Here is a 115,343-nt window from a genome sequence, read left to right as displayed (position 1 = left end):
GTATGTGAGCCGGGCCATCGTCCGGTCTTCGTGGGGACAGCCGATGCTCAACCCGGAATCGCGCTTCCTACGGGAGATTCCGCAGGAGCTCATCGACTGGCGGCGCAGCGCGCCCGCGCCGTCGTTCAGCGCCCCGGTCAGCGGCGCCGGGCGATTCGGCGCGCCGCGTCCCGCGCCGGCCCGCTCGGGGGCGGGCAAACGCCCGCTGCTGGTGCTGCAGCCCGGCGACCGGGTGACCCACGACAAGTACGGGCTCGGTCGCGTCGAGGAGGTCTCCGGCGCCGGCGAGTCCGCCATGTCGCTGATCGACTTCGGCAGCTCGGGCCGGGTCAAGCTGATGCACAACCACGCGCCGATCAGCAAGCTCTAGCCGGCCAGGCCGCTTATGCGTCGAGCCAGCGCTTGGTCTGCGGGAGCAGCACCAGCACCGCGGTGGCGATCGGCAGCACCGGAAGCGCGTGCACGATCCACGCGACCCGGGCCCCGGCGATGAACACGCCGAGGTAGGTCAGCACCGCGACGACCGCCCCGGCCAGGATGAGGTAGCGCCCGAGGGCGCGGCGCTGCAGCACCATGATGACGCCCGAAATGGTGGTGACCGCGAACACCAGCGCGAGGAACGCGACCGCGATGCAGAACATGCGGTCGGTTCGCCACCAGCCGGCGATCAGATCGGTGGCCACCACCGACGTGGCCCATCCGCTGACGATGCCGGCGGCGCTGGCCGCCACGGCGGTCCGCCCGTCCGGTTCGTGGCCCGGCAGGCCCGCGAGGCCTCCGCGCCGGGCCACGCCCGAGGGGACCGAATACGGCGGCGGTTGCGGCGGGAGCTGCGTGGTCGGGGACTCCGGCACCACGGGCATCGGCCCGGTGGGCGCCCGCCGAATGATCCGCGTGTGCGTTTCCGAGGGCCCTGCGGTGGGCTCGGGCGACGGCGCGGGAGCGGGCGGGTCGTTCGGCGAAGTCACCTCAACCAGCGTAGTTGCCGACGCTGAGACCACGCTTAGCAAGCCATGGGAGCGGGTCGATCCGCTCGGTTCCGCCCTGGAGCACCTCAAAGTGCAGGTGGGGGCCCGTCGAATTGCCGCGGTTGCCCATGGTGGCGATCTGATCCCCGGCCATCACGCGCTGGCCGACGCTGACCATCGTCGTGTTGACGTGGCCGTACAGCGTGACCGTGCCGTCGGCGTGCCGGAGCTTGACCAGCATCCCGTAGCCGGCGGCCGGCCCGGCGTCGATGACGACGCCGTCGGACACCGCGACGATCGGTGTTCCGATCGAGTTGGCCAGGTCGATGCCCGCGTGCAGCACCCCCCAGCGGTACCCGAAGTTGGAGGTGAAGATCCCCTTCGTCGGCATGACATACAGCGGCTGCTGTAACCGCGCCTCGCGCTGCGCGCGATCGTTGGCAAAGGCCACACCCCTGGCGAGTTCGGCGTTGTGCACCGCCGCATTCGACGCGGGCTGGACCGCGACCACCTGAGCGCCGCGGACGGTGTTGCCGCCCGGGCCGCCGGTGAGCGCCGACGCGTTGGCGGCCAGCACCGCCTCCGTCCTCGGGGCGTCGGCGTGGCTGGTCGCGGTGTGGGCCGCCGCGGCCGCCGCCCCCGCGGCCATCGCCGAAATCAGCAACCGGCCCCTGGCCGCGCTGGTGGGCTGCTTGCGGTGTTGGCCTCCGCGCCGTATCGCGGGGATGACGTCGGTGATGTCCGCGTGGGGGGGACGCGCGGCGGCGTCGGGCGCGTCGAGGGTGTCGGTGAGGAACCTGGCCGGGACCGGCACGGCGGCGGGCGCGGCCAGCTGCAGCGGCACCAGGTCATCCACGTCGTGCAGGTCGTCGAGTTCCGGGGCCAGCAGGACCTGCGTTTCGTTGTCGAACGTCGAGTCGTTGCTGAAGTCGAGGTCGCCGAGATCGCCGCGGTCGTCGGCGAAGTCCAGGTCGTCGAAGTCGAACCCGTCGAGGGGAAGGATCTCGGTGACTTCGTTGCGGTGGGGCTCCGTCCACCGGCCGCCGGCCGCGCGACCGACCCTCACCACGCCTGTTACGGCAGAAGACGAACGAGTCAAACGATGCTGCGACAAGCTGAAATGTCCTCGTATCGTGACCATAACGTTATCTGGACCCTAGGAAGGTATCCGCTGACCGACGGGGCTGGCAACCGCGGGCCCGCAACCCGACTAATATTGTGATTTGCATCACCTTTGAGGCGCACCGGTATGCCGTGAGGTCTGCCACATCGGTGGACGCGACGGTAGCAGCCGGCCGGGGGATGGATAAAGTGCCAGAGGCCCCGCAGCAAGCCGAGCGAAGACAGTGAGCCCATGGACCTTTTCGAGTATCAAGCAAAAGAGTTGTTCGCCAAGCACAACGTACCGAGCACGCCCGGCCGCGTCACCGACACCGCCGAGGGCGCGCGCGCCATCGCGGAGGAGATCGGCCGCCCGGTGATGGTCAAGGCGCAGGTCAAGATCGGGGGCCGCGGGAAGGCCGGCGGCGTCCAATACGCCGCGACGCCAGACGACGCCTTCCAGCACGCGCAGAACATCCTCCGCCTGAACATCAAGGGCCACGCGGTGAAGAGGCTGCTGGTCGCCGAGGCCAGCGACATCGCCGAGGAGTACTACATCTCCTTTCTGCTGGACCGCGCCAACCGCACCTACCTGGCGATGTGCTCGGTCGAGGGCGGCATGGAGATCGAGGAGGTCGCCGCCACCAAGCCCGACCGCCTGGCCAAGGTCCCGGTCAGCGCCGTCACCGGCGTCGACGCGGCGACCGCGCGTTCCATCGCCGAGCAGGGCCACCTGCCCGCCGAAGTGCTCGACGCCGCCGCGATCACCATCTCCAAGCTGTGGGAGCTCTTCGTCGCCGAGGACGCGACGCTGGTGGAGGTCAACCCCCTGGTGCGCACCCCGGACGATCGGATCCTGGCGCTCGACGGCAAGGTCACGCTCGACGCCAACGCCGACTTCCGCCACCCCGAGCACGCCGAGTTCGAGGACCGCGCCGCCACCGACCCGCTGGAGCTCAAGGCCAAAGAGAACGACCTGAACTACGTCAAGCTCGACGGCCAGGTCGGCATCATCGGCAACGGCGCGGGCCTGGTGATGTCGACCCTCGACGTGGTGGCCTATGCCGGCGAGAAGCACGGGGGCGTCAAGCCCGCGAACTTCCTCGACATCGGCGGTGGCGCCTCCGCGGAGGTGATGGCCGCCGGGCTGGACGTGGTCCTGGGCGACCAGCAGGTCAAGAGCGTGTTCGTCAACGTCTTCGGTGGGATCACCGCGTGCGACGCCGTGGCAACCGGGATCGTCAAGGCGCTGGAAATCCTTGGTGCCGAGGCCAATAAGCCGCTGGTGGTGCGCCTCGACGGCAACAACGTCGAGGAGGGCCGTCGCATCCTGGCCGAGGCCAACCACCCGCTGGTGACGATGGTCGCGACCATGGACGAGGCCGCGGACAAGGCCGCCGAGCTGGCGAGCGCCTGAGCGAAAGGATTCGTGACACACATGTCCATATTCCTGACCAAGGAGAACAAGGTCATCGTCCAGGGCATCACCGGCAGCGAGGCCACCGTGCACACCGCCCGGATGCTCAAGGCGGGCACCCAGATCGTGGGCGGGGTGAACGCGCGCAAGGCGGGCACCACCGTCACGCACGAGGACAAGGGCGGCCGCATCGTCAAGCTGCCCGTGTTCGGCGGCGTCGCCGAGGCGATGGAAAAGACCGGCGCCGACGTGTCGATCATCTTCGTGCCGCCGAAGTTCGCCAAGGACGCCATCATCGAGGCCATCGACGCCGAGATTCCGCTGCTCGTGGTCATCACGGAGGGAATTCCGGTACAGGACACCGCTTTTGCGTGGGCGTACAACCTTCAGAAGGGCGGCAAGACCCGCATCATCGGGCCCAACTGCCCGGGCATCATCACGCCAGGGCAGGCGCTCGTCGGCATCACCCCGGCCAACATCACCGGCGCTGGGCCGGTCGGGCTGGTGTCCAAGTCCGGCACGCTGACCTACCAAATGATGTACGAGCTACGGGATTTCGGGTTCTCGACGTCCATCGGGATCGGTGGTGACCCGGTGATCGGTACCACCCACATCGATGCCATCGAGGCCTTCGAGAAGGACCCCGACACCAAGGTCATCGTGATGATCGGTGAGATCGGCGGCGACGCCGAGGAGCGCGCCGCCGACTACATCAAGGCTCACGTGTCCAAGCCGGTTGTCGGTTACGTGGCGGGATTCACCGCGCCCGAAGGCAAGACGATGGGCCACGCGGGCGCGATCGTGTCCGGGTCGTCGGGCACCGCGGCCGCCAAGAAGGAGGCCCTCGAGGCGGCCGGCGTCAGGGTGGGCAAGACCCCGTCGGAGACGGCCGCCTTGGCGCGGGAGATCCTGCAGAGCCTGTAGCGAGGGCCCGCCGGTCGGCTACGGCAGGCCCGGGTTGCCGGGCACCCCGATCAGTTGGCCGCCGTCGCCGCCCTGGCCGCCGGTGCCGTCGGGGGTGCCAGTTCCGCCGTTGCCCCCATTGCCGCCGAAACCTATGAGCAGCGCGGCGCGTCCTCCGTTGCCGCCGTTGCCGCCGGCGGTACCGGAGGGTCCTCCCGAGCCGCCGTTGCCGCCGTCGCCGAACAGCAAGCCCGCATCACCGCCGGCGCCGCCGGCAGCCCCGAGCCCCCCGGCGCCACCGGCGCCGCCAGAGCCGGATAGCGTACCGCCGGTCCCGCCGGCACCGCCGGACCCACCAGCGGTGATGCCCAATCCGCCGCTGCCGCCGGCACCGCCGGCGCCGTTGAGGAATCCCCCGTGGCCGCCGATGCCTCCGGCACCGCCGGTGCCGGTACCGGGAATCACCGCAGTGGCGTCCCCGCCGGCACCGCCGGCCCCGCCGGAGCCGAAGACGAGTCCGCCTGCGCCACCCGCGCCACCCGCGCCGGCGGCGCCTGCGTTGCCGCCCAGTGCGTTGAATGTCGTACCACCGCGGCCCCCGGCCCCGCCGGTGCCGAACAGTCCCCCGGCACCACCGGCGCCGCCCGCGCCGCCGTCGGCGCCGAGCGTCGCCGCCCCGCCAGTGCCGCCGACACCGCCGGTGCCGAACAGCCCGGCGGCCCCGCCGGTTCCGCCCGTTCCGCCCTGGCCGGTTCCGCCGGTGCCGCCGACTCCGCCGTTGCCGAACAGCAGCCCGCCGGCTCCGCCGTTGCCGCCCGGAGCCTTGACGCTATTGACCTTGCCGGGTCCACCGGCCCCGCCGTTGCCGAACAACCCCGCTGCCCCGCCGTTACCGCCGGCGGGATGGGCGGCGGTGCCTGCGCCGCCGTTGCCGCCGTTGCCGATCAACAACCCGCCGGCCTGGCCGTCCGCTCCGGGCGCCCCGTTGGCCCCGTTGCCGATCAGCGGGCGTCCCAACAGCAGCTGGGTCGGCGTGTTGATCACGCCGAGCAGCTGCTGCTCGACGGCCTGCAACGGCGAGACATTGGCCGCCTCGCCCATGGCGTACTGCGCGGCCCCCTTATTCATGAGCGCCACAAACTGGTTGTGAAACGACGCGACCTGAGCGCTCAGCCTCTGATACCCCTGGGCGTGCGCCGCGAACATCGCGGCGACGGCCTCCGACACCTCGTCGTTGCCCGCGGCCAGCACGGTCGCGGTCGGAGTCGCCGCGGCGGCGTTCGCCGCTTCCAGCGCCGAGCCGATGTTGGATAAACCCGAGGCTGCGTCCGTCAGGAACTCCGGCACCGCGATCACAAATGACATCGCCGCCTCCTGGGAGGGCGTCAGCATCGACCACAAACGTTGCCCGAGAACGCCAGGTAGCTCGATGCGTTCGATTGGTTTGCCAACGGTAATACGATCGTCGCCGCGGGGCGCCATTTTGGCGGACATGCGCCACAAATAATCGAGCGGTGAGGGCGGGCATTCGAAATTTGCTGGCTCTTGCGTGATCGATAGCCACGACCAGGCCGGGCCACCCCCGGGGTACGCGCCGACAGAAGTCTGCGGTAGATAGTTGTGCTATGGATCTTGACCCGCACACACCCGTGGTCGTCGGAGTCGGTCAGGCCGCCGAGCGCATCGACGACCCCGGCTACCGCGCGATGTCACCCGTGGAGCTGGCCGCCGCGGCCGCGCGGGCCGCCTTGGCGGACTGCGGGGCAAACGTAGGCGCGGTGGCGGCGGCCGTCGACACCGTCGCCGGGGTGCGGCAGTTCGAGATCTCCGGGCCGGTCGCGACGGCGCCGCTGGGACGCTCGAACAACTACCCGCGATCCGTGGCCAATCTCCTTGGCGCCCAACCCCTTCGGGCAATCCTGGAAATCGTCGGCGGGCAGGGGCCCCAACATCTGATCAGCGAGCTGGCCGCCGAGATCGCCGCGGGCCGTTCGGATGTCGCGTTGATCTTCGGCTCGGATGCGACGTCCACGCTGCGGCACTTCGCGAAGGCCGAGTCCAAGCCGGACTTCACCGAGACCGTCGACGGGGACCTCGAGGACCGCGGGCACGGCATCGAAAAACTCATCTCGCGCTATACGGTAATTCACGGATTGACCAGTGCCCCAATCCAATACGCGCTGCTGGAGAACGCCCGGCGGGCCGGGACCGGGCTCGGGCCGGCCGAATATCGGCAAAGGATGGGGGAGCTTTTCGCCCCGTTCACCAAGATCGCGGCCAGCAATCCCTTCGCGGCCGCGCCGGTCGAACGCACCGTCGACGAACTGATCACCGTGACCGAGGCCAACCGGATGATCTCGGAGCCCTACCCGCGGCTGCTGGTCGCGCGCGACCAGGTCAACCAGGGGGCCGCGGCGCTGCTGATGTCGGTCGGGGCGGCGCGCCGCCTGCGGGTGCCCGAGGAGAACCGGGTGTACCTGCACGGGCACGTCGACCTGGAGGAGCAGCCGCTGCTGGAGCGCCCCGATCTGGGGCACGCGCCGTCGGCCGTGCTGGCGGTGCGCGGCGCGCTGGACATGGCCGGCATCGGAATCGACGACGTCGCCACGTTCGACCTCTACAGCTGCTTTCCCGTGCCGGTATTCAACATTTGCGACGGCATGGGGATCGCGCCCGACGACCCGCGCGGGCTGACACTGACCGGCGGGCTGCCGTTCTTCGGCGGCGCCGGCAACAACTACTCCATGCACGCGGTCGCCGAGACGGTCACCCAGATGCGAGGCATGCCAGGGCAATTCGGCCTCGTCGGCGCCAACGGCGGCATCCTGAGCAAGTACTCGGTCGGGGTGTACTCCACCACTCCCGCGCCGTGGAAGCCGGACCGCAGCGCGCAGCTGCAGGCGCAGATCGACGCCGGGCCGACCGCGTCGGTCACCGAGAGCGCCGACGGGGCCGGCACCGTCGAGACCTACACCGTCCGGCGCGACGACGGACGCCCGACCGGGATCATCGTCGGCCGCCTCGACGACGGCAGCCGCTTCCTGTCGACCACCGAGGACGAGAACCTGATCGCGCTATTGACCGACGGCGATCCCCTCGGGCACGAGGTCCTGGTGCGCTCGTTCGACTACGGCAACCGCTGCGTTTCGTAGGCTCGCTCAGACGAGAGCGGCGAGCTTGCCGGCCAACCGCTCCACGTAGCCGGCGACCTCGTCCTCGGCGCGGTCGGGCAGGCCGAACAGCACCTCGGTCACCCCGAGCGCGGCCCAGCGGGCGAGCTTGTCGGGGACGGGCTTGAAGTCCAGCGCGACGATCTGCGGGGCGCCGTCGCGGCCGGCGGCCGCCCACGTGTCCTGCAGCAACTTGACCGGCTCATCGATGTCGAAGTCGCGCGGGGTGGTGATCCAGCCGTCGGCGCTGCGGGCGATCCACTTGAAGTTCTTCTCGTTACCCGCGGCGCCCACCAGCACCGGGATGTGCGGCTGCACCGGCTTCGGCCAGGCCCAGCTGGGCCCGAACTTGACGAACTCTCCGTCGTAGGCGGCCTCCTCTTCCGTCCACAGCGCGCGCATCGCTTCGATGTACTCGCGCAGCATGGTGCGGCGCCGCCCCGGCGGCACCCCGTGGTCGGCGAGCTCGTCGGTGTTCCAGCCGAAGCCGACGCCGAGGCTGACCCGGCCGCCCGACAAGTGGTCAAGTGTGGCAATGCTTTTCGCCAACGTGATCGGATCGTGCTCGACGGGTAGGGCCACCGCGGTCGACAGGCGCACCCGCGAGGTGACGGCGCAGGCCGCGCCCAGGCTTACCCAGGGGTCCAGCGTGCGCATGTAGCGGTCGTCGGGCAGCGACGCGTCGCCGGTCGTCGGGTGGGCGGCCTGGCGCTTGACCGGGATGTGGGTGTGTTCCGGCACGTAGAACGTCTGGAAGCCGTGGTCGTCGGCAAGCTTGGCGGCCGCCGCCGGGGAGATGCCGCGGTCGCTGGTGAAAAGCACGAGCCCGTAATCCATGCCCAGAATTAGAACGTGTTCTACCTGCGCGGGGCAAGCGGCCGCGGTTTGCGCTGGTCGCATCGGCGGGCTGGTCGCACCGGCGCGGCCGCCCGAAGGTGCGCTAGCGTTGGTGATCGATCGCGTCACAACGCAAACATGGGGAAGGTGTAGGCGAAGGGGCGCGCCTGGAAGCACAGCGTCGCTCTGCAATGTGGCGCCATTACGGCACGGGAAGCAACAGGAGGAGCCATGACCTACTCGCCCGGCAGTTCCGGATATCAACCACCACAGCCAGGCGGCTCCTACGCGGGCGCCACCCCGTCGTTCGCCAAGACCGACGACGGCGAGAGCAAGCTTCCGCTGATCCTGAACGTCGCCGTGCTGGCGCTCGGCCTGGCGGTGTACCTCCTGAACTTCGGGCCGACCTTCACCATCAGCGCCGAGATCGCGCCGGGCGGTGGACGCGCCGGCGACGCCGGCTTCGCGGTCATCGCCGCGGTGCTGGCCGCGCTGCTGGCCGGGGTCGCGCTGCTGCCCAAGGCGAAGGCGTACGGCGCGATCGTCGCGGTGATCGCGGTGCTGGGCGCGTTGCTGGCCATCACCGAGACCGTCAACACCCCCGCCGGGTTCACGGTCGGCTGGGCGATGTGGCCCCTGCTGGCGTGCAGCGTTCTTCAGGCGCTCGCCGCCGTCGCCGCGGTGCTGCTGGATGCGGGCGTCATCACCGCGCCCAAGCCGCGGCCCAAGTACGACCCGTACGCCGGCTACGGCCAGTACGGCCAATACGGGCAGTACGGGCAGCAGCCGTACTACGGTCAGCCGGGTGCCCAGCAGCAACACGGCGGACACCAGTCGCCGCAGCATTCGGCGTACGGTTCCCAGTACGGCGGCTATCCGTCCAGCCAGGCCCCGACCCAAGCGTCCATCCCGACCACCGGCGGCTTCGGCGCCCAGCCCTCCCCGCAGTCGGGGCCCCAGCCCGCCGCGCAGCAGCACGGACCGTCGACGCCGCCCACCGGCTTTCCCAGCTTCAGCCCGCCGCCCTCGTCGAGCGGGAACGAATCCCCGGCCGAGCATTCGAGCCAGACCGGGGACCAGCAACAGTCGCCGTCGTCTCCGTCCGGGCCGGCGCCGGCCTGATCGTGGGCTCTCGCGCGTAGCCGGACACGTGCGCCAAGAGTGAGCAGGGTGCCAGAAACCGGGGACCACCGGGCAGCGGGCGCTCGCCAAGCGCGCGACCTTGTCCGGGTGGCGTTCGGCCCGGCCGTGGTGGCACTGGGCATCGTCGCGGCGGTCACGCTGCTGCAGCTGCTGATCGCCAACAGCGACATGACCGGGGCCCTGGGCGCCATCGCCAGCATGTGGCTCGCGGTTCACCAGGTGCCGATCTCGATCGGCGGCCGCGAACTGGGCGTGCTGCCGCTGCTGCCCGTCCTGTTGATGGTGTGGGCGACCGCGCGCAGCAGCGCGCGTGCCACCTCGCCGACCTCGTCGTGGCTGGTGGTCCGCTGGGTGATCGCCTCGGCGCTGGGCGGGCCGCTGCTGCTGGCCGCGGTCGCGCTGGCGGTCATCCACGACGCGTCGACGGTGATCACCGAGCTGCAGACGCCCAGCGCCCTGCGCGCCTTCGTCAGCGTGCTCGCGGTGCACGCCGTCGGCGCCGCGATCGGCGTGTGGTCCCGGGTGGGCCGGCGGGCGCTGGCGGCGTCGCCGCTGCCCGATTGGCTCGGCGACTCCCTGCGCGCGGCGACGGCCGGCGTGCTGGCGTTGCTCGGGCTGTCGGGGCTGGTGACCGCGGGATCGCTGGTCGTGCACTGGGCGACGATGCAGGAGCTCTACGGGATCACCGATTCGATATTCGGCCAGTTCAGCCTCACCGTGCTGTCGGTGTTGTACGCGCCGAACGTCATCGTGGGCACGTCGGCGGTCGCGGTCGGGTCCAGCGCGCACCTCGGTTTCGCGACGTTCAGCTCGTTCACCGTCTTCGGCGGCGACATCCCGGCCCTGCCGATCCTGGCCGCGGCCCCCACACCGCCGCTGGGGCCGGTGTGGGTCGCGCTGCTCATCGTCGGCGCGTCATCCGGCGTGGCCGTCGGGCAGCAATGCGCCCGGCACGCGCTGCCGTTGCTGCAGGCGATGGCCAAGCTGCTGGTCGCGTCGGTCGTCGGGGCCGTGGCGATGTCGTTGCTCGCCTACGGCGGCAGCGGCCGGCTGGGCAACTTCGGCGATGTCGGCGTCGACCAGGGGGCGCTTTTCGTCGGCGTTTTCTTCTGGTTCGCCGTCGTCGGGTGGGCCACCGTGGTGATGGCCGGCGGGATCCGCCGCCGGAGCAGGCGCCCCGCACCGGTGGGGGCACCTCCCGCTGGGGGAGAGCCCGCGGACGCCGCGGAGCTTTTCGACGAGCCGCAGAACGCGCCCGGGAACGAGCCAGAAGCCGAGCCGGAAGCCGCGCCCGAGAACGAGCCGGACGCCGCGCCCGACGCCGAGCCGGAAGCCGCGCCGGACGGCGGGGACGGCGCGGACGGCGAAGACACCCCGCCCGCGTGATCGAGACTGCGCGGAGAGCGACGACACGCCCGGCGCCGTAGCGCTGGACGCAGACTCGACGCGACGGCCGGCCAGATAGGCTCGCCGTTGTGCAGCAACCGCTCCACGTCCCCCCGAGTGCGCCGGCACGGGTGGTGGTGCTGGCATCGGGCACCGGTTCGCTGCTGGCCTCGCTGATCGCCGCCGCGACCGGCGACTATCCCGCCCGCATCGTGGCCGTCGGCGCCGATCGCGACTGCCCGGCCATCCAGATCGCCGCGGCGGCGTCGGTGCCCACCTTCACCGTCCGGCTGGCCGACCACCCCGACCGCGGCGCGTGGGATGCGGCCATCACCTCCGCCGCGGCCGCGCACTCGCCCGATCTGGTGGTATCGGCGGGCTTCATGAAAATCCTTGGGCCACAGTTTCTCTCGCGCTTCGACGGGCGCATCCTCAATACCCACCCCGCGCTGCTGCCCGCATTCCCCGGCGCGCACGGGGTGGCCGACGCGCTGGCCTACGGCGTGAAGCTCACGGGCTGTACGGTGCACCTGGTAGATGCCGGTACGGACACCGGGCCGGTCCTGGCCCAGCAATCCGTTCCGGTGCTCGACAGCGACGACGAAGAGACCCTGCATGAACGCATCAAAGTCACCGAACGCCAGCTGCTGGTCGACGTGGTGGCCGCGATCGCGACCCGCGGCGTGACGGTGGTCGGAAGAAAGGCAATCCTGGGATGAGCGCAGCATGAGCACCGACGACGCAAGACGGCCGATCCGGCGCGCGTTGATCAGCGTCTACGACAAGACCGGGCTGATCGAGCTCGCCCAGGGTCTCAGCGCCGCCGGCGTGGAGATCGTCTCGACCGGCTCGACGGCGAAGACCATTGCGGGCAAAGGGATTCCGGTAACCCCCGTGGAGGAGCTGACCGGGTTTCCCGAGGTGCTCGACGGCCGCGTCAAGACGCTGCACCCGCGGGTGCACGCCGGGCTGCTCGCCGACCTGCGCAAGCCCGAGCACGCCGCGGCGCTCGAGCAGCTCGGCATCGCGGCGTTCGAACTGGTCGTCGTCAACCTGTATCCGTTCAGCGAGACGGTCGGCTCCGGCGCCGGCATCGACGAGTGCGTCGAGCAGATCGACATCGGCGGGCCCTCGATGGTCCGGGCGGCCGCCAAGAACCACCCCAGCGTGGCGGTGATCACCGACCCGCTCGGCTACGACGGCGTGCTCGCCGCGGTGCGCAACGGCGGATTCACCCTCGCCGAGCGCAAAAGGCTGGCGTCGCTGGCATTTCAGCACACCGCGGACTACGACATCGCCGTCGCCGGCTGGATGGAGTCGACGCTGGCGCCCGAGCACCCGCCCACGGCGTTCCCGCGGTGGCTGGCCGGCAGCTGGCGGCGTACGGCGATGCTGCGCTACGGCGAGAACCCGCACCAGCAGGCGGCGCTCTACGGCGATCCGGGCGCATGGCCGGGCCTGGCGCAGGCCGAGCAGCTGCACGGAAAAGAGATGTCCTACAACAACTTCACCGACGCGGACGCGGCCTGGCGGGCGGCCTTCGACCACGAGGAGACGTGCGTGGCGATCATCAAGCACGCCAACCCTTGTGGGATCGCAATCTCGTCGGTATCGGTCGCCGACGCGCACCGCAAGGCCCACGAATGCGATCCGCTGAGCGCCTACGGCGGCGTGATCGCGGCGAACACCGAGGTCAGCCTCGAGATGGCGGAGTACGTCAGCACCATCTTCACCGAAGTGATCGTCGCGCCGGCCTACGCGCCGGGCGCGGTCGAGGCGTTGACGCGGAAGAAGAACATCCGCGTGCTGGTGGCCTCCGAGCCGCTGGCCGGCGGCAGCGAGCTGCGCCCGGTCAGCGGCGGGCTGCTGGTGCAGCAGCGTGACCAGCTCGACGCGCACGGCGACAACCCGGCCAACTGGACGCTGGCGACCGGGGCGCCGGCGGACCCGAAGACGTTGACGGACCTGGTTTTTGCGTGGCGGGCGTGCCGCGCGGTCAAGTCGAACGCGATCGTCATCGCCGGCGACGGCGCCACCATCGGCGTCGGCATGGGTCAGGTCAACCGGGTCGACGCGGCCCGCCTCGCCGTCGAGCGCGGCGGCGACCGGGTGCGCGGCGCGGTCGCCGCCTCGGACGCGTTCTTCCCGTTCCCGGACGGACTCGAGATGCTGACCGCCGCCGGGGTGAAGGCGGTGGTGCATCCGGGCGGATCGGTGCGCGACGACGAGGTGACCGCCGCGGCCGCCAAGGCCGGTGTCACGTTGTACCTGACCGGCGCCCGCCACTTCGCGCACTGAGCGGCCCACTGGGCGGCCCTGAACGCTCGGCGCGTGAGCGTTGTGCCGACCGCGTAGCGTGGAGTGGTGCCATCACCGAGTAATCTGCCCCGCACCGTCGGCGAGCTGCGCGCCGCCGGGCACCGCGAGCGGGGGGTCAAACAGGAAATACGCGAAAACCTGCTCACCGCGTTGGCCGAGGGTGACGAGGTCTGGACGGGCATCCTGGGGTTCGACGACACCGTATTGCCTCAGCTCGAGCGGGCGCTGATCGCGGGTCACGACTTCGTCCTGCTGGGCGAACGCGGCCAGGGCAAGACCCGCCTGCTGCGGGCGCTGGTCGGGCTCCTCGACGAGTGGACGCCGGTGATCGACGGGGCCGAGCTCGGCGAGCATCCGTACCGGCCGATCACGCCCGAGTCGATCCGGCGGGCCGCCACGCTGGGCGACGACCTGCCCGTGGCGTGGAAGCACCGCAGCGAGCGCTACACCGAAAAGCTGGCCACCCCCGACACGAGCGTCGCCGACCTGGTCGGTGACATCGACCCGATCAAGGTCGCCGAGGGCCGCAGCCTCGGTGACCCGGAGACCATCGCCTACGGGCTCATCCCGCGCGCGCACCGCGGCATCGTCGCGGTCAACGAGCTGCCCGACCTCGCCGAGCGCATCCAGGTGTCGATGCTCAACGTCATGGAGGAGCGCGACATCCAGGTCCGCGGGTACACGCTGCGCCTGCCGCTGGACGTGTTGGTGGTCGCCAGCGCGAACCCCGAGGACTACACCAACCGGGGCCGCATCATCACCCCGCTGAAGGACCGGTTCGGCGCCGAGATCCGCACCCACTACCCGCTGGAGCTGGAGGCCGAGGTCGGGGTGATCGTGCAGGAAGCCCATCTGTCCGCTCAGGTGCCCGACTACCTGATGCAGGTGATCGCGCGGTTCGCCCGGTACCTGCGGGAGTCGAACTCGATCGATCAGCGGTCGGGGGTGTCGGCGCGGTTCGCGATCGCGGCGACCGAGACGGTCGCGGCCGCGGCACGCCATCGCGGCGCGGTGCTGGGGGAGACCGATCCGGTGGCCCGGGTCGTCGACCTCGGCACGGTGATCGACGTGCTGCGCGGCAAGCTGGAGTTCGAGTCGGGCGAGGAAGGCCGCGAGCAGGCGGTGCTCGAGCACCTGCTGCGCCGCGCGACCGCCGACACCGCCGCCCGGGTGCTGGGCGGCATCGACGTCGGTTCGCTGGTCGCCGCGGTCGAGGGCGGTTCCGCGGTCACGACGGGTGAGCGGGTGTCGGCCAAGGACGTGCTCGCCGCGGTCCCCGGGCTGGACGTCGTGGACAAGATCGCGGCCAAGCTGCACGCCGAGTCCGAGGGCGAGCGCGCCGCGGCATTGGAACTGGCGCTCGAGGCGTTGTACCTGGCCAAGCGGATCGACAAGGTGTCCGGGGAGGGTCAGACGGTCTATGGCTGATTCTGATCGTGACGACCCGCAGCGCCCGGCCTCGCCGCGCTTGCGATCGTCACGGGGGCACTCGTCGCGATATTCGGCGTACACCGGCGGGCCCGACCCGCTGGCGCCGCCGGTGGATCTGCGCGAGGCGCTCGAACAGATCGGGCAGGACGTCATGGCCGGCACCTCGCCGCGCCGTGCGCTCTCGGAGTTGCTGCGCCGCGGCACCAAGAACATGCCCGGGGCCGACCGGCTGGCGGCCGAGGCGAACCGGCGCCGACGGGATCTGTTGCGCCGCAACAACTTGGACGGCACCCTGCAGGAGATCAAGAAGCTACTCGACGAGGCGGTGCTGGCGGAGCGCAAGGAGCTGGCCCGCGCGCTGGACGACGACGCCCGCTTCGGCGAGTTGCAGCTGGACGCGTTGCCGGCGTCGCCGGCCAAGGCCGTGCAGGAGCTCGCGGACTACAACTGGCGCAGCGGGGAGGCCCGCGAAAAGTACGAGCAGATCAAGGATTTGCTCGGCCGCGAGATGCTGGACCAGCGCTTCGCGGGCATGAAGCAGGCGCTGGAGGGCGCCACCGACGAGGATCGCCAGCGGGTCAACGAGATGCTGAACGACCTCAACGAACTGCTGGACAAGCACGCCCAAGGGCAGGACTCGCAGCAGGATTTCGAAGACTTCATGGACAAGCACGGCGAGTTCTTCCCGGAGAACCCGCGCAACGTCGAGGAGCTGCTGGATTCGCTGGCCAAGCGCGCCGCAGCGGCCCAGCGCTTCCGCAACAGCCTGAGCCCCGACCAGCGGGCCGAGCTGGATGCCCTGGCGCAGCAGGCATTCGGGTCGCCGGCGTTGATGGAGGCGCTCAACCGGCTCGACGCGCACCTGCAGGCCGCGCGGCCGGGCGAGGACTGGACCGGGTCCGAGCAGTTCTCCGGCGACAACCCGTTCGGCATGGGCGAGGGCACCCAGGCGTTGTCGGACATCGCCGAGCTGGAGCAGCTGGCCGAGCAGCTGTCGCAAAGCTACCCGGGCGCCACCATGGACGACGTCGACCTCGACGCACTGGCCCGCCAGCTCGGCGACCAGGCGGCGATCGACGCCCGCACGCTCGCCGAACTGGAACGCGCACTGGTCAATCAGGGGTTCTTGGACCGCGGTTCCGATGGCCAGTGGCGACTGTCCCCGAAGGCGATGCGCCGGCTCGGGGAGACGGCGTTGCGCGACGTGGCGCAACAGCTCTCCGGTCGCCGCGGCGAGCGCGATCACCGGCGCGCCGGCGCCGCGGGCGAGCTGACCGGCGCGACGCGGCCCTGGCAGTTCGGCGACACCGAGCCGTGGAACATCTCCCGCACGCTGACCAACGCGGTGCTGCGCCAGGCGGGAACGGCCACCCTCGCCGACGGGCCCATCCGCATCACCGTCGACGACGTCGAGATCTCGGAGACCGAGACCCGCACGCAGGCCGCGGTGGCGCTGTTGGTCGACACGTCGTTTTCGATGGTGATGGAGAACCGCTGGCTGCCCATGAAGCAGACGGCGCTGGCGCTCAACCACCTGGTATGCACGCGCTTTCGCTCGGATGCCTTGCAGATCATCGCCTTTGGCCGTTACGCCCGCACGGTGACGGCCGCCGAGCTGACCGGCCTGGAGGGCGTCTACGAGCAGGGCACCAACCTGCATCACGCGCTGGCGCTGGCGGGGCGCCACCTGCGCCGGCACCCGAACGCGCAGCCCGTCGTGCTGGTGGTGACCGACGGGGAGCCCACCGCGCACCTCGAGGATTTCGACGGGGACGGCTCGGCGGTGTTCTTTGATTACCCGCCGCACCCGCGGACCATCGCCCACACCGTGCGCGGATTCGACGACATGGCAAGGCTCGGCGCGCAGGTGACGATCTTCCGGCTGGGCGACGACCCCGGCCTGGCCCGGTTCATCGATCAGGTCGCCCGCCGGGTGGAGGGCCGCGTCGTGGTGCCCGATCTCGACGGCCTGGGGGCCGCGGTGGTCGGCGACTACCTGCGGTCGCGCCGCCGCCGGTGAACCCCCGCAAGAGGAGAAGCTCGTGAGCAAGGTGCCAACGATCGAACTCAACGACGGCGCGCGCATCCCACAGCTGGGCTTCGGCGTGTTTCAGATCAAGCCCGACGAAACCGCCGCGGCCGTGAAGTGTGCCCTCGACGTCGGATACCGGCACATCGACACCGCCCAGATGTACGGCAACGAAAGGGAAGTCGGCCAGGGGGTGCGCGACGCCGGCCTGGACCGCGCCGAGGTCTACATCACCAGCAAGCTCAACAACGGCCGTCACGAGCCCGACGACGCGCGCCGCGCATTCGACAAGACGCTGGCGGCCCTGGACTCCGACTACGTCGACCTGTTCCTCATCCACTGGCCGCTGCCCACGCTCTACGGCGGCGACTTCGTCTCCACCTGGAAGGTCCTCGAGGAGTTCGCCCGCGACGGCCGGGCCCGCAGCATCGGCGTCTCGAATTTCCAGCCCGCGCACCTGGATCGGCTCGCCAAGGAAACCGAGACCGTCCCCGCGGTCAACCAGATCGAGGTTCACCCGTACTTCGGCAACGAAGAGGTCCGCGCCTACGGCCGCGAGCACGGCATCGTCACCGAGGCGTGGTCACCGATCGCGCAGGGCAAGGTGCTCGGCGATCCGGTGATCAACCGCATCGCCGAGGCCCGCGGCAAGTCCCCGGCGCAGGTGGTATTGCGTTGGCATGTCCAGCGCGGCGACGTCGTCTTCCCCAAATCCGTGACGCCGGAACGCATCCGAGCCAACTTCGAGCTCTTCGACTTCGAGCTGGACGACTCCGACATGGGCGCGATCTCGGCGCTGGACAAGGGCGAGTCGGGCAGGCGGGGCCCCCACCCGGACAGGTTCGACTACATACCGGGCTGACGGCCCAACGCCTGGGGCGCAACGAGTCTGGCGCTAGCCGCGCGGCCGGCGGGCCCGGCGCTTGATGCCCACGCCGCCCCACAGCGAGAAACCGCGAACCCGCACTTTCGGCGCGCCGGGGGTGCCCTGGCCGAGCACGCTTTGGTCGAAGCCGCCCATCACGCCGTGGCCGTGGATCTCGACGTTGACCTCGGGCGGCACCAAGATGTTCTGCATGCCCATGATCGAGATCGCGTGGATCTCGACCTCGGTGGAGGTGAAGTCGGCGTAGCGCAGGTCCACCACCCCGTTGCCCCACAAGGTGAACGTGGTCAGCTTCTTCGGCACGTTCCACCGGCCGCGGCGCTCGAACCCGCTCATCAGGGCCAGCAGCAACATCGACGGCGCGGGATTGGGTTTGCCGCCGCGGCGCGGACCCAGCATCGCGCCGGGCAGGTCGGCCCGCAGCTGATCCAGCTCCTCGTACGTCGTCGCCGCGTAGGCGCGCGTCAGGCGGTCTTCGTAGTCCTTGAGCTGTAGGCGACCCTGCTCGGCGGCGTACGCCAGCAACTGCGCGACCTGAATGCGATCCGTGTCGGCCGCGCGCTCCCCTTCGTCACGCGTGTCCCCGCCGTCGGGGGTAGCGCGGGTGTCGCGCTGCGCTGAGTTGCTCATCACCCACGAGCGTACGACGTAGAAGTTTTGCTGCAAGGGTGTTGGCTAAACTGCAACCTTCTTCCCAGGTCGGGCCGGATTTCGCCAGGCAGGAGCGCCGCGGCCGCACGCGTCGGGGGAACGGTTAGACGTTTGCCCAACGGGGGCGACGCTTCTGCAGAAACGCCAGCATGCCCTCGCGCGCTTCGTCGGAGACGAACAGCCGCGCCGACTCCTCGGTGAGCCGCTCGGCGTCGCGGTCGAACGCCTCCAGGACCGCGGCCGTCGTCAGCGCCTTGGACGCCGCGAGGCCCTGCGGCGAGCCGCGGCTCACGTCGGCGACCAGCTTGTGCACCGCGGCGCCCACGTCGTCGGCCGCCATCGTCACGAGCCCGATGTCGGCGGCCACCGAGGCGTCGAACGTCTCGCCGGAGAGGTAGTAGCGCGCCGCGGCGCGCGCCGAGATCTTCGGCAGCAGCGTCAGCGAGATGATCGACGGCGCGACACCGATCCGGGCCTCGGTCAGCGCGAAGGTGCTGCGCGGGCCGGCCACCGCGATGTCGCAGGCGGCGACGAGCCCGAACCCGCCCGCGCGCACGTGCCCGTCGACGGCGGCGATCACCGGCAGCGGCGAGGAGACGATGGCGCGCAGCAGCTCGGTCATCTCCCGGGCCCGGGCCACGGCCATGTCGAACGGGCTGCCTTCGCCGGCCTCGCTCAGGTCGGCGCCCGCGCAGAACGTGCCGCCCTCGTGGCCCAGCACCACCACCCGCACCACGGGGTCGGCGGTGGCGTCGCGCAGGCCCTGGTGCAGCTGGCTGACCAGGGCGGTGGAAAGCGCGTTGCGGTTGTGCGGAGAGTTCAGCGTGAGCCGCGCGAAGGGCCCACCGGTTGCGGCCGGGCCCGCGTAGTCGACGAGGGTGTCCATCAGTAGCTTCGGGGCAGGCCCAGCGATGTCTGCGCCACGAAGTTCAGCACCATCTCGCGGCTGATCGGGGCGATCCGCCCGAGCCGCGCCGAGGCCAGCATGGCGGCGACGCCGTACTCCTTGGTCAGCCCGTTGCCGCCCAGCGACTGCACGGCCTGGTCGACGGAGCGGGTGGCCGCCTCGGCCGCGGCGTACTTGGCCATGTTGGCGGCCTCGGCGGCCCCCGCGTCGTCGCCGCTGTCGTAGAGGGACGCGGCCTTCTGCATCATCAGCTTGGCCAGCTCGACCTCAATGTGGCACTGCGCCAACGGATGTGACAGCCCCTGGTGTGCGCCGATGGGGGTGGACCAGACCTGGCGCGTCTTGACGTAGTCGACGGCCTTGCTCAGCGCGAACCGTCCCATGCCCACCGAGCTGGCCGCGCCCATGATGCGCTCGGGGTTCAGGCCGGCGAAAAGCTGTGCGATCGCGGCGTCCTGGGCCCCGACGAGCGCATCGCTGGGCAGCCGGACGTCGTCGAGGAACACCTGGAATTGACGCTCGGGGCTGATCAGCTCCATCTCGATCGGGGTGTAGGTGAAGCCGGCCGCGTCGGTGGGCACCACAAACAGGGCGGGGCGCAGCTTGCCCGTCTTCGCCTCTTCGGTGCGCGCCACCACGAGCACCGCCTGCGCCTGGTCGATGCCGGAGATGAAGACCTTCTGGCCCTTGAGGATCCAGTCGCCGCCGTCGCGGCGGGCGGTGGTGGTGATCATGTGCGAGTTGGAGCCGGCGTCTGGCTCGGTGATCGCGAACGCCATCGTCAGCGAGCCGTCGGCGATGCCGGGAAGCCAGCGCTTCTTCTGCTCCTCGGTGCCGAACTTGCTGATGATGGTGCCGTTGATGGCCGGTGACACCACCATCAGCAGCAGCGCGCTGCCGGCGGCCGCCATCTCCTCCATCACCAGCGACAGCTCGTACATGCCGGCGCCGCCACCGCCGTACTCTTCGGGCAGGTTCACCCCGAGAAAGCCGAGTTTTCCTGCCTCGGACCATAATTCAATAGTGTGCTCGTGTGCGCGCGCCTTCTCCAGGTAGTACTCCTCGCCGTAGTTGGACGCCCACTCGGCCACCGTTTTGCGCAGGGCCCGGCGTTCCTCGTTCTCGATGAAGCTGGTGTCGGTCATCTCGGTTCTCCTTGTGCTTCAGGCGCTTCCACTCGTGCGAGGACGGCGCCCACCTCGACTTGCTGGCCGGTATCGACGTTGAGCTCGGCGAGCACGCCGTCGGACGGCGCGGCGATCGTGTGTTCCATCTTCATCGCCTCCAGCCAGATCAGCGGCTGGCCGGCGGTGACGGTGTCGCCGACCGCGGCGGCGAGGCGGATGACGTTGCCGGGCATCGGCGCCACCAAAGAACCCTGCGCCACGGCCGAACCCGGCTCGGGGAACCTCGGCAGCGCGACCAAATGCACCGGTCCCCGTGCCGAGTCGACGTAGACGTCTGCCGAACCGGGGGCGCCGTAGCGCCGCACCGAGAAGTTGTGCTCCACGCCGTCGGCGGACAGCACCACCTCGTCCGGGGCGGCCGAGATCAGCCGCACCGACTCGTCGGCCGGCAGCGCCAAACCTTCCCTGCTGAACCGGTATTCGACGCGATGTTCGGTGTTGTGGTCGTCTCGGTAGGCCTTGTCCTGGTAGCCCGACGCCAGGTTGCGCCAACCGCTGGGGAGCGCGCCGAGCACTCGGGCCGTCGCGCGGTTGTGCGCGGCGTCGGCGAGCGCGGCCGCGACGGCCGACAGCCGGACCGCCGCCTCGTCGGCCAGGGGGGCGGAGAGCCGCTCGAGGCCGTGCGTGTCGAAGAACGCGGTGTCGGTGGCACCCTCGAGAAATGCGGGGTGTCGCAGCACGTTCACCAGCAGCTCGCGGTTGGTGCGCACGCCGTGCAGGCGCGCGCGGGCCAGCGCATCGGCCAACACCCGCGCCGACTGCGCGCGGGTGGGGGCGTAGGAGATCACCTTGGCCAGCATCGGGTCGTAGTGGATCGACACCGTGGACCCGTCGGCGATCCCGGAATCCAGGCGGATCCCGGTCCGCCGCTCCAGCGACGCGAACTCCGCCCGGACCCCCGGCACCTCGAACGTGTGCATCACGCCGACCTGCGGCTGCCACCCGTGCGCGGGGTCCTCGGCGTAGAGCCGGGCCTCGATCGAATACCCCTGCGCGGCGGGTGGTTCCGGGTCGAGGCGGGCGCCGTCGGCCACCGTCAGCTGCAGCTCGACCAGGTCCACCCCGGCGGTCTCCTCGGTGACCGGGTGCTCGACCTGCAGCCGGGTGTTCATCTCGAGGAAGTAGAACTCGCCGTCTTGGGAGTCTGGGTCGGCGAGGAACTCGACCGTCCCCGCCCCGGTGTAGCCGATCGCGCCCGCCGCGAGCCGGGCCGCGTCGAACAGCTTGGCGCGCATGCCCGGCGTCCGCTCGACCAGCGGCGAGGGCGCCTCCTCGATGATCTTCTGGTGGCGGCGCTGTATCGAGCATTCGCGTTCCCCGACGGCCCACACCGTGCCGTGGGTGTCGGCGAGGACCTGAACCTCCACGTGGTGGCCCGTGGGCAGGTAGCGCTCGCAGAACACGGTCGGGTCGCCGAACGCCGACTGCGCCTCGCGCCGCGCCGCGGCGACTTCGCCGGGCAGAGCGGACAATTCGCGCACCACCCGCATCCCGCGGCCGCCACCGCCGGCGGACGCCTTGACCAGCACCGGCAGCTGGGCCTGCGTGACGGTGTCGGGGTCGAGTTGGTCGAGCACCGGGACCCCGGCGGCGGCCATCAGCTTCTTGGACTCGATCTTGGAGCCCATCGCGCGCACCGCGTCCACCGGCGGGCCCACCCAGGTCAGGCCGGCGTCGGCCACGGCGGCGGCGAAATCGGCGTTCTCCGCGAGGAATCCGTAGCCGGGATGCACCGCGTCGGCGCCGGCTGCGCGGGCGGCGGCGATGATCGCATCGGCATTGAGATAGTCGTTGACGTTCGGCAGCCGGACCCGCGCGTCGGCTTCGGCGACATGCGGGGAGGCGGCGTCGGGGTCGGTGTAGACGGCGACGGTGCCCAGGCCCAGCCGCCGGCAGGTGGCGAACACGCGCCGGGCGATCTCGCCGCGGTTGGCGACCAGCACTCGGGTGATTCCCATGACGCTCACATCCGGAAGACGCCGAAGTTCGACGTCCCCTCGATCGGGCCGGTGGCGATGGCGGACAAACACATTCCCAGCACCGTGCGGGTGTCGCGCGGGTCGATCACTCCGTCGTCGTAGAGCATCCCCGACAGCACCAGCGGCAGCGACTCGGCTTCGATCTGGCCCTCGACGGCCGCCCGCATCGCGGCGTCGGCCTCCTCGTCGACCTGCTGGCCGCGGGCCTCGGCGGCGGCGCGGGCCACGATCGACAGCACCCCGGCCAGTTGCGCGCCGCCCATCACCGCGGATTTCGCGCTTGGCCACGCGAACAGGAAACGCGGGTCGTAGGCCCGCCCGCACATGCCGTAGTGGCCGGCGCCGTAGGACGCGCCGATCAGCAGCGAGATGTGCGGGACGGTGGAGTTGGACACGGCGTTGATCATCATCGACCCGTGCTTGATCATGCCGCCTTCCTCGTAGTCCTTGCCGACCATGTAGCCGGTGGTGTTGTGCAGGAACAACAATGGCGTGTCGGACCGATTGGCCAGCTGGATGAACTGGGTGGCCTTCTGGGACTCCTCGCTGAACAGCACGCCGCGGTGGTTGGCGAGGATGCCCAGCGGGTAGCCGTGCAGCCGGGCCCAGCCGGTCACCAGCGACGAGCCGTACATCGGCTTGAATTCGTCGAATTCGGAGCCGTCGACGATGCGGGCGATCACCTCGCGGGGGTCGAACGGGATGCGCAGGTCCGCCGGCGCGACGCCGATCAGCTCCCCGGCGTCGTAGAGCGGCTCGCTCACCGGCCCGGGGGCGGGCCCGCGCTTGACCCAGTTCAGCCGGGCCACGATGCGCCGTCCGACGCGGATGGCGTCGAGTTCGTCGACCGCGAAGTAGTCCGCCAAACCCGATATGCGGGCATGCATTTCGGCGCCGCCGAGTGATTCGTCGTCGGACTCCTCACCGGTGGCCATCTTCACCAGCGGGGGACCGGCCAAAAACACCTTGGAGCGTTCCTTGATCATCACCACGTGGTCGGACATGCCCGGGATGTACGCGCCGCCCGCGGTGGAGTTGCCGAACACCAGCGCGATCGTCGGAATGCCCGCCGCCGACAGCCGGGTCAGGTCGCGGAACATCCGCCCGCCGGGGACGAAGATCTCCTTCTGCGTGGGGAGATCCGCGCCCCCGGACTCCACCAGGGAGATCACGGGAAGCCGGTTCTCGAAGGCGATTTGGTTGGCCCGCAGGATCTTTTTCAGGGTCCAGGGGTTGCTGGTGCCGCCCTTGACCGTGGGGTCGTTGGCGACGATCAGGCATTCGACGCCTTCGACCACGCCGATACCGGTGACCATGCTGGCGCCGACGGTGAAGGAGCTGCCCCAGGCGGCCAGCGGGCTCAGTTCCAAAAACGGCGAGTCGGGGTCGAGGAGCAGCTCGATGCGTTCGCGCGCGGTCAGCTTGCCGCGGGCGTGGTGGCGCTCGACGTACTTGGGGCCGCCGCCGGCAAGGGCTTTGGCGAGCTCGGCGTCGATCTCCCCGAGCCGCTGGGTGGCCACCGACGCGGCCTCGGCGTAGTCGGGTGAAGCGGGATCGAGCGTCGTCTGCAGCACCGTCATGATTGGAACCCAAGGGTTTTGGCCGCCAGCGCGGTGAGGATTTCGGTGGTCCCGCCACCGATGCCCAGGATCCGCATGTCCCGGTACTGGCGTTCGACCTCGGATTCGGCCATGTAGCCCATGCCGCCAAAGAGCTGCACGGCCTGGTTGGCGACCCATTCCCCGCACTCGACGGCGGTGTTCTTGGCGAAACACACCTGCGCGATGAGGTTGGCCTCCCCGGCGAGCTGGCGCTCCACCACGTGCCGGGTGTAGACGCGGGCGACGTCGATGCGGCGGGCCATCTCGGCCAGTGTGTTCTGCACCGACTGGCGGGAGATCAGCGGCCGGCCGAACGTCTCCCGGTCGCGACACCACGCCGCCGTGATGTCGAGGCAGCGTTGCGCGCTCGAATACGCCTGCGCGGCAAGGCCGACCCGCTCGGCGACGAATGCCTGGGCGATCTGGGCGAATCCGCTGTTCTCGGCGCCGACGAGGTTCGCCGCCGGCACCCGCGCATCGGTGAACGCCAGCTCGGCGGTGTCCGAGGACCGCCAGCCCATCTTGTCCAGCTTGCGGCTGACCTCGAACCCGGGCGTGCCCTTCTCGATCACCAGCAGCGAAACCCCGGCCGCGCCGGGGCCGCCGGTGCGCACCGCGGTGACGACGTAGTCGGCGCGGACCCCGGAGGTGATGTAGGTCTTGGCGCCGTTCACGACGTAGTGATCGCCGTCCTTGACCGCGCTGGTGCGCAGATGCCCGACGTCGGAACCGCCGCCGGGCTCGGTGATGGCCAGCGCGCCGATCTTCTCGCCGGCCAGCGTCGGCCGCACGAATTCGTCGATCAGCCGGGCGTCGCCGGAGGCGATCATGTGCGGCACCGCGATGCCGCAGGTGAACAGCGACGCGAAGACGCCGCCGGGTGCGCCGGCCTGGTGCACCTCCTCGCAGATGATCAGCGAGTCGGCGCCGTCCCCGCCGCCACCGCCGGCTGCCTCGGGAAAGCCCGCGCCCAGCAGGCCGGCCGCCCCGGCGCGGCGGTGCAGCTCGCGCGGCAGCTCGCCGGTGCGCTCCCACTCGTCGGCGCTGGGCAGGATCTCGCGTTCGGTGAACGAGCGCACCGTCTTTCGCAGTTGCTCGCGCTCGGGCGTGCTCCAGATACTCACAACAACCTTTCCGGGATGTCGACGTGGCGGCCGCGCAGCCATTCGCCCAGCCCCTTGGCCTGGGGGTCGAACCGCGCCTGATACGCGACGCCCTGACCCAGGATGCCGTCGATGACGAAGTTCAGCGCGCGCAGGTTGGGCAGCACGTGGCGGGTGACGGGGAAGTCCGCGGCCTCGGGCAGCAACTCGGTGAACAGCTCGACGGTCAGGGTGTTGGCGAGCCAGCGCCATTGGTCGTCGGTGCGCACCCAGACGCCGACGTTGGCCGAACCACCCTTGTCGCCGCTGCGGGCCCCGGCGATGCGGCCCAGCGGCGCCCTGACGACCGGACCGGCCGGCAGTGGCTCCGGCAGCGGCGGGGGATCGGCGGCGGTGAGTTCCAAAGTCTCGGTGGCGCACGGGATTTCGGTGCGAGTACCGTCGGCGTGCACCGCGATGTGCGGGACCTGTCCGGCGTCGACGTACCCCGCGGTGAACACGCCGTACACCTGACCGTCGCCCGGCGGGGCGGTCACGTGGAAGCCGGGGTAGCTGGCGAGCGCCAATTCCACTGCCGCCGACGAGAATTGGCGTCCGACGTTGGTGGGATCGGGATCGCGCACGACGCAGTGCAGCAGGGCACTGGCCGCTTCCTCGGTGTCGGCGTCGGCGTGGTCGGTGCGCGCCAGGGTCCACTGCAGCTCGGCGGGCTTGACGGTGAGCGCGGCCTCGAGCTGGCGGCGCACCAACTCGGCCTTGGCCTCGATGTCCAGGCCCGTCAGCACGAACGTCAGGGCGTGGCGGACCCCGCCGATGCTGTTCAGCGACACCTTGAGCGTGGGCGGCGGTGGCTCGCCGCGCGCGCCGGTGATGCGCACCCGGTCGGGGCCGTCCGCGGACAGCTCGACGCTGTCCATCCGCGCGGTGACGTCGGGGTTGGCGTAGCGCGCGCCGGTGATCTCGTAGAGCAGCTGCGCGGTGACGGTGTCGACGCTGACCAGGCCGCCGGTGCCGGGATGCTTGGTGATCACCGACGAGCCGTCGGCGTAGACCTCGGCCAGAGGGAAACCGGCGTGGGTCAAGTCGGGGATTTCGGTGAAGAACGAGTAGTTGCCGCCGGAGGCCTGCACCCCGCACTCGATGACGTGTCCGGCGACGACGGCGCCGGCGAGTTGGTCGTAGTCGGCGCGGCCCCAGCCGAAGTGCGCGGCGGCCGCCCCGACGATCACCGAGGCGTCGGTGACCCGGCCGGTGACGACGACGTCGGCGCCGTCGCCCAGGCAGTCGACGATTCCCCAGGCGCCCAGGTAGGCGTTCGCCGTCAGCGGGTCGCCCAGCCCGAGCTCGGCCGCGCGCGGCTGCAGGTCGTCACCCTCGACGTGGGCCACCTTGACCGGCACGCCCAGCCGCTCGGCCAGACCGCGGATCGCGTCGGCCAGCCCCGCCGGGTTCAGGCCGCCGGCGTTGGCGACGATGCGGACCCCGCGGTCGCGGGCCTCGCCCAGGCAGTCCTCGAGCTGGGTCAAAAACGTCTTGGCATAGCCGCGCTCGGGGTTCTTCATCTTGTCCCGGCCCAGGATGAGCATCGTCAGTTCGGCCAGGTAGTCGCCGGTTAGGTAGTCCACGGGGTCGTCGGAGCCGCCGGTGAGCATCTCGCGCATCGCCGAGAGCCGGTCGCCGTAGAACCCGGAGCAGTTCGCGATCCGGACCGCGCCGGAACTACCGGCCCCAGATACAGAGGCCATCCAGTCCTCCCATCTGCGCTTCCTCGTGACCGCGAAGTGACCGCGAACCAACCAACCACTCGGTAGGTTAGCGGGTGCCGCGGGCGTCACGTCAAGGATGCCCGGTCGGCTCCCTCCCGCGCCGAGATCGCCCCGTGGTCGTTCTCGCCCTGATCACGGCCGCCACGGCAACCTGGGGGTGCTCCCGGCGCGCGCCGGCGCCGTTTTGGCGACCGGCTGGCCACCGACTATCCTGGGACCCAATCGTCGCACGTTCGGCCGTCCCCCGGGGGCCGCGATGTCGCGCGACTTGCCCGTAGCAGCCCCAACGAGGAATGAGGCCCGACCATGGCCGTACCCAAGCGCAGGATGTCGCGCGCGAACACCCGGAGCCGCCGCGCCCAGTGGAAGGCCACCAAGACCGAGCTCGTCGGTGTGACGGTCGCGGGCCAGCGGCACAAGGTCCCGCGCAGGCTGCTCAAGGCGGCACGTCTCGGGCTCATCGACCTCGAGCGCCGCTAGGTCTCGGCAAACACGCGGCGCGTCTCTCAGCCCGCTCTCAGGCGCTAGGGCGAAACTGGTGGCCGTGCGAATACTTGTCGTCGACGACGATCGTGCGGTACGCGAGTCGCTGCGCAGGTCGCTCTCCTTCAACGGCTATTCGGTCGAGCTGGCCCACGACGGGGTCGAGGCCCTCGACATGATCGCCAGCGACCGGCCCGACGCACTCGTCCTGGACGTGATGATGCCCCGGCTGGACGGGCTCGAGGTGTGCCGCCAGCTGCGCAGCACGGGCGACGACCTGCCGATCCTGGTGCTCACCGCGCGCGACTCGGTCTCGGAGCGCGTCGCCGGGCTGGACGCCGGTGCCGACGACTACCTGCCCAAGCCGTTCGCCCTCGAAGAGCTGCTGGCCCGCATGCGCGCGCTGCTGCGGCGCACCAAGCCCGACGACGACGCCGAGTCGGTCGCGATGAGTTTCTCCGACCTGAGCCTGGACCCGGTGACCCGCGAGGTCACTCGCGGCCAGCGCCCGATCAGCTTGACCCGCACCGAGTTTGCCCTGCTGGAAATGTTGATCGCCAACCCGCGCCGGGTGCTCACCCGCAGCCGCATCCTCGAGGAGGTGTGGGGGTTCGACTTCCCCACCTCCGGCAACGCGCTGGAGGTCTACGTCGGCTATCTGCGCCGCAAAACCGAGGCCGAGGGCGAGCCGCGACTGATCCACACGGTCCGCGGGGTGGGCTACGTCCTTCGGGAGACGCCGCCCTGATGACCGAAGAGCAACGATGACCCTGTTCCGCCGGCACCGGCGCGCACCGCTGCGAGCCGCGAGCTCGTTGTCGTTGCGGTGGCGGGTGATGCTGCTGGCGATGTCGATGGTCGCGATGGTCGTCGTGCTGATGGCGCTCGCCGTGTACGCGGTGATCTCGGCCGCGCTCTACAGCGACATCGACAACCAGCTGCAGAGCCGCGCGCAGCTGCTGATCGCCAGCGGCTCGCTGGCCGCCGACCCGGGCAAGGCCATCGAGGGCACCGCCTACTCCGACGTCAACGCGATGCTGGTGAACCCGGGCCACTCCGTCTACACCGCCAACCAGCCCGGCCAGGCCCTGCCCGTGGGACCCACCGAGAAGGCGGTCATCAGCGGCGAGTTGTTCATGTCGCAGCGCACCGTGGGCGAGCAGCGCATCCTGGCCATCCACTTGCCCAACGGCAGTTCGCTGCTGCTCTCCAAGAGCCTGAAGCCCACCGAGATGGTGATGACCAAGCTGCGCTGGGTGCTGCTGATCGTCGGCGGGATCGGTGTCGCGGTCGCCGCGGTGGCCGGGGGCATGGTCACCCGGGCGGGGTTGCGCCCGGTGGCCCGCCTGACCCAGGCCGCCGAGCGGGTGGCGCGCACCGACGACCTGCGGCCCATCCCGGTGTTCGGCAGCGACGAATTGGCCAGGCTCACCGAGGCTTTCAACCTGATGCTGCGGGCCCTGGCCGAGTCGAGGGAGCGGCAGGCGCGCCTGGTGACCGATGCCGGACACGAACTGCGCACCCCGCTGACGTCGCTGCGCACCAACGTCGAGCTGCTGATGGCGTCGATGGAACCCGGGGCGCCCCGGCTGCCCGAACAGGAGATGGTCGACCTGCGCGCCGACGTGCTCGCGCAGATCGAGGAATTGTCCACCCTGGTGGGCGATTTGGTGGACCTCACCCGCGACGACGCCGGTCAGGTCGTGCACGAGACGGTCGACATGTCGGAGGTGATCGACCGCAGCCTGGAGCGGGTTAGGCGGCGGCGCAACGACATTCACTTCGACGTCGAGGCGATCGGATGGCAGGTCTACGGCGACGCCGCCGGGCTGTCGCGCGCGGTGCTCAACCTCATGGACAACGCGGCCAAGTGGAGCCCGCCGGGCGGCCGCGTCGGCATCACGCTGCGGCAACTCGACCCGTCGCACGCCGAGCTGGTGGTGTCGGACCACGGGCCCGGCATCCCGTTGCACGAGCGGCGCCTGGTGTTCGAGCGGTTCTACCGGTCCACGACGGCCCGGTCGATGCCGGGTTCGGGGCTGGGGCTGGCGATCGTGAAAAAGGTGGTGCTCAACCACGGCGGGTTGCTTCGCGTCGAGGACACGGTGCCCGGCGGCCAGCCGCCGGGGACCTCCATCTATGTGCTGCTGCCCGGCCGCCCGATGCCGACGGCGCCCTACCCCGCGGCCGGCCCCCGCGCCGAGACCACGACGACCCAACCCATCGGGCCCGTGACGGACGCCACGGAGAACTCTCGGCGATCGGCGAACGTTATCTCAGTGGACTCTCAGTCCGCGCAGGCAAGGTAGTTCTGCAGCTAGTGTTGGACTCGAGCCCGATCGAGCCGAAATACCGATATAGGAAGAGCGACGTAGCGTCATGACGGATGACCCGAGGTATTCGCCACCGCCGCAGCAACCGGGGTACCGCGCCGGGCCTAATCAGCCTGTTCCGCCCGCATATGCGCAGGGGCGCCACCAGCCGTACAACCCGCAGTTCGACTGGCGTTACCAAACGGCCCAGCCGACGGCGCAATACCGCCGGCCCTACGAGCCGTTCAGCGGCACCGGGCCGGTCCGGACGCCCGGCGGCACCGGGCCGGGCCCGATCCACGGCGGTACCGGGACGGGCCCGATCCCCGGCGGAACGGGCACCGGCCCGATCCACATGCTGCCGCCGATGGGTCCCGGGGGGCCGCCCCCGGCACCCCAAAAGCGTTCCCGCGCAGGCTTATTGACCGCGGGCGCGCTGGCCATCGCGGTCGTGTCGGCGGGCATCGGCGGGGCGGCCGCGACGGCCGTCGAGCTGGGCACGCACACCACCGGCGGCAACGGGCACAGCGTCATCCCGGGGGTCGCCCCCAGCGTCCCGGCCGCGAACATGCCGCCGGGCAGCGTGGAGCAGGTCGCCGCCAAAGTGGTGCCCAGCGTCGTCATGCTCGAGACCGACATCGGCCGTCAGTCGGAGGAGGGCTCCGGCATCGTCCTGTCGACCGACGGGCTGATCCTGACCAACAACCACGTCGTCGCCGCCGCGGCCAAGCCGGGCGGTCCGGGTGGACCGGGCGTCCCGGGGGGTCTGGCCGGTCCGCAACCGAAGACGACGGTGACTTTCTCCGACGGCCGCACCGCGCCGTTCACCGTGGTCGGTGCCGACCCGACCAGCGACATCGCGGTGATCCGCGTCCAGGGCATCTCCAACCTCACCCCCATCTCGCTGGGCTCGTCGTCGGATTTGCGGGTCGGCCAGCCGGTGGTGGCGGTCGGCTCACCCCTGGGCCTGTCGGGCACGGTGACCACGGGGATCATCAGCGCGATGAACCGGCCGGTGTCCACCACCGGTGAGACGGGCAACCAGAACACGGTGCTGGACGCGATTCAGACCGACGCCGCGATCAACCCGGGTAACTCCGGCGGGGCGCTGGTCAACATGAGCGGCCAGTTGGTGGGCGTCAACTCGGCGATCGCCACCCTGGGCGCCGACTCGCCCGACGCGCAGAGCGGCTCGATCGGGCTGGGCTTCGCGATCCCGGTCGACCAGGCCAAGCGCATCGCCGACGAATTGATCAGCACCGGCAAGGCGTCGCACGCGTCGCTCGGCGTCCAGGTGACCAGCGACAAGGGCACGCCGGGCGCCAAGGTGGTCGAGGTGGTGCCCAACGGCGCGGCCGCGTCGGCGGGACTGCCCAAGGGGGTCGTGGTCACCAAGGTCGACGATCGCCCCATCAACAGCGCCGACGCGTTGGTCGCCGCGGTGCGGTCCAGGGCGCCCGGCGACAAGGTGTCGTTGACGTTCCAGGATCCCGGCGGGGGGAGCCGCACCGTGCAGATCACCCTCGGCAAGGCGGATCAGTGATGCGCGTCGATGAGCCCTCGGCGGCGGGATTGTCCGACCTCGGATATACGGTGGCATCCATGGAAACGGGTGCGGAGTTGGTGGTCGGCCGGGCGCTGGTCGTGGTGGTCGACGATCGCACCGCGCACGGCGACGAGGACCACAGCGGACCGCTGGTCACCGAGCTGTTGACCGAGGCGGGGTTCGTCGTCGACGGAGTAGTGGCGGTCGCGGCCGACGAGGTCGAGATCCGCAACGCGCTGAACACCGCGGTGATCGGCGGGGTGGACCTGGTGGTCTCGGTCGGCGGGACCGGCGTCACCCCGCGCGACGTCACGCCGGAGGCCACCCGCGAGATCCTGGATCGCGAGATCCTGGGCATCGCCGAAGCCATCCGCGCGTCGGGGCTGTCCGCGGGCATCATCGATGCCGGATTGTCGCGCGGCCTGGCCGGGGTGTCCGGCAGCACGCTGGTGGTCAACCTCGCCGGCTCGCGCTACGCGGTGCGCGACGGGATGGCAACGTTGAATCCGCTCGCCGCCCAGATCATCGGCCAGCTGTCGAGCCTGGAAATCTAGCCGCGCGTCACTGAGATTCGGCGTCCGCGCGGGGGCCGTGCTCCGGCGGTGGCGTCTTGGCGGCGGCCCCGCCGTGCCTGCCCGACGAATCCCCGTTGCCCGACTCCGCCAGCAGGTCGCGGATCTCGGTGAGCAGCACGATCTGCGCGTCGTCGGCCTGTTCGACCTCGCCGCGCCTGCGCAGGGTGTTGTAGGGCAGCACCACGAAGAAGTACACGACGGCCGCGATCAAAACGAAGTTGATCGCCGCCGACAGCAGGATGTTCAAGTCGATGGTCTGGCCGCCGCCGATGCCGATCTTGAGGATGCCGACATCGGACTGCTGTTTGACACCGATCCGGTTGATCAGCGGCGTGATGATGCTGTCGGTGAACTTGGTGACCAATGCGGTAAAGGCGGTACCGATGACGACCGCGACGGCCAGGTCGACGATATTGCCCCGCGCGAGAAACTCCTTGAACCCTTTGAGCATCGGGCTGGTCCTTTCTGGACTGGACAGAGTTTGCTATCGATCACGTGCCCAACAGCGGCGAGGCGCTCAATGCAGGGTCAGCGTCACCGTCTGACCCAGCGTCGAGCCCGCCACCGTGTTCGCCACGCGAGCCGGCAGCGCAACCAACACTACGCGGTCGCTATCCGCAGCCTGGGCCTTCGGCTTGGCCGAAACAAGCACGACGACGGCGTCAGTTGCTACCACTTTGGTCACGGTCGCGGTGCCCGGCGCATCGGTGGCCGGGGCGGCCAGCACGTCCACGACGTCGCCGACCCGGACCAAGTCGATCAGGCCGCCGTCCGCCAGGTGCAGCGGCACGATGCGGGCGCCGGGCCCGGCCTTCGACGCGATCGCGGCGTCGGCCAGCCGGCTGCCGAGCAACCGGACGTCGGTGAGCACCTCGCCGCGACGCGTGGGGCCGGCCAGCGTCGATCCGACCACCGCGGCGATTCCGACCTGCGCCCCATCGGGAACCGTTGTGGCCGAACGCCTTTCGAGGCGCACATCGTCGACGGTCAAGGCGGCGCCCGGACGCAGGTCGCGCACGGCCACCACCACCTCGGCGTAGTCGCCGTCCGGATTCGACCGCAGCGTCGCAATGCCGGCCAGCACCACGAGGCCGCCGGCGGCGGCGCGCCGGGCCAGCGCGGTGCGCGTCCAGTCGGGGCGCAACGACGCCGAAATCCGGCGCAGCAGCGCCGGATTCAGCGATGGGTTGCCCACCGCGCAACGGTAACCGCCGGGCGACGCCCGGGGTGTGGGTCAAAAACGCGGGTTGTGGATAACCGGCTCAGCTGGCCGCGGCGGCGGCCGGTGCGGCGGTGCTGGTCGACTTCTCGCTCGAGCCGCCTTTATCGCCCGAGCCGCCCGAGGCGCTCGAGCCGCTCTTGTCGCCGGAGGCCTTCTCGCCCGACCCCGACGCCGACGCCGACTCGCCGGACCCGTTTGTGGAGCCGTTCGACTTCTTGCCGTCCGCGCGGCTGTCGGTGCGGTAGAAGCCGCTGCCCTTGAACACCACGCCCACGGAATTGAACAGCTTGCGCAGGCGACCGGAGCACTTCTCGCACGTGGTCAGCGCGTCGTCGGTGAAGGCCTGCACAACGTCGAAGCGGTCGGCGCACTGGGTGCACGCGTAGCTGTAGGTCGGCACGAGAACCTCCGAGATTCTGTCGGGCTGCATTAGCACTCTACCGTTTCAAGTGCTAGAACCGCTACGTGATCGGGATCATTCCCCGCCGAAAAGCGCGATCAGGCCCTTCCCGGGGGTCAGCGCGTGGGTCATCGGCACGTCGTGGGGCTCGGCGGGCAGCTCGTCGACGAACTCGTCGTCGCGCACGATCGCGATCACCCGCGCGGCCGGGTCGCGGTCGGCCAGCGAGCGGTCGTAGAAGCCGCGCCCCCGGCCCAGCCGCACGCCCCGGCGGTCGACGGCCAGCGCCGGCACGAGCAGCAGGCCGGCGTGGCCCAGGGCGTCCGCCGGCAGGAGGGGATCGGGCGGCTCGAGCAGGCCCCACGGTCCGGGGACGAGCGCGCCCGGCCGGTATTCACCCCAGCGCAGCGGCAGCGGCGTGCCGTCCGCGCCGGTGCGCGCGACCGGCAGCAGCAGCCGCGCACAGCGGCGCAGCAACACGTCCAGCATCTCTGTCGACCCCGGCTCGGCGCCCACCGGCACGTACGCGCAGACCGTGCCCTCACCGTCGACCACCGCCTCCAGCCGCTCGGTGAGCGCGCGCGCCTCGGCGGCGCGGACGTCGTCAGCAACGCGACGCCGCGCGGCCAGCAGCTGCCCGCGCAACGCGGCCTTGCTCACGGCTGCCATGCCGTCAACGATCGCAGGCCCGGCGCGCCCACCGCCACACCGCCTCGGCGTACCTGACGAGGGCTATCGTTTGAACAATGTCCCGCCGAGATGTTCCGATCCCCTTGACGGCGATCGTCCCCGCGGCCGGCCTGGGCACGCGTTTTTTGCCCGCCACCAAGACGGTGCCCAAGGAGCTGCTGCCGGTCGTCGACACTCCCGGCATCGAGCTGGTCGCCGCGGAGGCGTCCGAGGCGGGCGCGGAACGGCTGGTGATCGTCACCTCCGAGGGCAAGGACGGCGTCGTCGCGCACTTCGTCGAGGACCTGGTGCTGGAGGGCACGCTGGAGGCGCGGGGCAAGAAGGCCATGCTCGACAAGGTGCGGCGCGCGCCGCAGCTGATCAAGGTGGAGTCCGTGGTGCAGGCCGAGCCGCTCGGCCTGGGGCACGCCATCGGCTGCGTGGAGCCCACGCTGTCCGCCGACGAGGACGCCGTCATGGTGCTGCTGCCCGACGACCTGGTGTTGCCGACGGGCGTGCTGGTGACCATGTCGAAGGTGCGCGCCGACTACGGCGGCACGGTGCTGTGTGCGATCGAGGTGGCGCCCGAGGAGATCAGCGCCTACGGCGTTTTCGACGTCGACCCGGTGCCCGACGACAATCCCGACGTGCTGCGGGTCAAGGGCATGGTCGAAAAGCCCAAGCCCGAAGACGCCCCGTCGATGTATGCCGCGGCGGGCCGCTACGTGCTCGACCGGGCCATCTTCGACGCGCTGCGCCGCATCGACCGGGGCGCCGGCGGCGAGGTGCAGCTCACCGACGCGATCGCGCTGCTGATCGACGAGGGCCACCCCGTCCACGTCGTCGTGCACCGAGGATCCCGACACGACTTGGGAAATCCTGGCGGCTACCTGAAGGCTGCGGTTGACTTTGCATTGGATCGTGATGACTATGGCCCGGATTTGCGGCGATGGTTGGTGGCGCGGTTGGGCCTGACCGAGCAGTGACGCCGGTACCCGCCAGGGCTCAAGCGGCGAGCGCCATCGAGGGCAGAGAGGCGCGCTTGTGCGTTCTGTTGAGGAGCAGCAGGCCCGGATAACGGCGGCCGCGGTGGCCCCGCGGCCGATACGCGTGGCCATCGCCGAGGCGCAGGGGCTGATGTGCGCCGAGGAAGTGGTGACCGAGCGGCCCATGCCCGGGTTCGACCAGGCCGCGATCGACGGCTACGCGGTGCGCAGCGTCGACGTGCTCGGCATCGGTGAGGTGGGCGTCGACAGCCTCGGTGAGCCGCCCAACGAGGACGGCGGCGACGACGAAGACCGGCGCGACGGGCTGGTGCTGCCGGTGATGGGAACGATCGAGGCCGGCTCGCGCACGCCCAGCCGGCTGCAGCCGCGCCAGGCCGTCCGCGTGCAGACCGGCGCGCCGCTGCCCACCCTCGCCGACGCCGTGCTGCCGATCCGCTGGACCGACGGCGGGACGTCGCGGGTGCGGATCTACCGCGGGGCGCCGTCGGGCGCCTACGTGCGCCGCACCGGCGACGACGTCCAGCCCGGTGACGTCGCCGTGCGCGCCGGGACGATCATCGGCGCGGCGCAGGTCGGCCTGCTGGCGGCCGTGGGCCGCGACCGGGTGCTGGTGCACCCGCGGCCGCGGCTGTCGGTCATCGCCGTGGGCGGCGAGTTGGTCGACATCTCGCGCAGCCCGGGAAACGGGCAGGTCTACGACGTCAACTCCTACGCGCTGGCGGCGGCGGCCCGCGACGCCGGGGCGGAGGTCAACCGCATCGGCATCGTCAGCAACGACCCCAAGCAGCTGCGCGAAGTCGTCGAGGGCCAGATCAATCGAGCCGAGGTCGTGGTGATCGCCGGCGCGGTCGGGGGAGCCGCCGCCGAGGCGGTTCGCTCGGTGCTGTCCGAGCTCGGCGAGATGGAGGTCGTGCGCGTCGCCATGCATCCGGGGTCCGTGCAGGGCTTCGGGCAGCTGGGTCACGAGGGCGTGCCGACGTTCCTGCTGCCCGCCAACCCGGTCAGCGCCCTGGTGGTCTTCGAGGTGATGGTGCGGCCGCTGATCCGGCTCTCGCTGGGCAAGCGCCAGCCGATGCGTCGGATCGTGCAGGCCCGCGCCCTGTCGCCGATCACCTCGGTCGCCGGGCGCAAGGGTTACCTGCGCGGACAGCTGATGCGCGACCAGGACACCGGCGAGTATCTGGTGCAGGCGCTGGGCGGGGCTCCCGGGTCGTCGCACCTGCTGGCCACGCTGGCCGAGGCGAACTGTCTGGTCGTCGTCCCCAGCGGCGCCGAACAGATCCGCACGGGGGAGATCGTCGACGTCGCGTTCCTGGCCCAGCGCGGCTAGGCCCACCGACCGCTTATGAACCTGTTGCGCACCAGTTCCCGTCATCCCGGTTGGCCCCTGGATGTGGGCCCGCTGCGGGTGCCGGCCGGCGTCGTGCGGCTGCGGGCCGTCCGGATGCGTGACGGCACGCAGTGGAGCCGGATCCGGCTGGCCGACCGCGCGCACCTCGAGCCCTGGGAGCCCAGCGCCGACGGCGATTGGGCGATCCGGCACACCGTCGCCGCGTGGCCCGCGTTGTGTTCGGGCCTGCGCGCCGAGGCCCGCAAGGGCCGCATGCTGCCCTACGTCATCGAGCTCGACGGGCGGTTCTGCGGCCAGCTGACCATCGGCAACGTCACCCACGGGGCGCTGCGGTCGGCCTGGATCGGCTACTGGGTGCCCAGGTCCGCCACCGGCGGCGGGGTGGCGACGGCGGCGTTGGCGCTGGGCCTCGACCACTGCTTCGGCCCCGTCATGTTGCATCGCGTCGAGGCCACCGTGCGCCCGGAGAACGCCGCGAGCCGCGCCGTGCTGGCAAAGGTCGGGTTCCGGGAGGAGGGCCTGTTGCAGCGCTACCTCGAGGTGGACCGGGCCTGGCGCGACCACCTGCTGATGGCCATCACGGTCGAAGAGGTGCAGGGATCGGTCGCGGCGACGCTGGTCCGCGCCGGTCAGGCCAGCTGGGCGTGACACGGGGTTCCGGGGCTGAGGACGCCCCGCCTGGGATGGGGCTAGCGCGACACGAGTGACATTTGGTGCTTGTGAGAGGCAAATTACAGGTGTGTAATTGTGCTGGTCACTCGGCCCGGCCGCGCCGGCCAGCCTCGCGGGGGTCAGGACCAGTTAGGAGCAAGTCATCATGCCAAGCATCCCGCAGTCGCTGTTGTGGATCTCGCTCGTGGTGCTCTGGCTGTTCGTGCTGGTTCCGATGCTCGTCAGCAAACGCGACGCCGTGCGGCGCACCAGCGACGTCGCCCTGGCGACGCGGGTGCTCAACGGCGGCGCCGCTGCCCGGCTGCTCAAGCGCGGCGGGCCGGCCGCCGGTCACCGCAGCGATCCCCACTGGCAGCCGGAAGAGGACGAGGCCGAGGTCGACGGATACGACGATGCCCGGGAGCGCGGCGAGGACCAGGACCAGGAGCAGGATCAGGACACCGACGCCCTGCCGGCGCGGCCCGTCGCCGTCCAGGACCCCGCCGAGCAGGCCGAGCCCGACTACCTCGACGCCGACGTCATCGAGGATTCCGGCGCGCTTCCCGCGGGCGCCGGTGCCGAGGTGTCCGCGCCGGATGCGGACGAGGCCGAGACCGACGCCGTCGCCCAGCACACCGAGGCCGACGACGCGGCCGACGACGACCGGTACGAATACGTCGAGGACTCTTCGGGTTTGGAGCCCGAAGCCGAGCGCGAGGAGGACGAGGACCCGCGGGCGTTCGTCGCGCCGGGGGCCTCGCGGCGGCGCCGGTTCGACCCCAAGACCGCGGCCGCGGTCAGCGCGCGCAAGTACGCCTTCCGCAGGCGCGTGCTGATGGTGATGGCGGTCGTGTTGGTGGGCACCGCCACGGCCGCGTTCGAGGTCTCGCCGAGGGCGTGGTGGGCGTGCGGCGCCGCCACCGCCGTCACGCTGCTGTACCTGGCGTATCTGCGCCGGCAGACGCGGATCGAGGAGAAGATACGCCGCCGGCGGATGCAGCGGATGGCCCGCGCGCGCCTGGGCGTGGAGAACGCCTACGACCGCGAGTACGACCTGGTCCCGTCGCGGTTGCGGCGCCCCGGCGCGGTGGTGCTCGAGATCGACGACGAGGACCCGATCTTCGAGCACCTGGACTACGCGATGCCGATGCGCACCTTCGGCTGGCCGCGGGACCTGCCGCGCGCCGTCGGCGAGTAGCCGGCCGTTCGGTGGTGGGCCCGTCGGCTGGTAGCCTGCTAGCGATCAGGGGCTATGGCGCAGTTGGTAGCGCGTCTCGTTCGCATCGAGAAGGTCAGGGGTTCGAATCCCCTTAGCTCCACCACATTTGAGCAGGTCAGGGCGTTCACGCGGCCATCGCCTCGGCAGCGCTCGCGGCAGATGCCCGCTGTTGGGCCGCGCGATTGTGGCGCTTGGGCGAAACGAAACACGCGCCCGCAGATCTAATAGGAACTCAGCATCTGAACGCACCGCGTTCCTCCTATACTCGACGTACCGACGGAGGATGCGATGGCTACAACCTGGGACACGCTGGACCGCTATGTCGTCATCTCGACCGATACCCATGCGGGCGCGGATCTTTACGACTACAAACCGTATCTGCCGGCGCGCTTCCACGACGAGTTCGACGCGTGGGCCAAGGCCTACGCCAGCCCCTTCGACGATCTGATCATCGCCACCGCGGCCCGCAACTGGGACCACGAGCTTCGCATCTCCGAGATGGACGCCGACGGGGTGGCCGCCGAGGTGCTGCTGCCCAACACCGTTCCGCCGTTCTTCCCCACCAGCCCGAACATCACCATCAGCCTGCCCCGCACGCGTGCGGAGTTCGAGCAGCGTTGGGCGGGCGTGCAGGCCCACAACCGGTGGCAGATCGACTTCTGCTCGCTGGCCCCGGCCCGGCGCCGCGGGTTGATCCAGATCTTCCCCAACGACGTCGAGCTGGCGCTGGAAGAAATCCGGTGGGGCGCGGAGCAGGACTGCTTCGGCGGCGTGCTCATCCCGCCGGTCTCGCCGGGCGACCCGCAGGTACCCCCGCTCTTTCACACCCGCTACGAACCCCTCTGGGCGCTGTGCTCCGACCTGGACCTGACGGTGGTGCAGCACGCCGGTGCGGGCAGCCCCGAGATGCCGATGGACCAGCCCGCCTCCAACGCGGTGTTGATCACCGAGATGGCGCTGTGGGCCCAGCGCACCCTGGGACACCTGATCCTGGCCGGGGTGTTCGAGCGCCATCCGACGCTGCGCTTCGTGCCGACCGAGCAGGGCACGATGTGGGTGCCCGGGCAGCTGGCCGTCCTCGACGCCATGGTGCCCACCATGAAGTCCGAGGCTCACAACCGCACCTACGGGATGTTCGGCGGATCGTCGGTCGACGAGCTGACCCTGACGCCGAGCGAATACACCCAGCGGAACTGCTATCTCGCCAGCGAACTGATGCCGTTCGACGCGGGGATGATCGACTTCATGGGCCCGGAGCACATCATGTGGGGCAGTGACTATCCGCACGAGGAAGGCTTCACGCCGCACTCCAAGCTGGCCCTCCGTTGGGCCCTGCACGACCGGCCGCGGGAGGACTGCCGAAAGATCTTGGCCGGCAACGCCGGTCGCCTCTACCGTTTCGACCTCGATGCGTTGGTGCCGGTGGCGGCCAAGATCGGTCCCACGGTCGAGGAGGTGCACACCCCGTTGGAGGACACCGGGTATCGCTCCCCGGCCGCCTTCGGCTACCGCCCGTTCGAAGGGGGCCTGGCCCTCAAGCGCCTTGCTCCGGAACGACGCTAACCGGACTCTTTCGCCAACGCCGCGCTGAGGCGGCGGGTCGCGGCGGCGAGCTGCGCCCCCAGCCGGGTGACCCGCGCGCCGCTCATCGGCTCGGCGCTGGGCACCAGGCTGAGCATCAGCGCGATGCCCGAGCCCGGCTCCAGGATGGGGGAGTCGATGTGGCTCACCTCGTAGGTGCGGTCGCGGGCGAGGCTGCTCGGGAACCACTCCTCCTGGTGGATCAGCTCGTCGGTCAACGCCTGCGCCAGCTGGCTCAGCCGGGTGGAACGCACCTCGGCGCTGCGCACGATCAGCGCCAGCTCCTGCAGGCGCAGATCGGGCAGGATGTGCAGACCGACCGCGTAGCCACGCCGCTTGGCCGTGGCGATGGCCCGGCGGTAGCGTTCGCGGACATCCGCGGGCAGGGCGGCCAGCCAGTCGTCCCGGGCCTCGGGACCGGCCCAGGCCACCGTCGACGCGCCGTAGGGCGGGCGGCGCGGGAACTGGGTGCCGATGGCCATCGGGTGACCGCCGCCGCTGGGGCTTCGCACCTGGTCGACGACGGTCGAGTAATCCTCGCCCACCGAGAACGCGATGCAGTGTGCGCCCGTGGCGTGCGCCAGCTCGGCCATCGCCGAGCGCGCCAGCACCAGCGCCGGATACCGGCCGGCCGCCTCTCGGCCGAGGCGGACCAGGGCCGGACCTAGGTGATAGGTCTTGTGCACCGGATCGCGCAGCAGCCAACCGGCCCGGAGCAGCTCCGAGAGCATCGAGTGGCAACTGGCCTTGTGGACGCTCAGGCGGCGCGACACCTCGGCCAACGTCATTCCCCGGCTTCCATCGCCGGCCAGCTGCTCGAACAGGTTCACGACCCGTTCGGTCTGCGGTGAGGGGCGCGGCGCCATAGCCAATGGTCGCATAATGCGACTTCTTGCGGTGAGATGCGCGACCATGTGACGATGGCCACAATATGACGGACCTTCAGGGCAAGGTGGCGGTCGTAACCGGAGGCGCCGGCGGCATCGGCCGGGCCATGGGCAGCCGGTTCGGCCGCGAGGGGATGAAGGTGGTGCTCGCCGACGTCCTCGCCGGGCCACTGGACGAGGCGACCCGGTCGCTGGCCGACGAGGGCATCGAGGTCGCCGGCGTGGTCACCGACGTCACCGACTACTCCTCGGTCGAGTCGCTGGCCCAGCAGGCGCTCGAGCGCTTCGGCGCGGTGCACGTGGTGTGCAACAACGCCGGCGCCGGCGCGGTCTCCGAGGGCTACATGTGGGAACACGACCTGGCCGACTGGCGCTGGGGGATCGACGTCAACGTGCTGGGCGTCATCCACGGCATCAAGGCGTTCGTGCCGATCCTGCTCGAACAGGGCGAGGGACATGTCGTCAACACCTGCTCGGGCAACGGCGGATTCGCGCCGATCGCCCGGGGCGCCATGGGCGGCCCGGCCACGGCGGTCTACCCGATGACCAAGGCCGCCGTGCTGTGCCTGACCGAGAGCCTCTACACCCACCTGGAGATGACGGGCACGCGGGTGCGCGCGCACGTCCTCTTCCCCGGCGGCTTTTTGAACACCGGCATCTGGGAGTCGTGGCGGCACCGCCCGCCGCGCTACGCCGCGACCCAGGAACGGCGCACGCCCGAGCAGACCCTGGCCAAGGTGGTGGCCCGCTTCGAGGCCGCGGGTGCGCACGTCGAGTTCACCCCGCTCGAGACGGTCGCGGATCAGGTGGTGGAGGGAATCCTTGCGAACCGCTTCTGGATGATGGGTCCACCCACCAGCGCCGACGAGGTGGTGAGCCGCAAGGCGGCGTCGATCCTCGCGCGCGCCGAACCGGACTACCTGGTCGACGTCCTCGCCCAGCATGCCGACAGGGAATCGCAAACCAAAGGAGGAAACCGTTGAGCAGCAACGCAGTTCGCTACGGTCCCCGACCACCGGAGGCGCAAGTCGACCACGAGATCGACGCCACCAAAGCGCCCATCGCCACCGAGGCGGTGACCGTCACGTACCTCACCGATCCGGAGATCGTCGCGGCGGTGTTGCCCAAGCCGCTGGAGCCGGCGGCCGAGCCCTTGGTGCGCATCCAGCTTCAGCGGGTCCGGATCGAGGGCAGGCCGCCGTTCGGGTCGGCGGTGTTCTCGGTGACGGCCCGGCACGGCGAACGCCAGGGCGACTATCCGCTCTTCATGCCCCAGTCCACCGAGCAGTCGGTGACCGGCGGGCGTGAAACCTTCGGTGAGCCAAAGAAACTGGCGAACATCTCGGTGGAACGTGACGGCGAGCGCGTCGCGGCCACCGTCGACCGCCTGGGCTATCGGCTCATCGGCGTGACCGGTGAGGTCACCGGCCCGGCCGAGTTGCCGCCCGACCAGGTCAACACCGAGTTCTACTTCAAGTTCCTGCGCGCCCCCGACGGCGGCGGCATCACCGACCCGCACCTGGTCTACGGCGAGTACCACCGCCACTACGAGCTGCTGGAGGACATCGACGGCTCCGTGGAGCTGGGGGAGTCGCCGCTGGATCCGGTGGCCGACATCGTGATTCGCGAAATCCGGTCGATCACCTGGTGCCGCCGGCGCACGATCCAGGTGGGGCGGATCGCCGCGCGGGTGCCGCAGGAGTGGCTGCTGCCGTACGTGCACCAGCGCTACGACGACGTCGCGTTGCTGGCCGCACCGGGGCCCGAGCCCGCGCGGGTATAGCCCCATGGACCGCTACACGGTCATCTCGGCCGACTGCCACGCCGGCGCCGACCTGCTCGACTACCGCGAGTACCTCGATCCGCGGTACCGGGACGAATTCGACGGCTGGGCAAAGACTTACGTGAACCCGTTCGGCGACCTCACCGAGCCCGAAGCCGAGCGCAACTGGAACAGCGAGCGGCGCAACGCCGAGTTGGACCGGGAGGGCATCGCCGGCGAGGTCCTCTTCCCCAACACCGTGCCGCCGTTCTTTCCCCAGGCGAGCCTGGCCGCCCCGCTCCCGGAAACCACCCGGGAGCTGGAGCTGCGCTGGGCCGGGTTGCGCGCGCACAATCGCTGGCTGGCCGACTTCTGCTCCGCCTCGCCCGAGCGGCGCGCCGGGGTGGGCCAGATCCTGCTCGGGGACCTCGACGAGGCGGTCGCCGAGGTGGCGCAGATCGCCAAGCTGGGCCTGCGCGGCGGCGTGCTGCTGCCCGGGATTCCACCCGGCGCCGCCATCCCGCCGCTGTACGCCGAGCACTGGGAGCCGCTGTGGGCGGCGTGCGCGGAAGCGGGCCTGGTGGTCAACCACCACGGCGGCAACGCCGGGCCGAGCCCGACCGACGGGTGGGGCAGCTCGTTTGCGGTGTGGGTCTACGAGACGCACTGGTTCGCGCACCGGGCGCTGTGGCACCTGATCTTCAGCGGCGCCCTGGACCGCCATCCGGACCTCACCGTGGTGTTCACCGAGCAGGGCGCCGGGTGGATACCGGCGACCCTCGAATCGCTCGACGTGGCGGCGGCCCGCTACGCGCGACCGAGCTCGGCGATCGCCCGCTTCGCCGGGCCCACGGCGGGCTCGCTGAGCCGCAAGCCGAGCGAATTCTGGGCCCGCCAGTGCTACGTCGGCGCGAGCTTCATGCGACCCGTCGAGTGCGCCGAGCGCCACGGAATCGGTGTCGACCGAATCATGTGGGGAAGCGACTACCCGCACTACGAGGGGACCGCCCCCTACACCCGGGAGGCGTTGCGCCACACCTTCAGTGGCGTTCCGACCGACGAGGTCGCGGCCATCGTCGGCGGCACTGCCGCGAGCGTCTACGGCTTCGACCTCGAGGCCCTCGCCCCGTTGACCGAGCGAATCGGCCCGACCGTGGCCGAGGTCGCCGAGCCGCTGGCGGCCGTGCCCTCCGACGCGCGCAGCACCGTCTTCGAGCCCGATCCCATCCGTGCCTGGTAGCGAAAGGACCACCGTGAACCCCTACCTCATCATCTCCGCGGACACCCACGCCGAGCTGCCGACCGAGCGGTACCGCGAATACGTCGACCCCGAGTACCGGGAGGACTTCGAGGCCTACCTCGCCGAGAAGACGGCCGCGGCGCAGGCCGGCGGCTTCATCGACGAGGAGTTCGCCGAGCAGTGGTTCGCCGAGCACGGGGACGGCATCGCCGGTGGATGGGATGTGGGTCTGCGGGACAAGGAACTCGACGGCGACGGCGTGGTCGGCGAGGTCATCTTCCCCGACGCCGACGCCGTGACCGGGGTCGCCGGGGCCCCGTTCGGGGCCGGCCTGGGCCAGTCGGGCGACCTGGACCCGGGGCGTGCGATGGCCGGGGCCCGCGCGCACAACCGCTGGCTGGCCGAGCTGTGCAGCGACAGCCCGGAGCGCCGGGCCGGGGTCGCCGTGGTGCCGATCCTGGCGGACGTCGACGCGGCGGTCGCCGAGATCACCCGCGCGGCGGAGTCGGGGCTGCGGGGCGGCATCCTGATCCCGGCGCGCTGGGTCGGCTACCCGCCCTACCACGACCGCCGCTACGACAAGGTGTGGGCCGCCTGCCAGGACCTGCAGATGCCGGTGCACACCCACTCCGGTCCCGCGCCGCAGGAGGAGTACGGCGGGCACCTGGGCATCTACGTGACCGAGGTGCGCTGGTGGGGGGCCCGGCCCCTGTGGTTCGCGTTGTGGTCGGGCGTGTTCGAGCGCTTCCCCCGGCTGCGTTGGGGGGTCACGGAGTGCGGCGCGTTCTGGGCCAACGACCTGCTGTGGCTGATGGACACGCGGTACCTGCGGGAGCACTCGGCCAAGAAGATGAGCCATCAGATGGAGGGCGACCTGACGATGCCGCCCTCGGCCTACTTCGACCGCAACTGTTTCATCGGCGCCACCACCACGGAGCGCAGGGAGCTGGCGCGACGCTACGAGATCGGCGTGTCGAACTTGCTGTGGGGCAACGACTTTCCCCACCCGGAGGGAACCTGGCCGCACACCCGCGACTGGCTGCGCCGCTCCTTCTGGGACATCCCGATCGAGGAGACCCGGCAGATGCTGGGCCTGGCGGCGGCCGAGGTGTACAACTTCGATCTGGGCGGGCTCGCCGCGCTGGCCGAGCGCATCGGCCCGACCCCCGGGGACCTCGGGCAGGACGACGCGGTGAGCGTGCCCAAGTGGGAGGCGGCCCGCAACGCCGGACGCCACTGGCTGACCGACGCGGAGCCGATCCCCGACCTCGTGCAGAACTGAGCACGCGGGAGACCGTCCCCGCGGTTGGCGACGTCCGAATCGGGTATGGGTGCAGGTGGTCGACCCGAGGGCTGTCGGCGCCTGCGCCGCGGCCGGGAAAGGACGAGATGGCACACCGCGATGACGACTTCACCGAGGAGCTCCTGCGAGAACTTCTTCTGACCTACGGGCCATGCGGCCAGGAGGACGAGGTTCGCGCCATCTGCGCCCGCGAGCTGGAACCCGTCGTCGACGACATGTGGACCGACGACGCCGGCAACCTCGTCGGCTATGTCGCCGCGGGCGGCCAGAGCCCGCCCGACGACAGCCACCGGTCGGCCGCGACGGCCGGACCCAGCGGCGCGGCGCGGGTCATGGCGCACATGGACGAACTGTCCATGCTCGTCAAACGGATCGAACCCGACGGTTCGCTGCACCTGACGCAGCTCGGGACGATGTATCCGGGCAACTTCGGGCTCGGCCCCGTCGCCGTGCTCGGCGACCGCGAAACGTTGACCGCGGTGCTGACGCTGGGCTCCGAACACACCACCAAGGAGAGCCCGCGGATCTGGGAGACCAAGCCCGACCAGGGCGACAGGTCGCTGGATTGGCACCACGTCTATGTCTTCACCGGGCGCACCCGCGAGGAGCTTTCCGCCGCGGGCGTGCACGCCGGCACGCGGGTGTGCGTCGAACGCAGCAAGCGGGCTCTGGTCGAGATCGGCGGCGATTATGTCGGGTGCTACTTCCTCGACGACCGCGCCGCCGTCACCGCCCTGCTGCGCGCCGCCCGCCTGCTGCGCGAGGGCGGGCAGCGGCCCGCCGAGGACGTCTACCTGGTGTTCACCACCAACGAGGAAATCGGCGGCGTGGGCGGCTCGTACGCCAGCGCCGCCCTGCCCGGCACGCTGACCCTGGCCCTGGAGGTCGGTCCCACCGAACAGGAGTACTCGACCAGCGTCACGGGCGGCCCCGTCGTCGCCTACAAGGACGCGATGTGCGTCTACGACAGGGATGTCGCCGATCGGCTGATGCGGATCGCCACCGACCGCGGGCTCGAGCCCCAGGCGGCCGTGCTGGGAGCGTTCATGTCCGACGCCTCGCACTCCAAGGCCAACGGGCTCACGCCGCGGGCGGGCCTGCTGTGCCTGCCGACGCTCAGCACGCACGGCTACGAGGTCATGTCCCGCGACGCCATCGACGCCATCGCCGCGATCATCGTCGACTTCGTGGTGCGGCCCGACGACGGGAAATGACCCGGTCGTCGCGAATCACGTTGCGCGCCACGATGGGCCGGGCTTGCCCAGTTCTCGTGGCACCCTGCCCGCGTTTTCCCGGCGCGGCGGGCGCGGGCGCGACCCCGCGGGCGCCCCGCCCCGCGCGTCCTTGCCGCGCGCCGAACCGACCCATAACCTGGGCAAGTCCGACCCTTGGCGCAGAAAACGGCAACACAGATCGGCGGGACATCGCAGTGGCCGAACTGACCGGCGCGCGAGCCGACGAGCTCGCGACGATGGACATCTTCGAGGGCCGCACGACCGAGGACCTGGTGCCACTGGCGGCGCGCCTGCAGCCGTTGCGCGCCGCGGCCGGCCAGGTGCTGATGCGCCAGGGCGAGCGGGCCGTGTCCTTCCTGCTCATCTCGTCGGGCACCGCGGAGGTCAAACACGTCGGCGACGACGGTGTCGTGATCATCGAGCGGGCGACTCCCGGCATGCTCATCGGAGAGATCGCCCTGCTGCGTGACATCCCGCGGACCGCGACCGTCGTCACCGCGGAACCGCTGACGGGGTGGATCGGCGACAACGACGCCTTCACCCGGCTCCTGCAAATTCCCGAGATCATGCCGCGGCTGCTGCGCACCGTGCGCCAGCGCCTGGCCGCGTTCGTCACGCCGATCCCGATCCGGGTTCGCGACGGGACGCTCCTGATGCTGCGTCCGGTGTTGCCCGGCGACGACGAACGCACCATCCACGGCCACATCTACTTCTCCGGCGACACGCTCTATCGGCGGTTCATGACGGCCCGCGTGCCCACCCCGGCGTTGATGCACTACCTGGCGGAGGTCGACTATGTCGATCACTTCGTGTGGGTGGTGACCGACGGCGACGACCCGGTGGCCGACGCGCGCTTCGTCCGCGACGAGAGTGATCCGACCGTCGCCGAGATCGCGTTCACCGTCGCCGACGCGTACCAGGGCCGGGGTGTGGGGACCTTCCTGATCAGCGCGCTGTCGGTCGCCGCCCGGCTCAACGGCATCGAAAGGTTCTCCGCGCGAATGCTTTCCGACAATGCGCCGATGCGGGCGATCATGGATCACTACGGTGCGGTCTGGCAGCGCGAGGACGTCGGCGTCATCACCACCGTCATCGACGTGCCCCACAAGCTGACATTCGGGCGCCAGATGGCCGAGCAGATCAAGCGCGTCGCCCGCCAGGTGATCGAAGCGGTCGGCTGAACGGGCATGCGGCCTTTGTGGTTTGGCATGGCTGCGGCGGCGCTGGCCGCATGCGCGCATTCGCACGCCCCGGCCCCGCCGGCCACGCCCACCACGCCGCCGGCCCACCACACCGTCGTCAACCCCGCCAACATCAAACGGGTCGTTCGCGAACTGCCACCCGGCTACGAGGTGAGCTCCGGCATCCCCAGCGGGGCCGCGCCGAGGCTGATCTGGAGCCTGGAGGCCGACGCGCGGGCCAAGCCGCCGCAATGCGCCGCCCTCGCCGACCCCGGCGCCGGGCGCGACCAAAGCGCGCAGGGTTTCTCCGGCTCGGGTACCGGCGGAATCGTCGACGCGGTGGTGGTCACTTGGCCGGATCCGGTCGGCCTGGACCCGGGAATCGTGGCCGCGTGCGCACGGTGGACCATGGGCGACGGACACTCCACGGCCGACGTCCGCCTCGTCGACGCGCCACACATCGACGGCGCCCAAACGCTGGGCATGGTGACCGACACCAAGTCGTCGGTCGAGTCGGGCACCGAAATCGCTTCGCGCGCATACACCTTCACCGCCTACCTCGGCAACCACTACGCTTTCACGACACTGACCACCGACCCCGGTTCGGCGCTGCCCGCGCTGCCGCCGAACTTCGCGGCAAACCTGCTCGTCAAAACGGTGTCCGCGTTGCGCGGCTGAGGCTTCGCCGTGGGATAGATTGGCCCCGATGTGGAAGGTGTTGCTCGCGGCCGCGTCCGTGTGCGCGCTCGCCGGCTGCGCGCCGGGCGCCGGCCACACCCCGGAAAAGGCGGACATCGGCAAGGTCGCCGACGTGAAGTCGAGCTTCGGCCCCGACTACAAGGTCACCGACATTTCCGAGCGGGGCATCGACCCCAAGCTGCTCTCCAGCCGGAAGCTGCCCGACGGGCTGAGCTTCGACCCGGCCAACTGCGCGAAGGTGGCGGTGGGACCGGACATGCCGCCCGACCTGCAGGGCAACATGGCCGCCGTCTCCGCCGAGGGTAACGGCAACCGGTTCGTCGTCATCGCCGTTGAGACGTCAAAAGCCCTGCCGCTCAACGACCCCGGCAAGGACTGCGCCAAGGTCGCGTTCGCCGGGGCCGGGGTGCGGGGCGGCATCGAGGTGATCGATGCCCCGCACATCGACGGCACCCACACGACGGGCGTGCACCGCGTCCTGCAGGCGGTGCTACCTGGGGGTGCGCGCACCGGCGAGCTGTACGACTATTCGGCGCAATTCGGCGACTACCAGGTGATCGTCATCGCCAACCCCTTGGTCGTTCCGGACCGGCCGGTGGCCAAGATCGACACTCAGCGCGCCCGCGACCTGCTCGTCAAGGCGGTCGGCGCGGTCCGCGGCACGCCGGGCTAGCGCACGTCGCGCGGGCGGAACTGGATGCTCACGCGCGGCCCCGTGGGCGCCGACGTCTTGGGCACCGCGTGCTCCCAGGTGCGCTGGCACGATCCGCCCATGACCAGTAGGTCGCCGTGCGCCTGCGGCAGCCGCAGCGACGGGCCCCCGCCACGCCGCCGCATCGCGAAGGTGCGCGTCGCGCCGAGACTGACGATCGCCACCATGGTGTCGTGCGAGCTGCTGCGGCCGATCGTGTCGCCGTGCCAGGCGACGCTGTCCGAACCGTCGCGGTAGCAGCACAGCCCGACCGTGGTGAAGGGCTCACCCAGCTCGCCCGCGTAGATGTCGTTGAGCCTTCGCCGCAGCCGGCCCAGCATCGGGTGGGGAGGTTCCTCGACCGTCAGGTCGTGAAAGCTGACCAGCCGCGGCACGTCGACCACCCGGTCGTACATGTGGCGGCGTTCGGCGCGCCACGGCACCGTCGCCAGCAGCTCGTCGAGCAGGCCTCCGCCAACCAATGGGTCGTCGGTCAGCCAGGCGGCGCGGACCTCGATGAACGCGCCGTCGCCCAGCTGCCTGCGCTCGGTGGCTTCGAAAAGCGAGCCTTGTACGGCGGTCCCCACGCCCGCCAGTTTATCGCACACCCGTTCGATGCGGCTCGGTGCGGGCCGGCGGCAGGCTACCGTTTTCACCGTGGGTGTTGTCGAGCTGGGCACCAATTCCGAGGTGGGCGCGCTGCGCGTCGTCATCGTGCATCGCCCCGGCCCCGAACTGCGCCGGCTCAACCCGCGCAACAACGACCAGCTGCTGTTCGACGGGCTGCCCTGGGTCGCGCGGGCCCAGGAGGAGCATGACCGGTTCGCCGAACTGCTGCGGTCGCGTGGCGTCGAGGTGCTGCTGCTGTCCGACCTGCTGACCGAGGCGCTCAGCCACAGCGGCGCGGCCCGGATGCAGGGCGTCGCCGCCGCGGTGGACGCGCGCCGGCTGGGAACGCCGCTGGCGCAGGAGCTTTCGTCCTACCTGCGGGCGCTGGACCCGGTCCGGCTGGCCAACGTGCTGATGGCGGGCATGACCTTCAACGAGCTGCCGCCGGACACCCGCACCGACGTGTCGCTGGTGCTGCGGATGCACCACGGGGCCGACTTCGTCATCGAGCCGCTGCCGAACCTGGTGTTCACCCGGGACTCGTCGATCTGGATCGGGCCGCGCGTGGTGATCCCCACGCTGGCGCTGCGCGCCCGAGTGCGCGAGGCGTCGCTGACCGATCTCATCTACGCCCATCACCCGCGGTTCACCGGGGTACGGCGCGCCTACGAGTCGCGCACCGCGCCGGTCGAGGGCGGTGACGTGCTGCTGCTCGCCCCCGGCGTCGTCGCCGTCGGGGTGGGGGAGCGGACCACCCCGGCCGGCGCGGAAGCGTTGGCGCGCAGCCTGTTCGAGGACGATCTGGCGACCACGGTCCTCGCCGTGCCGATCGCCCAGCGGCGCGCGCAGATGCACCTGGACACGGTGTGCACGATGGTCGACACCGACACCGTCGTGATGTACGCCAACGTCGTCGACACGCTGTCGGCGTTCACGATCCAGCGCACGCCCGGGGGCGTCGTCATCGGCGACGAAACGCCGTTTTTGGAGGCCGCCGCCCGGGCGATGGGCATCGACAAGCTGCGGGTCATCGACACCGGGCTCGACCCGCTGGTCGCCGAGCGTGAGCAGTGGGACGACGGCAACAACACGCTGGCCCTGGCGCCCGGGGTGGTCGTCGCCTACGAGCGCAACGTGGAGACCAACGCCCGCCTGCGGGACGCGGGGATCGAGGTGCTGACGATCGCGGGATCGGAGCTGGGCACCGGCCGGGGCGGGCCGCGGTGCATGTCCTGCCCCGTCGCGCGCGATCCGCTCTAGCTTTGGCATCGAGACTGCGCCCAGCGCGTCGAATTCGGCGGTCGGTCCGCTCTGGACGCAGTTTCGACGGGTAAATCAGCGCCAGCTGGGCAGCCAGATCTCCATGTTCCACGTCTGCTGGGAGATCGGCAGGCCGGTGAGCACCGGGAACAGCCAGGCGAAGTTGGTCACCACCAACGCCACGTAGCAGCTCACCGCGATCAGCCCCAGCGTGCGCCGCTCGGAGTTCTGGCGGGGCGCATACAAGACGTCGCCGCAGATCAGCGCGATCGCCATGGCCAAAAACGGCGCCATCGTCGCGGCGTAGAAGAAGTACATCTGCCGGTCGATGTCGGCGAACCAGGGCAGCCACCCCGCGCAGTAACCCACCAACACCGCCGCGTAGCGCCAGTCGCGGCGCACCAGCATCCGCCACAGCGCGTAGAGCAGCACCGGCACCGCCAGCCACCACATCGCCGGGGTGCCCACCAGCATCTCGGCCTTGACGCACGACTGCGGCCCGCAGCCCGGAACGTTCTGTTGGTCGATGGCGTACAGCACCGGCCGCAGCGACATCGGCCAGCTCCACGGTTTGGACTCCCACGGGTGGTAGTTGCCGGCGGAGTTCGTCAGCCCCGCGTGGAACTGAAAGGCCTTGGCGCTGTAGTGCCACAGCGAGCGGATGGCGTCGGGCAACGGAATCACGGAGTGGCGGCCGATCGACTGGCCGACCTCGTGGCGGTCGATCGCGGTCTCCGAGGCGAACCACGGCGCATAGCTGGCCAGATAGACCGCGGCCGGGATGATCGCCAGCGCGTAGGCGGTGGGGATCAGGTCGCGCCGGCACACGCCCCGCCACGGGTTGGGCACCTGGTAACCGCGCCGCGCCGCCACGTCGAACGCCAGCGACATCGCGCCGAAGAACAGCACGAAGTACAGGCCGGACCACTTTGTGCCACAAGCCAATCCGAGCAGCACCCCGGCCCCGAACCGCCACCACCGCACCCCCAGGCGCGGGCCCCACACCGTCTGGGCGCTGCGTCCCTCGAGCAGCGCGACATGCATGCGCTGGCGCACCTGATCGCGGTCGACGATGAGCGCGCCGAACGCCGCGACCACGAAGAAGGTCAGCAGGCCGTCGAGCAGCGCGGTGCGGGCGGTGACGAAGCTGACGCCGTCGCAGACGACCAGCACGCCGGCGATCGCGCCGATCAGCGTCGAGCGGCTGACCCGCCGGACGATGCGCACCACCAGCGCCACCATGACCACCCCGAGCAGCGCGCCGGTGAACCGCCAGCCCACCCCGTTGTAGCCGAAGAGGGCCTCGCCGATCGCGATGAGCTGCTTGCCGACCGGCGGGTGCACCACCAGCCCGAACCCCGGGTTGTCCTCCACGCCGTGGTTGTGCAGCACCTGCCAGGCCTGCGGCGCGTAGTGCTTCTCGTCGAACACCGGGGTGCCGGCATCGGTGGGTGAGCCCAGGTTGAGAAACCTGGTGATCGCCGCGAGCGCCGCGACGACGCCGGTGGCCACCCAGCCGCGGACGTGGTCGGTGGGCCCGAAGTCGGCGACCGGCACCAGCGGCCCCGGGCTGACGACGGGAACGACGCGCTCCTCGGGGTCTTTTAACGCGACCGGGTTTTCGCTGGGCGGGGCGGACATCGGTGTCGATCGTAGGCTGTCGTCCATGACCTCCGGTCGCCTGTTGCTGGGCGCGACCCCGCTCGGCCAGCCGTCGGACGCCTCCCCCCGCCTCGTCGAGGCGCTGGCACGCGCCGACGTGGTGGCCGCCGAGGACACCCGGCGGCTGCGAACCCTGGCGAAAAGCCTCGGCGCCACCATCACCGGCCGGGTGGTCAGCCTCTACGACCGGGTCGAGGCCGCGCGCGTGCCCGCGCTGCTCGACGCGCTCCACGCCGGAGCGACCGTGCTGGTGGTCAGCGACGCCGGGATGCCGTTGATCAGCGACCCCGGCTACCGGCTGGTGGCGAGCTGCGTGGAGGCCGGGATCGCGGTGACGTGCCTGCCCGGGCCGTCGGCGGTGACGACGGCGCTGGCCGTGTCCGGCCTGCCGTCGGAACGGTTCTGCTTCGAGGGCTTCGCCCCGCGCCGGAAGGCGGCGCGGCGCACCTGGCTGGCGTCGCTGGCCGACGAGCGGCGCACCTGCGTGTTCTTCGAGTCGCCGCGCCGACTGGCCGCGTGCCTGTGCGACGCCGCGGAGCTGCTCGGCGGCGAGCGCCGGGCGGTGGTGTGCCGGGAGCTGACCAAGGTGCACGAGGAGGTGGTGCGCGGGACGCTCGACGAGCTGGCGGCGTGGGCGGGTGACGGGGTGCTAGGCGAGGTCACCGTCGTGCTGGCGGGCGCGACGCCGCGGGCCGACCTGCCCGCCCTGGTGGCCGAGGTGGAGAACCTGGTAGCCGCCGGGGTGCGCGTCAAGGACGCCTGCAGCGAGGTCGCCGCGGCGCATCCGGACGTGCGCACGCGCCAGCTCTACGACGAGGTGCTGCAGCTGCGCCGCGGGTGAATCAGCCCGAGCAGATGCCGATGGGACCGAATCCCGGCGTGCACAACCGCGGGAGCCCGATTGGCGGCGGGCCGGGCAGCGGGGGCAGCGCCGGAAGCGGCGGTGGTCCCGCGGGGAGCGGGGGCAGCGCCGGGAGCGCCGGCGCCGCCGGCAACGGGGGAAGCGCCACGTGCGACGCGGCCGCCGTCACCGCCGGGATGGCCGCGGCCGCCCCCGGGATGGCCGCCGCCGCCCCCGGGATGGCCGCCGCGGCGTTCTGGAAGGGGAAGCCGATTCCCGGGATCGCGGGCACGCCCAGCGTGAAGTTGGCCGGCAGCAGGCCCGCACTCTTGAGGTAGACGAGCGCGATGGCCGCGGTACTGAGCGTGGCCACGACGCCGGTTCCGATGCCCACGACGCTGCCGCCCACGCCCACGACGCCCTGCACGACCGACAGGGCCACGGCCGCGTCGTTGGGTATGGCCGCGGCGGCCGGCAGGCCCGCCAGGGCGGGCAGCACGAGGGCGGGGTCGGGGAGTCCGCCCAGGTCAGCCGGGATGCCCACGCCCGCCCCCGGCACGCCCGCGCCGGGTGCGCCGCCGATGCCGGCCCCCGGCGAGCCGCCGAAGCCGGGCACCGCGCCCGCGGCCGCGGGTCCCCCGCCGGGCGCGGGCGGCCCGGGGGGCGCTATGACGTTGGCGGCCTCGGAAAACGGCGTGACCGGGCCTCCCGCCTGCGCGGCGGGCACGCCCTCCCCCGAGGGAGCGGGTGCCTCGGGCATGATGACCGACGCCACCTTCTCGCAGACGACGCCCTTGCCGCAGGTTCCCGTGGCGGGAATGGGCGTGCTGACCGAGGTCAGCGGCGTAACCGCCAGCGTCCCGCCCACAAAAGCGGACGCCGCGGCGCCCAAAACGGCGATTCTCATGACGGCCCCCTCTGGCAGTCGACTCGCGTGCGGCGCGGTCAATCCCTGAAGCTTAGGCGGACGGGGCGCGCCATGAGGGGGGTTAACCGAAATTCGTCGACGGATGGCCCCGGATCCCGGCCCTTAGCCGACCGAAGCGGCGGCCGCGAGGGGCGCCGTCCCGACGATCGGGGCGGCCTTGTGCAGGCATTCCTCCCATTCGGCGTCGGGATCGGAATCGGCGGTGATCCCGCCGCCCACGCCCAGCACGGCGCGGCCGTCGGGGCCGAACTCGACGGTGCGGATCGCGACGTTCAGCTCGCATCCGGCGATCGGGGAAGCCAAACCGACTGTGCCGCAGTATATTCCGCGACGACCGTATTCCCATTGCGAAATGAGTTGCCGCGCGCGGTGTTTGGGTGTTCCCGTGACCGAGGCCGGGGGGAAGGTGGCGTCCAGCAGCGCCGACATCGGCAGCTCGGTGGGCACCCGGGCCGAGACGGTGGAGACCAGGTGCCACACGCCGGGCGCGCGGCGCACCACCAGCAGCTCGGGCACGGTGACCGTGCCCACGAGGGCGACCCTTCCGAGGTCGTTGCGGACCAGGTCCACGATCATGATGTTCTCGGCGACGTCCTTGGCCGACGCCCGCAACGCCGACGGCCAGGCGTCCAGCGGCAGCGTGCCCTTGATCGGGCTGGACGTCACGACCGCGCCGCGGCGGCGCAGGAAAAGCTCGGGGGACAGCGACGCGACCGCCCCCCACGGCCCCGCGACGTGGGCCGCCCGGGCGGGCGCGGTGCGCGCGACGCCGTCGACGAAGAAGTCCAGCGGTGACCCACGCACCGATCCGCTCAATTGGGTGCACACGCAGGCCTGATAGACCTCGCCGGCGCGAATGGCCTCCAGGCAGGCCAGGACGCCGTCGCGGTGCGCCGCCCGGTCGGCGGCGCCCCACTCGATGCGGCACTCGCGCGCCGGCGGCGGCCCGGCGGCCAGCGCGGCGGCCAGCCAGTCGGGTGGCGGCGCGCCGGAGAGGCTTTCGTACCACCACTGCCCGCCCCGGTCGCGGCGCAGGACGCAGTCGGTCCAGCCGCCGGCGGCCTCGGGGATGCGGTTTCCCAGCCCGTCGGCGCCGGGATCGGGGTAGGACAGGTAGCCGACCCAGCCGCCGCCCACCGCCGCCGAATCGGGCTCGACAATTCCCCCGGCGGCCTGCCGGACCGCGAACGCGTCGGCGGGGTCCACGGGCCGGGCGGCCAGGCTGGGCGCGATCACCGCCAGCGACCCGAACCAGTCGCCGGTCAGCGCGGCGGGCGGGGGCAGCTCGAGGCGTGCGGCGGCGTCGCCGACGGCGCGCAGCACCCCGGGCGCGGCGCCGAGGTCGCCAAGCGGCTCGATTCGCACCGCCCCAGTCTGCCGCTCACCCGCGGCTGATGTCGCGGGCGGTCGCCAGCGCCGCCAGTTTCTGCGGGTTGCGCATCACGTAGAAGTTGGTGATCTTGCCCTCGGCGATCTCGAGCGTGATCACCCCCTCGAGCCGTTCGCCGAGGTAGAGCAGCACCGCCGGGGCGCTGTTGCAGGTCACCGTGTCCACGCGCAGTGTCGCCATTTCCGAGGCCCGCCGCATCAGCCCCGCGATCGCCCGGGCCACCTTCTCCGCGCCGACGACCGGCCGGCGGGCGGCGCTGACGATGCCGCCGCTGTCGGCCGTCCAGGTGGCGTCCGGCGCGAGCATCGACATCAGCGCCTCGACGTCACCGCCGGCCGCGGCCGCCAGGAACTGGGCGGTGATCTCGGCGTTGTGTTCGGGGTCGACCGTGTCGAAGCGCTTGCGCCGCGCCCGCACGTGCTCGCGCGCGCGGTGCGCGACCTGGCGCACGGTCGGCGCCGGTTTGCCGATCGCCTCGGCGATCTCGCCGTAGTCGAAGCCGAACACCTCGCGCAGCACGAACACCGCCCGCTCGTCGGGGCTCAGCGTTTCCAGCAGCACCAGCATCGCCATCGAAACCGATTCCGCCAGAACGACATCGGCCGACGGGTCCTGGTCGTCCAGCAGCAGCGGCTCGGGCAGCCAGGGCCCCACGTAGTCCTCGCGGCGGCGGGCGTCGGCCCGCAGGGCGTTGAGCGCCTGCCGGGTGACCAGCTGGGCCAGGTAGGACTTCGTGTCGCGCACGGCCGACAGGTCCACCGCCGCCCACCGCAGGTAGCTGTCCTGCAGCACGTCGTCGGCCTCGGTCGCCGAGCCGAGAATCTCGTAGGCGATCGTGAACAGCAGCGGCCGCAGCAGCGTGAACCGTTCGGCGTGCTCGCCCGGATGCGTTGCGTTCGTCATGGCGTGGTGACCTGCTCGTCGGCCGGCTGCTGCGCGAGCCGCCTGCCGCCCTTGTACCAGAGGTACGTGCCGGGCTTGGCCGCCTCGCGGCGGATGGACCACAGCGTGCCCTTGCACACCGCCTCCTTGACCAACGCGGCCAGCCGACCGCCGACGGCCACGTTGATCGGGGTGTCGTCGCGGCGGGCGACCTGCAGGGTGGCGTGCGCGCGGCCCAGGCTGATGCACTGCCCGGCGAAGGCCTGGTCGATCGCGGCGGGCGTGGTCCCGGCGATGCGGCTGAGCACGGTGTTGGCGGCCTGGGCACCCAACGGGCTGGCGGCCTGGCAGCTCATCCGCAGCGGCTGGCCCGACGGCGCGGCCGCGTCGCCCGCGGCGACGATGCGCGGGTCGTCGACGCTGGTCAGCGTCTCGTCGGTGAGCAGCCGACCCAGCGCGTCGGTGCTTAGCCCGCTGCGCGCGGCCAGGTCGGGCACGGCGAAGCCCGCCGTCCACACCGTCGCCGCGCTGGGCAGCACGACGCCGTCGGCGAGCACCACCGAATCCCAGCGCACCTCGGCGACGGCACCGGATTCCAGCACGTTCACGCCGAGCTTGCGCAGCTGCTTGCCCACCGAGCGGCGGCCCCGGTCGCTCAGCGAGGGGCCCAGGATGCCGCCGCACACCAGGGTCACGGGGCGTCCCCGCTCGCCCAGCTCGGACGCGGTTTCGATGCCGGTCAGCCCCCCGCCGACGACGGTGACGGGCATGGCCAGGGGAATGTCGGCCAGGGCATAGCGCAGCCGCTGCGCGCTTTCCAGGTCGGCCACCGAGTGCGCGAATTCGTCCGCGCCGGGCACGGCCCGCGGCGCGGCGCCGGTACTGCCGACCGCGTAGATCAGGTAGTCGTAGTCCACGACGGCGCCCGAGCCCAGTCGCAGGCGCCGGTCGGCGGCCTCGATGCGCTCGACGGTGTCGACGACCAGCGCGATCTCGTCGCCCAGCAGCGCGTCGTAGTCGGCGATCGCCGCGCCGGTGTCGGCGGCCAGTTGGTGCAGGCGGATCCGCTCGACGAAGAACGGGCGCGGGTTGACCAGGGTGATGGCCACAGCGTCGGTGCGCTGCCGCAGGGCGTTGGCGGCCAGGGTTCCGGAGTATCCGCCGCCGACGACGACGACGTGGGTTCTGGGGGCGGCCTGCTCGGTCATTTCTTGTCTCCTACTCTCACGGGGCTCGTGCCCTTGAGACACCGCAGCGCGGGCGGGCGTGACAGTCCGCGGCTGTGAGCTGGCTCACGGTAGCCGAGCGGTCAGGCGCCCGTTGGGACGAAGACGAAGTTGTTGACGTAGACGCCGCGGGCCGCCCAGCCGTCCGCACGGCCGCCGATGTTGGCCGGGTTCTGGTGTTGGGCCGCGTCGAATTCCTCGACCGGCCGGCGGCCGTCGCCGCCGTCGAAGTAGCCCTCGTAGCCCAGCCCGGTCAGCAATTCGGTGATCGCGGCGACGGCATTGGGGTGGTGGCGCTCCTCGGCCTCCACCACGATGGCCGCCCGGTTGCGCGTGAGTGTGTCTGTCGCACCGCGCAATACGGCCAATTCGTGGCCCTCGACGTCGATCTTGACCAGGCCGACGTCGTCGAGCTGCAGATCGTCGAGGCGCTTGACCGGCACGTCGATGCTCTGGATCGCGCCCCCGGCTTCGCCGAGGCCGCCGTCGAGGCTGTTGTCGGAGTCGATGGTGCTGCGGCCCGGGTCGGATTCGACCACCCGCATGGTCGTCACGCCGGGCTTGTCCGAGAGGGCAACGGCTTCCACCCGCACCGCGGCGCCGACCGCGCCGAACATCGTCGCCAGATCGCGGGCCTGGGCCGGCCGGGGTTCGAACGCGATCACCGACCGCGATGACGCCAGCATCGCGATCGTGAACTCGCCGACGTCGGCCCCGATGTCCAGCGAGACGCGGTCGGGATCGCACAGCGACGCAACCAATTGCACGTCAGGTCGCGATTCGCCGAGCCGTTGCAGGATGCCGTACTTGCGCCGCCAGAACAGGCGCGGCGCCAACGTCTTTGCCGCCGGCGCGAGCCAACGTTTCGCCGAGCTTGCGACAGCCATCTGCGGTGGTCTCGCCTTCATCGTCGGGGCGTCTTGGGTGTGTGGTCGTGGTCCCGTTCGGGCGGGGCTTCGCCGGGTCGCACATGATACGCTTCCCACGAATTCGTGACCTGCCCCGGGCCGGATGCGACCAAGCAAGCTGGAAGCCGAATTTTCCTGATTGGGCCCCAAAAAGCCGAGCCCAGCTGGACCTGTGCCCCCACCGGAGGAGTCCTTGCCTCGCAGCCTGGATCTCGTCGTCACCTCGGTGGCCACCCAGCTGATGAAGGCCACGGGATCCACGGCGACCCAGGTGAGCGAACGGGTGCTCGCGCAACTCGTCGAGCAGTTCGACCTCGACGCCAGCTTCCTGCGCCACCACGACCACGACATCCGCGCTTCGGTGCTGGTCGCCGAGTGGCCGCCGCGCGCCGACGTTCCCGACCCGGACCCGCTGGCCGTCGTCCACTTCACCAGCGCCGACCCGGTGCTCGCGCAGTGCGAACACGGCAGGAAGCCGGTCGTGATCCGGCCGGAGCAGAACAACCGGGCGCTGGCGCGCCGGCTCGGGGGGCCCAAGCAGCCCACGTCGCCGTCGGTGGCGGCCGCGCCGCTGGTCTCGGGCGAGATCACCACGGGCGTCCTTGGTTTCGTCAAGAACGGCGCCCGCAAGTGGAAGCAGGAAGAGATCAACACGCTGGAGGCGGTCGCCGCGCTCTTCGCGCAGTTGCAGGCCCGCATCGCGGCCGAGGAAAAGCTGCGCTACCTGGCCGAGCACGACGACCTGACCGGCCTGTACAACAGGCGCGCGCTGGTGGCGCACCTGGCCGAAAGGCTCGCGCCCGGAAGCCCCGGCCCCGTCGCCGTCCTGTACCTCGACCTGGACCGGCTCAAGCCGATCAACGATTACCTCGGCCACACCGCGGGGGACTGGTTCATCCGGGTGTTCGCGCAACGCATTCGGGTGTGCGCGGGCAGTCACAGCATGATCGCGCGGCTGGGCGGCGACGAGTTCGTCGTCATCCCGGACCCACCCATGTCGACGGGCACCGCGGAGTCGTTCGCCCGCCGCCTGGGGGCGATGCTGCGTGAGCGCCTGGCCATCGGCGGGCACATGATCACCCGCACCGTGAGCATCGGGCTGGCAGTGGGCATGCCGGGGCGGGACAACAGCACCGACCTGCTGCGGCGGGCCGACGAGGCCGTACTGACCGCCAAGCGCGGCGGCGGCAACCAGGTCGCGTTGTCCACCGATGACATGTCGCTGAAAAGCGCCTTCCGCAACGACATCGAGCTGCACCTGCAGGGCGACATCGACAGCGAGGCGCTGCTGCTGCATTACCTGCCCGAGGTCGACCTGTGGACCGGGGCCATCGTGGCCGCGGAGGCACTGGTGCGGTGGCGGCACCCGATCTGGGGGCTGCTGCTGCCGGACTCGTTCATCGGGGTGGCCGAGTCGACCAACCTCGCCGGGGAGCTGGGCCGGTGGGTGATGCGAAGCGCCTGCGCCGAATTCAGCCGGTGGCGCGCCAATGGTGTTGGGCAGAGCGCGATCCTGCGCATCAATGTGTCGCCGATCCAATTGATCACGCGCGGTTTCGTGCGCAGCGTCGCCGACACCATCGAGGAGTTCGGCATCGACGGCGGGTCGGTGTGCCTGGAGATCACCGAACGGGCCGTGGTGCACGACATCGAAACCACCCGCAAGACCCTGGCCGAGCTCAAGGAGGTCGGGGTCCAGATTGCCATCGACGACTTCGGCACCGGCTACGCGGTTCTGTCGCATCTGAAGTCGCTCCCGGTCGACATGCTCAAGATCGACACCGGGTTCGTTCGCGACCTGGGCACCAACGCCGGCGACCTGGCCATCGTCCGGGCGATCATCGGCCTGGCCGAGGCCTTCGGCCTGCAATTGGTCGCCGAGGGAGTCGAAACCCCGGCCGCCGCACTGACTTTGATGCAGCACGGGTGCCATCGCGCGCAGGGCTTCCTGCTGTCACGGCCGGTGCCCGGCAACGCGATGGAGGCGCTGCTGGCCGCCCGGTGGATGCCGATGCCCTTCCTCGCCGACCGCGAGGCGTTGTCGTTAGGTGCGATCTGACCCGGTGACCATGCTTCGATCAACAAAAAAGGGCACGGCGGTCGTCGTCGCGTGCACGGCGGTGCTGCTGAACGGGTGCGGTGGCCACCCGAACCCGGGCCCGCTGTCGGCGATGGTCTTTCCGGCCATCCCGTCCGCCGTCCAGGAAATCCCCAACCCGCTGCGTGGCCAGTACGAGGACCTGCTGGTTCCGCTGTTCCCGCAAGGCAATCCGGCGCAGCAGCGCTATCCGGCGTGGCCCGCCTCCTACGACGCCAGCCTGCGGGTGTCGTGGCGGCAGCTGCAGCCGGTCGATCCGCGCACGCTGCCGCCCGACGCGCCCGACGATCGCAAGTTCGACTTCAGCGTGATCGACGACGCGCTGACGAAGCTGGGCAACCGCAACATGCGGCTGACCCTGCGCGTGCTCGCTTACAACTCGTGCTGCAACGCCTCCTATCCGAACAACACCAACATCGCGGTGCCCGACTGGGTGCGCGCCACTCCGGGTGCCACCACCGACTATTCGTCGCCGCCGAACAGTCCGACGCCCGGGGTGACGCAGGTGGTGCCGAACTGGAACGACCCCAACTACCTCAACGCGTTCGGGCAGCTGCTCGCCGCGCTGGGCCGCCGCTACGACGGCGACGAGCGGCTGAGCGTCTTCGAGTTCTCCGGGTACGGGGACTTCAGCGAGAACCACGTCGCGTACCTGCGTGACGTGCTGAACGCGCCCGGCCCCGCACCCGACGACAGCGAGCGAATCCTGGGCTATTACAGCCAGTTCCGCGACCAGAGCATCACCACCGACGCCATCCACCAGCTGGTCGCCGCGAACGTCGCCGCGTTCCCCCACACGCAATTGGTGACCACCCCGCAGAATCCGGAGATCGTGCGCGAGCTGCTGGCCGACAACGTGACCAAGAGGCTATCGGCGCCGGTGGGTATCCGTTCGGACTGCCTCGGTGTCCAGGCGCCACTGCCGGCGTGGGCCGAGTCCAACGATTCCTACTATGTGCGAAAGAACGACGCCCTGGTGAATGCGATCAAGCAGCGGCTGGCCTCGGCGCCGGTGATCACCGAGTGGTGCCAGTTGTCCAGCGGTAACGACCCGCGCTCCTATTACGAGAAGGGCCTGCACGACGTCGTCAAGTACCACGTGTCGATGACGTCGAGCGCCAACTTCGCCGACCGCGACTCCACCTCGGCGATGGATCCGGGCCTGTTTCTGCTGTGGGCCCGGGCCAATACCTCGGCGGGCTACCGGTACTCGGTCGAGGCGCGGCCGGGCTCCCAGTCGGTACAGGGCAAGGTGGCGACGATATCGGCGGTGTGGACGAACTACGGGTCGGCGGCGGCCACCGAACACTGGGCGCCCGGCTACAAACTGGTCGACTTCTCCGGAGCGGTGGTCCGCAGCCTGCCCGCGACGGTCAACCTCAAGACCCTGGTGCACGACGACACCAGTTCCTCGCGCGAGGAGGCGGTGCCGGCGTCGTCGACCGAGACGGTGCGCATCGACCTGGCGGGCCTGGCGCCGGGGCACTACACGCTGCGCGCGTCCGTGGACTGGCAGCAGCACAAGCCGGACGCATCGCACGTGGTGAACTACGCGCCCATGGCGCTGGCCCGCGACGGCCGCGACCCCGCGGGTCTGTATCCGATCGCGACGCTGGACATCCCGCGCGACTCGACGACGTCAGCCAACGGCAAGTGACCTGTCGCGTCCGGCTTGGGCGGTCCACAGCCCGGCCAGCGATTCGTACCAGCGGGTAAGCCCGAAGTCGGCGGCACGCTCGCGGGCGGCGGCGCCCAGCCGCGCCCGCAGGGTGTCGTCGGTGACGAGGGCGGTGAGCGCGTCGGCGATCTGCTCCGGCGATCCCGGTTGCACCACCATGCCGGTGGCCCCGCCGCTGATGGCCTCGCCGATGCTGCCTACGGTCGTGGTCACCGGCGCCAACCCGTACGCCATGGCCTCCAGCAGCGCCATCGGCAGCCCCTCGTCCCTGCTGGGCAGCAGGAAAACGTGTGCGGCGCCCAATAGTTCGTCGCGCGCGGTGGGGTCCAGCCAGCCGGCCACGTGAATCGTCGCGCCCAGTCCCGCCGCGGCCACCGCGGCGCGCACCCCGCCGGTGTCGCCGTCGCCGGCCAGCGTCACCCGCAGCCGGTCGCGCACCGTCGCCTCGAGCGCGCCCACGGCCGAGACGATGTCGTAGCTGCCCTTGCGCGCGCCCATGCGGCCCAGCGCCACGGCGTGCACCGTCTGGACATCCCGCTGCGACACCCCCGCCGCGGGGATCCGGACGGCGTTGTGCAGCGGGCTGATTCGGTGACGGTCCAGCCCCAGCCGGCTCGCGTATTCTTCGACGTGGCGCTCGCCCAGCACCAGCCAGCGATCGGCGACCAGCATGCGGCGCGCCACCGCCCGGGCCGGCGTCGACAGCCGGTCGAACCAGCCACCGAAGTCGAAGCTGTGCCCGTGCACCACCGCGGGCACGCCCGCGCGCCGCGCCGCCCACAACGGCGCCGCTTTGCGCAGCACGCTGCCGCCGTGGGCCAGGTTCACGTGCAACACGTCGGCGCGGCCGCGCAGCAGCAGCCAACTGGCGCACAGCATTCCGCGCACGCCCACGAGAAGCTTCGCCCAGCGCGATCCGTCGACGTAGGTGGGCACCACCGTGACGCGGATCCGTTCGTCGGGATGCGCCGCCATCAAGGCGGCCACCGTCGCCATGCCGCCACGGCTGTGTGCCGCGGCCGGCGCCGGCCCCACCACCAGCACGCGCACCGGCCCTCGCCCTGGGCTCACCGCGGCGCCCCCACCAGCGGCCGGGTGTGGGCCGGCGGGGCGGGCGCGGCGGCGGACGCCGCGGGCCCGGGCCGGCGTCGCGGGCGGGCGAAGGCCCAGGCCGCGCCCAGCGACAGGCCCAGGGTCAGCGCGTTGGCCGGGTCCTCGGGCAGCGGGTCGACGATGCACATCACCAGCAGGCCGACGCTGACCGCGACGGCGACCTTCGCCGGCGCCGATGCGCTGCGCAGCGCGCGGCCCAGCGGGAGGAGCGCGAACGACGCGAACGCGGCCATGCCCACCGCGCCCGCCTTGGCCAGCCACCACAGGTAGAAGTTGTGCGCGTAGGTGGTGCCAAGCGTGTTGGTGAACTCGTCCGGGTCGTTGCCGAACGGCTGCTGGTAGGCGTAGCCGAGCCCGTGACCGAACACCGGCGCCTGGGCGATCGCACGGTCGAGGTTGCCGTCCTCGGCCAACCTGGCCAGCGTCGAGGAGTCGACGGCGAGTGCCTGCTTGGACACGCCGCCCAGCACGCGGTGGCTGAACCCGGCGATCTGGCCGCCGAGCCACTCCCCGGCCGTCGAGTGCTGCAGCAAGAACAGGGCGCCGGGCACCGCCACCGCCAGGATCACCGAGGCGGCGACGGTCAGCCTGGTCGCGCGGCGCAGGGACGACCAACTCAGGGTGGTGACGAAGGCGACGGCCGCGGCCACACCGACGCAGATGAGGGTGTTGCGGGAGAACGCGAGCATCGAAATGATCAGGGCGGGCGGGGCATATACGAGAAACGTCAGGGGCCTGACGCGGCCGACGATGCCGGCGGCGACCAGCACCGTAAGCACGGCGATGGACGGGGTGAGGGTATTGGTGATCACCCTGGTGGCCGCGGCGCCGGCCGTGCCGTCGAGGCTCTCCGCCCGGCCGGCCAGCCGGAGGACGTGCAACGAACACAACACGGACAGGCCCGCCGAGATCCACAGGGTCAGGGCGATCGCCTGCACGACGCCCTTCATGTACTCGCCGTACACGATCAGCAGCGCGAGGATGAACCCGGCGACCATCTCGAGCAAAAACGTCGCTTCGTGGATGATCGACCGGGGGTTGTGTCCCGTCGCGAACCCGACGGCGGTGAAGTACACGACCGTCGAGGTGAACAACAGCGGCAGCGCGTAGTCGACGAGCCGCGGCCGCACGACCGGGATCAGGTAGCAGATCGCCAGGAACAACGGCACGTGGTGGCCGTAGATCGCCACCGGGCCAATGACTTTGCCGGGTGGCAGGCCCTGGGGCAGCGACGCGAAGGCCAAGAAGAGTCCGACCCAGATCATGGCCTCGCGCTTGGTCCAGTACACGATCACGCAGAACGTCGCGCCGATCAACATCACGCCCTGGGTGGTGTTGCGCACGGACAGCACGCCGAAGACGAAGCACCCCAACGTGAATACCGCCAGGATGGCCCCCGACATCGCGAGTCGGTGCCGACTCCGCAGGTACAGGATCACGCCGAGCGGCCCACCTTTGCGCGGTAGGTCCGCGCCGACGCCCGCGCGTGCCGGGGCATCCGGGCGTCGGTCAGCACGGTGCCGACGACGTCGGCGCCCGCCGCGCGCAACGCGATCAACGCGTCGCGCAGCTCGTCCTCGGTGGTGCGCCCCGCCCGGACCACCAACACCGTGGCCTGCACCGCCCCGGCCAGCAGGCCGGAGTCGGCCGTCGCCAGCACGGGTGGCCCGTCGACCACCGTGCGGTCGAAGGCGGCCGACACGTCGTCCAGCACCTTGTCGAGCACCTCCGGCAGGTAGGCGCTGCTGGGCAGCGTGTCCCGGCGCACATAGCGCGACGCCAGGACGAACAGCCGCGGAATCGACGTCGGCTTGACGGCTTGCGTCGCGATGCCGGGGTCGGACAGGGCGTGGGCCAGCCCCTCGCCGGAGTCGACCTTGAGCAGGCCGGCGACCACCGGCCGGCGCGTGTCGCCCTCGACGAGCAGGGCCTCTTCGCCGGATTCGGCGAACGCCCGCGCCAGGTTCACCGCCGTCGTCGTCGTTCCCTCGCCGCCGAACGGCGCGGTCAGCAGGACGCGGCGCGTTCCCGCTCCCATCGCGCGCAGCAGCCGCGCACGCAGGCCGCGGACCGCGTCGTCGAACGAGATGTTCGTGCCGAACCGCGGTGCGGTGCCGCGCTTTCCGGGCAGTTCGGCCAGGGTCGGCAACTCTGAGAGCCGTTCCAGCTTCGCGCGGTCGCGCACGGTGCGGTCGGCGGCCTCTCGCGTCAACGCCACCCCCGTTCCCAGGAGCAGGCCGGCGGCCAGGCCCATGGCCATGTTGCGTGCCGGCACCGGCTTGATGGGGCTATCCGGGACGCCGGGCTGCTCGATCACCGTGGCCCGGGCCACGGGCAGGCTGGGCGACGGCTGCGGCAGTCCGGTGGGGGACACCTGCGGCGGCACCTGCGGGTCCGGCAGCGGCGGCGTGTCGGCATCGGTCTGGCCGTCGGCGTCGGTCGGTGCGGGTGCCTGGGGGGCGGGGGCCTGGGGCGGTCCGCTACTCACCAGCGCGACCGGATCGCGGGGGGCCACCCCGAGGGTGCCGACCATCCCGGCGAACGTATCGGCCATCGCCTTCGCCAGTGCCGCAGCACGATTGGGGTCGGTGTCGGTGACGGAGATGCTGAGCAGGGTCGACTTGGCGGTGTATTCCACGTGGGTCTCGCTGGCGAGGAGGTCGGCGCTGACGGGCAGGTGGAACTGCTTGACCGCGCGCTCGGCCACCGTGTGTCCACCGGCGATCGCCGCGTACGACGACAGCCGCTCCTGGACGGCCTGCGTTCCCGAGTACACCTGGGCGAGGTCGGTCTCCCCGGAGAACGAGATGAGGACGGTCGCCGCCGACTGGTAGCTCTTGGTCTGGAACGCGGTGACGGCGGCGGCCCCGGCCAGACAGGCCAGCAGGGCGCCGGCGAACAGCTTCCAGTGCGCCGCCAGCGTCCGGACAAACGTGCGGAAATCCATGGGCTAAAACCTTTCTCGGCGCCGCGCGGCGCTCTCGAGTTCACGCGCGCCGAACGGCGGGCGCGTGACCAGCACCTCGGCCAGGACATCGAACAGACGGTCCGCGACTTCGTCGACGCTGAATCGCTGTGCGTAGTGGCGCGCCGCCTCGGCCCCGCGGCGCGCCGCCACGGTCGGATCGGCCAGGGTGTCGAATGCGGCGGCCAGGCCCGCGACGTCGTCGACGCCGACCACCGGGCCGCCCGGCGGCTGGTACTCGGGCAGCGCGCCGACGGTGGAGACGATCGGCATCACCCCCAGCTGCATGCTGAGCACCTGCACCCCGCTCTGCGAGGCCCGGCGGTAGTGGACGACGGAACCCTTTGCCGCCGAGAGTATCTCGACGACGTCGGCGTAGCGGTACGCGCCGGAACGCCACCGCACGTGCGGCGGCAATTGAGCGCTTCCGAGGCCGATCGGCCCGTCGCCGATGAGCACCAGGTCGTCACCGCGCCAACCGGCGCCGTCGACGTGGCGGCGCCACGCCTGCAGCACCACGTCGATGTTCTTGTAGGGGTTGAGCCGGCCCACCATCACGAAATCGCGGCGCCCCCCGGCGCCGACCGGCGGCGGAACCAGCCCCAGGTCGAGGTCGCTCGTGAGCGGCAGCACATGCACCGGAGTTCCGTCCACGTCCCGGCGGGTGCTCACGGCGGCCGCGACGTAGTCGCTGTAGACCACCGTCGCCGCCGAGTGGGCACCCCAGCGGTCGAAGACCGCGCGCTCGTAGGCCGGCCGCTGCTCACCGGCGTCGTGCGGCCCGTCGTCGTGCACCAGCTGCACGCGCGGCGCGTTGCCGGCCAGGGCGATCCACCGCGGATCGCGCACCAGCTCGGCGATCACCACGTCCGGCCGGTACCCCCGGATGCGGCGCCAGGCGGCGAAGCTGGACGGCCACGTCCCGGCCGTGCGGAACCGCGGGTCGAGCACCAGCTCGTAGTCGCGGGCGGTGTCGGATTCGGGGTGCTGGTCGGAGGTCACCAACAGCACGTCGGCCCCTCGCTGCCGCAGCGCCTCGGCCTGCACGCGCGCCAGCGGCCGCATCCACGGCGAAAGCCAAAGCACCCGAATCGGATTCATAGCCCTGCCCCGCCCGCGTTGGCGCCGGGGTCGAGCCACCAGCGCCCGTCGAGTTGCGGATACGCCCGGCGGACCTCGTCGTAGAGGTCCGGCAGCGTCAGCATGACCCGATCGGGCTGGGCCGCGATCAGCTGTTCGGGGGAGATGATGGCGACGTCGGTCCCGGGAATGCGGCGGCCCCGTTTTGCCGGTGACGCGTCGGCCACCGCCCGCACGAGACGGCGGTCGACGCCGGCGATGGTGAACAGCGACGGTACACGTGAGCCGGCGCCGTAGCCGTAGACGGTTTGTCCGACGGCCGCTTGCGCCACGAGCCAGTCGCGCAGGCGGGCCGCGTGACGCTCGGCCGCGCACTGCAGGCGGCGCACCGCAGTGGGATCGGTGATGCCCGAGTCGTGCTCGCGCGCCAGGATGGCCCTGGCGCGTTGATCGGGCTCGGCAGGGCCGTGCACGGCGGCGACCAGCACCGTGCCGCCATAGAGGTCGAACTCCCACGCCGAGGCCACGCTCATGCCGGCCGCGGCGAGCAGCCCGGCCAGCGCGGTCAGCGAGTAGTACGCGAAGTGGCCGTGGCGCAACGCGCTCCATTGCCCCTGGCCGACGATCGTCAACAGCGAGTGAAATTGCAGCAGCAGCACGCCATCCGGCGCAGTGGCCCGCGCGCGGCGCGCGAATGCCAGCCGCTGGTCCGGCTCGTGCATCATGCCGAACGAGTCGAGCACGACATCGCACACCGACCCGGCGCGCCCGGCTTCGGCGAATCCGCGCGGCTCGAGCAGCGGCAACCACGTCCCGCCGTGCGGGCTGCCGAATTCACGCACGGTGGCGCCGCGCAGCCAGCCCGCATCCGCTACCCGTTGTACGGCGTCAGCGGCCTGCTCGCGCAAGGCAAGTGGTTCAATGCCCCGGGGTTCCTCGGCGCTCGTGTCGTCGGTCGCGAGCTGGGCAAGACCGCACCCCGTGCACAGATCCATCGCGAGTGGATGCGCGGACTCCATTGGGCTGATCGGCTCTTCCGCCAGCGGAAAGTTGTCGGCGGCCGGTACGCTTCCCAGGTCCAGTACCCGGCACAGTTCCGTCCCGCCGCAGCCGCGACAGATGCTCATGGCGCACCGCCGGCCACCGCGTGCAGGGTCGGAAGAGGAAACACCAACTGGCCGCCCCACTCGGCGATGTAGCCGAGTTGCTCGGTCAGCTCGGCTTCCAGATTCCAGGGCAGCGCGAGGACGACGTCGGGGCGGTCGGTGGCGATCCGTCCCGGTTCGTGGATCGGGATCCGCGCGCCCGGTGTGAAGTGATCGTGCTTGTACGGGTTTCGATCGACCGTGTATTCCAGCAGATCGCTACGGATCCCGCAGTAGTTCAGCAGGGTGTTGCCCTTGCCCGGTGCGCCGTAGCCGACCACCCGCTTGCCTTCGGCGCGGCACCGCAGCAGGAAGCCCAGCAGCTCGTGCCGGATGGCCTCGGTTTTTGACTGAAGCCGCAGATAACCGTCGACATGGTGCAGCCCCGCGTCCTGTTCGGCGCGCATCACCTTTTCCACCCGCTCGGAGGGTCGTCCGGCGATCTCCGCCGAGCGCGCCCAGATGCGAAGCGATCCGCCGTGAGTGGGCAGCAGTTCGACGTCGACGACGGCCAGCCCGGCCGTGGCCAGCGCGCCGATCGCCGAAAACAACGTGTAGTACTGGAAGTGCTCGTGATAGATAGTGTCGAATTGTCCCAGCCGCACCAAGTTCAGCGCATGGTGCACCTCGATGCTCAACCAGCCGTCGTCGTCCATGAGTATCCGCAGGGACCGGGTGAAGCCCCGCAGATCCGGGATGTGCGCGTAGACGTTGTTGGCGATGACCAGGTCGGCCGGCCCGTGTTCGTTACGGACCTTCGCCGCGACCTCCTCGTCGAGAAACGCCGTCAGGGTTGGGACATTGCGCTCCCGGGCGGCGCCGCCCACGTTTTCCGACGGCTCGATTCCCAGGCACGGGACCCCCGCGGCGACGAAGTGCTGAAGCAGGTAGCCGTCGTTGCTGGCGACTTCCACCACCCGCGAGCCGGAGCCCAGCCCGAGCCGCTGGGTGGCTCCGCCGACGAAGTCCTTCGCGTGTTGCACCCAACTGTCCGAATATGAGGAGTAGTAGGCGTATTCGGTGAAGGTCTCCTCCGGGGTGATGAGCGCGGGTATCTGCAGCAGCAGGCAGTCCTCGCACAGGCGGAGGTGTAGGGGATAGGTCGTCTCCGGCAGGTCGAGTTCGTCGGCGGCGAGGATCTTTTCGCATGGCGGAGTCGCGCCGAGGTCCAGGACGCTGAGCAGTCGATCAGAGTCACACAAGCGGCAATTCATCGGGCTCCCGATCCGTCGTGTCGCTGGCCGGAGATCATCGCATCAATCGCCTCGACGTACGCGTCGGCCATGGCCTGCACCGTGTAATGCGCGTGCGCGCGCTCGTAGCCGCGCCGTCCGATCGCCGGAAGCGCGTCGGGGTTGCCGAGAATCTCCGCCAATCGGCCTCGCCATTCCGCCACCGAAAAAGGCTCGACCACGAACCCCGCCCTGCCGAAGTCGAGCATTTCCGGCACGGCGCAAGTCGCTGACGCCGCGACGGGAACCCCCCGTGCCATCGCCTCCAGAATGACGAGCGGGAACGCCTCGGAGCGGCTGGGCACGCAGAGCAGGTCCGCGTCGGCCAACGCGGGACCCGGCCCGGCCGACCATCCGCGCCACAGCACGCGGTCGCGCAACTCGGCGGGCGTGCGCGCCTGCAGGCGTTCCCGGTCCGGGCCGTCACCGAATATCGAGAGTTTCCAGGGCATGTCGGTCAGGCCGGCGAGCGCCTCGATCAGCAGATGGGGGTTCTTGTGCTCGACGATGCGGGAAAGCATCACCAAGTGCGGCGGCTCGCCCGGTTTGCGCGCCCGGTGACCCGGACCGTCGGTCACCAGGACGCCATTGGGCGCGACGAAGAGACGTCCCTTGAGCCGATGATGCACATTCAACATCTCCCACTGCCGTTGGGCCAGAACGATAAATCCGTCCGAACGACTCATCGCGGCGGCAAGGGGTCGCGAATAGATGGCCCGGTCGGTTTCCGGTGGGACGTGGGGGGCGACCAGCCAGCGGCGCCCACCGGCGGCCGCCCGCCACAACGTCGCGAATCCGGTTTCGGTGTTGGTGTCACCACTGATCAGTATCGCCTCGCCCTCGGGCAGGTCGACCGAAGGCGCCCACCACGGCTGGCGCACCACTCGCACCGTGTGCGGGATCTCCCTGATCAATGGCCCGAACCGCTGCATGCAGACGATGGTGACCGGGTAACCGCGGCGGTCCAATTCGGCTGCCAACAAGGTCTTTTGGCGTTCGGCGCCGCCGTAGACCAGGCGGTTGGTAGTGATCACGATCGATGGCTTGCCCGTGCGCCTGCCCGCGGTGTATCGCCTTCGCGCGTCTTTCTTGGAGCGCTGCAGCCGGTCCAGCACGGTCGTGCCGGCAAGGTAAACGTCCGCACGGTGAACGCCGTATCGGCGTTCCAGCAGCAGCGCTATGTTGGCGCGCAACAGGTCGCGGTTGCGCTGGCGTTCGGCGGTGGACACCGGCGCGCCGTGCGCCGAGTCGGGTTCGCCTCCCTCGGCAGCCGCCGCGGGATTGCCATGCTCGATCTCGAGCTCGTCGGCGAGCAGAATGCGCCAACCCGCCGCCTTGGCGCGCTCCTGCCAATCGGTCTCCTCGCCGAAGAGAAAGAACTCCTCGTCCATGCCGCCGACCTGGTTCCAGGCGGCGCGGCTTATCGCCAGGCACGCACCGCCCAAGTAGCCGTCGATGTTCTGCGACTCGGTCGGCTGACGGGCGTAGAGGTGCGATATCGGCGTACCACGAAGCGAATTGGAGTGGCCGGCGGAGGCCACCAGCGCCCGGCACAGGGTCCGGCGGCGCGTCGCGACGTCCCACCGGGCCGGGCCGGGCGCGCCGTCGTCGCGAATCAACGGCGAGACCGCGGCCACCCCTGGCCGGCGGAGTAACTCCCTGGTGCGGCTCAGCGGTCCCTGCAGGCGGGTGTCGGCGTTCAGGAGCAACAGGTCCGTGTCGGCGGGTGCGTGCTCCACCAGCGCATTGAAGGCGGCGCCGAAGCCGAGGTTGACCGGGCCCAGCACCCAGTGGACGTCGGGGTGCCGCGCGGCCAGCTCCTCGCGGCCGGGGTACGCCTCGCCGCTGTTCTCGTAGACGTACACCGGCAGGCCGGGCAGGTGTTCGGCGACGCTGGCCAGGCAGTGCTCCACGAGGTCATGGCTCTTGTAGGTCACGATCAGCACCGCCAGCGGCCGCTGCGACGGCAGCGGCGCCGTGCCGTTGACCGGCCGCTTCAGATACGTCCGATCCACGTCCGTTGTCACGTCACCACCTGTTTCTTGAGAAGCGCGGTCAAGGTCGACCAGGTGAACGGCCCGATCGCCGCGCTGGTGAGCAGGTACGCCCCAGCGGCCGCCGCCACGATCGCCACCACGTGGTGCCCGGACAGCAGCAGCGCCAGCGCGACGCAGGCCCCGGTGGGCGCGAGCAGCCGAACCAGGAATGCCACCGGCGTGCGGTAGCCGCATACGCGGCGCAGCCACCAGCTGGCCACCACCATCCCGAACAACTCGGTGCCCACCAGCGCGAGCCCGGCTCCCACCGCGCCGAATCGCCCGTCCAGCACCAGGTTCAGCGCGACGTTGCACGCCAGCGTCGCGATCGAGAGCCGGAAAAGGAACTTCTGGTGGTGGCACGCGAAGAGCGCCTGACCGAGCGTGCCGGTGACGAAACGCAGTGCCACCGCGACGAACAGCATCGCCAGGGTCGGCGCGCCACGCTCGACGAAATCCCGGTCGCCGAACAATTCGATCAGCGGTCGCGACAGCAGCGCGCCGATGAGGGCCACCGGGACGCCGACGAAGTACATCAGCTCAACGCAGCGGCGCAGGAAGCCGGCGAACGCGGCGACGTCGCGCGAGAACAGTTCGGTGGCCGTCGACAGCGTCGCCTTGAGAAAGAACATCGAGACCACCAGGGTGTTGAACGCGACGGTGTAGGCCAGCCCGTAGACCCCGACTTCGGCATGCGTGCTCACCTTCGACAGGATGACACCGTCGGCACGCCAGTACAGCACGCCGAGCACGGCCACGCCGATCGGAAATGCGCTCTCCCGCAACAGGTCCGCGACTTCGCGGGGCGCGAAGATCGGTCGCAGGGAGATGTGCCGGGCCGCCGCGGTGCCCTGGATCAGCAGCTGCAGGGCCGGCGGTATGAGCTGGGCGACCGCGAACCAGATGACGTCGGCGTGCATGGCGACGAGGTAGCTCACCATCGACAGCGTGCCCAGCCGGCCGGCGACGTCGGACACGGCCACGGCCGAAAAGCGCACGGTGGAAAGGAAAACCGGCTCGAAGCGCGTCGTCATCGTCAGCATCAGCAGCTGGCCCGACAGCACCACGAGCATCAGCCGCACGTCACCGTCGCGGTAGAGCAGCAGGCCCGAACCCGCCGCGAGCGCCGCAAGCGGCAGGCAGTAGACCAGCGACAGGCCGCTGTTGACTCGAACGAGGCGCTCCAGGTCGCCGGTGCCCGACGTGACACGGCGCACGATTACGGTGCCGATGCCGAGATCGGCCAGGCTGGCCCACATTCCGACGAAGGCGACCGCGATGGTCAGCTGGCCGTAGCGGCCCGGGCCGAGGTAGCGGGCGGTCATCGCGACCGAGACCACCGAGGCCACCATCCCCAGCGCCCGGCAGATCAGCTGGACGGAGAACGCGTGCGCGATCCGCGACCGCGGCACCGAGGGGGCGCCCGGAGCCAGCGACGACCGGGCCTGCTCGATCACCGCTTCGCTTCCCATCAGTAGGCCCCGTCGCTGGTCAGTACGGCCTTGAGGGTCCGCGCGATGATCACCAGGTCGCCGGCCATCGACCAGTTGTCGACATAGGACAGGTCGAGCCGCACCGAGTCCTCCCAGGACAGGTCCGAGCGGCCGCTGACCTGCCACAGGCCGGTCACCCCCGGCTTCACCAGCAGTCGCCGCTTGACCTCGCCGTCGTAGTTCTCGACCTCCCGCCGCAACGGGGGCCGCGGTCCGACGACGCTCATGTCCTGCTTGAGCACGTTGATGAACTGCGGCAGCTCGTCGATGCTGAATCGGCGAAGGACCTTCCCGACGGCCGTGACCCGTGGGTCCTGCCGGATTTTGAACAGCACGCCGCCGGCACCCTCGTTGAGCGGCAGCAGGCTGTCGACCTGGGTGTCGGCGCCGTCGACCATGGTCCGGAACTTGAGCATCGTGAAGGGCCTGCCGTCCAGGCCGATGCGCTCGGCGCGGTAGAAGACCGGCCCCTTGCTGGTGGCCTTGATCCCGACGGCCGCCGCGACGAGCAGCGGGGACGTCCCGACGAGCGCGGCCAGCGAAAAGCAGAAGTCGAAGGCTCGCTTCTGAAACCGTTGCGTCCCTTCGTATTGCGGCTTCTGGACATGCAGCAGCGGAAAGCCCGCGATCGGCTTGAGGGTCAGCCGCGCCCCGGCGACGTCGACCATCCCCGGGGACACCACGAGGTCGACGTCCATCGTCTCCAGCCGCCACATCAGGTCCCGGATCCCGTGCACGCCGAAATGTTCGGTGCGCGTCACCGCCACCGTGTCTGCGCCGCACTCGGCGATCGCGGCCACCGCCGCGGCCTCGTCGCCGAGGATGGCGATCTTGCGGCCCTGGACCGTCAGCGTTTCGCCCCGGGGTGGCCCGTATCCGGGGATGCATACGCCGACCACCACGTAGCCGTCGTTGGGGTTGCGGATCAGCTCGCGGGCCAGGTGCGAAACGCCCCGCCGGTCGCCGATCGCCAGCACCATGGTCTGGTATTCGCCGTGCCTGCGTTTGCGCCAGACGTGCTTGCGCCACAGGTTGCGGCTGGCCAGCAGCCCGACGGTGCCGGCGGGCAGCGCGACCGCCAGATAGCCGCGCGCCAGGTCGATCTTGGCGAGCAGCGTGACGATGGCGATGAACCCGAACGTCCAGAACGACGCGCTGGCAATGCGGCGGTACTCATCGATCCCGGCGCCGATGATCCGGGTCGACCTCGTTTGGAACATCGACAGGGACGAAAGCCACAGCGCCGCAAAGAGGGCCGAGAACAGCGTCATCAACTGGCCCGGGTACCCGGATGTGTTCGGCGCGTCGCCGAACCTCACCAACTGGGCGAGGGCGACCGCGGCGCAGACGATCGCCGCGTCGGTGATGCGCAGACGCGCCGAGTACCGGTGTTGCCAGCGGGAGGCGACCCTGGCCCGCGCCCGTGGCAGCGGGGGCGCGGGCAGCGCCGTGAGCGCGGTTCCGGCTCGAAGCGTCGTCGTCATCGTGGTCGGTCCCTCGCCTACGCGCTCGCCGATTCGACTGCGACGGGAAGGGTTTCGGAGACCTCGACCGACGGTGTCCCGGCGTAGTAGACGCCGGGATAGCAGATGAGCTGCGCCCGTGACGCGCGCAGCAGCGCGAGCGGGCCCTGCACCAGGTACCGGCGCGCCAGCCGCCGGGGTTCGCGCGTCAGCCGGTAGAACCACTCCAGCCCGACGCGCTGCATCCACCGCGGCGCCCGGCGGGTCATGCCGGCCAGGAAGTCGATGGCGCCGCCGCTCGGCAGGAAAACCTTTGCCCCGGTGGCGAAGCCGTGCCGGTCGATCCACTGCTCCTGGCGCGGCTTGCCCAGGCTGACCACCAGGATGTCGGTGCCGGCCACGCGGATGTCGGCGACGAGAGCCTCGGAAGACGATTCGATGTGGGCCGGGTCGGGCGCCCACATTCCCGAGACCACGAGCGCGGGGTAGCGCGCCCGCAGGCGCTGCGCCAGCAGGCGGTGGGTCTCGACGCTGCCGCCGAAAAAGCCGACCCGCCGGCCCGTCGACTCCGCCAGCGCGAGGACCTCGGGCAGCAGGTCGGCGCCGGTGACCCGGGGCCACGGCTTCGCGGTCAGCAGCTGCCCGCGCCACGCGATCGGCATGCCGTCGGCCAGCAGCAGCCACTCGATCCGGCCCGTGGGGGCCTCACCCAGGGTGCGGAAGTGGTGCAGGTGGTCGAGGTTGACCGAGCCCACCGCCAGGCCGGGCGACCGCGAGCGCAGCCGGGTCGCGATGATCGACAGCACTTCGTCGGTGTCGCAGCGCTCTACGACGCTGCCGCTGACGACCATCCGCACCGGAACTCCTGACACCCTCATGGCCTATCCCAGATGCCCTACTGTCGGGCCAGGCGACGTCATGACGCCCCGCTCCCGGCCGCCGCCTCCTCCAGGTAGGGCCAGCTGGCGTCCTTCTCCGACACGACGGTCACCGGCAGCGGCCACTCGATGCCGAATTCGGTGTCGTCCCAGCGGAATCCCTCCTCGCTGTGCGGGGCGTAGGGGCCGCTGATCTGGTACAGGACCTCGGCGTCGTCGGTCAGGGTCTGAAATCCGTGGGCGACGTATGGGGGCAGGAACAGCGCCCGGCGGTTGTCCGCGCTGAGCTCGACCATCACGTGCTTGCCGTAGGTCTGCGACTCGGGGCGGACGTCGACGGCGACGTCGACGATCGCACCGCGCACGCACCGCACCAGCTTTGCCTCCGCGTGCGGCGGGGCCTGGCGGTGCAGGCCGCGCACCGTCCCGCGGGTGTGGTTGAAGCAGATGCTCGTTTGTGCCACTTCGGAAATCAGGCCGTGGGTCGCGAATTCGTCGGCGCAGAAGGATCGAGAGAAGAAGCCGCGATGGTCGCGATGGGGCTCGATGTCGATGATCGTCACCCCGGCGACGCTCGTGGGCGTGTACTTCACTACGTCTCCTTCCAGAACAGTCGGTCGTCGACCTGCCCCGTCTTGAGCAGGTATTCGATTTGCTTGAGGCGGGTATGGCCGCGGCCGTGGAACGTCTCGGGTTCCATTGCGATCGTTTGGAACACGCGGTGCAGTTGCGCGGCCCCGGCCGCGACGTCCCACGCCGCGCGGAAATCGGGGAACACCTCGCGGATCTTGCCGAATGCGACGCGGTAGCTGCGGGTGTCGGCGTTGGGCGGGCCGAAACTGAGCTCACACCCGGGGAATTCGGCGTTGACCGTCTCCGCGATCTCGCGCACCGTGCGGTTGTTTTCGTCGCTGCCGACGTTGACCACGAGGTTGTGCACGGCCTGCCGGTCGGCGCGCAGCGCGCAACGAATGGCCTGGGCTATGTCAAGAGCGTGGACCAGGGGGCGCCACGGCGTGCCGTCGCTGGTCATCGCGATGCGGTGTTCGGTCCATGCGAGGCCGGCCAGGTTGTTCAGGACGATGTCGAACCGCATCCTCGGTGAGGCGCCGAATGCCGTTGCGTTGCGCAGGAATACCGGGGAGAAGTCGTCGCCGGCCATCGCGCCGAGGTCCCGCTCGACCAGGGCTTTGCATTTGGCGTACGGGGTCAGCGGGTTGACGGGGCTGGTCTCGTCGACCGTGCCTTCGGCGATCCCGTACACACTGCACGAGGACATGTAGATGAACCGGTCGACGCCGGCGCGCCTGGCACACTCGGCCAGATGCACACTGCCGCGATGGTTTACCTCAAAGGTCACGTCGCCGATCAAGTCACCGATCGGATCGTTGCTCAGCTCGGCCATGTGCACGATCGCGTCGAACCCGCGCAGGTCGGCGGCGGTGACGTCGCGAATGTCCTTGATGAGGGTGAGCGGCGCGACCCCATGCGGGGCGTCCGCGATCGCGCCCGGGCACAGCCAGCCGGCCCGGTAGTAGCCGGTGTCCAGACCCACGACTTCGTGGCCGTCGGCCAAAAGCAGCGGTGCGAGAAGGCAACCCAGGTAGCCTTCCGTGCCGGTGACAAGCACTCGCATGGCGTGGTCCCTCCGGCCCTGTCAGTGGTGTGAACGTTCGCCGAACGGACGCAGCGACGCCTTTTCGACCGTGTAGGCCTCGGCGTAGCGGGCCCGCGACTGCACGCCGCGGATCCGCATCAGGCCGAGGAACGCTTCGTCGTCGAACCAGTCACGGCCCGATTGGGACGGATACGACTCCGCGAGCAGCTGCGCCTTCTTGCGGGCCAGTTTGCTTGGAATGTCCACGTAGAGAGCCGGATTGGGCAAGTCGGACTCCCACTTGAGGATCTCGTAGCCCAACACCAGGTGCGCGCGGAACTCGGTCGGGATGAGCTCGGCGACCGCGCGGTGGTCCTGGTGGTAGTCGTGTCGTTGCGGACCGAGGACCAGGTCGGGCTCGCACTGGCCGCGGAACCGGGCGAGCTGGCGCTTGACGGCGCCCCAATGCTCCGGCAGGTGGCCGTCGGGCAGGTCGGCGACCGTCAACCGCACGTCGGCGTGCGGGAACAGCGCTGCGAATGCGTTCTTCTCCTCGACCTCGCGCTCGGTGCCGGCGCCGGTCAGCACGAGGGCGTGCACGACGAGACCGGGGTTGTGCCGGGCGATTTGCAGCAGCGTCGCGCCGGCGCCGATCGCGATGTCGTCGCAGTGCGCCCCGATGGCGGCGATCGAACCGATCGCGCCGGTGTGCAGCGGGATCATGCCGAACGTCTCGCGACGGGCTGCTCCCACACCATCCACGGGCGGTTGCCCGCGTTGTAGTCGGCGTCGAGCTCCGCGCGCTCCTTGAACGTGTCGGCCGGTTTCCAGAAGCCGTGGTGCTGATACCCCAGCAGCCGTCCGCTGCCGGCGAGACTCATGCAGGCGTCGCCGACGAGGTCCCCGTTTTCGGGAATGAGGTCGAACACCTCCTGGGTCAGCACGAAATAGCCGCCGTTCACCCAGATCGGGAACTTGGCGATGGGGGCGATCTCTTTGATGTCGCCGTCGGCGCTGACATCGACGCAGTGGAAGGACGACTGCGGCGGCACGATCAGCATGGAGGCCGCGGCGCCGCTGGTCCGCAACCGGTCGATCATCGCGTCCAGCGGAGCGTCGGTCAGCACGTCGGCGTAGTTGGCGAGGAAGTATCGGTCGCCGCCGATGTACTTGCGCACCCGCCGCAGCCGCTCGCCGATCGGGGACTCCAGCCCGGTGTCGACGAAGGTGATGGTCCAGTCGGACATGTCGGAGTCGAGCAGCTCGATCTGCCCGGAGCGCATGACGAAGTCGTTGGACTCCATCTCGCGGTAGTTGAGGAAGAAGTCCTTGACCATCGACTGGCCGTAACCCAGGCACAGGATGAAGTCCTTGTGACCGTAGTGGGCGTAGTAGCGCATCACGTGCCACAGGAGCGGCCGGGGGCCGACCATCTGCAGGGGTTTGGGGACGAGGTCGCCCTCGGCGGTGCGCATCCGCATGCCGTAACCACCGCAGAAAAGCACGACTTTCATGACACCGACCCCTTCGTGTGGCGGACTGCGGTACGCGACGCACCCCCGGTCCGGGCGCAGCCGGCCGGAGTTGACGCCAATCCCGGGAAACCAAACCCCCGGACAGAAGCGTGTAACGATACTTTTGGTATATGCAGGGCCGGGCCGGGGCCGGCCCTCCCGGGAACCACGGGCGCGCTCATACGATCGACGCCCCGTAGCCGCCGGAGGGCGGCTGCGCCATCACGGTCGGGATCTGCCCGTAGCGCGGGCCGGGCGCCTGCGGGCCGCCCGCCGCCCGCGGCAGGCCGCCCAGCAGGCTGGGCGGCACGTTGCCCAGTCCGCCGGGAGCCCCGGCGTTCGGCAACACCGCGCCCGCGCTGGTCAAGTGCGCGGCGGGGATGACGCTCGTCCAGCTGGGCGGCACCGACAGCGAGCCCAGCGAGGCGGCCTGACCCAGGCCGCCGGCCACGCCCGCGCCCAGGCCACCGAGCCCTTCGGCCGCCTCGGTGGCCGCCGCGGCCACATCCCCGGCGGCCTCGGCGGCGCCCTGGGCGGCGGTGGCGGCGAGCCCCTGCATGGTCTGGGCCATGCCCAGGACGCTGGACAGCCCATACAGCGGGGTCGCGGCCACCATCAGGTAGCCGGGCAGGATGGCGGGCAGGTTGTCTTGGAAATTGGTCATGAAGCTGGACAGCGAGAGGCCCGACTGGCCGGTCCCGCCCAGCAGCGTGCCCCACGCGGTTTCGGACCCGGTGCTGGCGGCGCTCGCCGAGGCCGGCGTCGCCAGGCCCTGCAACATCGAGGACAGCGAAGACATCAGGCTGGCCAGCGAGAACTGCTGGGTGGTCGCACCGGCGGCGGCCTCGGACACCGCGGTCGCCTGCCCCGCGACACCGGCGGGGTTGGTCACGTCCGGCGCCGACGCGAACGGCGTCAGGTCCGCCGCTTCGGCCGAACTGGCGGCGTATTGATACATGGCCGCGGCGTCCTGCGCCCACATCTCGCCGTATTCGGCCTCGTTGAGCGCGATCGCCGGGGAGTTCTGGCCAAAGAAGTTGGTCGCGACCAGTACCGCGAGCTGGGCCCGGTTGGCCGCGACCGCGGCCGGGGGCACCGTCATCGCGAAGGCTTCCTCATAGATGTCGACGGCAAGCTGCGCGTGGCTGGCCGCCTCCTGGGCCCGCGCGGCGGCGCCGGCCGTCCATGCCGCATACGGCCCGAACGCGGACGCCATGGACAGCGAGGACGGGCCCAGCCACCGTCCAACGGTCAATCCCGCGATCACCGACCGGTAGGAAGCCGCGGCGGAATGCAGCTCTGCGGCCAGGTCGTCCCACGCCGCGGCGGCGGCCACCATCGACCCCGGGCCCGGACCGGCGTACATCCTCATGGAGTTGATCTCCGGGGGAATCGCGCCAAAATCCATCGTCTCGGACCCCCGGCCTCTACCGGGCCGCCGCCGCGGCGGCGGTGGACGAAGCCCGGCCGGTGGCCGGGGCCGACACGGCCGGCGGAGTGACGAACGACACAGGCCGCGGGCCGTGCGCGCACGCCATCCGGCGCAGTGGTTGGCGCGTCGGCCGGGCTGCGCCGCGCGGGCGACGCCCGGAAAACAGGCGCTGACCAGGCCAACAAACTGATAACCACATGGAGCGAGATTCTACATACTTTTAGTTCGAAGTGCAGCCTCTAACCGCACCGTAAGTATTTCGAACTTCGCGAACTCGACCCGCTGCGTTGAACGCCTCAGCGCCACGACTGACTGCTAACCTCAAAGACGGTCCAAATGCCGCCGAAAACACGCCGGTGAGTGCTGGCTCTAGAACCGGGTGTGTGCCCTGCTCGAGGAAGGCACCCTCAACGTGGAAACGATCGATCCGGGCCGCGGCGCAGGCGCCGGAATGATCACTCGAGTCGCGTACGCGGCAGCGCGATCGACCCGCCCCGGACAGCTGAGTCCTCGGTTCCGATGACCGCCCACTCGACTGACGGACGCGCGGATGCGACGCGGCGACAGATTCTGCGGGCCGCCTCCCACCAGTTCGCCCGGCGCGCCTATCACGACGTCGGCCTCGACGACATTCTCGCGCAGGCGGAACTGACCAAGGGGGCGATGTATTTCCACTTCCGGTCCAAGCACGCGCTGGCCGTGGCGATCATCGAGCGGCAGACCACGGACGGCGCCGCCAAGGTGGAAGAACTGCTCACCCGCGGGCTTTCGGGCCTGGAGACCCTCATCGACTTCTCCTATCTGATCGCCGTCGGCGACATCAAGACCGATGGAGTCCGGGCGGGCCTGAACCTGCTCGAGTCGGTCGGCCGGTCGGAGGGGCTGCAGAAGCGGCTGCTGGACGAATGGGCCAAGGCGCTGGCGGGGGTCGTCGAGCAAGCCATCGCCGAGGGGGACATCCACGAGGACTGCGACCCGCAGGATGTCGGCCGGCTGATGGTCTCGCTGCACATGGGGCTGCGGCAGACCAGCAATCTGGAAGAGCCCGAGCGGTTCCTGCGCGACCTGGAGAAGTGCTGGCTGTTGATGTTGACCGGCATCCTGCAGGCGGACCGGACCGAGTACTTCCGCCAATTCCTCAGGCGGCGCGCGTCACTGGCCATCACCTCCACGTCGACCGGGGCGGATTGACGACCGAAATCAAGCCCAAATCCGTGATCTGAGCGCAGGTTCGATGCATTCACATCAGACCGGCGCTCCCGTCGTACCGGCTGTTAGGCTTACTGCCCTGGCCGGAACGTTTGGTACGACGTCGAGATCCGGGACCTAAGCACACAAGACGGAATCCGGAGGTACAGACGCGATGGCGCGCCAGGTTCGCTCGGAAGCCACCCGGAGAAAGATCCTCGATGCGGCGATAGACGTCTTCGGCGAGGTCGGGTACGCGGCGGCGGGATGGAACACCATCATCGAGCGGACCGGGATGACCAAGGGCGCCCTCTACCACCACTTCGATTCCAAGGAATCGCTGGCGTCGGCCATCATCGAGGAGGGTTCGGAGACGATCCTCGTCGCGTTCCGCAACGTGTGCGGGTCGTCGTCGCCGGCGCTGGAGAACATGATCCACGGCACGTTCACGATCGCGAACCTGCTCACCTCCGACAAGACGGCGCGCGCGGCCGAGCAATTGACCGCCGCCCTGAGCGGATTCAACGAGGCGGCCACGCACTTCTGCGCGAGCCTGGTCGAGCTGATGGCTACCCAGGCGCGCAGGGCGGCCACCGAAGGCGACCTGCGGGACGAACTGGACCCGGTCGTGGTCAGTGAGTCGATCGTGGGCGCGATGTTCGGCGCGCGGTTTTTGGCCAACGCCATGGCGGCGAAACCGAGCGCCGAGGCCACCGCCGACCGGACCGGTCAGATGTGGGAGCTCTTGCTCGCCTCGATCGCGACGGAGGCGTCGCTGCCGTACTTCCGTCAGTTCCTCGCCCGCGAGGCGCTGCGCCACACGGGGACGGCCGCGCCCGCCCGAAACTAGTGGCGATCGCGAGCGCGGCGTGGCCGGGCGCTGCGGGTCGCCACCATCGGACCAGTGGCGATCGCGAGCGCGGCGTGCGTGGCCGGGCGCTGCGGGTCGCCACCATCGGACCAGTGGCGATCGCGAGCGCGGCGTGGCCGGGCGCTGCGGGTCGCCACGGTTGGCTAGGCGCTGACCGCCGCGCGGTTCAACTCGACGATGCGGGCGGGGACGCCGGCCACCACCGCGCCGTCGGGCACCGGTTTGGTGACGATGGATCCGGCGAGGATGCAGGCGCGGTCGCCGACATCGACGCCGAGCACCATCGCCATCGGATAGATCCACACGTCGTCCCCGATGACGGGGACCTTGCCCCTTGCCTCACCGATCGTCACACCCTGGTAGATGCGGCAGTTGGCCCCGATCCGGGCCTTGTAGTGCACCCAGATCGGGCCCGGGTGCACCAGCGACAGGCCAGGACCGGCCACGTTGCGCGACACGTACAGGCCCACCCGCTCGCCGAGCAGTTTCGTGCGCAGCCGCAGCCACGCGGCGACGAGCCGCCCGAACGGCGTGCGTGCGGAGTTCGTCCAGTACTCGGATTTGCGCAGCATGCGCTGAAAATAGGCGGGCCGCTCCAGCAGGCGATAGCGGAACTTCCACCGGTCGAGACCGTTCGCCCGCAAGTCCGACGCCAGGTAGCTACGCAATTCCTCACGCGTCGTGATCACGGCATGACCATACTACTGGCAGGTTAATGCCGTCTTACCCATACCTGTGGTATCCCTGTGAGGCCCGGGGCTACCGTTCGGCCACCCACAATTGTTCGGTCAAATCCTGAAACGCCGCGAGGGCGAATTGGTCGTCGGCGCGCATGACGGCCGACTTGCTCATCAAAGCCCGCACCACGGACCCGTCCTTGTGCGCCAATTCGACGACCATGTTCGCCAGTGCGTGCACGGCAGACAACAGCGAATCGGACTCCGGGGCCTCGTGGAAGATCTCGTCGAACCGCAGGGACAGAACCTCTTCGGGCTCGCAGCCCACCATGTCGGCGAACGCGGTGTTGGTAAACAGGATGCTGCCGTCATGCCCGATCGCGAGCACGGGAATCGGAATTCTTTCCAGAACGACCAACGCGGGCAACTGCTTCAAGGTGCTCATCGGTGATTGGCTGTGTTGCCGGTTGCGTCGTCGCTCCACACGCCGATTATGGACTATCGCATCGAACGGTTTTGAGACTTTCTCCGATCGACGGACAAGATGCATATGAACCGATTGCGGTAAAACTGAAAACACAAATTTTCGTTCAGCCGGCCGTGCCGGAAACCGGTCCCGTGCCCGTCGCCTCGCAGCGCGGGAACACACCGGTGGGCGCCGGCAGGGCCGTGCCGGGCACCAGCCGCGCGGCGATGGCGTCGAACGCCCGCCGGTCGGTGGGCTGGCCGAGCAGGTCCAGCAGGCGGCCCGCCGACTCGGGCATGACGGGCTGCACCAGCAGCGCCGCGATGCGCACCGCCTCGCAGGTGGTGTAGAGCACGGTGCGAAACCTCGCCTGATCGGCCGTCGACTCGCTCTTGCGCAGGACCCACGGCTGCTGCGCGGAGAAATACTTGTTCGCCTCGCCGAGCATCAGCCAGACCGCCTCGAGCCCCAGGTGCATCGCCTGGGCGTCGAAGTGGACGCGCACCCGCTCCAGCAGGCCGTCGGCGGCGGCCAGCAGCTCGTCGTCGGCGGCGGTGAACTCGCCCGGTTCGGGCACCACCCCGCCCAGGTTCTTGGCCACCATCGACAGTGACCGCTGCGCCAGGTTGCCCAGCTCGTTGGCCAGGTCGGCATTGATCCGGGTGACGATCGCCTCCTCGCTGTAGCTGCCGTCCTGCCCGAACGGGACCTCGCGCAGCAGGAAGTAGCGCACCTGGTCCACCCCGAACGTGTCGACCAGCTCGTCGGGCGCGACGATGTTGCCCACCGACTTGCTCATCTTCTCGCCCCGGTTCAGCAGGAACCCATGCGCGAAAACCCTTCGGGGAAGCTCGATTCCGGCCGACATCAAAAACGCCGGCCAGTAGACGGCATGGAACCTGATGATGTCCTTGCCGATCATGTGCAGGTCGGCCGGCCAGTAGCGGCGGAACAACGCGGAATCGGTGTCGGGGTAGCCCGCGCCGGTCAGGTAGTTGGTGAGGGCGTCGACCCACACATACATGATGTGGTCGGGGTGCTCGGGCACCTGCACGCCCCAGTCGAACGAGGTCCTCGAAATCGACAGGTCGCGCAGGCCGCCGGAGACGAAGCTGATCACCTCGTTGCGCCGCACCTCGGGGGCGATGAAGTCGGGATTGGCCTCGTAGTGGGCCAGCAGCCGGTCCGCGTACGCCGAGAGCCGGAAGAAATAGGTCTGCTCCTCGGTCCATGTCACCGGGGTGCCGGTCTCCGAGGCGATGCGAGTCCCGGCGGCGTCGTCGAGGACCTCGGTCTCGGATTCGACGAAGAATCGCTCGTCGCGCACCGAGTACCAGCCCGAGTAGGTGTCCAGGTAGATGTCGCCGGCCGCCGTCATCCTGCGCCAGATCTCCTTGGACGCCTCGTGATGGTCGGCGTCGGTGGTGCGGATGAACCGGTCGAACGAGATGTTGAGCCGCTCCTGCAGGCGCTGGAAAACGTCCGAGTTGCGGCGGGCCAGCTCGGCCGTGGGCAGCCCCTCGGCCGCGGCGGCCTGGGCGACCTTGAGGCCGTGCTCGTCGGTTCCGGTCAGGAAGCGCACGTCGAAACCGTCGAGCCGCTTGAACCGCGCGATGGCGTCGGTAGCGATGTACTCGTACGCGTGCCCCAGGTGCGGCGCGGCGTTGGGGTACGTGATCGCGGTGGTGACGTAGTAGGGCTTCATCGAGACTCACCCTATTGTGTGGCGGTGGGTTCCAACCGCTCCGGTGAACGAGAAGCGCCGCCCGCGCCCGAGCCGCTGGCGCCCTTGGTCGACGCGCACACCCACCTCGATGCCTGCGGGGCGCGGGACGCCGCCGGGGTGCGCGCCATCGTCGACCGCGCGGCGGCGGTGGGCGTGGGCGCGGTCGTCACCATCGCCGACGACCTGGACTCGGCGCGCTGGGTGACGCGGGCCGCCGAATGGGATCCGCGGGTCTACGCCGCGGTGGCCCTGCACCCCACCCGCGCCGGCGCGCTCGACGACGACGTCCGCGCCGAGATCGAGCGGCTGGCGGCCCACCCCAGGGTGGTGGCCGTCGGCGAGACGGGGATGGACCTGTACTGGCCGGGCCGCCTGGACGGATGCGCGGAGCCGGCCGTGCAGCGGGACGCGTTCGCGTGGCACATCGACCTGGCCAAGCGGTGCGGTAAGCCGCTGATGATCCACAACCGGGACGCCGACGCCGAGGTGCTCGACGTCCTGGCGGCCGAGGGCGCCCCCGACGCCGTGATCTTCCACTGCTTTTCCTCCGACAGTTCGATGGCGCGTCGCTGCGTGGACGGCGGGTGGTTGCTCAGCCTTTCGGGGACGGCGAGTTTCCGCAACGCCCGCGCCCTGCGCGAGGCCATCCCGTTGATACCGCCGGAGCAACTCCTGGTGGAAACCGATGCGCCATTTTTGACGCCGCACCCGTACCGGGGTGCAGCGAACGAGCCGTACTGCCTTCCCTATACTGTGCGGGCGATCGCTGAGCTGCTCGGTCGGCGTCCGGAAGATTTGGCGCACATCACGACCAGCAATGCCCGGCGGGTCTATCGCCTCGCCTCCTGATCCGGTCGGGGGAGCCGGGTGATTTTCCCGACACAGCCGCGTCGGAGTTGCTCAATATTGGCCGGTTCGTTACCGTCTTGTGATCGTACGGAAGGGGGCGCTGCGCGCCCCCGGAATTTGTAGTGATTTTCCTGCTGAGTGGTTCGTAACTGGTTGCTGAGGTCGGGGTAGCGCGCGTTGACTGTATTGACAAAACTTCATCAATCCTCATCACCGATGCTGCGCCTCCTGGTTGGAGCGCTGCTCTTATCGCTGGGCTTGGCGGGCGCGGTCGCGGTTTCCGCGAGCAAGACGGTGACCCTGACCGTCGACGGCGTCGCGATGCATGTGAGCACGATGAAATCGCGGGTGATCGACATCGTCCAGGAGAATGGCTTCAACGTCGACGAGCGCGACGACCTTTACCCCGCCGGTGACGTGCAGGTGGGCGACGCCGCCAACATCGTGCTGCGGCGCAGCCGGCCGTTGCAGATCTCGCTGGACGGCCACGACCCCAAGCAGCTGTGGACGACGGCGTCGACCGTCGACGAGGCGCTGGCCCAGCTCGCGATGACCGACACCGCCCCGGCCGCCGCCTCCCGCGGCAGCAGGGTCCCGCTGGCGGGGATGACGCTGCCCGTCGTGAGCGCCAAGACGGTCCAGATCAACGACGGCGGCGCGACGCGCACCGTGCACCTGCCGGCGCCGAACGTCGCCGGGCTGCTCAGCGCCGCCGGCGCGCCGCTCCTCGAGAGCGACCAGGTGGTGCCCGGCGCGGCGTCCCCGATCGTCGACGGAATGCAGATCCAGGTGACCCGCAACCGGATTCAGCGGGTGACCGAGCGGATTCCGCTGCAGCCGCCCGCGCACCGCATCGAGGACCCGCAGATGAACGTCAGCCGCCAGGTCGTCGAGGACCCGGGCAGCCCCGGCACGCAGGACGTCACGTTCGCGGTGGCCACGGTCAACGGCGTCGAGACCGGCCGGCTGCCCATCGCCAACACGGTGATCACCCCGGCGCGTGAGGCCGTCGTGCGGGTGGGCACCAAGCCCGGCACCGACGTGCCCGCGGTGACCAACGGCTCGATCTGGGACGCCATCGCCGGCTGCGAGGCCGGCGGCAACTGGGCGATCAACACGGGCAACGGGTATTACGGCGGTGTGCAGTTCGACCAGGGCACCTGGGAGCGCAACGGCGGGCTGCGGTTCGCCCCGCGCGCCGACCTCGCCACCCGCGAGGAGCAGATCGCGATCGCCGAGGTGACCCGGTCGCGCCAGGGGTGGGGCGCCTGGCCCGTGTGCAGCGGAAGAGCTGGTGCGAGCTGACCATCCGGCTGCTCGGGCGCACCGAGATCAGGCGGCTGGCCAAAGAGCTGGATTTTCGGCCACGGAAAGCTTTGGGCCAGAACTTCGTCCACGATGCCAACACCGTGCGGCGGGTCGTCGCCACCTCCGGCATCGGCCGCTCCGACCACGTCCTGGAGGTCGGGCCCGGGCTCGGCTCGTTGACGCTGGCGCTGCTTGACCGCGGCGCCACCGTCACCGCCGTCGAAATCGACCCGGCGCTGGCCGGCCGGCTGCCGCAGACCGTCGCCGAACACTCGCACAGCGAGGTCCACCGGCTCTCGGTGTGCAACCGCGACGTGTTGACCCTGCGCCACGACGAGCCGGCGCTGAAGGCCCTAACCCCGGCGCCGCCGACGGCCCTGGTCGCCAACCTGCCGTACAACGTGGCCGTGCCGGCGCTGCTGCACCTGCTCGCCGAGTTCCCGTCCCTCCGGGTGGTCACAGTGATGGTGCAGGCCGAGGTCGCCGAGCGGCTCGCCGCCGAGCCGGGCGGCAAGGACTACGGCGTGCCCAGCGTGAAGGTCCGCTTCTTCGGGCGGGTGCGCCGGTGCGGCATGGTTTCGCCGACCGTCTTCTGGCCGATCCCGCGGGTCTACTCCGGGGTGGTGCGCATCGACCGGTACGCGACGCCGCCGTGGCCCACCGACGAGGCGTTCCGGCGGCAGGTGTTCGAGCTCGTGGACATCGCGTTCGCGCAGCGGCGCAAGACGTCCCGCAACGCGTTCGCCGAGTGGGCGGGCTCCGGCAACGAGTCGGCGAATCGGTTGCTGGCCGCCAGCATCGATCCGGCCCGTCGCGGTGAGACGCTGTCCATCGACGACTTCGTGCGGCTGCTGCAGCGTTCCGCCGTTTCGGGGCACACCCCGGCGAGCTGATCACGATAGTCTGCTGCGGTGTCCGCATCTGACGGAAACACCGCCGCGGCGTGGGTGCCCACGGGATCGGTCACCGTGCGGGTGCCGGGGAAGGTCAACCTCTACCTGGCGGTGGGCGAGCGCCGCGACGACGGCTACCACGAGCTGACCACGGTGTTTCAGGCCGTCTCGCTGCTCGACGAGGTGACGGTTCGCAACGCCGACGTGCTCTCGCTCGAGCTCGTCGGGGAGGGGGCCGAAAAGCTCCCCACCGACGAACGCAACCTGGCCTGGCAGGCGGCCGAGCTGATGGCCGAACACGTCGGGCGGGCGCCCGACGTGTCGATCATGATCGACAAATCCATTCCGGTGGCCGGGGGCATGGCGGGCGGCAGCGCGGACGCGGCGGCGGTGCTGGTCGCGATGAACTCGCTGTGGGAGCTCAACGTGCCGCGCCGCGACCTGCGCATGCTGGCCGCGCGGCTCGGCAGTGACGTGCCGTTCGCCCTGCACGGCGGCACCGCGCTGGGGACCGGTCGCGGCGAGGAGCTGGCCACCGTGCTGTCCCGCAACAGCTTCCACTGGGTGCTGGCGTTCGCCGACGGTGAGCTGCTCACCTCGGACGTGTACGCCGAGCTCGACCGCCTCCGGGAAGGATCGCGGGCGGACGAGCCTCCGCCGCGACTCGCCGAGCCGGGGCCGGTGCTGGCGGCGCTGGCGGCCGGCGACCCGGAGCAGCTGGCGCCGCTGTTGGGCAACGAGATGCAGGCGGCCGCGGTGAGCCTGAACCCCGGCCTGCGCGCCGCGCTGCGCGCCGGCGTGGAGGCCGGGGCCTTGGCCGGCATCGTGTCCGGGTCGGGCCCGACGTGCGCCTTCCTGTGCACGTCGGCGGCCGCGGCGGTGGACGTAGGCACCCAGCTGTCGGGGGCGGGCGTTTGTCGCACCGTCCGTGTTGCGACCGGGCCGGTGCCGGGCGCGCGCGTGGTGCCGGCGCCCACCGAGGTGTGAGAGATTGCACTCGCACGGCGCGACGGTTTGGCAGTTACTTAAGAGGAGTTTAAGATGGCTCGCGGTGACGAGCAGCGGTTGATTGGGATCGCTCATCACCCGTTCGAGACCTAACCGCTGCCCAACTGTGCTCGCGCGCCTGCTGCGAAGTAGCGCCGAGCAGGCGGAACATGAGAATCCGGACCTTCGGACTGCCGGAACCGAGGAGGTTTTTGTGAGCAGGTTTACCGACAAGATGTTCCGCAATGCCCGTACCGCGACGACGGGCATGGTCACCGGTGAACCCCACGCCCCCGTCCGGCACACGTGGGGTGAGGTGCACGAGCGCGCGCGCTGCATCGCCGGCGGTCTGGCCGCCGCGGGCATCGGCCTCGGCGACGCGGTCGGGGTGCTCGCCGGCCTCCCCGTGGAAATCGCCCCGACGGCGCAGGGGCTGTGGATGCGCGGCGCCAGCCTGACCATGCTGCACCAGCCCACCCCGCGCACCGACCTGCCGACGTGGGCCGACGACACCATGACCGTCATCGGCATGATCGAGGCCAAGGCCGTCATCGTCTCCGAGCCCTTCCTGGTGGCGATCCCCGTGCTCGAGGAGAAGGGCATCAAGGTCCTCACCGTCGCCGACCTGCTGGCGTCGGAGCCGATCGACCCGATCGAGGTCGGCGAGGACGACCTGGCGCTGATGCAGCTGACGTCGGGCTCCACGGGGTCCCCCAAAGCGGTTCAGATCACCCACCGCAACATCTACTCCAACGCCGAGGCCATGTTCATCGGCGCGGAGTACGAGGTGGACAAAGACGTCATGGTCAGCTGGCTGCCCTGCTTCCATGACATGGGCATGGTCGGGTTTTTGACCATCCCGATGTACTTCGGCGCGGAGCTGGTCAAGGTCACGCCCATGGACTTCCTGCGCGACACCCTTTTGTGGGCCAAGCTCATCGACAAGTACAAGGGCACCATGACCGCGGCGCCCAACTTCGCCTATGCGCTGCTGGCCAAGCGGTTGCGGCGCAACGCCAAGCCCGGCGACTTCGACCTGTCGACGCTGCGCTTCGCGCTGTCGGGCGCCGAGCCCGTCGAACCCGCCGACGTCGAGGACCTGCTCGACGCGGGCAAGCCGTTCGGCCTGAAGCCGTCGGCGATCCTGCCGGCGTACGGCATGGCCGAGACCACGCTGGCGGTGTCGTTCTCGGAGTGCAACGCCGGCCTGGTCGTCGACGAGGTCGACGCCGACCTGCTGGCCGCCCTGCGCCGGGCCGTCCCGGCGACCAAGGGCAATACGCGCCGGCTGGCCACGCTGGGGCCGCTGCTGAAGGACCTCGAGGCCCGCATCATCGACGAGAACGGCAACGTGATGCCCCCGCGCGGCGTGGGGGTGATCGAGCTGCGCGGCGAATCGCTGACGCCCGGCTACCTCACCATGGGCGGCTTCATCCCGGCCCAGGACGAGCACGGCTGGTACGACACCGGTGACCTCGGCTACCTGACCGAGGAGGGCCACGTCGTGGTGTGCGGCCGCGTCAAGGACGTCATCATCATGGCGGGCCGCAACATCTACCCGACCGACATCGAGCGGGCCGCCTGCCGGGTCGACGGGGTGCGCCCCGGCTGCGCCGTCGCGGTGCGCCTGGACGCCGGCCACTCCCGCGAGACGTTCGCCGTCGCGGTCGAGTCCAACGCGTGGCAGGACCCCGCCGAGGTGCGCCGCATCGAGCACCAGGTCGCCCACGAGGTGGTCGCCGAGGTCGATGTGCGCCCGCGCAACGTCGTGGTGTTGGGTCCCGGCACCATCCCGAAGACGCCGTCCGGCAAGCTGCGGCGCTCCAACTCGGTGGCGCTGGTCAGCTGATCTTTCGCGGTTACCAGGTGTGGACGCGGTTTTGCGCGGGCTCTAGGCCCAGCTCGATGAGCGCCTCGGTGGCGTCGGCGGCCTGCTCGCAGATCGTGGGGACCTCGGGGCGTTCGGTGGCCGTGAAGTTTTCCAGCACGAACGCCGCGGGGTCCTTGCGCCCGGGCGGCCGTCCGATCCCGATGCGCACGCGCTGAAACTCCTTGGTGCCCAGCGCGTTCGCGACCGAGCGCAGCCCGTTGTGGCCGCCCTCGCCGCCGCCGATCTTGAGCCTGATGCGGCCGAAGTCGAGGTCGAGGTCGTCGTGGATGACGATGATGTCGGCCGGGGCGATCGAGTAGAACTTCGCCAAAGGCCCCACCTGGCGGCCGGATTCGTTCATGAAGCAACGCGGCTTGGCCAGCAGCACCGAGTGCCCGGCGAGCCGGCCGCTGACCACCTCGGCGCCGGAACGCTTGTGCGCCTTGAACTTCGAGCCCAACCGCGCGGCAAGCAGGTCGGCGACCATGAACCCCAGGTTGTGCCTGGTGCGAGAGTAGTTGTCTCCGGGGTTCCCCAGGCCGACCACCAGATAGGGCTCGGCCACCTCGCGGTCCGCCTACTCGGACTCGGCCGCGGGGGCCTCGGCCTCCCCGCCCTCTTCTTCGGCCTCGGCAGCCGGCGCCTCCTCGCCCTCGGCGACCTCGCCGGCGCCCTCCTCCTCGAGGTCGGCGGCGGTGGGCGCGTTGACCACGTTGACCACCAGCAGCTCGGGGTCGGACACCAGGGTGACGCCGCGGGGCAGGGTGATCTGCCCGGCGGTGAACTGGGTGCCGGGCTCGGCGCCCTCGACGGACACGGTCAACTGCTCGGGAATCGACAGGGCATCGGCCTCGATCTCGATGGTGTTGGTCTCCTGGGTGACCAGGGTGTCGGGTCCGGCCTCGCCCTCGATGAGCACCCTGACCTCGACGACGACCTTTTCGCCGCGGCGCACGACCAGCAGGTCGGCGTGCTGAATGGTGCGGCGGATCGGGTGGATGTCGAGCGCCTTGGTCAGCGCCAGCTGCTCCTTGCCCGCGATGTCGAGGGTCAGCACCGCGTTGGTGCCCGAGTGCCGCAGCACCGCGGCGAAGTCGTGCCCGGGCAGCTCCAGATGCTGGGGGTCGGCGCCGTGGCCGTAGAGGACGGCCGGAATCTTGCCGTCGCGGCGGGCCCGGCGCGACGCTCCCTTGCCGGTCTCGGTTCGCACCGTCGCCGCGAGTTGGTTGCCTGACTTGGCCATCGTGTCGCTCCTGTGTGCTTTCGTTCGGGGGCACGGCGAGGTCGCGACAAAGAGTCGGTCTCCGTCGATAACGGTGCTGGCTATTCAGCCGGACACCCTCGCCGTGACGCCTGGTCAGGGTAGCGCATGGGGTGGTGTCGCGGAAATTCGTCGAGGCGGATCCACCTCCGCAGTCACATCCGTCCCGTTGGCCCCCGGCCGGGAGGACGGCTCCGTTTGCCCGCCTCACAGCGACAAACGCGCTCGGTGGTGTGGATCCCGGGCTCAACGCGACGCCCCCGGTTCGCAGTCGGCTAGAGCGGGAATTTGGTGCCCGTCAGCTGCTCGGACAGCTCCCACAGCCGGGCGGCGGTGGCCGCGTCGCGCGCCCGACGGCTGCGCCGGACCGCTTGGGTGCCGCCGATGGAACCGAATCGGGGGCCGACGAACGTGTCCCCCGGCAGGTGCCGCGCCGCCGCGTACAGGGTCTGGCGCGCGCCGAAATCGGCGTCGGTGGCGAACACGCGCGTGACGGCCACCATCAGCGCGTCGCCCACCTTCCGGCCCGACGCCCCCTGCAGGTTCGTGTGCGAGTAACCGGGATGCGCCGCCAGCGCCCGAATGGGCGAACCGGCCGCGTCGAGGCGGCGCTGCAGCTCGCTGGTGAACAGCAAGTTGGCCAGCTTCGACTGGCTGTAGGCCAGCCAGGGGGAGTAGCGCCGGTTCTTCCAGTGCAAATCGTCGAAGTCGATGCGACCGGCCCAGTGCGCCATCGACGACACCGTCACGACGCGATCGGTGAGCTTGGGCAGCAGCAGGTTGGTCAAAGCGAAGTGACCGAGATGGTTGGTGCCGATCTGGCTTTCGAAGCCGTCGACCGTCAGCGCGTGGGGGGCGGCCATGATGCCGGCGTTGTTGATCAGCACGTCGGCGGCGTCGACGCCGTCGGCGAAGCGGCGCACCGACGACAGGTCCTGCAGGTCGAGTGGGCGCACCTCGACTTGACCGGGCATCTGCCGCGCGGCGGCCTCGCCTTTTTCCGTGTTGCGCACGGCCATCACGATTTGGGCGCCTTTCGCGGCCAGCTCCCGCGCCGTCACCGCGCCCAGCCCGCTGTTGGCGCCGGTGATGATGACGGTGCGCCCGGCGAACGACGGCAGGTCCGCGGCGGTCCAGGTCGTCATGCGTGAGAAGCCTAGTGCCCCTTAGTAGAGAGCGCCGAACTCCAGCGGCACGGTTATGGGCCCGGCGACGGCGCGGTGCGCCTCGAAGGGGTCGGTGAGGTGCTCGAAGTCGACTGGGGCGATCCTGCGTCGAAAACGCTTGGTCGGGCGGATCTGCGCGATCTGGCGGATGTTTTGCGGGTCGACGGCAGTCATGGTGGCTAACATGAGCCAGAATGCGGAGCTTCCGCCGTTAACGTGGAGCGATTTGGGCGTGAGCGAGTTGCTGCCGACCGGCACGGTGACGTTGCTGTTGGCCGACGTCGAGGGCTCGACGCGGCTGTGGGAGACCCAGCCCGAAGAGATGACCGCCGCGCTGGCGCGCCTGAACAAGACGGTCGACGAGGTCGTCGCCGCGCACGAGGGTGTGCGGCCGCTAGAGCAGGGCGAGGGGGACAGCTTCGTGGCCGCGTTCTCGCGCGCGTCCGACGCGGTGGCGTGCGCGCTCGAGTTGCAGCGGGCGCCGTTGGCGCCCATCCGGCTGCGCATCGGGATTCACACCGGCGAGATTCAGCTGCGCGACGAGTCCAACTACGCCGGCCCGACGATCAACCGCACCGCGCGACTGCGCGACCTGGCCCACGGCGGCCAGACCGTCCTGTCCGGCGTGACCGAATCGTTGGTCGTCGATCGGCTGCCCGACGGGGTGTGGCTGAGCGATCTGGGCAGCCATCCGTTGCGCGGTGTGGCGCGTCCGGAACGCGTGCTGCAGCTATGCCATCCGGACCTGCGCAACGAATTCCCGCCGCTGCGTGCGCGCCATGCGGTTGCCTCCCACAACCTTCCGGCTCAGCTGACGAGCTTCGTCGGCCGCCAAGCCCAAATGGGGGAGTTGCGGCAACTCGTTGCCGACAACCGGCTGATCACGTTGACCGGCGCGGGCGGTGCGGGCAAGACCCGCCTCGCCGTGGAAGTCGCCCCTACACTCGTCAGTGAGTTTTCCGATGGGATTTGGTACGTCGATCTTGCCCCCATCGCCAATCCCGCGGTGACCGCGGCGACCGTTGCGCGCACCCTCGACCTGCCCGATCAGCCGGGCCGTTCGACAATGGACGTGTTGCTGCGGTTCTTTGACGAAAAGAAAATGCTGTTGCTGCTCGACAACTGCGAGCATCTGCTCGAGCCGTCCGGAGCCCTGGTTGTCGAGCTGCTGGCGAACTGTCCAAAGCTCACGATTCTGGCCACCAGCCGTGAGCCGCTCGGGCTGCCCGGTGAGCTCAGCTGGCGCGTGCCCTCGCTGCCGCCCGCCGGTGAGGCCATCGAACTCTTCGCCGATCGCGCCCGCCGGGCGCGACCGGATTTCGTTGTGGACGAAGGTAACTCGGCCCTGGTGCAGGAGATTTGCGAACGCCTCGATGGCATGCCATTGGCGATCGAGCTCGCGGCGGCGCGGATTCGGGCGCTGTCACTGCGCCAGATCGTCGACAGCCTGCACGACCGGTTCCGGCTGCTCACCGGCGGAGCCCGCACCGCCGTGCGTCGGCAGCAGACGCTGCGCGCCTCGGTGGACTGGTCGCATGCCTTGTTGACCGGAGCCGAGCAGGTCTTGTTCCGTCGCCTCGCCGCGTTCATGGGCGGTTTCGATCTGGACGCCGCGCAGGCCGTCGGCGCCGGTAGCGAGGTCGAAAGCTACCAGCTACTCGACCAACTCAGCCTGTTGGTCGACAAATCGTTGGTGGTGGCCGACGACACAGGTGACGGAATGCGATACCGGTTGCTGGAGACGGTGCGCCAATACGCGCAGGAAAAGCTCGGCGATTCCGGCGAGGCCGACGAGGTGCGCACCCGCCACCGCGACTACTACGCGAGCAGGGCCACCCACCTCGAGTCGACCGCACAATCGGGCGACGAGCCGCTGGTCGAGTGGGCCAAAGTCGAGCTCGACAACCTGCGGGCCGCGTTCGCCTGGAGCCGGGAAAACTCCGAGCCCGAAGCGGCATTGCGGCTGCTGTCCACCTTGCACCGGTTCTGGTTGCGGGGCTGGCGTTTTAAAGAGGCGCTCGTCGGCTTCGACGCCGTGTTGCCCGAGGCGGAGCACTCACCGGCGGTATGGGTGCGCGCCGTGGCCGACCGGAGCATCCTCGCCGTGTGGGCGGGCGTGCCGACGGACGTGGGGAGGGCGCACGAGGCACTGGCGATCGCTCGTCAGCTCGGCGACCCGGCGCTGCTCGCCCACGCCCTCACCGCCTGCGGATTGCTCGGCGTCTACAGCGGCCCCGAGATCGGGCAGCCCTGCTTCGCCGAGGCGATCGACATCGTTCGCGCGAGCGGTGATCGATGGACGCTGAGCCAAATCTTGAGCTACCAGGCGACCTTGAACGTGTATGCCGGCGACCAGCTGGCGGCCAGGGCGGCCGGCGAAGAGGGGAAAAGCGTCGCCGAAGCGCTCGGTGACCGATTCACCTCCTTGGGCTGCGGGGTGTGGCTCGGCGCAGCGGTGGGGATGCTGGGAGATCTACCCCGAGCCACCGAGCTCCTTCGATCCCTCGTCGCGGAGGCCGAGGAAGCCGAAGACCTCGCCATGACGGCGGTCGCGAGCGTGACCTACGCGAATGTGCTTGCCTACCACGGTGATGCGGATGCCGCGGAGGCCGCGATGCACACAGGGCTAGGGGCCGCAGACGCGATGGGCGGTTATTACGCGGACGCGCTGCACGCGGCGAAGGCGAATGCGGCCCTGGCCAAGGGCGACATCGTCGCGGCCAGGCAGGCATCCGAGGAGTCCCGGCGGCACACCGTTCCGCTGCGCGAAGCATTCATTCGGTGTTTCAACCCGCTGGCCGAAGCCGCCTTGGCCGAGGGAGATCTGGTCGCGGCGCGCCGCTGGGTCGACGACACCGTCGCGGTGGAGCCGGGCTCGCACAAGTCGGTGGCGCTTACCGTGCGTTCCCTTGTCGCGCTGGCCCAAGGCGAGCCGGAGCAGGCGGAACGCGACGCCCATGACGCCCTGGCGATCGCGGCCAGCACTCAGGCATACTTTCGTGCCCCCGACAGTTTGGAGTGCGTCGCCCGTTTGGCGGCCGACGACGGCAGCCATGCGTACGCGGCGCGTTTGCTGGGCGCGGCGGACGCCATGCGGCAGCGGCTGGAACACCCCCGCTATCCGATGTATCAGCCCGGCTACGAGACTGTGCTGGCGACGGTTCGGGATGCGTTGGGGCAGAACGGCTTCGATGCCGCATGGGCCGAGGGTGCCGCGCTGTCCACCGAGGAGGCGATTGCCTACGCGCAGCGCGGCCGCGGCGAGCGCAAACGTCCCACTACCGGCTGGGAGTCGCTGACCCCGACGGAAAACGACGTGGTGCGCCTGGTCCGGGAGGGGTTGAGCAACAAGGACATCGGCGCGCGGCTGTTCATCTCACCCCGCACCGTGCAGTCCCACCTCACCCACGTGTACGCCAAGCTCGGCGTGACGTCCCGCATCCAACTGTGCCGCGAGAGTGCAACTACCGACGGTGCGACTTGAGAAACGTGTAGCCAGTTACATTTTCGCGGCGAGGATTTACTTCGCGGCCACCACGAACCCGTGGATGATCGCCTCGATGTCGGGCGCCTGCGCGGCGGCCTGCCCGGCCAGGCTGGTGATGGTCAGCTGAACCAGGTAGCGCTGGCGCGCGGGCGGTGACCCGGTGGCGATCACGATCCGGTTCCAGCTGTGCAGCCGGGTGCCGTCGAGGTCGTAGCTGCCCTGGATCATCGACGACGGAAAGCCGTTGTAGTCGGCGGTGGACGCGTCGAGTTGCTTGAAGTCCGCGAACAGCTGGGCGTCATCGTTGCCGTGTTTGACGACTTGGCCCGGATCGAAGTTGCCGTGCAACGCGAACACCACCAGCCGCGCGGTCGGATACTTGCCACCCTTGGAGATCATCACCGTCTCCGGCGCGATCTTCTTCGGATCGTTGAAGGCCGTCCAGCCCGGTGGCGTCGGAATCGACACGTTCAGGTCGGTCAGCGCCCCCGGGGCCACCTGCTGCCCGCTGACGCCGATGTCTTGCAGATACTTCGACAGGGGAACGGGCTTGGCCGTCGTCGTGTCGGTGGTGCTGCTCGTCGGACTGCGCGTCAGGACCGATTGGTAGTCAGGGGCTTTCGGGGCACAGCCCGTCACGGCCAGCGCGACCACCACAACGGCGCCGGCCCAGACCCTCACAGAATCTCGTGGACCGCGTCGATCGGCCGGGCCAGCCGGGTGCCCTTCGGCGTCACGACGAACGGTCGCTGGATCAGAATGGGGTGCTCGGCCATGGCGTCGAGCAGCTCGTCGTCGCCGGCCGAGTCGAGCCCGAGCTCGGCGTAGATCGGCTCGCGCGTGCGCACCGCCGCGCGCACGTCGATGCCCGCGTCGCGGATCATGCGCACCAGCTCGGCCCGCGACGGCGGGGTCTTCAGGTACTCGATGATCTCGGGCTCAACGCCCTTGTCCCGCAACAGCTCCAGCGTCTTGCGCGACGTGCTGCACTTGGGGTTGTGGTAGATAGAAGCGTCGGCCATCTAGGCGTCCCCGTCGAATAGTCCTGTGACCGAACCGTTTTCGAAAACAGCGCGGATCGTGCTGGCCAGCAGCGGCGCGATGGACAACACCGTCAACTGGGGGAAACGCTTCTCCTCCCCGATCGGCAGGGTGTTGGTCACGATCACCTCGCGCGCGCCGCAGGCGGCCAGGCGCTCGGCGGCCGGGTCGGACAGCACGCCGTGGGTCGCCGCGATGACCACGTCGGAAGCGCCGTCGTCGTGCAGCAGCTTGACCGCGCCCGCGATGGTCCCGCCGGTGTCGATCATGTCGTCGATCAGCACGCAGGTGCGGCCGGCCACCTCGCCGACGACCCGGTTGGACACCACCTGGTTGGGCACCCGCGGGTCGCGGGTCTTGTGAATGAACGCCAGCGGGACCCCGCCCAGCGCGTCCGCCCACTTCTCGGCGATGCGCACCCGGCCGGAGTCGGGGGAGACGACCACCATGTTGCCGTCGGGGTAGTTGTCCTTGATGTAGCCGGTCAGCAGGTTCTGGCCGCGCATGTGGTCGACGGGCCCGTCGAAGAAGCCCTGGATCTGGTCGGTGTGCAGGTCGACGGTCACGATCCGGTCGGCGCCCGCCGTCTTGAGCAGGTCGGCGACCAGCCGCGCCGAGATCGGTTCGCGGCCGCGGTGCTTTTTGTCCTGGCGGGCATAGGGGTAGAAGGGCATGACCGCGGTGATCCGCTTCGCGCTGCCCCGCTTGAGCGCGTCGATCATGATCAGCTGTTCCATCAGCCAGCGGTTGACCGGCGCGGGGGCCGACTGCAGGACGAACGCGTCGCAGCCGCGCACCGATTCGTGGAAGCGCACGAAGATCTCGCCGTTGGCGAACTCCCGCGCGGTCTGGGCGGTGACGTGGACGTCGAGTTCCTTGGCCACCTGTTCGGCCAGCTCCGGGTGCGCGCGGCCCGAGAACAGCATCAAGTTTTTGCGATTATCGGTCCAGTCGTGGCTCACCGTGCTGCCCTCGAAGTATTGGGGTCTAGGGACGCCCCATGGTACGTAGCGAATAGTACGGAAATGTGGCCGGGTTGCCAGCGACCGAACCGCCGGGTCCCTATTCGCGCTCGGATTCTTGTTGCGCCTTCTCGGCCGCCTTCTCGGCCGCCTGAGCCGCCGCGCTGCCCGGCCGCTTGCGCTGGACCCAGCCCTCGATGTTGCGCTGCGGTCCCGCCGACACCGCCAGCGCCCCCGGCGGCACGTCGTCGCGCACCACGGTTCCGGCGCCGGTGTAGGCCCCGTCGCCGACGGTCACCGGCGCGACGAACATGGTGTCCGACCCGGTGCGCACGTGCGAGCCGACGGTGGTGCGCCGCTTGGATTCGCCGTCGTAGTTGACGAAGACGCTGGAGGCCCCGATGTTGCTGTGCTCGCCGATGTCGGCGTCGCCCACGTAGGTCAGGTGTGGAACCTTGGTGCCGGTCCCGATGTTGGAGTTCTTGGCCTCCACGAACGCACCGAGCTTGCCCTCGGCCCCCAGCACGGTGCCGGGCCGCAGGTAGGTGTACGGGCCGACCACCGCGCCGTCGCCGATCGACGACGACGTGGCGTGCGTGCGGATCACCGACGCGCCGTCGCCGACGGCGACGTCGGTCAGGGTGGTGTCGGGCCCGACGACGCAGCGGCCCCCCACCCGCGTGCGGCCGAGGAGCTGGGTGCCGGGATGCACGACGGTGTCGCGGCCGATGGTCACGTCGACGTCGATCCAGGTGGTCGCCGGGTCCACGACGGTCACGCCCGACAGCTGGTGGGCGGCGACGATCCGGCGGTTGAGCTCGGCGCCCAGTTCGGCCAGCTGGACGCGGTTGTTGACCCCGGCGACCAGCGCGCTGTCGTCGACGTGCTGGGCGCGCACGGTCAGGCCGTCGCCGCGCAGGATGGCGACGACGTCGGTCAGGTACAGCTCCTGCTGGGCGTTGTCGGCGCTCAGCCGGCTCAGCGCCGAGCGCAGCGCCGCGACGTCGAAGGCGTAGACACCGGCGTTGACCTCGCGGATCTCGCGTTGCGAGGCCGTCGCGTCGGTGTGCTCGACGATCGCCATCACCTCGTTGTCCTGCGTGCGCAGGATGCGGCCGTAGCCGTCCGGGTCGTCCAGCGTCGTGGTGAGCACCGTGACCGCGGCCGACTGCGCCCGGTGGGTGGCGATCAGGCCGGCCAGGGTGTCGGAGTCGAGCAGCGGCGTGTCGCCCGAGGTGACGACGACGGTGCCGGCGTAGTCGTCGGGCAGGGCGGACAGCCCGCAGCGGACCGCGTGGCCGGTGCCCAGCGGCCGCTCCTGCAGGGCCACGTCGATGGCGCGCCCCAGGGTGTCGGCGAGCTCGGCGACCAGCGGCGCGACCCGCTCGTGGTCGTGGCCCAGGACCACCACCAGGTGCTGCGGCGCGACCTTGGCGATCGCGTGCAGCGAATGCGACAGCATGCTGCGGCCGCCGATCGTGTGCAGCACCTTCGGGGTGTCCGAGCGCATCCGGGTGCCGGGCCCGGCCGCGAGGACCAGGACCGCGGTGTCACCACGAGACGACATCAACTCTCCTCTTGCTCCGTCGCCAGGACTCGAACCTGAACTCTCAGAACCAAAATCTGATGTGCTGCCGATTACACCACGACGGATTGCCGGCCCAGGGCGGCCGCGCCACCAAAAGACTCTAGACGGTGCGCGGGTTTGGGTCGCGTCCAACCGATACGCTGGTTGACGTGGCCGTTCTGGACCGGGACCCGGATAAGACGGATAAGGAAGCCCGGGCGCCCCGCGCACGCATGACCGGCAGCGATCGCCGCCAGCAGCTGATCGGCATCGCGCGGTCGCTGTTCGCCGAGCGCGGCTACGAGGGGACCTCGATCGAGGAGATCGCCCTGCGCGCCAACGTGTCCAAACCGGTGGTCTACGAACATTTCGGCGGCAAGGAGGGCCTCTACGCCGTCGTCGTCGACCGGGAGATGTCGGCGCTGCTCGACGGCATCACCTCGTCGCTGACCAACAACCGGTCCCGGGTGCGGGTGGAGCGGGTCGCGCTGGCGTTGCTCACCTACGTCGAGGAGCGCACCGACGGCTTCCGCATCATGATCCGCGACTCGCCTGCCGCGATCAGCTCGGGCACCTACTCTAGCCTGCTCAACGACGCCGTCAGCCAGGTCAGCTCCATCCTGGCCGGCGACTTCGCCCGCCGCGGCCTGGACCCCGACCTGGCGCCGCTGTACGCCCAGGCGCTGGTCGGCTCGGTGTCGATGACGGCGCAGTGGTGGCTCGACACCCGCGAGCCCAAGAAGGAAGTGGTCGCCGCCCACCTGGTCAACCTGATGTGGAACGGCCTGATCGGCCTGGAGGCCGACCCCCACCTGCAGGACGAGTAGGTTCGGCTCCGCGCCCGTCACGCCGGGGCGAGATGAGACCGGATCGTTCGCCCCACGTCACGCCCGGCGCGGGCCGAATATCGACCAAAGTCGGGTCCCTAGAATGGATTCATCATGACCGCACCGGGGACTTCTCACCCAGAAACCCCGATCGCCGGGCTCGTGGATCTGGCGCTCAGCGCGCCGACCTTCCAGCAGCTGATCGACAGCGCGGCCGCCCGGCCCGCCGAGTTGAGCCTGGTCGGCCCCGCCAGCGCCCGGGTGTTCGTCGCCGCCGCACTGGCGCGGCTGGGTCCGCTGCTGGTGGTCACCGCGACCGGGCGCGAGGCCGACGACCTGACCGCCGAGCTGCGCGGCGTGTTCGGCGACGCGGTGGCGCTGTTCCCGTCCTGGGAAACCCTGCCGCACGAGCGGCTCTCGCCGGGCGTCGACACCGTGGGCACCCGCCTCATGGTGCTGCGCCGGCTGGCGCGCCCCGACGACGATCGGCTGGGCCCGCCGCTGCGGGTGGTGGTGACGGCGGCGCGCTCGCTGCTGCAGCCGATGACGCCGCGGCTGGGCCTGGTGGAGCCGGTCGCGCTGCGCGTCGGCCAGGAGATCGAATTCGAGGGTGTTCTCGCCCGGCTGGTGGAGCTGGCCTACACCCGGGTGGACATGGTCGGCCGGCGCGGCGAGTTCGCGGTGCGCGGCGGCATCCTCGACGTGTTCCCCCCGACGGCCGAGCACCCGGTGCGCGTCGAGTTCTGGGGCGACGAGGTCAGCGAGATGCGGATGTTCTCGGTCGCCGACCAGCGCTCCATAGCCGAGCTGGAGATCGACGCGCTGGTCGCGGTGCCCTGCCGTGAGCTGCTGATCACCGACGACGTGCGGGAGCGCGCCGCCGCGCTCTCGGAACAGCTGGCCGCGGGGCGGCCCCCGGGCGAGCCCGCCATCACCGGCACCGTCACCGACATGCTGGCCAAGCTGGCCGAGGGCATCCCGGTCGACGGCATGGAGGCGCTGCTTCCGGTGCTGCGGCCGGCGGAGGATGGGGCGCATGTCCTGCTGACCGACCAACTCGCCGAGGCCACGCCGGTGTTGGTCTGCGACCCCGAAAAGGTGCGGACCCGCGCCGCCGACCTGATCAAGACCGGGCGCGAATTCCTGGAGGCGTCGTGGTCGGCGGCGGCGATGGGAACCTCGGAAAGTCAAGCGCCCGTTGATGTTTCGCAGCTCGGTGGATCCGGGTTCGCCGAACTCGACGAGGTGCGGGCCGCGGCGGCCCGCGCCGGTCATCCGTGGTGGACCCTGAGCCAGCTGTCCGACGAGTCGGCCGTGGAACTCGACGTGCGCGCGGCGCCGTCGGCGCGCGGGCACCAGCACGACATCGACGGCATCTTCGCGATGCTGCGCGCCCATGTGTCGACCGGCGGGTACGCCGCCGTCGTCGCCCCCGGCGCCGGGACCGCGCACCGCGTGGTGGAGCGGCTCGGCGAGTCCGACACCCCCGCCGCCATGCTGGAATCCGGTGCGGCGACCCAAGATCGGCTCAAGCAAGGGGTCGTCGGGGTGCTCAAGGGCCCGCTGCACGACGGCGTCGTCATACCCGGCGCCAACCTGGTGGTGATCACCGAGACCGACCTGACCGGCAACCGGGCCACGGCGGTCGAGGGCAAGCGGCTGGCCGCCAAGCGACGCAACACCGTCGACCCGCTGGCGCTGACCGCCGGCGACCTGGTGGTGCACGACCAGCACGGCATCGGGCGGTTCGTGGAAATGGTCGAGCGCACCGTCGGCGGCGCCCGGCGCGAATACCTGGTGCTCGAGTACGCGTCGAGCCGCAGGGGAGGTGGGTCCGACAAGCTTTATGTCCCAATGGATTCGCTGGACCAGCTGTCGCGGTACGTCGGCGGTCAGGCGCCCGCGCTCAGCCGGCTCGGCGGCAGCGACTGGGCCAACACCAAGACCAAGGCCCGCCGCGCGGTGCGCGAGATCGCCGGCGAGCTGGTGGCGCTGTACGCCAAGCGGCAGGCCAGCGCCGGGCACGCGTTCGCTCCCGACACCCCGTGGCAGGCCGAGATGGAGGACGCGTTCGGGTTCACCGAGACGGTCGACCAGCTGACCGCGATCACCGAGGTCAAGGCCGACATGGAAAAGCCGATCCCGATGGACCGGGTGATCTGCGGAGACGTCGGCTACGGCAAGACCGAGATCGCGGTGCGCGCGGCGTTCAAGGCGGTGCAGGACGGCAAGCAGGTGGCCGTGCTGGTGCCCACCACGCTGCTGGCCGACCAGCACCTGCAGACGTTCGGCGAGCGGATGGCCGACTTCCCGGTGACCGTCAAGGGGCTGTCCCGGTTCACCGACGCCGCCGAGTCCCGCGCCGTCATCGACGGCCTGGCCGACGGGACCGTGGACATCGTGATCGGCACCCACCGGCTGCTGCAGACCGGGGTGCGCTGGAAGGACCTGGGGCTGGTCGTCGTCGACGAGGAGCAGCGGTTCGGCGTCGAGCACAAGGAGCACATCAAGTCGCTGCGCACGCACGTCGACGTGCTGACCATGAGCGCCACCCCGATCCCGCGGACGCTGGAGATGAGCCTGGCCGGGATCCGCGAGATGTCGACGATCCTGACCCCGCCGGAGGAGCGTTACCCGGTGCTGACCTACGTCGGGCCGCACGACGACCGGCAGGTCGCGGCCGCCCTGCGGCGCGAGCTGCTGCGCGACGGCCAGGCGTTCTACGTGCACAACCGGGTGAGCTCGATCGACCGGGCCGCGGCGCGGGTGCGCGAGCTGGTGCCCGAGGCGCGGGTCGTCGTCGCGCACGGGCAGATGCCCGAGGAACGCCTGGAGCGCACGGTGCAGGGCTTCTGGAACCGGGAATACGACATCCTCGTGTGCACCACCATCGTCGAGACGGGCCTGGACATCTCGAATGCCAACACGCTCGTCGTCGAGCGCGCCGACACCTTCGGCCTGTCCCAGCTGCATCAGCTGCGCGGCCGGGTCGGCCGCAGCCGGGAGCGCGGCTACGCCTACTTCCTCTATCCGCCGCACGCGCCGCTGACCGAGACGGCCTACGACCGGTTGGCGACCATCGCGCAGAACAACGAGCTCGGCGCGGGCATGGCGGTCGCGCTGAAGGATCTCGAGATCCGCGGCGCCGGCAACGTCCTTGGCGTCGAGCAGTCCGGGCACGTCGCCGGCGTCGGGTTCGACCTGTACGTGCGGCTGGTGGGCGAGGCGGTCGAGGCGTACCGGGCGGCCGCCGACGGGCAGACGGTGACCACGCCCGAGGAGCCCAAGGACGTGCGGATCGACCTGCCGGTGGACGCCCACCTGCCGCCGGACTACATCGCCAGCGACCGGCTGCGGCTGGAGGGCTACCGGCGGCTGGCCGCCGCCTCGGACGATGCGGGCATCGCCGCCGTCGTGGAGGAGCTCACCGACCGCTACGGGGCGCTGCCCGAGCCCGCCGAACGGTTGGTGGCGGTGGCGCGGCTGCGGCTGCTGTGCCGCGGCGCCGGCATCACGGAGGTGTCGGCCCCGTCCGCGGCGACGGTTCGGCTGTCGCCGGTGACGCTGCCCGACTCGGCCCAGGTGCGGCTGAAGCGGATGTACCCCGCGGCGCACTACCGCGCGACGACGTCGACGGTCCAGGTGCCCATCCCGCGGTCCGGCGGCCAGAGTTTCGCGGGCGCGGCGCGCATCCGCGACGTCGAGCTGCTGCAGATGGTGGCCAACCTGGTGACCGCGTTGCGGGGGGAACCGCAGATAGACCTTGGTATAACGGGGGCGTCACCGGCTGCGATGTCGAGGAGGAGCGGCGCTTGATCGTCGTCTTGTTCGACCCCCGCCGCCCGGCGCTGGTGCCGGTCGAGGCCATCGAGCACCTCGCCGGGGAGGTGCAGTACACCGAGGAGATGCCCGTCGCGGTGCCCTGGTCGCTGCCGGCGGCGCGGCCGGTGCACTCCGGGGACCCCGACGCCCCGGCGCCGGTGTTGCTGTCCTCCGATCGCGACCACCCGGCGGTCACCGCGCGGTTGGCGGCCGGGGCCCGGCTGATCTCGGCGCCGGACGCGCCGCGCGGCGAGCGGCTGGTCGACGCCGTCGCGATGATGGACAAGCTGCGCACGGCGGGGCCGTGGGAGAGCGAGCAGACGCACGACTCGTTGCGCAAGTTCCTGTTGGAGGAGACCTACGAGCTGCTCGACGCGGTGCGCAGCGGCGACTCCGACCAGCTGCGCGAGGAACTCGGTGACGTGCTGCTGCAGGTGCTCTTTCACGCCCGCATCGCGGAGGACGCGCCGCAGTTTCCGTTCACCATCGACGACGTTGCGGGCACGCTGATGCGCAAGCTGGGTAACCGGGTGCCCGGAGTGCTGGCGGGAGAACCGATTTCGCTCGAGGAGCAGTTGGCGCAGTGGGAAGAGGCCAAGGCCTCAGAAAGGGCGGCGAAGTCGCGGAGCTCGGTGATGGACGACGTCCACACCGGCCAGCCGGCATTGGCCCTGGCGCAGAAAGTGATTCAACGCGCGGAGAAGGCGGGGCTGCCCGCGGACCTAATTCCCGCCGAGATGACCTCGATCACCGTGTCGGGCGACGTGGACGCCGAAAGCGCGCTTCGCGCAGTGGTTTTGGAGTTCGTGGACACGGTCCACAGTGTGGAACGGGCGATCGCGGCGGCGCGCCGCGGCGACAGTGTCGCCGAGGAGCTCGACGCGGCTCCGCTGGGCGAGGTCACCGAGGAGGAATGGCGCTCGCACTGGCCGTCCGCCGCGGCGTCGGAGGCGCCGGCCGGGGGCCCGGACTGAATTGGGAACGGTTCAGATCAACCTCGTATCAAGTCGAGAACAGCGATGGCCCCGCTATTTGCCCCCGCCACCGGGCTCGGACGGGTGAGTTGCGGGTGAAATGCGAATGCGTGGGGTGGGCGGTGTTCCGAGTTTGCTAGCTGTCGGCCCGGGCAGCTAACCGCGGATTCGCGTTCCGCGGGCGCCGCGGGCGCGCGCCGGGCCCCCGAATCGACCGGGTAGTCCGGAAACCCGTGGGACGATGGTGATGGTCGACGTTTGTGTAGGTGAAGCGCAGGGGAGCTCTTTAAGGATGGTGTCGCCGGGGCGTTGGTTGCGCGCGGGCGCCGTGATCGGCGCGACCGCCATGCTTCTCGCCTCCAGTTGCACCTGGCAGCTCAGCCTGTTCATCCCCGACGGGATCCCGCCGCCCCCCGGGGATCCGGTGCCTCCGGTGGACACCCACCTCAGCGGCCGCCCCGCGGATCAGTTGCGCGGGTGGGCCGAAGAGCGGTCGACGGCGTTGGAGATCCCGGTCATCGCGCTGGAGGCCTACGCGTACGCCGCAAGAGTCGCCGAGGTCGAGAACCCCAAATGCCATATCGCGTGGACCACACTGGCGGGCATCGGGCAGGTCGAGAGCCACCACGGCACCTACCGGGGCGCGACGCTGTCGCCCAACGGGGATGTGAGCCCGCCCATTCGGGGCGTCCGCCTCGACGGCACCGGGGGAACGATGCGCATCATCGACAGCGACGAGGGTGCCGACGGCCCGGACGGCGAGGGCGAGGTGGTCCGCGCGATGGGTCCGATGCAGTTCATCCCGGAGACCTGGCGCCTGTACGGGGTGGACGCCCACAACGACGGGCGGCTGAGCCCGGACAACATCGACGACGCGGCGCTGGCGGCGGCGGGTTACCTGTGTTGGCGTGGAAAGGATCTCGCCACCCCGCGGGGGTGGATCACCGCGATGCGGGCCTACAACAACTCCGGCGTCTACGCGCGGGCGGTGCGGGACTGGGCGACCGCCTACGCGGCGGGTCACCCGTTGTAGCAGGATGTATCGCTGACCGACGCTTTAGGACGCAAGGAGAACCCAGTGCCGATTATCGAGCAGGTCGGAGCCCGCGAGATCCTCGACTCCCGCGGCAACCCGACGGTCGAGGTCGAGATAGCCCTGATGGACGGGACGTTTGCCCGGGCAGCGGTGCCGTCGGGTGCGTCGACCGGCGAGCACGAGGCCGTCGAGTTGCGTGACGGCGGTGAGCGTTACGGCGGCAAGGGTGTGCAGCAGGCGGTGCAGGCCGTGCTCGACGAGATCGGCCCGGCCGTGATCGGCCTGAACGCCGACGATCAGCGGTTGGTGGACCAGGCGCTGGTGGACCTCGACGGCACCCCCGACAAGTCCCGGCTGGGCGGCAACGCGATCCTGGGCGTGTCGCTGGCCGTCGCCAAGGCGGCCGCCGACTCCGCCGAGTTGCCGCTGTTCCGCTACATCGGCGGGCCCAACGCGCACATCCTGCCGGTGCCGATGATGAACATCCTGAACGGCGGCGCCCACGCCGACACCGCGGTCGACATCCAGGAGTTCATGGTGGCGCCGATCGGCGCGCCCAGCTTCGCCGAGGCGTTGCGGTGGGGCGCCGAGGTGTATCACGCGCTCAAAGCGGTGCTGAAGAAAGAGGGGCTTTCCACCGGCCTGGGTGACGAGGGCGGATTCGCCCCCGACGTGGCCGGCACCACCGCCGCACTGGACCTGATCGGCCGGGCCGTCGAATCGGCAGGTTTCAAGCTCGGTACCGACGTGGCGTTGGCCCTCGACGCGGCGGCCACCGAGTTCTACACCGACGGCACCGGCTACAACTTCGAAGGCGCCACCCGCAGCGCCGAGCAGATGGCGGAGTTCTACGCCGGCCTGCTCGGTTCCTATCCGCTGGTGTCCCTCGAAGACCCGCTGTCCGAAGACGATTGGGATGGCTGGGTTGCGCTGACCGCGGCGATCGGCGACCGGGTGCAGATCGTCGGCGACGACATCTTCGTCACCAACCCCGAGCGGCTGGAAGAGGGTATCGACAAAGGCGTGGCAAACGCGTTGCTGGTCAAGGTGAATCAGATCGGCACGCTGACCGAGACGCTCGACGCCGTCGCCCTGGCCCACCACAGCGGGTATCGCACGATGATGAGCCACCGCAGCGGCGAGACGGAAGACACGACGATCGCCGACCTGGCGGTGGCCGCCGGCAGCGGCCAGATCAAGACCGGCGCGCCGGCCCGCAGCGAGCGCGTGGCCAAATACAATCAGCTGTTGCGCATCGAGGAGGCCCTGGGCGACGCGGCACGTTACGCGGGCGACCTGGCGTTCCCCCGGTACGCACTGGAGCAGAAGTAGGTTGAATTAGCTTGGCGGCCAAGCCCGATCCGAAGCGGCGCTCGCCGGCCTCGCGCCCGGCGAAGGCCGGCGATTCGGTTCGGCGCCGTCGTTCCACCGGGCCTTCCGCGCCCGCGCAGACGGCCGCGCGTAACACCTCGCTGCACGAGCGGGTGGTCGAGCCCATCAAGCGGCAGGTCGCCGAATCCGTCGAGCAGCGGTCCGACCAGCGGCTGGGCTTCACCGCGCGGCGGGCGGCGGTGCTGGCCGCGGTGATCTGCGTGCTGACCCTCACCATCGCCGGCCCGGTGCGCACCTACTTCGCGCAGCGCACTGAGATGGACCAGCTGGCCGCGAGCGAGGCCGCGCTGCGCCGCCAGATCGCCGATCTCGAGCAGAAGAAGGTGAAGCTCGGCGACCCGGCTTACATTGCGGCGCAGGCCCGCGAGCGCCTCGGATTCGTGATGCCGGGGGACATCCCGTTCCAGGTGCAACTGCCGCCGACGGCGGCGGTGCCGCCGCAGCCCGGTGCCGAGACCGCGAAACCGGCCAACAGCGATCCCTGGTACACCTCGCTGTGGCATACCATCGCCGACGCCCCGCACCTGCCACCGGCGCCGCCCCCGGAGGCGCCGCCGAGTCCCCCCACGCCCGGTGGTTGATCGTTCCGATCTGGAGGCCGTCGCGCGTCAGCTCGGGCGTGAACCGCGCGGGGTGCTCGAGATCGCCTACCGGTGTCCCAACGGCGAACCGGGCGTGGTGAAGACCGCGCCGAAACTGCCTGACGGAACACCCTTTCCGACGTTGTATTACCTGACGCATCCGGCGCTGACCGCGGCCGCGAGCAGACTCGAGACGACGGGGTTGATGCGTTCGATGACCGAGCGATTGCGGACGGACCCCGACTTGGCGGGCGCGTACCGGCGGGCCCACGAGTCGTATCTGGCCGAGCGGGACGCGATCGAACCGCTGGGCACCACGTTCTCCGCCGGGGGAATGCCGGACCGGGTCAAGTGTTTGCACGTGCTGATCGCACACTCGCTGGCCAAGGGCCCAGGCATGAATCCGCTTGGCGACGAGGCGTTGGCGCTCTTGGCCGGGGAGCCGGCGATGGCCACGGTCCTGGTGGTGGGGCAGTGGTGAGCCGGCTCGCGGGGATTGACTGCGGCACCAACTCCATTCGGTTGCTGATCGCCGATGCGGACGCAGGCCGGCTGCGCGATGTGCATCGCGAGACGCGGATCGTGCGGCTGGGGCAGGGTGTCGACGCGACGGACCAATTCGCACCGGACGCGATCGCGCGAACCCGGGCCGCGCTGGCCGACTACGCGGCACTGCTGGCGGCGCACCGTGTCGAACGGGTGCGGATGGTGGCGACCTCGGCGGCCCGGGATGTCGCCAATCGCGATGTCTTCTTTGCGATGACGGCCGAGGTGCTAGGCGCCGTGCTGCCCGGGGCGATCGCGGAGGTGATCACCGGCGCGGAGGAGGCCTCGCTGTCCTTCCGGGGCGCAGTCGGCGAATTGGACGGCGCCGCCGGGCCTTTCGTCGTGGTCGACCTGGGCGGCGGATCCACCGAGATCGTGGTCGGCGCCGAGCAAGCGCTGGCCGGCTACTCGGCCGACATCGGGTGCGTCCGGCTCACCGAGCGGTGCCTGCACTCGGATCCGCCCACGCCGGCCGAGGTGGAGGCGGCGCGCGAGTTGGTGCGCGAGCGGCTCGACACGGCGCTGCGCGTGGTGCCCGTGGAGGGGGCGCGGACGTGGGTCGGGCTCGCGGGAACGATGACCACGCTGTCCGCGCTGGCCCACCGCATGGTGACGTATGACGCTGCGGCCATTCATCTTTCGCGTGTCGCGGTCGGTGATCTGCTGGCGGTGTGTTCGCGGCTGGTCGGCATGTCGCGGGCCGAGCGTGCGGCACTGGCGCCGATGCACCCGGGGCGGGCCGATGTGATCGGCGGCGGCGCGATCGTGGTGGAGGAGCTGGCGCGGTCGCTGCGAGCCCGCGCCGGCATCGACGAGCTGGTCGTCAGCGAGCACGACATCCTGGATGGGATCGTGCTGTCGATCTTGGGGTGATGGGGGCGCTCAATCACAACTGCCACATGCGTTTCTGGCAGGAAGTGGCACCCTGTTTGCCCGCCTCACAGCGACAACTCCGAGCGGTGTCGGACCCTTGTGCGACGGTTCGAGGATGAACCGACCACTGAGAGGAACCGAGCTTCGCTACGTGCTGGCGATGCACTTGGCCGTGCACGGACCGGCCACCATCACGGAACTGATTGATGTGCTCGACTGGCATGGCTTTTGCGTCGACGGCCGGCCGTCGAAGGTGGTGTCGGACGCGTTGCGGTGGGAGATCGGGCGCGGCAGGGTGTACCGCCTCGGCCGCGGCAGGTATGGACCGGGCTACATGCCGCGCTCCACGGAATACCGAATCCACCAACGGGTCTTGGCATTACGTGCGGAGGCCAAGTTGTCGCTGTGAGGCGGGCAAATGGCCATCACTTCCGGGCGGATACGGAAGTGGCGGATGTGATTCGAGGGGTGAAGCCGACGACGGCTTGGTGACTCACCGCTCTCCGTCAGGTGTTGTCCGGGCCGGGGCCCGGGCCGGAGATCATCGGCAGCCGCACCCGGAACACCGTTCGGCCGTCGGAGGATTCGGCGGTCACCGAACCGTGGTGGGCCTTGACGATCGAACTGACGATGGCCAGGCCCAGCCCGATCCCCGAACCGCTGTACCTCGACGTGTCCGCGCGGACGAACCGCTCGAACAGCCGGGGGAGGAGGTCCGCGTCGATGCCGGGCCCGTCGTCGGCGACGGTCAGCTCCGCGTGGGGCTCGTCGGTTCCGTTGCGGTGGCGGGTGATTCCCGTGGTCACCGTGACACCCGGCGGCGTGTGCAGGCGGGCGTTGCTGAGCAGGTTGCTGACCAGTTGGTACAGCCGGTCGTGGTCGCCGCGCACCCACACCGGCTCGTCGGGAAGATCCTTGACCCAATTGTGAACCGGTGAGGCCACCGCCGCGTCGTTGACGGCGTTGACGACGAGGTCGGCCAGGTCGACGTCCTCGGTCTGCAGATCCTGGCCCTCGCCCAGCCGCGACAGCAGCAGCAGCTCGTCGACGAGCAGCGCCATGCGCTGCGCCTCGGATTCGATGCGGGCCAGCGCGTATTCGGTGGTCGGCGGAAGCTCCGAACTGTCCTGCCGGGTCAGCTCGGCGTAGCCCTGGATCGCGGCCAACGGGGTCCGCAGCTCGTGGCTGGCGTCGGTGATGAACTGTCGCATCCGCAGGTCCGACTCGGCTCGATGCGCCAGGGCGCTATCGACGTTTTCCAGCAACCGATTCAGCGTGTGCCCGACGATCCCGACCTCGTTGTTGGGGTCGGTGTCGCGCGGCAGCACCCGCACGCTGATCCGTTGGTCGCCGTCGGTCAGCGGCATGGCGGCGACCTCGGCGGCGGTCGAGGCCAGCCGGCGCAGCGGTCGCAGGGTGTACCCCACCACCCAGACGGTAAGCGCCGCGGTAAGGACCAGCGCCGCCGTGACCAGCGCGGTGGTGGTGAGTTGCTTGCGGACGATGATCTGTTCGGCCCGGGCCAGCGAGACGCCGACGATCAGCTGGTCGGGGCCGTCGACGCGACTGTCGACCCGGTAGGACCCGAGGCTGCCCAGCTGGACCGTGCGTGGTGGGGCATCGGGCCACCGCTGCCCCTCCAGAGCCGCGACCACGTCGGGCGGCGCGGGTCGTGCCTCGGCTTCGGAGAAGACCGCCGACCCGATCACCACACCGCCGCGCAGCACCGCGATGACGTTCCCCGGCGTTTGATCGGTGAACTCCAGCATCGCCTGCGAGATCGGCCGGTCCTCCGGCCGCACCAGCGAGTGTTGGCTGTTGCGGAACCTGGTGTACGAATTGCTCAGCGCGTCAAGGGATTGGTCGACGTCGGCGTCGCTCATCGCGGTGACGTAGCTGCGCAGGCTCAGCACGGAGACGACGCCGACGCTCACCAGGACCACGCTGACGATGGTCAGCACGCCCAACAGCAACTGGCGGCGCAACGAGTGGGGAAACCACCGCGGAAGGTTCCTGGATACCGTGTTCCGCCGGCGGGTCATTCCGGTGGGCGCAGCATGTATCCGACACCGCGGACGGTGTGGATCATCGGCTCTCGTCCGGAGTCGATCTTCTTTCTCAAATAGGAGATGTACAAGTCGACGATGCTGGTCCGCCCCGCGAAGTCGTAGTTCCAGACGCGGTCCAGGATTTCGGTGCGGCTGAGCGCGCGGCGGGGATTGCGCATGAGGAAGCGCAGCAGTTCGAACTCGGTCGACGACAGCGAAATCGGGGTGCCGCCGCGGCTGACCTCACGGCTGGCGGTGTCCATGTGCAGGTCGCCGACTTTCAAGGACTCCGCGGCGGGTGGGCTCTGGTGGCTGGAACGCCGCAACAACCCGCGCAGCCGGGCGACCAGTTCCTCGAGGCTGAACGGCTTGGTCATGTAGTCGTCGGCGCCGGCGGTGAGGCCGGTGACGCGGTCCATCACCGAGTCGCGGGCGGTGAGGAACAGCGTCGGGGTGTAGGCGTCGGATTCGCGGATTCGCTGCAGTATTCGCAGCCCGTCCACGTCGGGCAGCATGATGTCGAGGACCAGAACGTCGGGGTTGGCATTCTCGAACTTCGCCATGGCCTCGCGCCCGTTGTGGGCGATGTCGACGACCCAGCCCTCGTAGTGCAGCGCCATCTTGACCAGGTTGGTGAGCGCGGGCTCGTCGTCCACCAGCAGCACCCGGATCGGCGAGCCGTCGGGCCGGTAGATGCGGGGCAATTGCCCCAAAATGGCCTGGCGCGGCCGCTGGCTACCTGCGTATCCCGACATCACGGTCATGCTCTCGCATTCTCGCAAGCACACATGGGGTTGTCACGGACTTCATAGGATTCTCAAATAAAACTCTGTTGTGCAGCCCACGCTTGGCGGACTCAAATATGAGTCTTATATGTGTCACATCGGCACGCTTGATGAGGCGCCGGTGTCGAAAAATACTGATGCGCATGGTCGTTGGTGCGACGGAGCCCGCCCGGTTCGGGCGGTAGCTCTCCCAAACCAGCGGCATGCGAACAAATTTCATTGATTAGAAGACGCTGCACTTTGGCAGTCGCCGTCGTAGCGGGACAGCTACGCACGACGGCCCGGGACCGATGTCCTGAAATGTGGTGGTACGAAATGCTTTTCATAGCGACAGCAGCCTGCCAGCCATCAAAAGAGATGGTGGCGGCCGGTGCGGCCGCATCAACATCGGTGGCTTTGGCCACCGTTCACTCGAGAGATAGGGGCAGGCGATGGACTTCGGCGCGTTGCCACCAGAAATCAATTCCGGCCGGATGTACCTGGGGCCGGGGCCCGGTACGTTGTTGGCCGCCTCGGCGGGATGGGAGTCGCTGGCCGCCGAGCTGACCGACGCAGCCAACGGCTACCGGTCGGTGATCGCGAGCCTCACCGACGAGTCGTGGACGGGCCCGACGGCGATGTCGATGGCGGCCGCGGCCGCCCCCTACATGGCGTGGATGACGGCCACCGCCGCGCAATGCCAGCAGACGGCGACGCAGGCCACGGCCGCCGCGGCGGCCTTCGACGCCGCCTATGCGATGACGGTGCCGCCGCCGCTGATCGTCGCCAACCGCGCTCAGCTCATGGCGTTGATCGCCACCAATATCCTGGGGCAGAACACCCCGGCGATCATGGCCACCGAGGCCGAGTACGGCGAGATGTGGGCCCAGGACGCGACGGCGATGTACAACTACGCCGCGAGTTCGGCGTCGGCGTCGACGTTCAGCAATTTCACTTCGCCGCCGCAGACGACCAATCCGGACGGGGTTGCCGGCCAGGCCGGTGCGGTCGCCAAAACGGCGGGCACCCAGGTCGGCGGAAATGTCCAGACGACGACGGCGCAGCTGATGTCCTCGGTGCCACAAACGCTGCAGAGCATGTCGACCCCGGGCGCGGCGTCCGCCACGGGGGTGGCGCCGGCGGCGGAGGGCACCGCGGCGTCGCTGGGTGCCTCGGGGGCGACGACCCCGCTCAGCGCGCTGTCGAGCGTGACCGGCTCGTCGGGCAAGGCCGCCACCAAGAGCGCGAGCACCAGCGCGAGCGCCGTGTCGGGCCTGGCCAATGCGCTGACCCCGGCCGCGAGCGGGCTGGGCCTCGATGCGCTCGGCATCGGCTCCGATATGGCCGGCTTCGGCGCCGACGGCGGCGGGCTCGGCCTGGACGGGTACGGCCTGAACCTGGACTTCCAGGGCCTGGCGCTGGACTACGAGGGCGCCGGTTCGATCCTGGGGGCCGAGGGCGTTCCCGGCTTCCCGACGCCCGGCAGCATCGGCGGGATTAGCCCGCCCATCCCCGGGCTGGGCGGGGGCGCCTCGGCGGGCCTGGGCGAGGCGTCTTCGCTGGGCACCCTGTCGGTTCCGCCGACCTGGTCCGAGGCGGCGTCGGCGGTCACGCCGCTGCCGATGGACGCCAATGCCATGCCGGGCGGCTACGGGGCCGCCACGGTGTCGACGCCCACCACCGGCATTTCCAAGCTGCCGCTGGGCGGCATGATCGGGCGCGAATCCGACGGCGCGGTTCAGCGAATCGGGTTCCGCACGTCGCTGATCCCCCGTTCGCCGGTCGCCGGTTAGCCGGCCGGACAAACGACGGGGCCGCACACCGATCGGTGTGCGGCCCCGCTCTGAGCGTGCGGTGTCAGGCCCAGCTGGACCCGACGGCGCTGTCGGTGCTGGCCATGTTGTTGCCGGCGGCTTGCACCTTCTGCCCGTGG

At 70.3% G+C, this 115,343-nt stretch carries 102 protein-coding genes, 2 tRNA genes and 1 pseudogene (1 of these 105 running past the window's edge); 52 read left to right on the top strand and 53 right to left on the bottom strand.

The genetic code is table 11. The features are described 5' to 3' along the window. Positions 1–370: the 3' end of a DNA helicase PcrA gene (pcrA, locus tag BST11_RS08355; protein ID WP_083137449.1), read on the top strand. 2,027 nt of this gene lie to the left of the window's left edge; 370 of the gene's 2,397 nt are visible here — the last part of the coding sequence; the start codon falls outside the window, past its left edge; its stop codon occupies positions 368–370. A 13-nt stretch (positions 371–383) separates the two neighbouring features. Here the strand turns inward: pcrA and BST11_RS08350 are convergent, their stop codons facing one another. Together BST11_RS08350 and BST11_RS08345 are read right to left on the bottom strand one after the other, a co-directional pair. Continuing rightward, on the bottom strand, positions 384–968 hold the full coding sequence (locus tag BST11_RS08350) for a hypothetical protein (RefSeq protein ID WP_211284673.1): 585 nt from the start codon (positions 966–968) through the stop codon (positions 384–386). 1 nt (position 969) lies between these two features. Next, complete coding sequence (locus BST11_RS08345; protein WP_372509763.1) at positions 970–2,082, bottom strand: M23 family metallopeptidase; 1,113 nt, start codon at positions 2,080–2,082, stop codon at positions 970–972. A 240-nt stretch (positions 2,083–2,322) separates the two neighbouring features. Between BST11_RS08345 and sucC the strand changes: the two genes are divergently transcribed. Together sucC and sucD are read left to right on the top strand one after the other, a co-directional pair. Further along, positions 2,323–3,486, top strand: coding sequence for an ADP-forming succinate--CoA ligase subunit beta (gene sucC, locus BST11_RS08340; protein ID WP_067322911.1), 1,164 nt, complete (start codon positions 2,323–2,325; stop codon positions 3,484–3,486). Between the two features lie 21 nt (positions 3,487–3,507). Further along, entirely contained in the window at positions 3,508–4,410 is a 903-nt protein-coding gene (sucD, locus tag BST11_RS08335; protein ID WP_083137447.1) for a succinate--CoA ligase subunit alpha, read from the top strand. Between the two features lie 18 nt (positions 4,411–4,428). Here the strand turns inward: sucD and BST11_RS08330 are convergent, their stop codons facing one another. Further along, on the bottom strand, positions 4,429–5,754 hold the full coding sequence (locus BST11_RS08330; RefSeq protein WP_083137469.1) for a PE family protein: 1,326 nt from the start codon (positions 5,752–5,754) through the stop codon (positions 4,429–4,431). Between the two features lie 260 nt (positions 5,755–6,014). On the opposite strand from BST11_RS08330, the gene BST11_RS08325 reads away from it, so the two are divergent. After that, positions 6,015–7,541, top strand: a complete 1,527-nt coding sequence (locus BST11_RS08325) for an acetyl-CoA acetyltransferase (RefSeq protein WP_083137446.1) — start codon at positions 6,015–6,017, stop codon at positions 7,539–7,541. A 6-nt stretch (positions 7,542–7,547) separates the two neighbouring features. Here BST11_RS08325 and BST11_RS08320 read toward each other — a convergent pair whose 3' ends face one another. Continuing rightward, entirely contained in the window at positions 7,548–8,396 is an 849-nt protein-coding gene (locus BST11_RS08320; RefSeq protein WP_083137445.1) for an LLM class F420-dependent oxidoreductase, read from the bottom strand. A 231-nt stretch (positions 8,397–8,627) separates the two neighbouring features. On the opposite strand from BST11_RS08320, the gene BST11_RS08315 reads away from it, so the two are divergent. From BST11_RS08315 to BST11_RS08285, 7 genes are all read left to right on the top strand, one after another. Beyond that, a complete protein-coding gene (locus BST11_RS08315; RefSeq protein ID WP_083137444.1) occupies positions 8,628–9,518 on the top strand; it encodes a DUF5336 domain-containing protein in 891 nt (296 codons plus the stop codon). A 39-nt stretch (positions 9,519–9,557) separates the two neighbouring features. Continuing rightward, a complete protein-coding gene (locus BST11_RS08310; RefSeq protein WP_083137443.1) occupies positions 9,558–10,925 on the top strand; it encodes a cell division protein PerM in 1,368 nt (455 codons plus the stop codon). An 89-nt stretch (positions 10,926–11,014) separates the two neighbouring features. Further along, on the top strand, positions 11,015–11,644 hold the full coding sequence (gene purN, locus BST11_RS08305; RefSeq protein WP_083137442.1) for a phosphoribosylglycinamide formyltransferase: 630 nt from the start codon (positions 11,015–11,017) through the stop codon (positions 11,642–11,644). Between the two features lie 7 nt (positions 11,645–11,651). After that, the gene (gene purH / locus BST11_RS08300) at positions 11,652–13,223 is read left to right on the top strand and encodes a bifunctional phosphoribosylaminoimidazolecarboxamide formyltransferase/IMP cyclohydrolase (RefSeq protein ID WP_083137441.1); all 1,572 of its coding nucleotides are present in this window, start codon (positions 11,652–11,654) and stop codon (positions 13,221–13,223) included. 63 nt (positions 13,224–13,286) lie between these two features. Then, positions 13,287–14,672 (top strand): sigma 54-interacting transcriptional regulator, encoded by a 1,386-nt coding sequence (locus tag BST11_RS08295; RefSeq protein ID WP_068213966.1) that lies wholly within the window; start codon positions 13,287–13,289, stop codon positions 14,670–14,672. Beyond that, the gene (locus BST11_RS08290) at positions 14,665–16,695 is read left to right on the top strand and encodes a vWA domain-containing protein (RefSeq protein WP_083137440.1); all 2,031 of its coding nucleotides are present in this window, start codon (positions 14,665–14,667) and stop codon (positions 16,693–16,695) included. Before BST11_RS08295 ends, BST11_RS08290 begins: the two co-directional genes overlap by 8 nt. A gap of 22 nt (positions 16,696–16,717) precedes the next feature. Further along, the gene (locus BST11_RS08285) at positions 16,718–17,566 is read left to right on the top strand and encodes an aldo/keto reductase (protein WP_083137439.1); all 849 of its coding nucleotides are present in this window, start codon (positions 16,718–16,720) and stop codon (positions 17,564–17,566) included. A 33-nt stretch (positions 17,567–17,599) separates the two neighbouring features. Here the strand turns inward: BST11_RS08285 and BST11_RS08280 are convergent, their stop codons facing one another. The 7 genes from BST11_RS08280 to BST11_RS08250 form a co-directional block, all read right to left on the bottom strand. Next, positions 17,600–18,220, bottom strand: coding sequence for a DUF1707 SHOCT-like domain-containing protein (locus BST11_RS08280; RefSeq protein WP_083137468.1), 621 nt, complete (start codon positions 18,218–18,220; stop codon positions 17,600–17,602). Positions 18,221–18,344: 124 nt separating this feature from the next. Then, positions 18,345–19,127, bottom strand: a complete 783-nt coding sequence (locus BST11_RS08275; RefSeq protein ID WP_083137438.1) for an enoyl-CoA hydratase family protein — start codon at positions 19,125–19,127, stop codon at positions 18,345–18,347. Further along, complete coding sequence (locus tag BST11_RS08270; protein ID WP_083137437.1) at positions 19,127–20,293, bottom strand: acyl-CoA dehydrogenase family protein; 1,167 nt, start codon at positions 20,291–20,293, stop codon at positions 19,127–19,129. Before BST11_RS08270 ends, BST11_RS08275 begins: the two co-directional genes overlap by 1 nt. Then, on the bottom strand, positions 20,290–22,293 hold the full coding sequence (locus tag BST11_RS08265; RefSeq protein ID WP_083137467.1) for an ATP-binding protein: 2,004 nt from the start codon (positions 22,291–22,293) through the stop codon (positions 20,290–20,292). Before BST11_RS08265 ends, BST11_RS08270 begins: the two co-directional genes overlap by 4 nt. A 5-nt stretch (positions 22,294–22,298) precedes the next feature. Continuing rightward, entirely contained in the window at positions 22,299–23,888 is a 1,590-nt protein-coding gene (locus BST11_RS08260) for an acyl-CoA carboxylase subunit beta (protein WP_211284675.1), read from the bottom strand. A 2-nt stretch (positions 23,889–23,890) separates the two neighbouring features. Next, positions 23,891–25,039 carry an acyl-CoA dehydrogenase family protein gene (locus BST11_RS08255; RefSeq protein ID WP_083137435.1) on the bottom strand — a complete coding sequence of 383 codons (1,149 nt, stop codon included), beginning with the start codon at positions 25,037–25,039 and terminating at the stop codon, positions 23,891–23,893. Next, positions 25,036–26,763: an acyclic terpene utilization AtuA family protein gene (locus tag BST11_RS08250; RefSeq protein ID WP_083137434.1), complete on the bottom strand. Its 1,728-nt coding sequence runs from the start codon at positions 26,761–26,763 to the stop codon at positions 25,036–25,038. Before BST11_RS08250 ends, BST11_RS08255 begins: the two co-directional genes overlap by 4 nt. Before the next feature lie 327 nt (positions 26,764–27,090). On the opposite strand from BST11_RS08250, the gene rpmF reads away from it, so the two are divergent. The 5 genes from rpmF (at position 27,091) to BST11_RS08220 (ending at position 31,679) form a co-directional block, all read left to right on the top strand. Continuing rightward, positions 27,091–27,264, top strand: coding sequence for a 50S ribosomal protein L32 (gene rpmF, locus BST11_RS08245; RefSeq protein WP_083137433.1), 174 nt, complete (start codon positions 27,091–27,093; stop codon positions 27,262–27,264). A gap of 64 nt (positions 27,265–27,328) precedes the next feature. Continuing rightward, on the top strand, positions 27,329–28,015 hold the full coding sequence (gene mprA / locus BST11_RS08240; RefSeq protein ID WP_067320277.1) for a two-component system response regulator MprA: 687 nt from the start codon (positions 27,329–27,331) through the stop codon (positions 28,013–28,015). Between the two features lie 16 nt (positions 28,016–28,031). Further along, a complete protein-coding gene (locus tag BST11_RS08235) occupies positions 28,032–29,576 on the top strand; it encodes a HAMP domain-containing sensor histidine kinase (RefSeq protein WP_083137432.1) in 1,545 nt (514 codons plus the stop codon). A gap of 70 nt (positions 29,577–29,646) precedes the next feature. After that, positions 29,647–31,122: a S1C family serine protease gene (locus tag BST11_RS08225; RefSeq protein ID WP_083137431.1), complete on the top strand. Its 1,476-nt coding sequence runs from the start codon at positions 29,647–29,649 to the stop codon at positions 31,120–31,122. Beyond that, entirely contained in the window at positions 31,122–31,679 is a 558-nt protein-coding gene (locus tag BST11_RS08220; protein ID WP_067320284.1) for a MogA/MoaB family molybdenum cofactor biosynthesis protein, read from the top strand. Before BST11_RS08225 ends, BST11_RS08220 begins: the two co-directional genes overlap by 1 nt. A gap of 7 nt (positions 31,680–31,686) precedes the next feature. Here the strand turns inward: BST11_RS08220 and mscL are convergent, their stop codons facing one another. The 4 genes from mscL to BST11_RS08200 all read right to left on the bottom strand — a co-directional run bounded on the left by mscL (position 31,687) and on the right by BST11_RS08200 (position 33,991). Then, positions 31,687–32,151, bottom strand: a complete 465-nt coding sequence (gene mscL / locus BST11_RS08215) for a large-conductance mechanosensitive channel protein MscL (RefSeq protein WP_083137430.1) — start codon at positions 32,149–32,151, stop codon at positions 31,687–31,689. Positions 32,152–32,217: 66 nt separating this feature from the next. Beyond that, positions 32,218–32,895, bottom strand: a complete 678-nt coding sequence (locus tag BST11_RS08210; protein ID WP_083137429.1) for an SAF domain-containing protein — start codon at positions 32,893–32,895, stop codon at positions 32,218–32,220. Positions 32,896–32,962: 67 nt separating this feature from the next. After that, positions 32,963–33,322: an FmdB family zinc ribbon protein gene (locus BST11_RS08205; protein ID WP_083137466.1), complete on the bottom strand. Its 360-nt coding sequence runs from the start codon at positions 33,320–33,322 to the stop codon at positions 32,963–32,965. Positions 33,323–33,397: 75 nt separating this feature from the next. Next, a complete protein-coding gene (locus BST11_RS08200) occupies positions 33,398–33,991 on the bottom strand; it encodes a 5-formyltetrahydrofolate cyclo-ligase (RefSeq protein WP_083137428.1) in 594 nt (197 codons plus the stop codon). Positions 33,992–34,068: 77 nt separating this feature from the next. Here BST11_RS08200 and BST11_RS08195 point away from each other — a divergent pair, with 77 nt between their 5' ends. From BST11_RS08195 to BST11_RS08170, 6 genes are all read left to right on the top strand, one after another. Then, positions 34,069–34,977 carry a UTP--glucose-1-phosphate uridylyltransferase gene (locus BST11_RS08195; RefSeq protein WP_083137427.1) on the top strand — a complete coding sequence of 303 codons (909 nt, stop codon included), beginning with the start codon at positions 34,069–34,071 and terminating at the stop codon, positions 34,975–34,977. Between the two features lie 58 nt (positions 34,978–35,035). Further along, positions 35,036–36,328 carry a molybdotransferase-like divisome protein Glp gene (gene glp / locus BST11_RS08190; protein ID WP_083137426.1) on the top strand — a complete coding sequence of 431 codons (1,293 nt, stop codon included), beginning with the start codon at positions 35,036–35,038 and terminating at the stop codon, positions 36,326–36,328. A gap of 15 nt (positions 36,329–36,343) precedes the next feature. Continuing rightward, positions 36,344–36,997, top strand: coding sequence for a GNAT family N-acetyltransferase (locus tag BST11_RS08185; RefSeq protein WP_067320306.1), 654 nt, complete (start codon positions 36,344–36,346; stop codon positions 36,995–36,997). Between the two features lie 169 nt (positions 36,998–37,166). Then, entirely contained in the window at positions 37,167–38,198 is a 1,032-nt protein-coding gene (sepX, locus tag BST11_RS08180) for a divisome protein SepX/GlpR (protein WP_083137425.1), read from the top strand. Between the two features lie 48 nt (positions 38,199–38,246). Further along, a tRNA-Ala gene (locus BST11_RS08175) sits at positions 38,247–38,322 on the top strand. A 185-nt stretch (positions 38,323–38,507) separates the two neighbouring features. Continuing rightward, entirely contained in the window at positions 38,508–39,782 is a 1,275-nt protein-coding gene (locus BST11_RS08170; protein ID WP_083137424.1) for an amidohydrolase family protein, read from the top strand. Here the strand turns inward: BST11_RS08170 and BST11_RS08165 are convergent. Continuing rightward, the gene (locus tag BST11_RS08165; protein ID WP_083137423.1) at positions 39,779–40,666 is read right to left on the bottom strand and encodes an IclR family transcriptional regulator; all 888 of its coding nucleotides are present in this window, start codon (positions 40,664–40,666) and stop codon (positions 39,779–39,781) included. The two genes, BST11_RS08170 and BST11_RS08165, sit on opposite strands and share 4 nt — an antisense overlap. Before the next feature lie 65 nt (positions 40,667–40,731). Between BST11_RS08165 and BST11_RS08160 the strand changes: the two genes are divergently transcribed. The 8 genes from BST11_RS08160 to BST11_RS08125 all read left to right on the top strand — a co-directional run bounded on the left by BST11_RS08160 (position 40,732) and on the right by BST11_RS08125 (position 48,780). Further along, positions 40,732–41,670 (top strand): SDR family NAD(P)-dependent oxidoreductase, encoded by a 939-nt coding sequence (locus tag BST11_RS08160; protein ID WP_083137422.1) that lies wholly within the window; start codon positions 40,732–40,734, stop codon positions 41,668–41,670. After that, complete coding sequence (locus BST11_RS08155; RefSeq protein ID WP_083137421.1) at positions 41,667–42,470, top strand: acetoacetate decarboxylase family protein; 804 nt, start codon at positions 41,667–41,669, stop codon at positions 42,468–42,470. The genes BST11_RS08160 and BST11_RS08155 overlap by 4 nt, the downstream gene beginning before the upstream one ends. Before the next feature lie 4 nt (positions 42,471–42,474). Continuing rightward, positions 42,475–43,689, top strand: coding sequence for an amidohydrolase family protein (locus tag BST11_RS08150; RefSeq protein ID WP_083137420.1), 1,215 nt, complete (start codon positions 42,475–42,477; stop codon positions 43,687–43,689). A 13-nt stretch (positions 43,690–43,702) separates the two neighbouring features. Next, on the top strand, positions 43,703–44,971 hold the full coding sequence (locus BST11_RS08145) for an amidohydrolase family protein (RefSeq protein ID WP_083137419.1): 1,269 nt from the start codon (positions 43,703–43,705) through the stop codon (positions 44,969–44,971). Positions 44,972–45,078: 107 nt separating this feature from the next. Continuing rightward, positions 45,079–46,206, top strand: coding sequence for a M20/M25/M40 family metallo-hydrolase (locus BST11_RS08140; RefSeq protein ID WP_083137418.1), 1,128 nt, complete (start codon positions 45,079–45,081; stop codon positions 46,204–46,206). A gap of 257 nt (positions 46,207–46,463) precedes the next feature. Then, the gene (locus BST11_RS08135; RefSeq protein WP_142276244.1) at positions 46,464–47,408 is read left to right on the top strand and encodes a GNAT family N-acetyltransferase; all 945 of its coding nucleotides are present in this window, start codon (positions 46,464–46,466) and stop codon (positions 47,406–47,408) included. A 6-nt stretch (positions 47,409–47,414) separates the two neighbouring features. Further along, positions 47,415–48,086 (top strand): DUF5642 family protein, encoded by a 672-nt coding sequence (locus tag BST11_RS08130; RefSeq protein WP_083137416.1) that lies wholly within the window; start codon positions 47,415–47,417, stop codon positions 48,084–48,086. A 28-nt stretch (positions 48,087–48,114) separates the two neighbouring features. After that, positions 48,115–48,780 (top strand): DUF5642 family protein, encoded by a 666-nt coding sequence (locus BST11_RS08125; protein ID WP_083137415.1) that lies wholly within the window; start codon positions 48,115–48,117, stop codon positions 48,778–48,780. On the opposite strand, the gene BST11_RS08120 is transcribed toward BST11_RS08125, so the two are convergent. Beyond that, positions 48,777–49,385 carry an alpha-ketoglutarate-dependent dioxygenase AlkB gene (locus BST11_RS08120; protein ID WP_205781639.1) on the bottom strand — a complete coding sequence of 203 codons (609 nt, stop codon included), beginning with the start codon at positions 49,383–49,385 and terminating at the stop codon, positions 48,777–48,779. The two genes, BST11_RS08125 and BST11_RS08120, sit on opposite strands and share 4 nt — an antisense overlap. Before the next feature lie 28 nt (positions 49,386–49,413). Here BST11_RS08120 and arcA point away from each other — a divergent pair, with 28 nt between their 5' ends. After that, positions 49,414–50,667 (top strand): arginine deiminase, encoded by a 1,254-nt coding sequence (arcA, locus tag BST11_RS08115; RefSeq protein ID WP_372509761.1) that lies wholly within the window; start codon positions 49,414–49,416, stop codon positions 50,665–50,667. Positions 50,668–50,742: 75 nt separating this feature from the next. On the opposite strand, the gene BST11_RS08110 is transcribed toward arcA, so the two are convergent. After that, the gene (locus BST11_RS08110; RefSeq protein ID WP_083137414.1) at positions 50,743–52,308 is read right to left on the bottom strand and encodes a dolichyl-phosphate-mannose--protein mannosyltransferase; all 1,566 of its coding nucleotides are present in this window, start codon (positions 52,306–52,308) and stop codon (positions 50,743–50,745) included. A 25-nt stretch (positions 52,309–52,333) separates the two neighbouring features. Between BST11_RS08110 and rsmI the strand changes: the two genes are divergently transcribed. Further along, positions 52,334–53,170 carry a 16S rRNA (cytidine(1402)-2'-O)-methyltransferase gene (gene rsmI / locus BST11_RS08105; protein ID WP_083137413.1) on the top strand — a complete coding sequence of 279 codons (837 nt, stop codon included), beginning with the start codon at positions 52,334–52,336 and terminating at the stop codon, positions 53,168–53,170. 1 nt (position 53,171) lies between these two features. Here the strand turns inward: rsmI and BST11_RS08100 are convergent, their stop codons facing one another. From BST11_RS08100 to BST11_RS08080, 5 genes are all read right to left on the bottom strand, one after another. After that, positions 53,172–54,077 carry a hypothetical protein gene (locus BST11_RS08100; protein ID WP_083137412.1) on the bottom strand — a complete coding sequence of 302 codons (906 nt, stop codon included), beginning with the start codon at positions 54,075–54,077 and terminating at the stop codon, positions 53,172–53,174. A gap of 123 nt (positions 54,078–54,200) precedes the next feature. Beyond that, the gene (locus tag BST11_RS08095) at positions 54,201–55,463 is read right to left on the bottom strand and encodes an aminodeoxychorismate synthase component I (protein ID WP_083137411.1); all 1,263 of its coding nucleotides are present in this window, start codon (positions 55,461–55,463) and stop codon (positions 54,201–54,203) included. 16 nt (positions 55,464–55,479) lie between these two features. Beyond that, positions 55,480–56,391, bottom strand: a complete 912-nt coding sequence (locus BST11_RS08090) for an RNA polymerase sigma-70 factor (RefSeq protein ID WP_083137410.1) — start codon at positions 56,389–56,391, stop codon at positions 55,480–55,482. Further along, on the bottom strand, positions 56,388–57,578 hold the full coding sequence (locus BST11_RS08085) for an NAD(P)/FAD-dependent oxidoreductase (RefSeq protein ID WP_083137409.1): 1,191 nt from the start codon (positions 57,576–57,578) through the stop codon (positions 56,388–56,390). Before BST11_RS08085 ends, BST11_RS08090 begins: the two co-directional genes overlap by 4 nt. A 101-nt stretch (positions 57,579–57,679) precedes the next feature. Then, positions 57,680–58,483 carry an FkbM family methyltransferase gene (locus BST11_RS08080; protein WP_083137408.1) on the bottom strand — a complete coding sequence of 268 codons (804 nt, stop codon included), beginning with the start codon at positions 58,481–58,483 and terminating at the stop codon, positions 57,680–57,682. A gap of 214 nt (positions 58,484–58,697) precedes the next feature. On the opposite strand from BST11_RS08080, the gene BST11_RS08075 reads away from it, so the two are divergent. Continuing rightward, complete coding sequence (locus tag BST11_RS08075; protein WP_083137407.1) at positions 58,698–60,563, top strand: putative bifunctional diguanylate cyclase/phosphodiesterase; 1,866 nt, start codon at positions 58,698–58,700, stop codon at positions 60,561–60,563. Between the two features lie 10 nt (positions 60,564–60,573). Beyond that, on the top strand, positions 60,574–62,259 hold the full coding sequence (locus BST11_RS08070; RefSeq protein ID WP_083137464.1) for a hypothetical protein: 1,686 nt from the start codon (positions 60,574–60,576) through the stop codon (positions 62,257–62,259). Here BST11_RS08070 and BST11_RS08065 read toward each other — a convergent pair. The 15 genes from BST11_RS08065 to BST11_RS07995 all read right to left on the bottom strand — a co-directional run bounded on the left by BST11_RS08065 (position 62,242) and on the right by BST11_RS07995 (position 80,204). Further along, a complete protein-coding gene (locus tag BST11_RS08065; protein ID WP_244897569.1) occupies positions 62,242–63,351 on the bottom strand; it encodes a glycosyltransferase family 4 protein in 1,110 nt (369 codons plus the stop codon). The genes BST11_RS08070 and BST11_RS08065 overlap by 18 nt on opposite strands. Further along, positions 63,348–64,832, bottom strand: coding sequence for an O-antigen ligase family protein (locus BST11_RS08060; protein WP_083137406.1), 1,485 nt, complete (start codon positions 64,830–64,832; stop codon positions 63,348–63,350). Before BST11_RS08060 ends, BST11_RS08065 begins: the two co-directional genes overlap by 4 nt. Continuing rightward, positions 64,829–66,340: a tyrosine-protein kinase domain-containing protein gene (locus tag BST11_RS08055; RefSeq protein ID WP_083137405.1), complete on the bottom strand. Its 1,512-nt coding sequence runs from the start codon at positions 66,338–66,340 to the stop codon at positions 64,829–64,831. Before BST11_RS08055 ends, BST11_RS08060 begins: the two co-directional genes overlap by 4 nt. A 3-nt stretch (positions 66,341–66,343) precedes the next feature. Next, positions 66,344–67,459, bottom strand: coding sequence for a glycosyltransferase family 4 protein (locus BST11_RS08050; protein ID WP_083137404.1), 1,116 nt, complete (start codon positions 67,457–67,459; stop codon positions 66,344–66,346). Then, complete coding sequence (locus BST11_RS08045) at positions 67,456–68,565, bottom strand: class I SAM-dependent methyltransferase (protein ID WP_083137403.1); 1,110 nt, start codon at positions 68,563–68,565, stop codon at positions 67,456–67,458. Before BST11_RS08045 ends, BST11_RS08050 begins: the two co-directional genes overlap by 4 nt. Beyond that, positions 68,562–69,797, bottom strand: a complete 1,236-nt coding sequence (locus BST11_RS08040; protein ID WP_083137402.1) for a class I SAM-dependent methyltransferase — start codon at positions 69,795–69,797, stop codon at positions 68,562–68,564. The genes BST11_RS08045 and BST11_RS08040 overlap by 4 nt, the downstream gene beginning before the upstream one ends. After that, positions 69,794–71,842, bottom strand: a complete 2,049-nt coding sequence (locus BST11_RS08035) for a glycosyltransferase (protein ID WP_083137401.1) — start codon at positions 71,840–71,842, stop codon at positions 69,794–69,796. Before BST11_RS08035 ends, BST11_RS08040 begins: the two co-directional genes overlap by 4 nt. After that, entirely contained in the window at positions 71,839–73,323 is a 1,485-nt protein-coding gene (locus BST11_RS08030; protein WP_083137400.1) for a flippase, read from the bottom strand. The genes BST11_RS08035 and BST11_RS08030 overlap by 4 nt, the downstream gene beginning before the upstream one ends. Continuing rightward, entirely contained in the window at positions 73,323–74,828 is a 1,506-nt protein-coding gene (locus BST11_RS08025; protein WP_083137399.1) for a sugar transferase, read from the bottom strand. Before BST11_RS08025 ends, BST11_RS08030 begins: the two co-directional genes overlap by 1 nt. A 17-nt stretch (positions 74,829–74,845) precedes the next feature. Next, entirely contained in the window at positions 74,846–75,685 is an 840-nt protein-coding gene (locus BST11_RS08020) for a WecB/TagA/CpsF family glycosyltransferase (RefSeq protein ID WP_244897568.1), read from the bottom strand. 38 nt (positions 75,686–75,723) lie between these two features. After that, on the bottom strand, positions 75,724–76,278 hold the full coding sequence (gene rfbC / locus BST11_RS08015) for a dTDP-4-dehydrorhamnose 3,5-epimerase (protein ID WP_083137397.1): 555 nt from the start codon (positions 76,276–76,278) through the stop codon (positions 75,724–75,726). Then, positions 76,278–77,321, bottom strand: coding sequence for an NAD-dependent epimerase/dehydratase family protein (locus BST11_RS08010; RefSeq protein ID WP_083137396.1), 1,044 nt, complete (start codon positions 77,319–77,321; stop codon positions 76,278–76,280). Before BST11_RS08010 ends, rfbC begins: the two co-directional genes overlap by 1 nt. Before the next feature lie 21 nt (positions 77,322–77,342). Further along, on the bottom strand, positions 77,343–78,005 hold the full coding sequence (locus BST11_RS08005; protein ID WP_083137395.1) for a PIG-L deacetylase family protein: 663 nt from the start codon (positions 78,003–78,005) through the stop codon (positions 77,343–77,345). Then, entirely contained in the window at positions 78,002–78,796 is a 795-nt protein-coding gene (locus BST11_RS08000; protein WP_083137394.1) for a glycosyltransferase family protein, read from the bottom strand. Before BST11_RS08000 ends, BST11_RS08005 begins: the two co-directional genes overlap by 4 nt. Before the next feature lie 178 nt (positions 78,797–78,974). Beyond that, on the bottom strand, positions 78,975–80,204 hold the full coding sequence (locus BST11_RS07995; RefSeq protein ID WP_083137393.1) for a PPE family protein: 1,230 nt from the start codon (positions 80,202–80,204) through the stop codon (positions 78,975–78,977). Positions 80,205–80,747: 543 nt separating this feature from the next. Between BST11_RS07995 and BST11_RS07990 the strand changes: the two genes are divergently transcribed. Further along, complete coding sequence (locus tag BST11_RS07990; RefSeq protein ID WP_083137392.1) at positions 80,748–81,419, top strand: TetR/AcrR family transcriptional regulator; 672 nt, start codon at positions 80,748–80,750, stop codon at positions 81,417–81,419. A 172-nt stretch (positions 81,420–81,591) separates the two neighbouring features. Further along, positions 81,592–82,266, top strand: coding sequence for a TetR/AcrR family transcriptional regulator (locus BST11_RS07985; protein ID WP_083137391.1), 675 nt, complete (start codon positions 81,592–81,594; stop codon positions 82,264–82,266). A 164-nt stretch (positions 82,267–82,430) separates the two neighbouring features. Here the strand turns inward: BST11_RS07985 and BST11_RS07975 are convergent, their stop codons facing one another. The 3 genes from BST11_RS07975 to metG all read right to left on the bottom strand — a co-directional run bounded on the left by BST11_RS07975 (position 82,431) and on the right by metG (position 85,135). Further along, entirely contained in the window at positions 82,431–82,976 is a 546-nt protein-coding gene (locus BST11_RS07975) for a serine acetyltransferase (protein WP_083137390.1), read from the bottom strand. Between the two features lie 70 nt (positions 82,977–83,046). Then, entirely contained in the window at positions 83,047–83,409 is a 363-nt protein-coding gene (locus tag BST11_RS07970; protein ID WP_067324731.1) for a PAS domain S-box protein, read from the bottom strand. A 145-nt stretch (positions 83,410–83,554) separates the two neighbouring features. Then, positions 83,555–85,135, bottom strand: a complete 1,581-nt coding sequence (metG, locus tag BST11_RS07965; protein WP_083137389.1) for a methionine--tRNA ligase — start codon at positions 85,133–85,135, stop codon at positions 83,555–83,557. A gap of 18 nt (positions 85,136–85,153) precedes the next feature. On the opposite strand from metG, the gene BST11_RS07960 reads away from it, so the two are divergent. The 5 genes from BST11_RS07960 to BST11_RS07935 all read left to right on the top strand — a co-directional run bounded on the left by BST11_RS07960 (position 85,154) and on the right by BST11_RS07935 (position 91,042). Continuing rightward, positions 85,154–86,005: a TatD family hydrolase gene (locus BST11_RS07960; protein WP_083137388.1), complete on the top strand. Its 852-nt coding sequence runs from the start codon at positions 85,154–85,156 to the stop codon at positions 86,003–86,005. Between the two features lie 177 nt (positions 86,006–86,182). Further along, the gene (locus tag BST11_RS07955; protein WP_211284671.1) at positions 86,183–87,310 is read left to right on the top strand and encodes a resuscitation-promoting factor; all 1,128 of its coding nucleotides are present in this window, start codon (positions 86,183–86,185) and stop codon (positions 87,308–87,310) included. Further along, positions 87,274–88,206, top strand: coding sequence for a 16S rRNA (adenine(1518)-N(6)/adenine(1519)-N(6))-dimethyltransferase RsmA (gene rsmA, locus BST11_RS07950; protein WP_083137462.1), 933 nt, complete (start codon positions 87,274–87,276; stop codon positions 88,204–88,206). The genes BST11_RS07955 and rsmA overlap by 37 nt, the downstream gene beginning before the upstream one ends. 18 nt (positions 88,207–88,224) lie before the next feature. Beyond that, complete coding sequence (locus BST11_RS07945) at positions 88,225–89,193, top strand: 4-(cytidine 5'-diphospho)-2-C-methyl-D-erythritol kinase (protein WP_067324723.1); 969 nt, start codon at positions 88,225–88,227, stop codon at positions 89,191–89,193. Positions 89,194–89,407: 214 nt separating this feature from the next. Next, the gene (locus BST11_RS07935; RefSeq protein ID WP_083137460.1) at positions 89,408–91,042 is read left to right on the top strand and encodes a fatty acyl-AMP ligase; all 1,635 of its coding nucleotides are present in this window, start codon (positions 89,408–89,410) and stop codon (positions 91,040–91,042) included. 10 nt (positions 91,043–91,052) lie between these two features. On the opposite strand, the gene pth is transcribed toward BST11_RS07935, so the two are convergent. The 4 genes from pth to BST11_RS27565 form a co-directional block, all read right to left on the bottom strand. Further along, entirely contained in the window at positions 91,053–91,628 is a 576-nt protein-coding gene (gene pth / locus BST11_RS07930; RefSeq protein ID WP_083137386.1) for an aminoacyl-tRNA hydrolase, read from the bottom strand. A 12-nt stretch (positions 91,629–91,640) separates the two neighbouring features. Continuing rightward, on the bottom strand, positions 91,641–92,306 hold the full coding sequence (locus BST11_RS07925) for a 50S ribosomal protein L25/general stress protein Ctc (RefSeq protein WP_083137385.1): 666 nt from the start codon (positions 92,304–92,306) through the stop codon (positions 91,641–91,643). A 293-nt stretch (positions 92,307–92,599) separates the two neighbouring features. After that, positions 92,600–93,469, bottom strand: a complete 870-nt coding sequence (locus BST11_RS07920; protein ID WP_083137384.1) for an oxidoreductase — start codon at positions 93,467–93,469, stop codon at positions 92,600–92,602. A gap of 21 nt (positions 93,470–93,490) precedes the next feature. Continuing rightward, complete coding sequence (locus BST11_RS27565) at positions 93,491–93,664, bottom strand: hypothetical protein (protein WP_158086772.1); 174 nt, start codon at positions 93,662–93,664, stop codon at positions 93,491–93,493. Here BST11_RS27565 and BST11_RS07915 point away from each other — a divergent pair. Beyond that, on the top strand, positions 93,663–96,974 hold the full coding sequence (locus tag BST11_RS07915; protein ID WP_083137383.1) for a helix-turn-helix transcriptional regulator: 3,312 nt from the start codon (positions 93,663–93,665) through the stop codon (positions 96,972–96,974). The genes BST11_RS27565 and BST11_RS07915 overlap by 2 nt on opposite strands. Positions 96,975–97,010: 36 nt before the next feature. On the opposite strand, the gene BST11_RS07910 is transcribed toward BST11_RS07915, so the two are convergent. From BST11_RS07910 to BST11_RS07890, 5 genes are all read right to left on the bottom strand, one after another. After that, positions 97,011–97,658 carry an LpqN/LpqT family lipoprotein gene (locus BST11_RS07910; protein ID WP_083137382.1) on the bottom strand — a complete coding sequence of 216 codons (648 nt, stop codon included), beginning with the start codon at positions 97,656–97,658 and terminating at the stop codon, positions 97,011–97,013. Then, complete coding sequence (gene arsC / locus BST11_RS07905; protein WP_083137381.1) at positions 97,655–97,999, bottom strand: arsenate reductase (glutaredoxin); 345 nt, start codon at positions 97,997–97,999, stop codon at positions 97,655–97,657. Before arsC ends, BST11_RS07910 begins: the two co-directional genes overlap by 4 nt. Continuing rightward, the gene (locus BST11_RS07900; protein ID WP_083137380.1) at positions 98,000–98,980 is read right to left on the bottom strand and encodes a ribose-phosphate diphosphokinase; all 981 of its coding nucleotides are present in this window, start codon (positions 98,978–98,980) and stop codon (positions 98,000–98,002) included. A 100-nt stretch (positions 98,981–99,080) separates the two neighbouring features. After that, positions 99,081–100,547: a bifunctional UDP-N-acetylglucosamine diphosphorylase/glucosamine-1-phosphate N-acetyltransferase GlmU gene (glmU, locus tag BST11_RS07895; RefSeq protein ID WP_083137379.1), complete on the bottom strand. Its 1,467-nt coding sequence runs from the start codon at positions 100,545–100,547 to the stop codon at positions 99,081–99,083. A gap of 14 nt (positions 100,548–100,561) precedes the next feature. Then, positions 100,562–100,633 (bottom strand) — tRNA-Gln (locus BST11_RS07890). A 147-nt stretch (positions 100,634–100,780) separates the two neighbouring features. Between BST11_RS07890 and BST11_RS07885 the strand changes: the two genes are divergently transcribed. From BST11_RS07885 to BST11_RS07845, 9 genes are all read left to right on the top strand, one after another. Further along, complete coding sequence (locus tag BST11_RS07885) at positions 100,781–101,374, top strand: TetR/AcrR family transcriptional regulator (protein WP_131806033.1); 594 nt, start codon at positions 100,781–100,783, stop codon at positions 101,372–101,374. Positions 101,375–101,488: 114 nt separating this feature from the next. Then, positions 101,489–105,190, top strand: a complete 3,702-nt coding sequence (gene mfd / locus BST11_RS07880; protein WP_083137378.1) for a transcription-repair coupling factor — start codon at positions 101,489–101,491, stop codon at positions 105,188–105,190. After that, entirely contained in the window at positions 105,187–106,170 is a 984-nt protein-coding gene (locus BST11_RS07875) for a nucleoside triphosphate pyrophosphohydrolase (RefSeq protein ID WP_083137377.1), read from the top strand. The genes mfd and BST11_RS07875 overlap by 4 nt, the downstream gene beginning before the upstream one ends. Positions 106,171–106,465: 295 nt before the next feature. Continuing rightward, the gene (locus BST11_RS07870; protein ID WP_142276243.1) at positions 106,466–107,203 is read left to right on the top strand and encodes a lytic transglycosylase domain-containing protein; all 738 of its coding nucleotides are present in this window, start codon (positions 106,466–106,468) and stop codon (positions 107,201–107,203) included. A gap of 45 nt (positions 107,204–107,248) precedes the next feature. Then, positions 107,249–108,538 carry a phosphopyruvate hydratase gene (gene eno / locus BST11_RS07865; protein WP_083137375.1) on the top strand — a complete coding sequence of 430 codons (1,290 nt, stop codon included), beginning with the start codon at positions 107,249–107,251 and terminating at the stop codon, positions 108,536–108,538. Between the two features lie 11 nt (positions 108,539–108,549). Continuing rightward, a complete protein-coding gene (locus BST11_RS07860) occupies positions 108,550–109,179 on the top strand; it encodes an FtsB family cell division protein (protein ID WP_142276242.1) in 630 nt (209 codons plus the stop codon). Continuing rightward, positions 109,172–109,660, top strand: a complete 489-nt coding sequence (locus tag BST11_RS07855) for a DUF501 domain-containing protein (RefSeq protein WP_083137373.1) — start codon at positions 109,172–109,174, stop codon at positions 109,658–109,660. Before BST11_RS07860 ends, BST11_RS07855 begins: the two co-directional genes overlap by 8 nt. Beyond that, a complete protein-coding gene (locus BST11_RS07850) occupies positions 109,654–110,598 on the top strand; it encodes a Ppx/GppA phosphatase family protein (protein ID WP_142276241.1) in 945 nt (314 codons plus the stop codon). The genes BST11_RS07855 and BST11_RS07850 overlap by 7 nt, the downstream gene beginning before the upstream one ends. Before the next feature lie 115 nt (positions 110,599–110,713). After that, a complete protein-coding gene (locus tag BST11_RS07845) occupies positions 110,714–111,007 on the top strand; it encodes a hypothetical protein (protein ID WP_083137372.1) in 294 nt (97 codons plus the stop codon). Positions 111,008–111,104: 97 nt separating this feature from the next. On the opposite strand, the gene BST11_RS07840 is transcribed toward BST11_RS07845, so the two are convergent. After that, positions 111,105–112,640 carry a sensor histidine kinase gene (locus tag BST11_RS07840; RefSeq protein WP_083137371.1) on the bottom strand — a complete coding sequence of 512 codons (1,536 nt, stop codon included), beginning with the start codon at positions 112,638–112,640 and terminating at the stop codon, positions 111,105–111,107. Next, positions 112,637–113,410: a response regulator transcription factor gene (locus tag BST11_RS07835; RefSeq protein ID WP_068213553.1), complete on the bottom strand. Its 774-nt coding sequence runs from the start codon at positions 113,408–113,410 to the stop codon at positions 112,637–112,639. Before BST11_RS07835 ends, BST11_RS07840 begins: the two co-directional genes overlap by 4 nt. A 452-nt stretch (positions 113,411–113,862) precedes the next feature. Here BST11_RS07835 and BST11_RS07830 point away from each other — a divergent pair, with 452 nt between their 5' ends. Further along, entirely contained in the window at positions 113,863–115,203 is a 1,341-nt protein-coding gene (locus tag BST11_RS07830) for a PPE family protein (protein ID WP_083137370.1), read from the top strand. Between the two features lie 64 nt (positions 115,204–115,267). On the opposite strand, the pseudogene BST11_RS07825 reads toward BST11_RS07830, so the two are convergent. Beyond that, positions 115,268–115,343: pseudogene (locus BST11_RS07825) on the bottom strand (type VII secretion protein EsxI); the annotation flags it as partial.

It is taken from the genome of Mycobacterium alsense (genome assembly GCF_002086635.1).
Classification (GTDB): Bacteria; Actinomycetota; Actinomycetes; order Mycobacteriales; family Mycobacteriaceae; genus Mycobacterium; species Mycobacterium alsense.
This window is presented reverse-complemented; position numbering and strand designations above follow the sequence as displayed.

Excerpts from the sequence above, each read along its gene's own strand:
- BST11_RS08315 (WP_083137444.1), top strand. The coding sequence starts at position 8,628 with ATGACCTACTCGCCCGGCAGTTCCGGATATCAACCACCACAGCCAGGC.
- BST11_RS08330 (WP_083137469.1), bottom strand. The coding sequence starts at position 5,754 with ATGTCATTTGTGATCGCGGTGCCGGAGTTCCTGACGGACGCAGCCTCG.
- BST11_RS08090 (WP_083137410.1), bottom strand. The coding sequence starts at position 56,391 with ATGACGAACGCAACGCATCCGGGCGAGCACGCCGAACGGTTCACGCTG.
- BST11_RS08140 (WP_083137418.1), top strand. The coding sequence starts at position 45,079 with ATGGCACACCGCGATGACGACTTCACCGAGGAGCTCCTGCGAGAACTT.
- BST11_RS08070 (WP_083137464.1), top strand. The coding sequence starts at position 60,574 with ATGCTTCGATCAACAAAAAAGGGCACGGCGGTCGTCGTCGCGTGCACG.
- BST11_RS08150 (WP_083137420.1), top strand. The coding sequence starts at position 42,475 with ATGGACCGCTACACGGTCATCTCGGCCGACTGCCACGCCGGCGCCGAC.
- rsmI (WP_083137413.1), top strand. The coding sequence starts at position 52,334 with ATGACCTCCGGTCGCCTGTTGCTGGGCGCGACCCCGCTCGGCCAGCCG.
- glmU (WP_083137379.1), bottom strand. The coding sequence starts at position 100,547 with ATGTCGTCTCGTGGTGACACCGCGGTCCTGGTCCTCGCGGCCGGGCCC.
- arsC (WP_083137381.1), bottom strand. The coding sequence starts at position 97,999 with ATGGCCGACGCTTCTATCTACCACAACCCCAAGTGCAGCACGTCGCGC.
- arcA (WP_372509761.1), top strand. The coding sequence starts at position 49,414 with ATGCGGCTCGGTGCGGGCCGGCGGCAGGCTACCGTTTTCACCGTGGGT.
- BST11_RS08050 (WP_083137404.1), bottom strand. The coding sequence starts at position 67,459 with ATGAATCCGATTCGGGTGCTTTGGCTTTCGCCGTGGATGCGGCCGCTG.
- sucD (WP_083137447.1), top strand. The coding sequence starts at position 3,508 with ATGTCCATATTCCTGACCAAGGAGAACAAGGTCATCGTCCAGGGCATC.
- BST11_RS08200 (WP_083137428.1), bottom strand. The coding sequence starts at position 33,991 with ATGGCAGCCGTGAGCAAGGCCGCGTTGCGCGGGCAGCTGCTGGCCGCG.
- BST11_RS08235 (WP_083137432.1), top strand. The coding sequence starts at position 28,032 with ATGACCCTGTTCCGCCGGCACCGGCGCGCACCGCTGCGAGCCGCGAGC.
- BST11_RS08045 (WP_083137403.1), bottom strand. The coding sequence starts at position 68,565 with ATGAGCATCTGTCGCGGCTGCGGCGGGACGGAACTGTGCCGGGTACTG.
- BST11_RS08125 (WP_083137415.1), top strand. The coding sequence starts at position 48,115 with ATGTGGAAGGTGTTGCTCGCGGCCGCGTCCGTGTGCGCGCTCGCCGGC.
- mfd (WP_083137378.1), top strand. The coding sequence starts at position 101,489 with ATGACCGCACCGGGGACTTCTCACCCAGAAACCCCGATCGCCGGGCTC.
- BST11_RS08110 (WP_083137414.1), bottom strand. The coding sequence starts at position 52,308 with ATGTCCGCCCCGCCCAGCGAAAACCCGGTCGCGTTAAAAGACCCCGAG.
- BST11_RS07925 (WP_083137385.1), bottom strand. The coding sequence starts at position 92,306 with ATGGCCAAGTCAGGCAACCAACTCGCGGCGACGGTGCGAACCGAGACC.
- BST11_RS08220 (WP_067320284.1), top strand. The coding sequence starts at position 31,122 with ATGCGCGTCGATGAGCCCTCGGCGGCGGGATTGTCCGACCTCGGATAT.
- BST11_RS08010 (WP_083137396.1), bottom strand. The coding sequence starts at position 77,321 with ATGCGAGTGCTTGTCACCGGCACGGAAGGCTACCTGGGTTGCCTTCTC.
- BST11_RS08185 (WP_067320306.1), top strand. The coding sequence starts at position 36,344 with ATGAACCTGTTGCGCACCAGTTCCCGTCATCCCGGTTGGCCCCTGGAT.
- BST11_RS08195 (WP_083137427.1), top strand. The coding sequence starts at position 34,069 with ATGTCCCGCCGAGATGTTCCGATCCCCTTGACGGCGATCGTCCCCGCG.
- BST11_RS08085 (WP_083137409.1), bottom strand. The coding sequence starts at position 57,578 with ATGACCGAGCAGGCCGCCCCCAGAACCCACGTCGTCGTCGTCGGCGGC.
- BST11_RS08135 (WP_142276244.1), top strand. The coding sequence starts at position 46,464 with ATGGACATCTTCGAGGGCCGCACGACCGAGGACCTGGTGCCACTGGCG.
- BST11_RS08055 (WP_083137405.1), bottom strand. The coding sequence starts at position 66,340 with ATGGATTTCCGCACGTTTGTCCGGACGCTGGCGGCGCACTGGAAGCTG.
- BST11_RS27565 (WP_158086772.1), bottom strand. The coding sequence starts at position 93,664 with ATGACTGCCGTCGACCCGCAAAACATCCGCCAGATCGCGCAGATCCGC.
- BST11_RS07840 (WP_083137371.1), bottom strand. The coding sequence starts at position 112,640 with ATGACCCGCCGGCGGAACACGGTATCCAGGAACCTTCCGCGGTGGTTT.
- BST11_RS07920 (WP_083137384.1), bottom strand. The coding sequence starts at position 93,469 with ATGACGACCTGGACCGCCGCGGACCTGCCGTCGTTCGCCGGGCGCACC.
- BST11_RS08130 (WP_083137416.1), top strand. The coding sequence starts at position 47,415 with ATGCGGCCTTTGTGGTTTGGCATGGCTGCGGCGGCGCTGGCCGCATGC.
- BST11_RS08165 (WP_083137423.1), bottom strand. The coding sequence starts at position 40,666 with ATGGCGCCGCGCCCCTCACCGCAGACCGAACGGGTCGTGAACCTGTTC.
- BST11_RS08005 (WP_083137395.1), bottom strand. The coding sequence starts at position 78,005 with ATGATCCCGCTGCACACCGGCGCGATCGGTTCGATCGCCGCCATCGGG.
- BST11_RS08265 (WP_083137467.1), bottom strand. The coding sequence starts at position 22,293 with ATGGGAATCACCCGAGTGCTGGTCGCCAACCGCGGCGAGATCGCCCGG.
- BST11_RS07845 (WP_083137372.1), top strand. The coding sequence starts at position 110,714 with ATGAACCGACCACTGAGAGGAACCGAGCTTCGCTACGTGCTGGCGATG.
- BST11_RS08080 (WP_083137408.1), bottom strand. The coding sequence starts at position 58,483 with ATGGCTGTCGCAAGCTCGGCGAAACGTTGGCTCGCGCCGGCGGCAAAG.
- BST11_RS08160 (WP_083137422.1), top strand. The coding sequence starts at position 40,732 with ATGACGGACCTTCAGGGCAAGGTGGCGGTCGTAACCGGAGGCGCCGGC.
- BST11_RS08325 (WP_083137446.1), top strand. The coding sequence starts at position 6,015 with ATGGATCTTGACCCGCACACACCCGTGGTCGTCGGAGTCGGTCAGGCC.
- BST11_RS07995 (WP_083137393.1), bottom strand. The coding sequence starts at position 80,204 with ATGGATTTTGGCGCGATTCCCCCGGAGATCAACTCCATGAGGATGTAC.
- BST11_RS08100 (WP_083137412.1), bottom strand. The coding sequence starts at position 54,077 with ATGAGAATCGCCGTTTTGGGCGCCGCGGCGTCCGCTTTTGTGGGCGGG.
- BST11_RS08000 (WP_083137394.1), bottom strand. The coding sequence starts at position 78,796 with ATGAAAGTCGTGCTTTTCTGCGGTGGTTACGGCATGCGGATGCGCACC.
- BST11_RS08280 (WP_083137468.1), bottom strand. The coding sequence starts at position 18,220 with ATGAGCAACTCAGCGCAGCGCGACACCCGCGCTACCCCCGACGGCGGG.
- purH (WP_083137441.1), top strand. The coding sequence starts at position 11,652 with ATGAGCACCGACGACGCAAGACGGCCGATCCGGCGCGCGTTGATCAGC.
- BST11_RS08025 (WP_083137399.1), bottom strand. The coding sequence starts at position 74,828 with ATGACGACGACGCTTCGAGCCGGAACCGCGCTCACGGCGCTGCCCGCG.
- BST11_RS07985 (WP_083137391.1), top strand. The coding sequence starts at position 81,592 with ATGGCGCGCCAGGTTCGCTCGGAAGCCACCCGGAGAAAGATCCTCGAT.
- BST11_RS08170 (WP_083137424.1), top strand. The coding sequence starts at position 38,508 with ATGGCTACAACCTGGGACACGCTGGACCGCTATGTCGTCATCTCGACC.
- BST11_RS08320 (WP_083137445.1), bottom strand. The coding sequence starts at position 8,396 with ATGGATTACGGGCTCGTGCTTTTCACCAGCGACCGCGGCATCTCCCCG.
- sucC (WP_067322911.1), top strand. The coding sequence starts at position 2,323 with ATGGACCTTTTCGAGTATCAAGCAAAAGAGTTGTTCGCCAAGCACAAC.
- mscL (WP_083137430.1), bottom strand. The coding sequence starts at position 32,151 with ATGCTCAAAGGGTTCAAGGAGTTTCTCGCGCGGGGCAATATCGTCGAC.
- BST11_RS07835 (WP_068213553.1), bottom strand. The coding sequence starts at position 113,410 with ATGACCGTGATGTCGGGATACGCAGGTAGCCAGCGGCCGCGCCAGGCC.
- sepX (WP_083137425.1), top strand. The coding sequence starts at position 37,167 with ATGCCAAGCATCCCGCAGTCGCTGTTGTGGATCTCGCTCGTGGTGCTC.
- BST11_RS08020 (WP_244897568.1), bottom strand. The coding sequence starts at position 75,685 with ATGAGGGTGTCAGGAGTTCCGGTGCGGATGGTCGTCAGCGGCAGCGTC.
- BST11_RS08225 (WP_083137431.1), top strand. The coding sequence starts at position 29,647 with ATGACGGATGACCCGAGGTATTCGCCACCGCCGCAGCAACCGGGGTAC.
- BST11_RS08290 (WP_083137440.1), top strand. The coding sequence starts at position 14,665 with ATGGCTGATTCTGATCGTGACGACCCGCAGCGCCCGGCCTCGCCGCGC.
- BST11_RS08250 (WP_083137434.1), bottom strand. The coding sequence starts at position 26,763 with ATGGCCTCTGTATCTGGGGCCGGTAGTTCCGGCGCGGTCCGGATCGCG.
- rpmF (WP_083137433.1), top strand. The coding sequence starts at position 27,091 with ATGGCCGTACCCAAGCGCAGGATGTCGCGCGCGAACACCCGGAGCCGC.
- BST11_RS07990 (WP_083137392.1), top strand. The coding sequence starts at position 80,748 with ATGACCGCCCACTCGACTGACGGACGCGCGGATGCGACGCGGCGACAG.
- BST11_RS08275 (WP_083137438.1), bottom strand. The coding sequence starts at position 19,127 with ATGGACACCCTCGTCGACTACGCGGGCCCGGCCGCAACCGGTGGGCCC.
- BST11_RS07915 (WP_083137383.1), top strand. The coding sequence starts at position 93,663 with ATGGTGGCTAACATGAGCCAGAATGCGGAGCTTCCGCCGTTAACGTGG.
- BST11_RS07830 (WP_083137370.1), top strand. The coding sequence starts at position 113,863 with ATGGACTTCGGCGCGTTGCCACCAGAAATCAATTCCGGCCGGATGTAC.
- BST11_RS08040 (WP_083137402.1), bottom strand. The coding sequence starts at position 69,797 with ATGAATTGCCGCTTGTGTGACTCTGATCGACTGCTCAGCGTCCTGGAC.
- BST11_RS08270 (WP_083137437.1), bottom strand. The coding sequence starts at position 20,293 with ATGACCGACACCAGCTTCATCGAGAACGAGGAACGCCGGGCCCTGCGC.
- BST11_RS07885 (WP_131806033.1), top strand. The coding sequence starts at position 100,781 with ATGACCGGCAGCGATCGCCGCCAGCAGCTGATCGGCATCGCGCGGTCG.
- metG (WP_083137389.1), bottom strand. The coding sequence starts at position 85,135 with ATGAAGCCCTACTACGTCACCACCGCGATCACGTACCCCAACGCCGCG.
- BST11_RS08030 (WP_083137400.1), bottom strand. The coding sequence starts at position 73,323 with ATGGGAAGCGAAGCGGTGATCGAGCAGGCCCGGTCGTCGCTGGCTCCG.
- BST11_RS07970 (WP_067324731.1), bottom strand. The coding sequence starts at position 83,409 with ATGAGCACCTTGAAGCAGTTGCCCGCGTTGGTCGTTCTGGAAAGAATT.